Origin of the sequence: Alkalihalobacillus deserti, from assembly GCF_020734105.1 — a bacterium.
Lineage (GTDB): Bacteria > Bacillota > Bacilli > Bacillales > Bacillaceae_D > Halalkalibacter > Halalkalibacter deserti.
Genome location: NZ_JAJAFR010000003.1, coordinates 402,540 through 487,869 on the forward strand (window position 1 = coordinate 402,540; position 85,330 = coordinate 487,869).

Annotated in this window: 92 protein-coding genes and 7 pseudogenes (1 of these 99 running past the window's edge); 34 read left to right on the forward strand and 65 right to left on the reverse strand. The window is 34.9% G+C overall.

What is annotated here, in order from left to right; all coding sequences use genetic code 11:
- From pflB to hcp, 3 genes and pseudogenes are all read left to right on the forward strand, one after another.
- Positions 1-202 (forward strand): annotated as a pseudogene (pflB, locus tag LDX58_RS08425) (formate C-acetyltransferase); it begins 2,028 nt to the left of the window's first position.
- An 86-nt stretch (positions 203-288) separates the two neighbouring features.
- Complete coding sequence (gene pflA, locus LDX58_RS08430) at positions 289-1,017, forward strand: pyruvate formate-lyase-activating protein (RefSeq protein ID WP_265416602.1); 729 nt, start codon at positions 289-291, stop codon at positions 1,015-1,017.
- 349 nt (positions 1,018-1,366) lie between these two features.
- Positions 1,367-2,653, forward strand: coding sequence for a hydroxylamine reductase (gene hcp, locus LDX58_RS08435; protein ID WP_227936373.1), 1,287 nt, complete (start codon positions 1,367-1,369; stop codon positions 2,651-2,653).
- A gap of 381 nt (positions 2,654-3,034) precedes the next feature.
- Here hcp and gdhA read toward each other — a convergent pair whose 3' ends face one another.
- Entirely contained in the window at positions 3,035-4,417 is a 1,383-nt protein-coding gene (gdhA, locus tag LDX58_RS08440) for an NADP-specific glutamate dehydrogenase (RefSeq protein ID WP_227936374.1), read from the reverse strand.
- Between the two features lie 380 nt (positions 4,418-4,797).
- On the opposite strand from gdhA, the gene gltC reads away from it, so the two are divergent.
- From gltC to LDX58_RS27040, 3 genes are all read left to right on the forward strand, one after another.
- Entirely contained in the window at positions 4,798-5,700 is a 903-nt protein-coding gene (gene gltC / locus LDX58_RS08445; protein ID WP_227936375.1) for a glutamate biosynthesis transcriptional regulator GltC, read from the forward strand.
- A gap of 572 nt (positions 5,701-6,272) precedes the next feature.
- Positions 6,273-6,440, forward strand: a complete 168-nt coding sequence (locus tag LDX58_RS08450) for a hypothetical protein (RefSeq protein ID WP_227936376.1) — start codon at positions 6,273-6,275, stop codon at positions 6,438-6,440.
- Positions 6,441-6,461: 21 nt separating this feature from the next.
- Positions 6,462-6,695, forward strand: coding sequence for a four-helix bundle copper-binding protein (locus tag LDX58_RS27040; protein WP_504752746.1), 234 nt, complete (start codon positions 6,462-6,464; stop codon positions 6,693-6,695).
- Between the two features lie 6 nt (positions 6,696-6,701).
- Here the strand turns inward: LDX58_RS27040 and LDX58_RS08455 are convergent, their stop codons facing one another.
- The 4 genes and pseudogenes from LDX58_RS08455 to LDX58_RS08465 all read right to left on the reverse strand — a co-directional run bounded on the left by LDX58_RS08455 (position 6,702) and on the right by LDX58_RS08465 (position 9,558).
- Positions 6,702-8,306, reverse strand: a complete 1,605-nt coding sequence (locus tag LDX58_RS08455; RefSeq protein WP_227936377.1) for a S8 family serine peptidase — start codon at positions 8,304-8,306, stop codon at positions 6,702-6,704.
- A gap of 189 nt (positions 8,307-8,495) precedes the next feature.
- Positions 8,496-9,092 (reverse strand): glucosaminidase domain-containing protein, encoded by a 597-nt coding sequence (locus tag LDX58_RS08460; RefSeq protein WP_265416613.1) that lies wholly within the window; start codon positions 9,090-9,092, stop codon positions 8,496-8,498.
- 21 nt (positions 9,093-9,113) lie between these two features.
- Positions 9,114-9,227, reverse strand: a pseudogene (locus LDX58_RS25885) (SPOR domain-containing protein); the annotation flags it as partial.
- Positions 9,184-9,558, reverse strand: a complete 375-nt coding sequence (locus LDX58_RS08465; protein ID WP_227936484.1) for an N-acetylmuramoyl-L-alanine amidase — start codon at positions 9,556-9,558, stop codon at positions 9,184-9,186. The pseudogene LDX58_RS25885 and the gene LDX58_RS08465, both read right to left, overlap by 44 nt.
- Positions 9,559-9,845: 287 nt before the next feature.
- Between LDX58_RS08465 and LDX58_RS08470 the strand changes: the two genes are divergently transcribed.
- The gene (locus LDX58_RS08470; RefSeq protein ID WP_227936379.1) at positions 9,846-11,177 is read left to right on the forward strand and encodes a S8 family peptidase; all 1,332 of its coding nucleotides are present in this window, start codon (positions 9,846-9,848) and stop codon (positions 11,175-11,177) included.
- 223 nt (positions 11,178-11,400) lie between these two features.
- Here LDX58_RS08470 and LDX58_RS08475 read toward each other — a convergent pair whose 3' ends face one another.
- Both LDX58_RS08475 and LDX58_RS08480 read right to left on the reverse strand, forming a co-directional pair.
- The gene (locus LDX58_RS08475; protein WP_227936380.1) at positions 11,401-11,778 is read right to left on the reverse strand and encodes a transposase family protein; all 378 of its coding nucleotides are present in this window, start codon (positions 11,776-11,778) and stop codon (positions 11,401-11,403) included.
- Between the two features lie 14 nt (positions 11,779-11,792).
- A complete protein-coding gene (locus LDX58_RS08480) occupies positions 11,793-12,044 on the reverse strand; it encodes a helix-turn-helix domain-containing protein (RefSeq protein WP_227936381.1) in 252 nt (83 codons plus the stop codon).
- 630 nt (positions 12,045-12,674) lie between these two features.
- On the opposite strand from LDX58_RS08480, the gene LDX58_RS08485 reads away from it, so the two are divergent.
- From LDX58_RS08485 to LDX58_RS08525, 10 genes and pseudogenes are all read left to right on the forward strand, one after another.
- Positions 12,675-13,523: a decaprenyl-phosphate phosphoribosyltransferase gene (locus LDX58_RS08485; protein ID WP_227936382.1), complete on the forward strand. Its 849-nt coding sequence runs from the start codon at positions 12,675-12,677 to the stop codon at positions 13,521-13,523.
- 17 nt (positions 13,524-13,540) lie between these two features.
- Positions 13,541-14,503: a lysylphosphatidylglycerol synthase transmembrane domain-containing protein gene (locus tag LDX58_RS08490; protein ID WP_227936383.1), complete on the forward strand. Its 963-nt coding sequence runs from the start codon at positions 13,541-13,543 to the stop codon at positions 14,501-14,503.
- A gap of 56 nt (positions 14,504-14,559) precedes the next feature.
- On the forward strand, positions 14,560-15,927 hold the full coding sequence (locus LDX58_RS08495) for an FAD-binding oxidoreductase (RefSeq protein ID WP_227936384.1): 1,368 nt from the start codon (positions 14,560-14,562) through the stop codon (positions 15,925-15,927).
- The gene (locus tag LDX58_RS08500; protein ID WP_227936385.1) at positions 15,924-16,661 is read left to right on the forward strand and encodes an SDR family oxidoreductase; all 738 of its coding nucleotides are present in this window, start codon (positions 15,924-15,926) and stop codon (positions 16,659-16,661) included. The genes LDX58_RS08495 and LDX58_RS08500 overlap by 4 nt, the downstream gene beginning before the upstream one ends.
- 21 nt (positions 16,662-16,682) lie before the next feature.
- Entirely contained in the window at positions 16,683-18,323 is a 1,641-nt protein-coding gene (locus tag LDX58_RS08505) for an ArnT family glycosyltransferase (RefSeq protein ID WP_227936386.1), read from the forward strand.
- A 1,005-nt stretch (positions 18,324-19,328) separates the two neighbouring features.
- Complete coding sequence (locus LDX58_RS08510; protein ID WP_227936387.1) at positions 19,329-19,829, forward strand: hypothetical protein; 501 nt, start codon at positions 19,329-19,331, stop codon at positions 19,827-19,829.
- Positions 19,805-19,968, forward strand: a pseudogene (locus LDX58_RS08515) (L,D-transpeptidase); the annotation flags it as partial. The gene LDX58_RS08510 and the pseudogene LDX58_RS08515, both read left to right, overlap by 25 nt.
- Before the next feature lie 141 nt (positions 19,969-20,109).
- On the forward strand, positions 20,110-20,235 hold the full coding sequence (locus tag LDX58_RS25890) for a hypothetical protein (protein WP_265416603.1): 126 nt from the start codon (positions 20,110-20,112) through the stop codon (positions 20,233-20,235).
- 251 nt (positions 20,236-20,486) lie between these two features.
- Positions 20,487-21,677 (forward strand): DUF4062 domain-containing protein, encoded by a 1,191-nt coding sequence (locus LDX58_RS08520; RefSeq protein WP_227936388.1) that lies wholly within the window; start codon positions 20,487-20,489, stop codon positions 21,675-21,677.
- A complete protein-coding gene (locus tag LDX58_RS08525; RefSeq protein ID WP_227936389.1) occupies positions 21,661-21,837 on the forward strand; it encodes a hypothetical protein in 177 nt (58 codons plus the stop codon). The genes LDX58_RS08520 and LDX58_RS08525 overlap by 17 nt, the downstream gene beginning before the upstream one ends.
- Positions 21,838-22,327: 490 nt before the next feature.
- On the opposite strand, the pseudogene LDX58_RS26670 reads toward LDX58_RS08525, so the two are convergent.
- Positions 22,328-22,503: pseudogene (locus tag LDX58_RS26670) on the reverse strand (site-specific integrase); the annotation flags it as partial.
- A 436-nt stretch (positions 22,504-22,939) separates the two neighbouring features.
- On the opposite strand from LDX58_RS26670, the gene LDX58_RS08535 reads away from it, so the two are divergent.
- Positions 22,940-23,677 (forward strand): alpha/beta fold hydrolase, encoded by a 738-nt coding sequence (locus LDX58_RS08535; RefSeq protein ID WP_227936391.1) that lies wholly within the window; start codon positions 22,940-22,942, stop codon positions 23,675-23,677.
- Positions 23,678-24,252: 575 nt separating this feature from the next.
- Positions 24,253-25,146: an acyl-ACP desaturase gene (locus tag LDX58_RS08540; RefSeq protein WP_227936392.1), complete on the forward strand. Its 894-nt coding sequence runs from the start codon at positions 24,253-24,255 to the stop codon at positions 25,144-25,146.
- 211 nt (positions 25,147-25,357) lie between these two features.
- Here LDX58_RS08540 and LDX58_RS08545 read toward each other — a convergent pair whose 3' ends face one another.
- Positions 25,358-26,461 carry a polysaccharide deacetylase family protein gene (locus tag LDX58_RS08545; RefSeq protein ID WP_227936393.1) on the reverse strand — a complete coding sequence of 368 codons (1,104 nt, stop codon included), beginning with the start codon at positions 26,459-26,461 and terminating at the stop codon, positions 25,358-25,360.
- A 656-nt stretch (positions 26,462-27,117) separates the two neighbouring features.
- Between LDX58_RS08545 and LDX58_RS08550 the strand changes: the two genes are divergently transcribed.
- Positions 27,118-27,333 (forward strand): hypothetical protein, encoded by a 216-nt coding sequence (locus tag LDX58_RS08550; protein ID WP_227936394.1) that lies wholly within the window; start codon positions 27,118-27,120, stop codon positions 27,331-27,333.
- Positions 27,334-27,551: 218 nt separating this feature from the next.
- Here the strand turns inward: LDX58_RS08550 and LDX58_RS08555 are convergent, their stop codons facing one another.
- Genes LDX58_RS08555 through egtB form a run of 3 tightly spaced genes read right to left on the reverse strand, consistent with a single transcriptional unit; the run spans position 27,552 to position 30,404 of the window.
- Positions 27,552-28,160 (reverse strand): flavodoxin family protein, encoded by a 609-nt coding sequence (locus LDX58_RS08555; RefSeq protein ID WP_227936395.1) that lies wholly within the window; start codon positions 28,158-28,160, stop codon positions 27,552-27,554.
- Positions 28,161-28,168: 8 nt separating this feature from the next.
- The gene (gene egtD, locus LDX58_RS08560) at positions 28,169-29,137 is read right to left on the reverse strand and encodes an L-histidine N(alpha)-methyltransferase (protein ID WP_227936396.1); all 969 of its coding nucleotides are present in this window, start codon (positions 29,135-29,137) and stop codon (positions 28,169-28,171) included.
- Between the two features lies 1 nt (position 29,138).
- Positions 29,139-30,404, reverse strand: a complete 1,266-nt coding sequence (gene egtB, locus LDX58_RS08565) for an ergothioneine biosynthesis protein EgtB (RefSeq protein WP_227936397.1) — start codon at positions 30,402-30,404, stop codon at positions 29,139-29,141.
- Positions 30,405-31,623: 1,219 nt separating this feature from the next.
- Here egtB and LDX58_RS08570 point away from each other — a divergent pair.
- Positions 31,624-33,282, forward strand: coding sequence for a ribonuclease J (locus LDX58_RS08570; RefSeq protein WP_372459129.1), 1,659 nt, complete (start codon positions 31,624-31,626; stop codon positions 33,280-33,282).
- Positions 33,283-33,356: 74 nt separating this feature from the next.
- Here the strand turns inward: LDX58_RS08570 and LDX58_RS08575 are convergent, their stop codons facing one another.
- Together LDX58_RS08575 and LDX58_RS08580 are read right to left on the reverse strand one after the other, a co-directional pair.
- On the reverse strand, positions 33,357-34,934 hold the full coding sequence (locus tag LDX58_RS08575; RefSeq protein ID WP_227936399.1) for an MDR family MFS transporter: 1,578 nt from the start codon (positions 34,932-34,934) through the stop codon (positions 33,357-33,359).
- A gap of 27 nt (positions 34,935-34,961) precedes the next feature.
- The gene (locus LDX58_RS08580; RefSeq protein WP_227936400.1) at positions 34,962-35,387 is read right to left on the reverse strand and encodes a MarR family winged helix-turn-helix transcriptional regulator; all 426 of its coding nucleotides are present in this window, start codon (positions 35,385-35,387) and stop codon (positions 34,962-34,964) included.
- Positions 35,388-35,985: 598 nt separating this feature from the next.
- Here LDX58_RS08580 and LDX58_RS08585 point away from each other — a divergent pair.
- Positions 35,986-36,150 carry a hypothetical protein gene (locus tag LDX58_RS08585; RefSeq protein WP_227936401.1) on the forward strand — a complete coding sequence of 55 codons (165 nt, stop codon included), beginning with the start codon at positions 35,986-35,988 and terminating at the stop codon, positions 36,148-36,150.
- A 168-nt stretch (positions 36,151-36,318) separates the two neighbouring features.
- Here LDX58_RS08585 and LDX58_RS08590 read toward each other — a convergent pair whose 3' ends face one another.
- Positions 36,319-36,687 (reverse strand): YhjD family protein, encoded by a 369-nt coding sequence (locus LDX58_RS08590; protein WP_227936402.1) that lies wholly within the window; start codon positions 36,685-36,687, stop codon positions 36,319-36,321.
- Between the two features lie 348 nt (positions 36,688-37,035).
- Between LDX58_RS08590 and LDX58_RS08595 the strand changes: the two genes are divergently transcribed.
- On the forward strand, positions 37,036-37,245 hold the full coding sequence (locus LDX58_RS08595; RefSeq protein ID WP_227936403.1) for a hypothetical protein: 210 nt from the start codon (positions 37,036-37,038) through the stop codon (positions 37,243-37,245).
- Positions 37,246-37,373: 128 nt separating this feature from the next.
- Here LDX58_RS08595 and LDX58_RS08600 read toward each other — a convergent pair whose 3' ends face one another.
- The gene (locus LDX58_RS08600) at positions 37,374-37,553 is read right to left on the reverse strand and encodes an H-type small acid-soluble spore protein (protein WP_227936404.1); all 180 of its coding nucleotides are present in this window, start codon (positions 37,551-37,553) and stop codon (positions 37,374-37,376) included.
- A gap of 234 nt (positions 37,554-37,787) precedes the next feature.
- Between LDX58_RS08600 and LDX58_RS08605 the strand changes: the two genes are divergently transcribed.
- The gene (locus tag LDX58_RS08605) at positions 37,788-38,963 is read left to right on the forward strand and encodes a TraB/GumN family protein (protein ID WP_227936405.1); all 1,176 of its coding nucleotides are present in this window, start codon (positions 37,788-37,790) and stop codon (positions 38,961-38,963) included.
- 129 nt (positions 38,964-39,092) lie between these two features.
- Here LDX58_RS08605 and LDX58_RS08610 read toward each other — a convergent pair whose 3' ends face one another.
- Positions 39,093-39,482: a VOC family protein gene (locus LDX58_RS08610; protein ID WP_227936406.1), complete on the reverse strand. Its 390-nt coding sequence runs from the start codon at positions 39,480-39,482 to the stop codon at positions 39,093-39,095.
- A 118-nt stretch (positions 39,483-39,600) separates the two neighbouring features.
- On the opposite strand from LDX58_RS08610, the pseudogene LDX58_RS26675 reads away from it, so the two are divergent.
- The 6 genes and pseudogenes from LDX58_RS26675 to LDX58_RS08640 form a co-directional block, all read left to right on the forward strand.
- Positions 39,601-39,696 (forward strand): annotated as a pseudogene (locus tag LDX58_RS26675) (LLM class flavin-dependent oxidoreductase); the annotation flags it as partial.
- A 356-nt stretch (positions 39,697-40,052) separates the two neighbouring features.
- Complete coding sequence (locus tag LDX58_RS08620) at positions 40,053-40,319, forward strand: hypothetical protein (protein ID WP_227936408.1); 267 nt, start codon at positions 40,053-40,055, stop codon at positions 40,317-40,319.
- Between the two features lie 642 nt (positions 40,320-40,961).
- On the forward strand, positions 40,962-41,426 hold the full coding sequence (locus tag LDX58_RS08625; protein ID WP_227936409.1) for a hypothetical protein: 465 nt from the start codon (positions 40,962-40,964) through the stop codon (positions 41,424-41,426).
- 185 nt (positions 41,427-41,611) lie between these two features.
- Positions 41,612-41,779, forward strand: coding sequence for a hypothetical protein (locus LDX58_RS08630; protein WP_227936410.1), 168 nt, complete (start codon positions 41,612-41,614; stop codon positions 41,777-41,779).
- Positions 41,780-42,053: 274 nt separating this feature from the next.
- The gene (locus LDX58_RS08635; protein WP_227936411.1) at positions 42,054-42,269 is read left to right on the forward strand and encodes a hypothetical protein; all 216 of its coding nucleotides are present in this window, start codon (positions 42,054-42,056) and stop codon (positions 42,267-42,269) included.
- A gap of 122 nt (positions 42,270-42,391) precedes the next feature.
- On the forward strand, positions 42,392-42,559 hold the full coding sequence (locus tag LDX58_RS08640) for a hypothetical protein (protein WP_227936412.1): 168 nt from the start codon (positions 42,392-42,394) through the stop codon (positions 42,557-42,559).
- An 841-nt stretch (positions 42,560-43,400) separates the two neighbouring features.
- Here LDX58_RS08640 and LDX58_RS08645 read toward each other — a convergent pair.
- Complete coding sequence (locus LDX58_RS08645) at positions 43,401-44,360, reverse strand: calcium/sodium antiporter (protein WP_227936413.1); 960 nt, start codon at positions 44,358-44,360, stop codon at positions 43,401-43,403.
- A gap of 413 nt (positions 44,361-44,773) precedes the next feature.
- Complete coding sequence (locus tag LDX58_RS08650; protein ID WP_372459134.1) at positions 44,774-46,195, reverse strand: SLC13 family permease; 1,422 nt, start codon at positions 46,193-46,195, stop codon at positions 44,774-44,776.
- A gap of 382 nt (positions 46,196-46,577) precedes the next feature.
- Between LDX58_RS08650 and LDX58_RS08655 the strand changes: the two genes are divergently transcribed.
- Positions 46,578-47,519 carry a tyrosine-type recombinase/integrase gene (locus LDX58_RS08655; protein ID WP_227936414.1) on the forward strand — a complete coding sequence of 314 codons (942 nt, stop codon included), beginning with the start codon at positions 46,578-46,580 and terminating at the stop codon, positions 47,517-47,519.
- Positions 47,520-47,573: 54 nt separating this feature from the next.
- On the opposite strand, the gene LDX58_RS08660 is transcribed toward LDX58_RS08655, so the two are convergent.
- The 27 genes and pseudogenes from LDX58_RS08660 to LDX58_RS08790 all read right to left on the reverse strand — a co-directional run bounded on the left by LDX58_RS08660 (position 47,574) and on the right by LDX58_RS08790 (position 67,782).
- Entirely contained in the window at positions 47,574-48,749 is a 1,176-nt protein-coding gene (locus tag LDX58_RS08660; protein ID WP_227936415.1) for a tyrosine-type recombinase/integrase, read from the reverse strand.
- A gap of 756 nt (positions 48,750-49,505) precedes the next feature.
- Entirely contained in the window at positions 49,506-50,450 is a 945-nt protein-coding gene (locus tag LDX58_RS08665; protein ID WP_227936416.1) for a tyrosine-type recombinase/integrase, read from the reverse strand.
- A 22-nt stretch (positions 50,451-50,472) separates the two neighbouring features.
- On the reverse strand, positions 50,473-51,591 hold the full coding sequence (locus tag LDX58_RS08670; RefSeq protein ID WP_227936417.1) for a tyrosine-type recombinase/integrase: 1,119 nt from the start codon (positions 51,589-51,591) through the stop codon (positions 50,473-50,475).
- Positions 51,592-51,595: 4 nt separating this feature from the next.
- A complete protein-coding gene (locus LDX58_RS08675; RefSeq protein WP_227936418.1) occupies positions 51,596-53,158 on the reverse strand; it encodes a tyrosine-type recombinase/integrase in 1,563 nt (520 codons plus the stop codon).
- 428 nt (positions 53,159-53,586) lie between these two features.
- A complete protein-coding gene (locus LDX58_RS08680) occupies positions 53,587-53,751 on the reverse strand; it encodes a tyrosine-type recombinase/integrase (RefSeq protein WP_227936419.1) in 165 nt (54 codons plus the stop codon).
- 98 nt (positions 53,752-53,849) lie between these two features.
- Positions 53,850-54,098 carry a site-specific integrase gene (locus LDX58_RS26410; protein ID WP_227936420.1) on the reverse strand — a complete coding sequence of 83 codons (249 nt, stop codon included), beginning with the start codon at positions 54,096-54,098 and terminating at the stop codon, positions 53,850-53,852.
- 137 nt (positions 54,099-54,235) lie between these two features.
- Positions 54,236-55,015: a hypothetical protein gene (locus LDX58_RS08690; RefSeq protein ID WP_227936421.1), complete on the reverse strand. Its 780-nt coding sequence runs from the start codon at positions 55,013-55,015 to the stop codon at positions 54,236-54,238.
- A 78-nt stretch (positions 55,016-55,093) separates the two neighbouring features.
- Positions 55,094-56,014, reverse strand: a complete 921-nt coding sequence (locus LDX58_RS08695) for a HEAT repeat domain-containing protein (RefSeq protein ID WP_227936422.1) — start codon at positions 56,012-56,014, stop codon at positions 55,094-55,096.
- A gap of 91 nt (positions 56,015-56,105) precedes the next feature.
- Entirely contained in the window at positions 56,106-56,360 is a 255-nt protein-coding gene (locus tag LDX58_RS08700; protein WP_227936486.1) for a CPCC family cysteine-rich protein, read from the reverse strand.
- A 60-nt stretch (positions 56,361-56,420) separates the two neighbouring features.
- Positions 56,421-56,948, reverse strand: a complete 528-nt coding sequence (locus tag LDX58_RS08705; RefSeq protein WP_227936423.1) for a hypothetical protein — start codon at positions 56,946-56,948, stop codon at positions 56,421-56,423.
- Positions 56,949-57,017: 69 nt separating this feature from the next.
- Positions 57,018-57,311 (reverse strand): annotated as a pseudogene (locus LDX58_RS08710) (DMP19 family protein); the annotation flags it as partial.
- Positions 57,312-57,535: 224 nt separating this feature from the next.
- Positions 57,536-57,940, reverse strand: a complete 405-nt coding sequence (locus LDX58_RS08715; protein ID WP_227936425.1) for a hypothetical protein — start codon at positions 57,938-57,940, stop codon at positions 57,536-57,538.
- Positions 57,941-57,985: 45 nt separating this feature from the next.
- The gene (locus LDX58_RS08720) at positions 57,986-58,423 is read right to left on the reverse strand and encodes a hypothetical protein (protein WP_227936426.1); all 438 of its coding nucleotides are present in this window, start codon (positions 58,421-58,423) and stop codon (positions 57,986-57,988) included.
- Positions 58,410-58,622 carry a DUF3885 domain-containing protein gene (locus LDX58_RS08725; RefSeq protein ID WP_227936427.1) on the reverse strand — a complete coding sequence of 71 codons (213 nt, stop codon included), beginning with the start codon at positions 58,620-58,622 and terminating at the stop codon, positions 58,410-58,412. The genes LDX58_RS08720 and LDX58_RS08725 overlap by 14 nt, the downstream gene beginning before the upstream one ends.
- A 39-nt stretch (positions 58,623-58,661) precedes the next feature.
- A complete protein-coding gene (locus LDX58_RS08730; protein ID WP_227936428.1) occupies positions 58,662-59,117 on the reverse strand; it encodes a hypothetical protein in 456 nt (151 codons plus the stop codon).
- Between the two features lie 9 nt (positions 59,118-59,126).
- Complete coding sequence (locus tag LDX58_RS08735; protein ID WP_227936429.1) at positions 59,127-59,606, reverse strand: hypothetical protein; 480 nt, start codon at positions 59,604-59,606, stop codon at positions 59,127-59,129.
- A 446-nt stretch (positions 59,607-60,052) separates the two neighbouring features.
- Positions 60,053-61,696 (reverse strand): LysM peptidoglycan-binding domain-containing protein, encoded by a 1,644-nt coding sequence (locus tag LDX58_RS08740; RefSeq protein ID WP_227936430.1) that lies wholly within the window; start codon positions 61,694-61,696, stop codon positions 60,053-60,055.
- A gap of 193 nt (positions 61,697-61,889) precedes the next feature.
- Positions 61,890-62,057, reverse strand: a complete 168-nt coding sequence (locus tag LDX58_RS08745) for a hypothetical protein (RefSeq protein WP_227936431.1) — start codon at positions 62,055-62,057, stop codon at positions 61,890-61,892.
- A 157-nt stretch (positions 62,058-62,214) separates the two neighbouring features.
- On the reverse strand, positions 62,215-62,448 hold the full coding sequence (locus tag LDX58_RS08750; RefSeq protein WP_227936432.1) for a hypothetical protein: 234 nt from the start codon (positions 62,446-62,448) through the stop codon (positions 62,215-62,217).
- 35 nt (positions 62,449-62,483) lie between these two features.
- Entirely contained in the window at positions 62,484-62,828 is a 345-nt protein-coding gene (locus LDX58_RS08755) for a short-chain dehydrogenase (protein WP_227936433.1), read from the reverse strand.
- A 104-nt stretch (positions 62,829-62,932) separates the two neighbouring features.
- Positions 62,933-63,238 (reverse strand): hypothetical protein, encoded by a 306-nt coding sequence (locus LDX58_RS08760; RefSeq protein WP_227936434.1) that lies wholly within the window; start codon positions 63,236-63,238, stop codon positions 62,933-62,935.
- Positions 63,239-63,292: 54 nt separating this feature from the next.
- Entirely contained in the window at positions 63,293-63,703 is a 411-nt protein-coding gene (locus LDX58_RS08765; RefSeq protein WP_227936435.1) for a hypothetical protein, read from the reverse strand.
- Positions 63,704-63,768: 65 nt separating this feature from the next.
- On the reverse strand, positions 63,769-64,035 hold the full coding sequence (locus LDX58_RS08770; RefSeq protein WP_227936436.1) for a hypothetical protein: 267 nt from the start codon (positions 64,033-64,035) through the stop codon (positions 63,769-63,771).
- Positions 64,036-64,053: 18 nt separating this feature from the next.
- Positions 64,054-64,308: an NUDIX domain-containing protein gene (locus LDX58_RS08775; protein WP_227936437.1), complete on the reverse strand. Its 255-nt coding sequence runs from the start codon at positions 64,306-64,308 to the stop codon at positions 64,054-64,056.
- Positions 64,309-64,357: 49 nt separating this feature from the next.
- Positions 64,358-64,636, reverse strand: a complete 279-nt coding sequence (locus LDX58_RS08780) for a hypothetical protein (RefSeq protein WP_227936438.1) — start codon at positions 64,634-64,636, stop codon at positions 64,358-64,360.
- Between the two features lie 346 nt (positions 64,637-64,982).
- Positions 64,983-66,107, reverse strand: a complete 1,125-nt coding sequence (locus tag LDX58_RS08785; protein WP_227936439.1) for a hypothetical protein — start codon at positions 66,105-66,107, stop codon at positions 64,983-64,985.
- Positions 66,097-67,782, reverse strand: coding sequence for a DEAD/DEAH box helicase family protein (locus LDX58_RS08790; protein ID WP_227936440.1), 1,686 nt, complete (start codon positions 67,780-67,782; stop codon positions 66,097-66,099). Before LDX58_RS08790 ends, LDX58_RS08785 begins: the two co-directional genes overlap by 11 nt.
- A gap of 135 nt (positions 67,783-67,917) precedes the next feature.
- Between LDX58_RS08790 and LDX58_RS08795 the strand changes: the two genes are divergently transcribed.
- A complete protein-coding gene (locus LDX58_RS08795; protein ID WP_227936441.1) occupies positions 67,918-68,580 on the forward strand; it encodes a restriction endonuclease in 663 nt (220 codons plus the stop codon).
- Between the two features lie 731 nt (positions 68,581-69,311).
- Positions 69,312-70,487, forward strand: a complete 1,176-nt coding sequence (locus LDX58_RS08800) for a DUF5050 domain-containing protein (protein WP_227936442.1) — start codon at positions 69,312-69,314, stop codon at positions 70,485-70,487.
- A gap of 91 nt (positions 70,488-70,578) precedes the next feature.
- Here LDX58_RS08800 and LDX58_RS08805 read toward each other — a convergent pair whose 3' ends face one another.
- From LDX58_RS08805 to LDX58_RS08830, 6 genes are all read right to left on the reverse strand, one after another.
- Positions 70,579-71,085 carry a DUF3916 domain-containing protein gene (locus LDX58_RS08805; RefSeq protein ID WP_227936443.1) on the reverse strand — a complete coding sequence of 169 codons (507 nt, stop codon included), beginning with the start codon at positions 71,083-71,085 and terminating at the stop codon, positions 70,579-70,581.
- 65 nt (positions 71,086-71,150) lie between these two features.
- Positions 71,151-71,510, reverse strand: a complete 360-nt coding sequence (locus tag LDX58_RS08810) for a tetratricopeptide repeat protein (protein ID WP_227936444.1) — start codon at positions 71,508-71,510, stop codon at positions 71,151-71,153.
- A gap of 479 nt (positions 71,511-71,989) precedes the next feature.
- Positions 71,990-72,382: a hypothetical protein gene (locus tag LDX58_RS08815; RefSeq protein ID WP_227936445.1), complete on the reverse strand. Its 393-nt coding sequence runs from the start codon at positions 72,380-72,382 to the stop codon at positions 71,990-71,992.
- A 235-nt stretch (positions 72,383-72,617) separates the two neighbouring features.
- Positions 72,618-72,857: a hypothetical protein gene (locus tag LDX58_RS08820; RefSeq protein WP_227936446.1), complete on the reverse strand. Its 240-nt coding sequence runs from the start codon at positions 72,855-72,857 to the stop codon at positions 72,618-72,620.
- Between the two features lie 92 nt (positions 72,858-72,949).
- Positions 72,950-74,107 (reverse strand): DUF4367 domain-containing protein, encoded by a 1,158-nt coding sequence (locus LDX58_RS08825; protein ID WP_227936447.1) that lies wholly within the window; start codon positions 74,105-74,107, stop codon positions 72,950-72,952.
- Between the two features lie 209 nt (positions 74,108-74,316).
- Positions 74,317-75,570, reverse strand: coding sequence for a hypothetical protein (locus LDX58_RS08830; protein ID WP_227936448.1), 1,254 nt, complete (start codon positions 75,568-75,570; stop codon positions 74,317-74,319).
- Between the two features lie 90 nt (positions 75,571-75,660).
- Between LDX58_RS08830 and LDX58_RS08835 the strand changes: the two genes are divergently transcribed.
- A complete protein-coding gene (locus LDX58_RS08835; RefSeq protein ID WP_227936449.1) occupies positions 75,661-76,044 on the forward strand; it encodes a DUF1189 family protein in 384 nt (127 codons plus the stop codon).
- A 185-nt stretch (positions 76,045-76,229) separates the two neighbouring features.
- Here the strand turns inward: LDX58_RS08835 and LDX58_RS08840 are convergent, their stop codons facing one another.
- The 13 genes and pseudogenes from LDX58_RS08840 to LDX58_RS08900 all read right to left on the reverse strand — a co-directional run.
- The gene (locus LDX58_RS08840; protein WP_227936450.1) at positions 76,230-76,736 is read right to left on the reverse strand and encodes a hypothetical protein; all 507 of its coding nucleotides are present in this window, start codon (positions 76,734-76,736) and stop codon (positions 76,230-76,232) included.
- Positions 76,737-76,791: 55 nt separating this feature from the next.
- The gene (locus LDX58_RS08845) at positions 76,792-76,977 is read right to left on the reverse strand and encodes a hypothetical protein (RefSeq protein ID WP_227936451.1); all 186 of its coding nucleotides are present in this window, start codon (positions 76,975-76,977) and stop codon (positions 76,792-76,794) included.
- A 639-nt stretch (positions 76,978-77,616) separates the two neighbouring features.
- Positions 77,617-77,751 (reverse strand): annotated as a pseudogene (locus LDX58_RS08850) (restriction endonuclease); the annotation flags it as partial.
- 869 nt (positions 77,752-78,620) lie between these two features.
- Entirely contained in the window at positions 78,621-79,040 is a 420-nt protein-coding gene (locus tag LDX58_RS08855) for a hypothetical protein (protein ID WP_227936452.1), read from the reverse strand.
- A 195-nt stretch (positions 79,041-79,235) separates the two neighbouring features.
- Positions 79,236-79,643 (reverse strand): tetratricopeptide repeat protein, encoded by a 408-nt coding sequence (locus tag LDX58_RS08860; RefSeq protein WP_227936453.1) that lies wholly within the window; start codon positions 79,641-79,643, stop codon positions 79,236-79,238.
- A gap of 518 nt (positions 79,644-80,161) precedes the next feature.
- Complete coding sequence (locus LDX58_RS08865; protein WP_227936454.1) at positions 80,162-80,425, reverse strand: hypothetical protein; 264 nt, start codon at positions 80,423-80,425, stop codon at positions 80,162-80,164.
- Between the two features lie 131 nt (positions 80,426-80,556).
- Complete coding sequence (locus tag LDX58_RS08870) at positions 80,557-80,838, reverse strand: hypothetical protein (protein ID WP_227936455.1); 282 nt, start codon at positions 80,836-80,838, stop codon at positions 80,557-80,559.
- Between the two features lie 50 nt (positions 80,839-80,888).
- Entirely contained in the window at positions 80,889-81,077 is a 189-nt protein-coding gene (locus LDX58_RS08875; RefSeq protein WP_308017484.1) for a YczI family protein, read from the reverse strand.
- 184 nt (positions 81,078-81,261) lie between these two features.
- Positions 81,262-81,519, reverse strand: coding sequence for a CPCC family cysteine-rich protein (locus tag LDX58_RS08880; RefSeq protein ID WP_227936488.1), 258 nt, complete (start codon positions 81,517-81,519; stop codon positions 81,262-81,264).
- A gap of 106 nt (positions 81,520-81,625) precedes the next feature.
- Positions 81,626-81,811, reverse strand: a complete 186-nt coding sequence (locus tag LDX58_RS08885; protein ID WP_227936456.1) for a hypothetical protein — start codon at positions 81,809-81,811, stop codon at positions 81,626-81,628.
- 48 nt (positions 81,812-81,859) lie between these two features.
- Positions 81,860-82,627: an IS21-like element helper ATPase IstB gene (gene istB / locus LDX58_RS08890; protein ID WP_227936489.1), complete on the reverse strand. Its 768-nt coding sequence runs from the start codon at positions 82,625-82,627 to the stop codon at positions 81,860-81,862.
- Position 82,628: 1 nt separating this feature from the next.
- Positions 82,629-84,167 (reverse strand): IS21 family transposase, encoded by a 1,539-nt coding sequence (istA, locus tag LDX58_RS08895; protein ID WP_227936490.1) that lies wholly within the window; start codon positions 84,165-84,167, stop codon positions 82,629-82,631.
- Between the two features lie 477 nt (positions 84,168-84,644).
- Positions 84,645-85,330: DUF5643 domain-containing protein (locus LDX58_RS08900; protein WP_227936457.1), on the reverse strand; the 686-nt coding region annotated here is incomplete at its 5' end.

The following is an 85,330-nucleotide window of genomic DNA, read 5'->3' on the forward strand; positions in this document are numbered from 1 at the left end:
ACTTGATGGCTACGCAAAACAAGGCGGTCACCACCTGAACATCAATGTGTTCAATCGTGAAACATTACTTGATGCGATGGAACATCCAGAAGAGTATCCACAATTGACCATTCGTGTTTCTGGTTATGCCGTAAACTTTATCAAGTTAACGCGAGACCAACAAATTGATGTCATAAACCGGACATTCCACGAATCACTATAGTTTATCAATAAAAAGAAGATGGAGAATGCACCTTCCTGATTTGTCAGGGGGTTGTTACTCCCTTTGATAGAAAAAGAGGGGTTATTATGATTGGAAAGGTACATTCGATTGAGTCATGTGGGACAGTAGATGGACCAGGGCTTCGCTACGTCGTCTTTATGCAAGGCTGTTTACTGCGTTGTCAGTATTGTCATAATCCAGACACTTGGAAAATTGGAGAAGGGAAAGAGATGTCTGTTGATGAAATCATGAATGATTTGGTGCATTATCTCCCATATTTCGAAAGTAGCAACGGTGGAATTACCGTCTCTGGAGGCGAACCGCTGTTACAAATTGATTTTTTAATTGAACTGTTCACAAAATGTAAAGAACTTGGGATTCATACGACCTTTGATTCATCTGGTGGCTGTTTTCAGGAGCACCCAGAATTTTTGAGGAAATTAGATCGATTACTAGAATTAACAGATTTAATTTTGTTAGATATTAAGCATATGGATTCAAGCAAGCACCAGGCGTTAACTGGAATGAAAAATGAGCACATTTTATCGTTCGCTAAACTCCTATCTTCAAAAAACATTCCAATTTGGATTCGTCATGTTTTGGTACCAGGGATAAGTGATGATACAAGTGACCTAAAAGCATTAGGTGCATTTATTTCAAATTTAAAAAATGTAGAACGAGTCGAGGTTCTCCCTTATCATAAACTAGGTGTTTATAAATGGAAGGAACTAGGATTAGAGTATGTGCTAGAAGATATAGAACCACCAAGGGAAGACAAAATTCTTGAAGCGAAAACATTGCTTCAAATCAGATAAATACGCTGTTGAGATCTCATTCTCAATGGCTTTTTTGGTATCGGCGTTGGCATTCTAACTAAGATTTACATAAAATTGTTAAATCTGAAATGTTGGTTATCTACTAGTTTGAATTTTCATTTAACTAAATCTTACTTTTATCTATTGAAAAAAATATATCGATTTTTCGATACTGTTCATCAAAAAAAATGCACCACCTCACAAAAAGCGCGGACCTATCAATCATAAGGAGATTGACTGAGAAAAATAAACCTAAACTGTGATGAATATCACAGATAATTCATTAACAAGTATATAAAATACATCTTATAAAGAGAAAAAATTTATTTGAAATCGGAGGAGATTTATTATGTTCTGTCATCAATGTGAACAAACCCCATCTGGAGGATGCCAAATAATTGGTGTCTGTGGAAAAAATGAAGATATTGCAAGTTTACAAGATACAATTGTTTTTGCCTTAAAGGGAATTGCAGCATACGCGACACATGCCAGACAACTTGGCTATTCGGACCCGGAAGTTGATGCTATTACACATGAAGCGCTCTACATGACTTTAACAAACTCAAATTTTAATATGCAAGAACACATTGATATGGCGATGAAGGTAGGAACAGCATCTGTAAAAGTAATGGAATTGTTAGACACAGCGCATACAACTAGACTAGGAGTTCCTGAACCAGTAACCGTTTCACAGAACAAAGTCGAAGGAAAGGCGATTATTGTAACAGGTCATAATCTGTTTGCCCTAGAAGAATTATTAAAGCAAACGGAGGGGAAAGGCATCAATATCTACACCCATTCAGAAATGCTACCAGCGCATGGTTACCCTGAATTAAAGAAATACGCTCATCTAAAAGGAAACATCGGAAAAGCATGGTTTGATCAACGTCGTTTGTTTGAAAAGTTTCCTGGAGCTATTTTAGCAACAACCAACTGTGTTATGCCAATAAAAGGAACATATTCTGACCGATTCTTTTCTTATGATATTGCGGGTCTTGAGGGAGTAGAAAAAATCGAAAACGATGATTTCTCACCACTTATTGAAAAAACGCTCTCTCTACCAGAAGCTGATATGAAAAGTGATGAAAAATTAACAACAGGGTTTCACCATAATACAGTGGTCGGAATTGCACCGGAGATTGTCAGTGCAGTAAAAGCTGGAAAAATTCAACGATTCTTTGTTATCGCCGGCTGTGATGCACCAGGACTCGGTGGCAATTACTACCGTGAATTAGCAACGACACTTCCAAATGACACGGTCATTTTAACGACTTCATGTGGTAAATTCAGATTCAATGATCATAATTTTGGTACCGTTGCCGACACGGGAATTCCACGTTACATCGATTTAGGCCAATGTAACAATTCTGTTTCAACAGTGAAAATTGCGCTTGCATTAGCAGAAGCGTTTGATTGTGAAGTGAACGAACTACCGGTTAGCATCGTTTTATCTTGGTTCGAACAAAAAGCTGTTGCGATTTTACTAGGGTTATTCAGTTTAGGAATAAAAGATATTCGGATCGGACCAAAGCCTCCTAAATGGATTACACCTGGAGTACTCGGTGTGTTGCAAGAAGCTTTTGATCTGAAATTAATTACTACGGTTGAAGAAGATATGAAGGCTATGCTGCAATAGGGTTTGTAAAATCCTTGGTACATCAAGATTCTTCAAAAGGGGAAGGCTGAAAAATAGCCATTAGACCACATTTGAAATCAAGAAAATTTGAAATTAGAACAAGTTTCTCATCAATTCACTGAATGAATGGGAAGCTTGTTCTTCCATTTATTGGATCATGTGTGCATAAATATTCATTGTGTTGTCGATATCGGTGTAGTCTATCCACGTTAAGAAGGTTATGATGAAGGATAAAAAGATTTAGAAGGACAATTAAAGTGAGGATAGCAAAAACCACTTTTAAGATTAAGGGCTGGTTATCTGCATATCACGATCCTCACTAATTAACTCATTAAAAAATAGGGCTTACTACTAATAGTAAGCTCTACTTTTTCTAAAAAGCTAAATAACTCCTTGCGAGATCATGGCGTCGGCTACTTTTTTAAATCCAACAATATTTGCCCCAACTACAAGGTTTCCAGGAGCATTGTACTCTTGTGCAGCTTTGATGCTACTTCTATAAATGTTTTTCATTATTTCTTGTAGTTTAGTATCAACTTCTTCAAATGTCCAAGAAAGTCTCATACTATTTTGAGCCATTTCTAATGCCGAAACAGCGACTCCACCAGCATTAACAGCCTTAGCCGGACCAAAGAGTATTTTGTTTTCATGGAATTGGTATATTGCTTTTAACGTCGAAGGCATATTTGCACCTTCTCCTACAGCAACCACTCCATTGGATATCAAGAGTTTAGCAGCTATTTCATCGATTTCATTTTGAGTTGCACAAGGTAAAGCGATATCGCAAGGAATTGACCAAATGCCTGAGCATCCTAGGTAATATTGAGCTTGGGGATGTTCTACAACATATTCACTAATTCTTTTACCTTCGACCTCTTTTAACCTTTTAACCGTCTCAATGTTAATACCTTGCTCATCATAAATGTAACCACTTGAATCACTACATGCCACAACTCTGGCCCCAAGCTGGTGAGCTTTTTCGATAGCATAGATTGAAACATTGCCAGAACCTGAAACGACAACTGTACTCCCTTTAAAGCCTAGTCCTATATCTCGTAACATTTCTTCGACGAAATAAACAGTTCCATATCCAGTTGCTTCTTTCCTACCAAGACTGCCTCCATAAGCTAAGCCTTTACCTGTTAAGACACCAGCTTGATAACCACCACGTATTTTTTTATACTGTCCAAACATATAGCCAATTTCTCGAGCACCTACTCCAATATCTCCAGCAGGAACATCGATATCGGGACCAATATATTTAGAGAGTTCTCTCATAAAGCTTTGAGTAAAGCACATAATTTCTCTGTCAGACTTTCCTTTCGGGTCAAAGTCTGATCCACCTTTGCCGCCTCCGATTGGCTGACCAGTTAATGAATTTTTGAAAATTTGTTCAAAACCAAGAAATTTAATAATGCTTGCATTTACTGATGGATGGAAACGAAGTCCGCCTTTATAAGGGCCAATTGCGCTATTAAACTGGACACGAAATCCACGATTTACTTGAACGGTTCCATGGTCATCAATCCAAGGAACTTGAAAGCTTATTACTCGTTCAGGCTCAACAATTCTTTCAAGAATGCCATGTTCCATGTATTTCGGATTCTCTTCTAGTACGGGTATTAAAGAATCAAAAACTTCCTTAACAGCCTGATGAAATTCTCTTTCATTTGGATTACGCTTTTTTACTAAGTCATAAACCTCCGCCACGTAACTTTTTGCGAATTGCGTCTCCGCATGATGTTGTTGTATTAAAGTAGCCATGTGTTCCTCCAAACTTTTACAAGTTAATTTATGGTTTAAAATCTTATAGAGCTTGTTCAAAAGGGAAGATCGCCCTTTTTGAACCTTAAGTATCCTCTCTCCTAATGCGGAGTTGCAATGGCTTCACTCACTGCGCGTCTATCCGAGAAAACCACTCGGATCGACTTAAAACATTGCAGTGGCTTCGCTCATTGCTTAGAGCTTGTTCAAAAAGGGAAGACCACCCTTTTTGAACAAGCTCTATAACAATTGTTGAATTTTGTTGAGATTAATTGTTAGATTTTCTGTTATGGTATATCTTATTATTAATAACCAATCTGAACAATATGGATAATAGATAATTTTCATGCCTAAATGAGATTAAAAGAAAGGTGATTATGGTGGAACTAAGACAAATCAAATATTTTATGGAAGTTGCAAAAAGGGAGCACGTTACAGAGGCAGCTGATGCTTTACACGTTGCACAATCAGCGGTGAGTAGACAAATTGCTAATCTAGAATCGGAATTAGGAGTCGATTTATTTATAAGACAAGGGAGAAGAGTGAAACTAACCCCAATCGGAAAAATGTTTCTAGAACGAATGAAACAAGCAATGAATGTCTTAGATAACGCGCGCCTTGAAGTAGAAGAGTACTTAGATCCAGAGAAAGGAACGATTCGTATTGCATTCCCGATTAGTATGGCAGTCTATACACTTCCGAGTGCAATTGTGGCATTTCGAGAGCAGTATCCAAAGGCTAAATTCCAGCTTAAACAAGCGACCTATCGTCAGCTAATTGATGGCGTAGTCAATGGGGATTTTAATATGGCTTTAATTGGCCCAGTACCGAAGGAGAAGAAAAAGGTAAAAAGTCAAATTCTATTTACGGAGAATGTCGTTGCATTGTTGCCTCTTAATCATCCTTTAGCTGATAGAGAATTATTAACACTACAAGAACTTCAAAATGAGTTATTTATCTTATTGCCAAAAGGCTTTATTTTAAGGGACCTCATTGTTCAAGCTTGTTTTCATTCTGGGTTCGAGCCAAGGGTATCATTCGAGGGTGATGATATTGATGCGTTAAAGGGGTTAGTATCTGCAGGACTAGGTATTACTTTAATACCTGAAATTACGTTAGTTGAAAATGTACCTCATGCAACTGTGAAAATACCAGTTATAAACCCATCTGTAACTCGTACAGTCGGAATCCTTGTACCAAGTGAACGACAATTACTCCCTACAGAAAAGTTATTTTATGAGTTCCTGATAGGCTTTTACAAGGGTAAAAATATCTTTGAATAAGGGATCAAGATTATATAGAAGCTAAGCTATTTTGTGAGCGAAGCTTCTGCCATGTAGTAAAAACATTCAGTACGAAAACATAGCTCGATAACTCTTTGCTGATTTTTTCCCCAAGAAATAGCGAACGATATCATTTTACCACTAGGCGATGAGCATTATAATGATTGATACGTTTAGTAAGGATGTTTTATTTAAAGGTGATGAAGTCTTTCTAGAGTTTCTCATCTAGGCGTTTTCTTGAACGATCATTAATTCTTAATGGAGTTGAAGTCCAATATACATTAGCTTCAGCTTTTTTTAATTTTCAAAATCACCATTATATATATCAAATCGATATCAATTCCATCTTTTATTCATATTGATAAGATTGATTAACAAATTTAAAATACACATAGCAACAATTTTTACAAAGAAACTAAAAGTAATTGTTATATTAATCAATTGTTTCGAAAAAAAGTAAGATGACTAAGTAAACTTCCTATGTCAATAAAAGAAAGAATATTCAAAAAAGAAAGCTAGACTTTAGAAAAAGTTGTAGATAGAAAGATAAAAAGACAGAGGTGGCCGAATAGATGAGTAGAAAGTGGTCTCAGTGGCAAAAGAAGGTAATATATGAAGATTATGTAGAACCTGAATTAGATGAAGAAAAGTTAAAGAAAAAAATAGAGGAAGTAAATAAAAAATATTATGCTTGTCGTAGCGACATTAATAAAGACTCTAAATTAAAAATTTCAACTTAACGCTACGTGAGGGAGTAAAGTATGTCCTACCATAGATTTCTAGAAACTGTTAAACATTGTGAAGCTATTTTTGAATTTACTGAGTATCCAATTCTACAAATGGAAGGTTCTAGACATAGAAGAGAGCAACTAAGATTACTTAGGGACTGTGCAGATATATGTACTTTAACTCACATGGGGAAAAGAGCTTGGAGAATTGTCTTCAAGCTCTCCCTTACAACAAGAGGCGGGTATTTGGGGGTTGTTTGGCTCTAGTAACTATTATCCTCCGCTAATATCCAAATAATAGGTTCCTTTCCCACGATAGCTGTAAACTTCAATCAAGTAATCATCTGTGCTTCTCGGGACAAAAGAAACCACTTCTTGTCTTTGGGTTGTATTGGAAAAGCGAATTAACCGCCCGTTTGAATCATAAACATACAAGTCAAAATCATTTGCTTCATTTTCTTGAATTAAGGTTATAGAGATTGGATAAGAGAGAGAATCGAATTGATATTGCCAAAGCTCTCGGTCTCTTGTAGAACGTAAATGGCCACTTCGTTGAATATGGTTGGGAGTAGTTGGGAGATTGCCTCTCAGATTACCAGCTGATCTAATTGCCTCATACCCTTGTAGTCTACCAGCTCCATAATCAATATTATGATTTTGTTTCCCCCAATCTTCACAGCTTTCTAGTAAGGTCTTTTTTAGTTGTTCGGGGGTTAAATCAGGTTGTGCTTGTAGCATTAACGCGATCGTTCCGGCTACAAAGGGTGAGGCCATACTAGTCCCACTATAGGCTACATAGTTATCCGTTGAATTGGCTTCGGCAGCTGTTATTCGATATCCGGGTGCTGATACGTCTGGCTTGATTCGTTCGTCAGAAGTGGGTCCTCTAGAGGAATATAGGTTTTGGAAATACCCCATTTCCCCGACATCAGCCATAGAACCTACAGTGATTGCTTTTTCAGCAGCTGCAGGTGTCCCAATCGTATATTTGTTAGGTCCGGAATTACCAGCTGCTACAACAACAGTCATTCCATAGTCAACAGCTACATTAACAACTTGGGATAAGGCGTCTCTACCATCTGAACTCCTAGTAGAGCCTAAGCTAATATTAGCGATTTGGATATTATATTGTTCTTTATGATCGATTAGCCACTCAACACCTTGAATAATCTGTGTCATAGAGCCTGATCCATTTGCGTCTAATACTTTAACTCCAACAAGTGATGCGTTGGGTGCAACTCCTTTATATCGATAGTTGCCATCACCACGTCCGGCTGCAATACTCGCCACATGGGTACCGTGACCTTGATCATCGTATGGGGATGAATGACCGTTAATAAGGTCGATCCAACCAATCACCTTATGATCGTTTAGGTCGAGATGAGCGCTATCAATTCCAGTATCTACAATAGCGATTGTTACTCCAGAACCAGATAGGCTAAAATCCTCACGTGCTTTTTCTGTCCCGAACCATCGATTAGCTGTATCCAAATTTGTAACGATGGTAATATTTTGTTCAATTAATTTAACATCCTGTTCCTGACTTAGTTTTTTAATTTGATTGGCTGTTAGTTTAGCAGAAAAAGCGTTAATATAGGTAAAAAGGTTGTCGGGAATAATGCTTCCTAGAAGCTTTTCTACCTTTTTTTTATCCTTTTTCAGATCGCAAGTTAATTGGACGATCACCTCAAATGAATCAGCATCATCACATGTTTTAAGTTCATCCTCTAGTTGCTTTTGAATTTTACTATGATTAGTAGATTTTTGATTGGAGACTTGCTGATTTACGTGATTTGCTTTATTTTTTGTTGATTTTAAATAATCTGCAGCCGTTAATGCTTGCGAATAATGGTCTCCTTTCATTCGTTTAAGCTTCAAAAAAAAACCTCCTTTTTTAGATTCACCACATTCTATGATTCAAATGAACAATTGCTTTAGCAGTTGTCCTAATAGAGTGTATTTTTAAAAGATAGAAGGGTTGATCTAGTAAAATATGACTATCGTAAACGGAAATCTAATTTCTGAACTAAGACAGACGAACGATTACTAGAAAAGTAGACAGAGAAGTTACGATTTTATCTTTTGAAGGATTTCCTCTAGCACAGTAGAATGAATCATCCGCTCATATAGATTCAAAATGGATTGCCCATAATTGTTCCCTGGAAGAGCCCATTTTCCGTTTAAAGCGATCCATGTAGAAGCAGAACCTCTATTTACTAGATCAAAGCGAGGGTCAACTACTGGATACTTATCTGGTAACGGTTTAGTAGATGCATAGGCAAATAAATGTTGAATATGGGCGAGTACCCCTTCTCTTGGCGTAGTAAAACTTGCACCTGGATCATTTGGTCCTGTTGCTCCCAAACCGCAAAAGTTGTTTTGATTCGGTTGTACGACTCCGGTAAATCGAAAGAAATCTGTTTCATGTATAGCTTGGGCAAAGGCAATATCTCCTCTAATTCCATAATATTCTCCAAAAGTTAAATAAAAATTACTCAACTCAATGGCGTTAGGATTTATTTTTTTTACATACTGGTTCATTTGTTCTGGGGACAGAAAAGTTTCGCCTAATATAGAGTAACCAGATTGATCGTCTTGATTAGAACCGTTGTTTTCAAAAACAATGAAAGCATCCTCAATTCCTGCCTTTTTGACTTCTTGCAAACGGTTTTCTGCATTTTCTCGACTTGAAAAAGCCCCAGCTTGTACGCGATATCGGATTTCACCAGAAACAGTAGTAGATTTGACAAAAGACTCAATGCCCTTTTGAGTGCAAGTAAGATACTCGCTCTTCCGCATTTTCTTTTGATTTAAAAGAACCGGCTATTACCTTGTAAACCGTTGTGGAATCATTTGTTTTATGCTGAAGATTAAATGCCTTCGCTAAACCATTCACGTGCCCTTGTGCCACTTTTTGACGCCATGATAATTCTTTCATTAAAGCAGCGTCTTGGTCGTTATCGATAAAACCATTTTCCGTTAAGAGGGCTGACATAGCCGTTTCACGTAAAACGTGAAAATTTGCTTTTTTCTTTCCGCGATCACTAAGTTGATTTACTTTCATTATTTCTTTATGCAAAATATCTCGATATTTAGCTGTCGTTGAAGAGTCAGATAAGCTACTGTGAATAAAGTCTTCATACCCTTTAGCAGATGTTGGCGGTACCCCAAGTTAGAAGCTTTCATCCAAAACAAGCTCAAATCGATGAAACTTTATCGGAGAAGTGATTCAGGCTCACAGGTGAACGAGCCATCGGTATCCCTCTATAGGGCTGGTGAGTAAGTGATATTCACTATTAGGTATCAATTCCAAGTCACTAGGTATAAACATAATTTAATAGAAAGTGGACAAGAACCTTTACATTGCCCCTTAAAATTTCATAGATTATTATATCTAGAATTTAAGGAGGTTTACTAATGTTTGGATTTTCAATGGTAAAAATGGTACGGTCTCACTCTCAGAAGTTAGATAAATCTTTACGTGATAAAATACTGAATCTATATAAACCATTCAAGTGGACGCCCTGTTTTTTACACAAAATGTTTGAAAGGCTTTTTAAGAATACTAGAAAGTTATCCGTAATTATAGAATTTGAGGATAATTGTTATCAAGAGGGATGCTTAGAGGTGAATCAAGCTTTTACGAAACGCATTGGTTGTAAAATTAGAAACGAGTTTTCTATCATTTCTTGCTGTAGTGCCGATTTAACACCTTCAGTTTTAGAAGAAGTTTTAACTACTTGCAGCCATATTAAAAAGGTATATTCAAATTATGAAGTGCGAGCTTTATTAGATACCGCTGTTATATCAGCAAATGCAAAAAGTATTGTGAGAAATAGCACGCCACTTACAGGGAAGGGAATTACTGTTGCGGTTATTGATACTGGTATCTTTCCGCACACCGACCTTTCAGGAAGAATTATTGACTTTGTAGACTTTATTAACGACAGAACGGAACCCTACGACGATAATGGACATGGTACGCATTGCGCAGGAGATGCTCTCGGTGATGGTTCAGCTTCTTCCGGGCTTTATATGGGGCCTGCACCAGAAGCAAATGTCATTGGTGTAAAAGTCTTAAATAAGGTAGGATCTGGTTCATTAGAAACAGTCATGCAAGGGGTGGATTGGTGTATAAAGTATAATGATCATAATCCTGATCAGAAAATCAACATTATTAATATGTCTTTAGGATCGCCTGCACAGCGTTATGAGAATGAAAACGCTGATCCAGTGGTGAAAATTGTAGAGAAAGCATGGGAGAATGGAATTGTGTTTTGTGTTGCTGCTGGAAATGAAGGTCCGGAAGCGAATACGATTGCTAGTCCAGGAGTTAGTGAACAAGTTATAACCGTTGGAGCACTGGATGATAAAAATACGGCAGACACAAGATCAGACGATGAGGTCGCAAGCTTTTCTAGTAGAGGTCCAACGATATATGGAAAGGTGAAACCCGATATTTTAGCTCCGGGTGTAGATATTATCTCATTACGTTCTCCAAATTCTTATTTAGATAAATTTCAGAAAGGGAATCGGGTGGGGTCAGACTATTTATCTTTATCAGGAACATCCATGGCAACACCTATTTGTGCAGGAATAGCAGCATTAATTTTACAAAATAACCCAAATGCAACTCCGAAAGAGGTAAAAGATTTATTAAAAAGTGGGACGGATTTATGGACAGATAGAGATCCTAATATATATGGATCAGGTTATATAAATGCAGAAAATTCAGTTCCTAACAATTGAAGTTTCTTTTAACTGATCAAATGTAGAATCTAAATGGCTTTTTGCTCTTTCGTGTCTGTTATTGAGCAGGGTGTATTCTACAGGGATCAGCTTATTTATTGTGTCCAGCATATCTAATAACTTTGTGGTGAAAGTCCACTACAGACTTGGCAGTAGGAACTGTTAGCGGAGGCAAGGATGTCTATCGTGAAGTGGAGTCTAAAGGAGGGAGAGGTAGCTAGACTTATGGTAGCCCACTTTTTTTGAGGGTGTCACTTACCGTTTGAATGGCTAACCCAAGACATTGCTCATAAAGACAGTCTCTGTAACGGGTTGTTTGATGATTGTTAGGTTGAATGGAATCAAATGTTTGGGTGAACACCTCATCACAGTTGAAACAACGATAATAATTGACTTGAACAAACAGATAGAGTGGCTTTTCTAACACCTTTAGGTCACGTACTTTTCGTGTACGCCTGTCATGGACATGATCAGTAAGATAACGACAGTATGGGTAACGCTCTTCTCTTGATTTCTTTACAAAATAAAGGTGAAAAAACTCTTCATGAAATACTTGTTTAACAACTTTAAATTCTGGTAATTCTAGTGATACAGAAAACATTTTCATACCTCCTGTTATGTTAAGTGGACGCTAACATTATTGCCAGGCATGATGCCACTACGTAAGAATTTGCGGATTGGACATAGTGTTCCAATTATTGATAACACTTTTAACAAAGTCCATATCAACCACAGTATTAGTCGAAAGAAGTTAAACACAAATCTCGAACAACCCATAGTCTTGTTTATTAATTCGAGCTGTCTTTCGTTCGGGAAGATACGAAACTTAAAAGCTTTTTTTACTACCGTGATTTCGCCTCGCTTCACAAAGAACGTACGTTCCTATTATGGCATAATGAGATTCGTTTTGGCTAACACCAATCGCCATTCATCTCCCCCTTACCGCAGGGTTAAAGTCCTTCCCGCGCTTGAAGAGGGAGTCTTCTGTCGGGGAATGATAAAATGAACCATTTATAAGTATCACACTCACTTGCCGTCCAATCTTTTTCAACTTTTGGATTTCATCACATAGAAATCCGTCTATTATGAATCCAATAATTCAATTAATATATTTATCCCCCCTAATTTTCAAATCGAAATTACCTTCAATTCATTATCCTAATTTCAAATGCATTACTTTAAAAGTTTCGTACTATAAGGGATTTTGTTGATCTTTATTTTAAACGATTGGAAATTTTAAAAAAGAATACAATCAATTTATCCTATCCTAAATAATAAGGGAGACTTCTTTCGGAAAGATGTTAAATTATTGCTTTGTTGATTCTCTTAATTAAATAAAAAATGGGGTAAGTATTTGGCAATCCAATATTTCATTTCAACTTTGGTCACGACTTGTCTAATACGAATAATGAATATTCTTGTAAGGGAAGGGAATATTAGTATTCGAATAAATTAAGCATGTTCACAGATGAAAGGAGGGGCACATAACTGAAACCGTTGATTGCCCAGCTTAGGCCGAAGCAGTGGACAAAGTGCCTGCTTATTTTTGCTGCACCGGTCTTCTCGGAAAAATTCCTGGAAACCGAGATGATGGTCATGACCATTACGGCTTTTTTCTGTTTTGCCTTTACTGCCAGCACAGTGTACATAATTAACGATATTATGGACGTGGAAAAAGACCGGCTGCACCCGGAAAAATCAAAGCGTCCAATCGCATCCGGGGCACTGAGCATCCGGACTGCTATTTCATTCGGGATTCTTTTATTGGTTTTAGCCTTAATTACGGCTTACTGGATCACTCCTTTATTTGCCGGCATTCTTTTATTCTACTTGGCCAAAAACATCCTTTATTGCATTTGGCTAAAGCATGTTGTGATAATTGATGTCATGGTTATCGCTGTAGGGTTTGTCCTCCGTGGTTTCTCAGGTGCCGTAGTTGTCGATGTCGGCGTGACTTCCTGGTTTATCCTCTGTACCATGCTGCTTGCATTGTTTCTTGCATTGGGCAAAAGAAGGCACGAATTGAAATTGTTAAACGGCGATAAAGCTAGGCAAAGAAAAGTTATGGAGCATTACTCATTAGAATTTTTGGATCAGCTGATTTCGATTGTTACCGCTGCTACAATTATTACTTATTCTCTTTATACAGCGAACACAGATGAGAATGCATATATGATGTGGACGATTCCATTTGTTATCTATGGCATTTTCCGCTATTTATATCTAGTTCACATGAGACAAAAGGGGGGGAGTCCGGAAAGGGTTCTGCTTGAGGATAAGCATATTCTGCTGACTGTTATCTTCTTTACCATTAGCGTTATGTTTATAAAAACTTTTTTGCAGTAATGATGGGGTAACCAACAATGGATGTAATGTATATAAAGCATAAACTAAGGATTAGTTTATTGCTAGGATTGCTTGCTTTGATAGCTTTTGGGTTATGGACAGATTTCAATGTTCTGCAGGAAATCTTTACCGGTTTCGAATGGAATTACTTTGCATTAATATTTGGTCTAACGTTTTTGGGGTATCTGTTGAGGTTTTTGAAGTGGGAAGTATTTCTGCGTACGATAGGGATTCGGATTTCCATAAAAAATAGTCTTATGATATTCCTCAGCGGTATGTCAATGGCCATTACACCCGGAAAAGCAGGAGAGGTTCTGAAATCTTTTTTGCTCAAGTCGTCGGAGAAAGTGGATATTGCCAGGACAGCTCCGGTTGTGTTTGCCGAAAGGCTCACGGATCTTTTGGCTATGATTATCCTCGCTGCATGGGGCATTACTCGATTTTCCACCGGAGGTTGGTTTATAGTTATTACTTCTTTGATGCTCCTTTTAACTATTCTTTTGGTGCAAAATAAAGGATTCATTCAAGGCATTTTTATTAAATTTAAGAAATATCCCGCCTTAAGCTGGATTTCAGGCCGATTAGAAGTTTTGTATGAGAGCTCGAATGAGCTCCTGCGGTTTAAAACGATACTTTATACGACAATGATTAGTATAGTTTCCTGGTTTTTAGAATGTCTTTCTTTTTATTTTGTGCTTCGGGGACTCGACTTGAATCAAAGCGTTTTGGAAGCTGTTTTTGTTTTTTCCTTTTCTTCCATTGCCGGTGCGTTATCAATGCTTCCAGGCGGACTAGGGGTAACGGAAGCTAGTATGACAGGTTTAATGATGGGACTAGGTATTGATCATTCTAAGGCCGTAGCTGCAATGATAATGGGCAGGTTTGCAACACTTTGGTTTGGGGTCATTCTTGGAAGCACTGTTTTACTTATAAATTCGAAGAGATGGTTTTATGTAAAGGCTAACAATCAGATAAAATGATTGGGTTTTAAACTGTATGGCCAATTTTTTATGGGGTTTTTTAGGAGCGATGTTAAATGATTAGATCTGTTAAAGGTACTTTATCGGGGTGGGCAAACTTTTCAAAAGATACAGGGTATATGTACAGACCAGAAAAATATAAAGATTTACAGGAAATCCTACAATCCAAATACCAGTTTCACTATATTTCTCGAGGATTGGGACGAAGCTATGGTGATACCGCCTTAAATAAGCAAGGTGGTATTATCACGAATACCCGTTTTAATCGCTTTCTCTATTTTGACGAGCAGTCACAAGTGTTGGAATGTGAAGCGGGGGTTACATTTAGAGAAATCATTGAATTGTTTTTGCCGCGTGGATATGCTCTTCCGGTCACACCAGGAACCAAATATGTGACGGTGGGCGGTGCGATAGCTAATGATGTACACGGTAAGAATCATCATAAGGACGGATCAATCTCCAATCATATACTTGATATAAAACTGCTTACTTCTTCAGGTGAAATTATGACCTGTTCCCGTCAAGAAAATCAGGATTTATTCCGGGCGACAATAGGGGGAATCGGCCTCACGGGAATCATTCTTAGTAGCCGGATCAAGTTAATGAAGGTGGAATCGTCCTTTATTTCGGTTGATTACAAAAAGGCAGCCCATCTAGACGAAGCAATCGACATACTCAATGAAACGGACGAACTGTATCAATACTCTGTGGCCTGGATCGATTGTCTATCTAGAAATCGCACGATGGGGCGCTCAGTGCTTATGTTGGGAAATCATGCCTCGAAAGGTCAGGTGGAATATAATGAGCCTCTTTCACTAAAAAATAGAAGAAAGCTAAAGGTGCCTTTTAACCTGCCCACTTTTGTACTCAATCCTTATAGTATCAAAGCATTCAACTCATTTTACTATCGGCGCTTTAAAAATACTTCTGGGGTTCTCGTTGACTATGATTCTTTCTTCTATCCGTTGGACGTGATTTTAAGTTGGAATCGCATATACGGAAAAACAGGGTTTATTCAATATCAAGTCGTGTTCCCCCTTGAAATGAGTCGCCAAGGACTTACGAAGCTTCTGGAGAAATTAAGTCGAGCACGGTGCTGCTCATTTCTAGGAGTTTTGAAGAGGTTTGGTGAGAATGGAAATGGCTTACTGAGTTTTCCGCGTAAAGGATACACGTTGGCTTTGGATATTCCGTTTAGGGGTGGAGAACGATTGTTGACGTTTATACGGGAATTAGATGAATTGGTACTTGGCTATGGGGGTGTCTTGTATTTAGCGAAGGATTCACTAATGACTCCTAGTACGTTTGCCATGATGTATCCGGAACTTTCCGCGTTTCAAGAGATTAAGGCCAAAATCGATCCCGACGGCCTCTTCTCGTCCTCGATGGCCAGGCGGTTAAACATTGTGAGGGATATCGGATGAAGTATATTTTAATCGTAGGAGTCACATCTGGGATCGGTAAAGCACTCGCTCATCAATATGCTAAGGAAAAACATCCTTTGATCCTCACGGGGAGAGATAGGGTAGAAATGGAGAGGATCGCCTCTGATATCCGCATTCGCTATCAAGTTCCTGTCAAAGTAAAAACAATTGATGCTGAGTCCTTTGATACACACTCCGACTTCTTTGCCTCCTGTGTGGAGGAAGCCGGTAACCTTAGCGGGATGCTATTGGTCTACGGACATATGGTCGATCAGGAAACAGCCCAAAATGATTTCACGAAGGCCAAAATAATGATAGATGTTAATTATACATCTTATGTGTCCTTGTTAGAAACGGCTGCTCGTTACTTTGAAGGTGAAAGAAGCGGCTTCATTGGCGTTATTACCTCCGTTGCTGGTGATCGAGGTCGGAAAAGTAATTATATTTACGGATCATCCAAAGGGGCCTTATCTGTGTATGTGCAAGGCTTGCGGAACCGTTTGTATGCTTCGGGAGTTCATGTGGCTACCATCAAACCCGGATTTGTTGATACTCGAATGACCTATGGGTTGAGCGGGCTGTTCCTGGTGGCAAAGCCGGAGGACGTGGCCAAAAGGGTGCACAAATCCATTCGCAAGAAGTATGATGTTATTTATGTCCCTGGTTTTTGGGCTATGATCATGTTCATTTTAAAGTCAATTCCAGAGCGAGTCTTTAAACGACTCAGTTTGTAGCAGCGTGGAGGAGTTATTGAGATGAAGGAAAAGCAGCTTAATGTTACTCAGGCTAAAGAGAAAGAGGGAACTTTTATATTCCGAAAAAGTAATTGGAGAATTAGCTTCATTTTATTTCTTCTTGCGCTTCTCGTCCGGATTCCTTACATGTATGATGTCCCCCGGTTCATTGATGAGTGGAGAGAGGTTGAATTATCCGCTCGGATTGCAAGAGGTGAGATTTGGCCGTTGCATAATACGTCCCATGACATTGGGGCATTTCATAATTATGTACTGGCGGGATTATTTAAATTATTTGGATATAGTGTATACTTGCCACGATTGTATGTAGTCCTCCTCAGTGCAGCGACCGTAGTTGTCATTTATTGGATAGCCAGACATTGGTTCGGACGACTGCACGCCATTATCGCGGCTTCGCTTTTAGCCACTAACAGCATGCATATATTTGTCACACACATGGCGTGGTCAAACGTCACAACTCCATTCTTTCTGGGCTTAGCGGTGCTGATCAGCCTAAAGACACTCGGTCAAAAGAGACAGTTTTTATGGGCTCTAGCTGGTTTAACATGGGCAATAGCCCTGCAGACTCATCCTTCAGTTATTGCCGCTTTACTTGGTGTGGTTTTCTATGTGACAATCCATTCTGGATGGCGAGCTTTTTATCGAGAATCTGGATATCGAACAGCAATCATTGTTTTTATTGCAGGGTACAGCAACATGATAATACATAATATTATAAAACCTTTCGACTCGTTTCTTTGGGTTAAGCGGAAGGACTATGCATTAAATCAGGAATTTTCGATTGGAGGCTATTTTGAAAATATTCTAGAGATGATCACGGAACTTATCCATTCTTTGTCAAGTACGTTTCCTGACGGGGGAGGATGGTTGAATGGGATTAGTTTACTGATCATGCCTCTCTTTATCATTGGCTTGATAGACGGCTTTCGTCGGCTCATCAAGTTTCGTCATGGTTCTCTGCTGTTGGCGATCGTGATCGCGAGTCTTCTTGTGATCCCTATATTAAATGATCAATATGAGTTTTATTTATGGACCAGATACATCGCTTATCTTTTACCGCTTTGCTTGGTCGCTGTAGCTGTAGCATTTGGTGATTGGATACAGCCTTGGACCGGAAACGACAAGTATAGACAATGGAACATAATGCGTAGGACGGTTTTACTGGTGGCATGGGCGCTTATTCTGATTCTGCCCCTATACCATTTATACAGTTATGCTGGGTCATATATTCAATCTGGTCGTGACAATTCTGCTGAGTATTTAGCAGTCCGAACACTCCAGTCCGAATATCAAGCAATTATTGCCGTGGACAAGCAAGGTAAACAAGCCGAAGCTCTTAGCAAGATGCTTCGAGTGAAGGGATTTAACAGTCCGTTGGTGGGAATAGATCCGAACGAAGGTCGTGAAGCTCAGGAGGTCCCATCGAATTGGGAAGATCAGAAAGACTTTACTTTTTACACCAGGTGGGAAACCGTTTTTACGAAAGCCACCCCTGATACCTGGTATGTTCTTTCCATGGATACGAAAGATAAATTAACCCTTGTTTTTGAAATTACCTGGGGAGATGACAGAACCATTCAGGGGAAAGGAGGACATCCAACTTATTTTATCGGTCGAATCGATTCTATAGAATTTTATTGATAGGATATTAAGGAGAGATGTGGTTTAAAAGATGGACGTTTTTAGCGCGACCGCTACCCCTTTTTAGCCAATTAAGGGTAGTGGAATACTCAAAACAAGTAATAGGGCATTCCTTTTAGATAGTTGATTCCCTCGAAAAAACAGCAACTTCAGAGGAATTGGATTAATTTTGTTCCACTAAGGATGCTTTAATGAAAAATGAATAAAAAATGTTAAAGAGCTTGGATATTTTCTAAGCTCCTTTTTTCGATGTTAATTGTAGTGTGAGTTCCTAAAATTTAGCCTGTTAATTAACATGCATTTTTCTGTTTTTCAAAGAAATCTGTTAGCCCTATAATCCCTTTTTAGGGTATATGTAAGAAAAAGTGGACCGGTAATTAGAATAAGCAAGAACCCTTGTAAACAATAATCAGCGTGATGCGTTTTATAGGATGACGATGGATCGCGGCTCTGTAAGTTATTAGCCTAATTCTCTCCGAGGAAAATCGCCGCAGCCTGCGTCGGATAAAGAGAACGGCTATGTCTCACAAATTCAAAGCTTTTTAATACAAAGTATCTTATCACTCTTTAGTCTCGGGAATCATTTAACGACAATTGAAGCACGGAGAAGCCGACGTTCATTTTCCATAAGGGCATCGACCCTGTAAAGGAGCAAAAATCGGCCTCCACCCCTTGAGATATAGAACGAAGGAATGTAAGGGTATAGACCCAGTGTGATATGGGAGGGTAAATCCCAAGGGCATATGTGGAGATCCTTATGCGGTTATATTGGTTGGAATTTAAAGGGAAATGAATGTTTTCCTCTGTTCCCCACACCCTCCTGTTACCATATTTGTACATTTATGAAAATTCCTCCGTTTCCTTTCATGTGTCAAAAATGAAATCTTGAGAAAACAAGAGTAAATAAGAGAAAACATTAATTTATAGTGAGAGGAAATGATCATGAAAACATTTACTACGAGTGGAATTAGAAATAGCTCATTTTTAAATTAGTTAGTTGAAGGAATGAAAGATGAATTCTCAAAGAAAGGATTTCGATACTTTTCTGAACCAATTGATAATATTCGACTTGTTTTAAATTTTATTGAAAAAGAGCAGTGTAGACCATTTAGACGTAAAGCCCAAGCCACATTTGTAGTATCGATCCTTGAAACTACTGGAAAGGTAGAAAATGTTTTCAAAGAAGCTTATCCATATTTAATTCGTTCTATATCCAATCAGTTACTGTTTATTAACCATGATCATGATGGAACAACATTCTACTTTCTAACTCCTGAGCAAGGGTGCTATCAAATTTCATACCGAGAAGGTGATGATGAAACACAACTCTTTCATCAAATCTATCAACGCTTAGAACAGCTGGCCTCAGCACAATTAGTTATTGATAACAATTTTGAGGTTGATTTGCCTAGCGATCTTTGGAATGGTGATGAAGTTACATATAAGTTGAGTGAATTTCATTTGGAACAGATAAAAAACAGACTCCCATTGGGGAATTTAAAGTAATTTATAAAGCCAAAAACTGGGGGGGATTTGGAACAAGATGGTTAGGTCTAAATGTTCCTTGGGGAACCTTTGGACTACATGGAACAAACCCTCGTTATTAGGAGAAAAGGTTAGCGGTGGTTGTATTAGAATGCAAAACTAATTTAAAAAACCGATAATTCCCTTTTTTGAATATGTATCAAAAGTTAAAATAATGCTTTTTAGAATGATTTAGATGATCTTCCACAGAGGAATTTTTCCACATGAAATGGAAAGTAATAAGAAAATTGTAGAGGGATCAATGGATGACGAAAGATGGGATGGATGGTTTAAAATATTAAGTGAAGAGGACATAAAAGCTGTTCTAATAGAGGATTTTGGAGATACGGTTGAGGGTACTTTGATTACTTTGAAAGAGAACGCGTAAACAGGCTTCTTCCAGCTAACCTAAGGCAAATTTATTAAAAGAATGTTAAGGTAGAGACGGAGAAATTTCTGGATGACTACTCAGATATGAGGCGGACATTTGCTATTACTGGGGCGAATTTAAATATACCTAGTACTATGTTTGCTGAGTTATTAATAAAAGGTAAAACAATGGTTGATGAGATGTTAGAGGAAGAGGAGTAACACTGACTTTAAACCATTTTTTAACGTTAGAAGGGAGGAGGATTGTACATGGCAAACAAGACAAAAATCTTTTTGAGTTCAGTAGGGCAAAGTTCTCTGGATGCAATCAGACAAGATTTGTTTACGGGATTAAAAGAAATGGGTCATGATCCATTAAGATTTGAAGATAATTTTGGCCCTTGGGGAAGAGATGCGATCGAGCGATGTTTGCAGAAAGTAGAAGAAAGTGACATTTATTTGCTGATAGTCTCAGATAAAATGGGGACTTACTTAGAACATGAACAGAGGACCGTTACGCATTTAGAATTTGAGAAAGCTTTCCAGACAGATAAACAAGTACTTGTCTTTGTTGAAGAACAAGTGAAAAGCAAATTTTTTAGCTTGTTAAGGTCTCCTATGGAAACTAGGATATTTGAGTGGGAACAAACTCATAGGAATGAGCCTGATTTCTACCTAGACATTGTTAAGAATGTCATTGACCAAGATTTGTTGCCAAAAGAGAAGGATTCTATAACGTATATAGATGATTATATTTGGGCATTTTTGTATGACATTATGTATAAAGGTTATTATTTAGAATCGATATCTTTGGCTCGTTCTCCGTTAGATACGATTAAAGAATATTTAAGTGAAATGCTAAAAATGGGATCCCAATATCTAGCGATTGAAAAGGATATCATTACCAACGCCAAAGCCTCTGATGAATTATGGGGGTTAAAACAAATTACATTTGATTTTATTGATTTATTAAAAGACGGCGAGATTACTAATTGGAGAAAATTCCTTGCCACACTTAAATATCATATGGTCGGACATCCCATTATAAAACATGAGGGTACATACATGCAGTACGAAATTGGGAGTTATGGAAATTGTAAAGCTTTAACCCTTTATCGAAAAGAAAACGATCAGTTAAAGTTAATTGAAGGTGAAGGATTGTTTGATCATAAAAATAATTCCTATGATTTAACGGATAAGACTTCGTATGTGGTTGAAACGTATAATAACGAAGGCAAAAATCTTTTTTATCGGGAAGATAAGCAATTACTGTATTATACGGTGAAGGCAAATGACTTTGTCTTATGTTTTCATTATCCGCTTGATTCTTCCTGGAATAAAGAGAAAGTGAAACAGTTACATGATGAAGTATTTGGTGCTATAATGAATAGACAAGATGAACAATATCGTGATTTTGCCATTAAATTATTAGGAGGGCTCAAACATGACAAGGAATCATGAACGTTTTGAAAATGATGATGTGATCCTAGTAGCTACAGCCCCTAGAGACACAAGCGAACGCCGGAATAACGAGCGAATGTCTCAAATCCAAAGATCAAGCCGTAAAGTCTTGAGTAAAGTGAGAAAAGTGAATGAAAGTAGAATTTTTAAGCATAGATAATATAGAAATTATTATACGTACCCATTAGAAGTCAACAACTTGAATAATAATATATTTAGAGGATGAAATCAAATTTGATTTCATCCTCTTCAAATTTAATTAACGTTTGCTAAAATAAATTTAACAATTAATTCCATAATATTCTTTGTGGTAATGGCTTCTAGACATTCGACTATAACAAAGAATAAGCTGTTTTTCTTGTTTAAAAGGACTCGTTATCTTTTGGATTTTTTGTCTTCATCTGAACTTTTTTTATCATTTTGACCATACGTTAGAATGAAAAAGGGTTAAAAAGGATGACTATAGTTATGATGGAATCCTTCTTAACCTTATCAAATTAACTAAAATGCATGACAGTAAACTAAATCACACTCAAATTTCCTCCTCCATCAGATGAAAGTAATGTTGCAATAAGGATCACAAAACCCTTGGTACATTAAACTTTATCGAAAGGGGAAGGCTAAAAAATAGCAAATAAAAAATATCTGGGTTATAACAAGTTTCTCATTAATTCATTAAATTTAATAAAAGTTTTTTCTATCCATTTATTGGAATTTATTGTGTGTGGATACGTGTGGCCGAGACGCTGTTGAATCTCTTTAATTCCTATACCAACTTCAATAAGAAGGGAGGTATGGTGTGCCGATAAGAGTGTGGAGTTAGGTCTCGGATAATGCCTACTATCTTCATAAATACCATTGAGGTCGGTTCTTCCATTCATATTCGTATTTCCCCTAGCTTGGACATGAAATTATTTGGTTTTAAATTCTTCATAAAATTGCAATGTTTTAAGTCGATCCGAGTGGTCTTCTCGGATAGACGCGCAGTGAGTGAAGCCATTGCAACTCCGCATTACGAGAGAGGATACTAAAGGTTGAAAAAGGCATTTGTTTTTTCAAACATAGTTACTACTCCACTATGATGGGCTTGGTCAACTACTCTTTTCACGATTCAAACAAACACAACTGGGAAGGGGATGTTGGTATGGGACTAAACAACAATGGAAATGCTTTAATGATGTTGATGGTCCAGCACACGGTTCGCCCCACAATCAGGAAACATTAGTTCCCGATGATGAAAAAAGGTAAAAGGTGGGCTTCTTTTGTTACATTATTATCGTAAAGGTATAGGTGAACCGCTTATTTTAATACACGGTTTTTTAAGTACAAACCGTGTATATGATCAAGTTATTTCATATTTAACAAATAAATATGATGTAATTGCTATAGATTTACCAGGTCATGGGAAATCTCCGTTAACAAATGAAAAAACGGTCTATGACTATGCGAAAAAAATAATTGGTTTACTGACATCATTACAAATAAAAAATGCTACTTGGGTAGGTCACTCCATTGGTGGTTATATTACAATGGCAGCTGTAGAAAAATATCCAGAATACGTAAAAAGGGCTGCCTTTCTCTATTCTTCTCCTGTAGCTGATACGAAGAAGGAAAAGCAAGAACGAGACCAACATGTTGTTACGATAAAAACCAAAGGCTTAGATGCATTTATTAAAGAACGAATTCCTCTTTATTTTGCCTTTTACCCTGATCCAAAAGATTTAGAAGAAGCTTATAGGCATGCTGAACTAACAACAACTGAAGGTGCAATTGTAGCTACATATGCAATGAAGGAACGTCCGGACCAAGTCAATATGGTCAATCAAACACAAATCCCCCTCTTTTTTTTAGAAGGAAAAAAAGATTTATTAGAAAAACCTTTTCATTCATCAACCCCTTTAATTACAAAGGCGATGACAGATACTTCTCATATGGGGATGTTTGATAACCCAGAGCAATTTATCAATAAGCTGCAAAGATGGCTTGTAAAAACATATTAATATGTTCGTGTATTTTTAATAAGCGATAGCATTAACCTTGTTTAGGGAATATATCAAGGATTGTAATTGACTATATCTAAATCTCAACTACATTTGTATAAAAGGTAAAGGGCGAACGATTAATTCTCCCTTATTATTATATAAAATGCTCAGGAAAAGTATTTATGAGTAAACAACTCCGCTGTCGAGTGGCGAGTGCTTGAGTAGCCAACGTTTGATTTGGCACACTTATCGAATTAAGGTGGACATAATTATTTGCATAAACAGACGCTTGACTTGTTAGGCTTCACACGATGAATCAAGAACGAAGCCCTTGATTGAAAACTTTAGATATTTTTATATCTATTGGAATGCCTCTATTTTTGACTTATTTTCAATTTTGTTTATTATTCATTCAAATGAAAGAAATATATGTATCACATTGAGATTTGATATTGTTGAAATGGTAACTAAATAGATAATCTCACTTAAACTAAAGACAAAGGTCTTTCAAGGACTACAAAAAAAATATGTATATCTAACACAATAGATGCTATCCTTAAAGAGGAGAAATATAGAGTAAGGGAGTTTTCAAATTGTTAACTAACCACTTAGATTTTCGATTAGAAGCTAAAATTAAAGAAATATATGAGGAGCACAAAATTCGCTCTGCAAAAGTAGATTGGGGTTATTACGAGTTCTTACCATGGGATAAAGCTCAAGATTTCAGAAGATTACCATGGGATAAAAGCCAAGTCACTCTCCCTAGTAGTTTGATTACCGCTGTTGAAACAGCCTTACTTACTGAAGTGAATTTACCTTGGTTTACTTCTCACTTGGAACAAACATTTAAAGGTAGTTTATCTGTTATCACTGACTTTGTTCGTACTTGGACAGCAGAAGAAGATCAACATTCTAATCTTCTTGAAAATTATTTAATTATTACTCGAAACGTAGACCCTAAGCGATTACACGAACTTCACAAACAAACTGTTGAGGGTGGATGGTCACCTGATTTCCATACCCCATTTGAAACAATGGTATACACAACACTTCAAGAACTTGCGACTATGGTATTTTACAACAACGTAGCCAAAGTTGCTGGTCCGCACGATAAAGATTTATCTACTCTTTTAAGAAGATTGGCTAAAGATGAAATATTACACTATGCATTCTATCGAGACGTAGTAAAGTTCCATTTACAAATAGAACCAAATTATTGTTACTATTTAGGTTATGTTATAAGAAATTTCCAAATGCCAGGAACAGTAATGCCTGATTTTGAAGACAGAATGAGTATTATTGCAAAAGAGGCGAATTATGGTCCTCTTGAGTATTTTGACCAAGTATTAGATGTTATTGTTGAGTATTGGGAGTTGGAAAAATTAAGACCAATTGCTCCTGAAGCGGAGAAAGCTCGCGTAGATATTATTTCTTATCGTGACCGATTAAAAAAAGTACGAGACCGATTAGCTAGAAATAAAAAATAGTTTTAAAAAAGGACAAGCGTTTTGGATTGTCCTTTCGCTGTGAATGTTACTTAACCCCAACATATTTTCCAACGGGGCTTCATCTAGATGTTGTACCATTTGCTAAGTTTATAAATCAAAGGCATGGGTACTTTATAAAGTTTCCATGCCTTTGATTAATTATCGTAAACTTGTTTTATTGACAACCTTTTATTATGATCACTATGGACAACTAAGAATGTTCTTCTACAGTTTGCTTAGCTAATAATGTTTGTAACGTTACAAATTTATAGCCTTTTTTCTGTAGGTCATCAATAATTCTTGGTAGTGCCTCTACTGATCCGTCTAAAAGTCGACCATATTGGAAATTGTGTTGTAAGATAATCCCTCCAGGAGAAATATCGCGGTTAACTATCTCCAGAATATCATCTGCAGGTAGTCCACTCCAATCTAGAGTATCAACAGACCACAAAATGTTCCGCATTCCCATTTTATTTAAAATGACCTTATCGGCTTTGGTCATCGCACCATAAGGAGGTCTAAATAAATCCGGTTTTTTTCCAACAACCTTTTGCAATTCCTGTTGGGTTGATTGTATTTCTTCTTGTATCCTCGATGACCACTTTTTTCTTAGATCTGGATGATGCCATGTGTGGTTTCCAATGCCGTGACCTTCATTAACTATACGCTTCATTATCTCTGGGTAAGTGGTAATTTCCCGACCAACAACAAAAAACGTTGCCGGTACTCCTTTTTCTTTTAGGATATCAAGAATCATAGGGGTATAATGGTTTTCTGGGCCGTCATCAAAAGTTAAAGCAACAAGCATAGATGATGTATCCACTTTGTTCAATTCATTAGGCTGTATGTGAATATTAGTCGTAATAAATGTTCTTTTTACTTTTGGATCATATTTTACATTCATACCTAATTTTTTAACTACATCAATTAACGGAATAAATGGTTCCCCATTAAATTCAATCGTTTCCGTTGAAAGAGAACCTCTTTTCCATGTGCCCGTGACTCTGTCGAAGTCATCTGTAAAGTCTTTTTCTACTGGTAGTGCAAACATTCGTTCTTTTGATTGGAATACAACCGAACGATATTCCTCGTTCCAATCCACTAAAGTACCTGTATGCTTCAAAAAGATAGCTGGTACAAGTAAATGTCCCTCTCTCATAATAAACCTTGTATTTACTGCCTCACCATCAATAAAAATCGGCGCTTCCGAAAGCTGCGATTCTTGAGCATAAACATTTGTATATGTACAAGTGAAGAGAAGCAAGAGAAGCATGATACAAATATAAATTTGCTGTTGTATGGCACCTTTTTTCATGATTTCCATCTCCTTATTTCCGAGTTAAATCTTAGATGTAGAACAATATTAAAGTGTGTCAATTTGATAATAAATATAACTTTTTATTGTTTTTGTCGTAAACTAATCAAAATTAGGTACCAAAACTTTATTACAACCTAAATTACACTTCGGTAAGAATTCATAAAGCGTGTTAAAAGGAAGTTTTCAATATGCTATGGCATAATATCAAAAGAAAGGAAACAGGCTTTCTATCAGTCTTACTCGCGAAAAAAAACCTGAATCGTTTAAAACAAACCCAACGAAAAAAGAAATTGTGTATGCCTATTTCACTAAAATAGCATAAATTAGAAGCAATCATTTATGTTATTCTTGATCCAATTGAATTTGTGAAGAACAGCCTAAATATTTTTGATATTACTCAATATATAATGATAGAAAGTTTGTAGTAAGTAGTTTGTTTTGACCTAATTCGAAAAGCTTTAGGAAACGCCTTAAATGGCAAACAAAAAAAGGAGTACATAGAATTGGTCGATCATCTTTCCCAATACAAATTATCTTTTAATACTAGATTAATTTACTCGTATTTGTTAGAAATTAAGCATTGCATTGTTGGAAGCAACAAGATTTGACCATTAAATGCCCAAGTTGCCATAGTATGAAAAATAGAAGGACAAATGGTTAGTTTAGATGAGAATGAATTTGTTGTTATGGTTAATGATTATTTAACGGAAGAAGAAAAACAACATTTTATAAGACCTGAAAAAATAGAAGGTTATCGAATCATGTTCGAAGAAAATACTCGCTTTTTCGATGAAAACAACAATGAACTACGATTAGAAGAAGCCTATCCATCGTTTCATACAAAGATATGGGTTAAGGGGGAGTTTTGATTCTCATGTTACTGAAATAAAGGAAGAAGTTGACGAAGACCTACTTCAAAATCTTCCCACTTATCTTACAGTAAAAGTAAAAATTTGTACGAATCTCAATGTCATTCATAACATTGAGAAACAAAACTATTCGTCAAATAAGACCTGGAATACAATTATTCCAGGTCTTTCGATAATAATTGGAAGAATGGTAGTGATGATTTATTGAAATATCCCTATTATGTATTTCCTTTGGCTGGAATCGGATGTGCTTTAAGAATTCTAGCAAAGTATGCTAAATTGTAGGTCATCATCTTTGTATTTTTTTGTGTGAATTCGTTATCTTTCCCGCCTTCCATATAAGAAGGTCCGGGACCGGCTTCACCAACCCAATAAGCATCAACGTTGGGAGGGATCGTAAACCCGATATGCTGGAGACCATACAATAGCGATTTTGCTGAATCTTTGGCTCCATCTTCGTTGCCTGTAACGACAGCACCTGCAACCTTATTATAATAAATTGCTTGGCCCTTTTCATTTTTCTCCCCACTTGAAGCATATAATCGCTCCATTACGAGCGTGGATATACTGCTTTTTTCACCGATCCAGATCGGTGTTCCTATAATAAGAATATCAGAAGAAAGAACTTTGTTCATGATTTTTGGCCATTCATCACCATCGCCCATATCAGGTTTCATACCAGGAGTAATTTGGTAATCAGCTATGCGGATCTCCTCAGTTCCAATATTCTCTTTTTCTAGCCATTCTACTGCTTTTTGCAAAAGAGCGCTTGTGTGAGACGGTTCTTCACTTGGTTTTAATGAACAATTTAATAATAGAGCTCTCATACTAGTTATCATCCTTTCAAAGGTTCGATATAAGTTAAGGCAAAATGATTGTGTTGATCACTCCAAGCTTTTTGAAAGCCAAGGCCAGCTTTATTTAATGTTTGTTGGAAATCTTCAAGGTCAAACTTATATGAATTCTCTGTATGAATGGTTTCTCCACGATCAAATGAAAAGATTTCTTCATCGATTGATACCTCTTGGGCCGTCTTACTAACGAGGTGCATTTCGATTCGGCTTTTTTCATTGTTGAAAAAAGCATGATGAGCGAAATTTTCCACTTGGAAGTTGGCATTGAGCTCACGATTGATTCGATCTAAAAGGTTTTTATTAAATGCGGCAGTAATGCCTGCTGAATCGTTATAAGCTGCTTCTAATAATGTTGGTGATTTCTTTAAGTCAATGCCAATGATTAATCCATCATCGGGGTTTAAATTTTGAGCCAATTGCTGCAAAAACTCGTTTCTGTCGTTTTCGTCAAAGTTTCCGATTGTTGATCCAAGGAATAAAACCACTTTCTTTTCTTCAGTGCCTTGACATAAAAACGATAATGCCTGTGTGTAATCGGCGCGGATTGCATTTACATCCAATAGAGGGTAGGCGTCTAATAATTTTTCAACTGTGCACTGTAAAGCTTCTTGTGAAATGTCAATCGGAATATAACGGTTTCCTTCTTTTAAAGATTCTAAAATAAGTTGAATTTTTTCTTCGCTGCCGCAGCCTAACTCAATTAAGGGTGTGTTATGACCAATAAAAGCACAAATGTCAGCGTGAAAAGTTGTAAGGATCTCTTTTTCAGCGCGAGTTAAGTAATATTCAGGCAATGTGGTGATTTGATTAAAAAGCCTGCTTCCATTTTCATCGTAAAACAGCTTCGGATGTAATTGCTTTTGATTTTGTCTCAAGCCCGTCAAGACCTCTTCTTTTAAAGAGAAGAGGGACGGATTCATGTCCGTAATGGCATGGACTGTTTGCGTCATATTACTTTTCCTCCTTGGCTAAACGAATTCCGCTGAACTGCCACCTTTTATCGGGGTGGAAGAAATTACGGTAGTTTAATCGAATATGGTTACGAGGTGTTGCACTCGATCCACCGCGTAATACCATTTGGTTACTCATAAATTTCGCATTGTATTCTCCTAATGCACCTTCTAGTCTGGCACTTTGCGGATAAGGTGTATAAGGACTACATGTCCATTCCCAGACTGTGCCAAAGATTGTTTTAGCATATTCATAACTCTCATTTAAAAGAAGATTTTCTAGAAATTTCCCTTCAACTGGTTCATTTCGAAAAGCATGTTCCCACTCTTGTTCGGTCGGAAGGCGATATCCAGCCCACCTTGCATAGGCATCGGCTTCATAAAAGCTAATATGAGTTATAGGTTGATTCTTTTCAACTGGTTTCAATCCAGAGAGTGTAAATTGATACCAGGTACCGTCGATGTATTCCCAATAAAGTGGCGCTTGCCAGTTTTTTTCATTAACAGTTGCCCAGCCGTCAGAAAGCCAGTAATCTGGTGTCTTATATCCTTCTTTTTCGATAAATTCTATATATTCACCATTTGTTACTGGCCTGTTAGCGATTGCATACGGGTACAGGTAGTGCTTATGCGCCGGTTGCTCATTATCAAAAGAAAAATCCTTATTATTGGTTCCAATCGTAGTGAGGCCCTCTTGGAAATAAGTCCATTTTAATGAGGGTAATGACGAATGTTCAGGTAGATGCTCAATGTCTTTTTTATAGACTGGCTTTAAAGGATTGATTGAAAAATTAAATTTAAGATCAGTAATTAAAAGCTCTTGATGCTGCTGCTCATGGTGAATTCCTAATTGAATCAAAGAAAGGAACTTTTCATCTAGCTCATCACTTTGAGTTAAAAGGGTAATAATTTCTGTGTCGACTGCACGCCGGTAATCTAACACTTCTTTTACAGTCGGACGGGAAATAAGCCCTCTTTTTGATCTCGGGAAAGGCTTACTTAATGTTTCATAATAGGAATTAAACAGGTTACGTGCATCTTTTAAAAAATGGTTATGACCAGGTTTATAATCCATTAATATAAAGTCCTCAAAAAACCAAGTTGTGTGGGCTAGATGCCACTTGGGTGGACTCACATCTGCCATCGCCTGAATTCCGAAGTCCTCGATTTCTAATGGTTCAACGATTTTTAGTGTTAAGTTCCTCGTATACTGGTATTGTTCTAACAATCCCTTTCTACTTTTTGTTAGGCTACTAATAATAATCACTCCTCTTTTGTGCTATTGCCGAAATCTCGCATTTTAAAACCATCCAAAAATAAAAGCAAAAATAAAAGTGTAAGCTAGCTTTATACTTTGTATGAAACTTGGGTATCAAAAAATCCCTTTCTCTGGATTTGAAGTAGGTTGTATATATGAGAAACAAGTATTAATTAAAGGAGTATATGACTTACGAAAGTACATATGAACAAAATATGTAATCCGCTTATAGAAAATTTACGAAGAATATAGTTGGGAGGTTATGCTGATTTTATTATGATCGATATAAAGTAAAACGTAAAAGAGGAGCTAACGTCAATTCCTTTGAAAAAAGTGAATTTCTTTGATTAGCAATTAAACATACATAATGAAAAGTAGCAAATATAAAAGTTGTAAAAGAGGAAAGAAGATAGATTGGCAATACGCAGAGAAAGGCTAAAGGCAAGTATACTTTTCTCCTTCCTCATATCAAAGCCATTCTGTATAAAAAAACAATAAATGAACTTGAAACTTCAATAAATTACCGTTTACCTGATGTTAATGAATGATAAAATTTCTCATTAGTTTTATGACCTGATGAGAAGTTTTTCTTTGCTGTAGTGATTAAATGAAACTGACCTTTTGTTTCTTGGTTATCATTAAGATTATTTCTGATAGTGAATCCAATGTATGACTCCATAACGATATAGGCACCATATTAGAGCGACAAAAAAATCTTTCTCTGTAGGTCTCCTAACAAACTGTAGGTGTTTTATTTCGGTGAACAGTAAACAAGAGAGTTTAGTTTTATCTATTATGACTTTTATTGGTCTATTGTTATTACCTTTTGTGATTGTGAAACGACCTTTAAAAGTCTAGATTATTATTTATCTTGTATGTTGCATTGGTAATGCTTTCGCTGATCGTTTTCTGGTGTTTAAAGGTTATTTGAAATACAAAATCAGGCCGCTATCCAAAAAATTGGGCATTCATTTACCATTTGATCTGTACTGTATCCCTTATTTTTTCTTTACTTCAATCAATGGCCATTAAATTTTTGCTGTGCGACTAATTATCTCCTTGATCAGAATAACCAATAACAGGGAAACTTCTATAACGTAATTAGATGAACAACATTCTTCTTAACCGGAAAATAATCTGAAGTAAGAAATCTGGCATTCAAATTCTTATAAACAATTCAACAAAAGGGTACACTATTATTATTATTTTAAGAGGGAGGATGTTAAACTTGAGTGATTTATCGATATTTGCCTTAGGTGGATTAAATGAAATTGGTAAAAATATGTATGTAATTGAATATGCAAATGAAATTTTAATTATTGACTGTGGTAATAAATTTCCGGATGAAAATTTATTAGGGATTGACCTGATTATTCCTGATGTAACTTATTTAGTAGAAAATAAAGATAAAGTTCGGGCTTTAATTGTTACACATGGACATGAAGATCATATAGGTGGGATTCCATTCTTCTTAAAAAAATTAAATGTACCCGTTTATGCTACCCGTTTCACACTTGGGTTAATTGAATTAAAATTAAAAGAACATAAACTTTTGAGGGAGACCAAACTAGTTGAAATTAATTCAAACTCTAACTTGAGATTTGACGAAATAAGTGTCGACTTTTTTAAAGTAACCCATAGTATTCCTGATTGCTTGGGGATTGTCTTTCACACACCGGAAGGTAATATTGTACATACTGGCGATTTTAAATTTGATTTAACTCCGGCAAATAATGAACATTCGGATATTCATAAAATGGCAGATATCGGCAAAGAAGGTGTATTACTTCTATTGTCTGAGAGTACCAACGCAGAACGTCCGGGTTCAACCCCAACAGAACAAATAGTAGGTGAACATGTTGAAGAGGCTTTCATGAAGGCAGAACGAAAAGTCATTCTTTCGACCTTCGCTTCCAATATTAGTCGCGTTCAGCAAGTTGTCGATGCAGCAAGAAAAACAAATCGAAAGCTTGCCTTGCTTGGAAGAAGTATGGTGAATGTTGTAGATGTTGCCATGAAACGTGGGTATTTAACGGTTCCTGAAGGGATGTTAATTGATCAACAAGAAATCAATGACATGGCTCCTGAGAAAGTCGCTATTTTATGCACAGGTAGTCAAGGAGAACCAATGGCTGCACTTGCACGGTTGTCGGCTGGAAACTTCCGGGGAGTGGACATTTTAGCTGGCGATACGGTTATCTTTGCAGCTGGTCCAATACCAGGGAATGAACGGAATGTAACTCGAATTGTAGACAATTTATTTACACTTGGAGCTCATGTGATTTATGGTTCAGGAAGTACATCAGGGATGCACGTTTCCGGTCATGGCTATCAAGAGGATTTGAAACTGATGCTTACATTAATGAAACCGAAGTATTTTATTCCAATTCATGGTGAATATAGAATGCTACACCACCACCAATTGTTGGCTGAATCTGTTGGAGTAGAGCAAGGGAACACATTTATCTTAAACAATGGAGATGGAGTCGATATTAAGGATGCCACAGCCCGTCAAACTCGCAAAATACCTACAGGGAATACTTACGTGGATGGAGTAGGTGTCGGTGATGTTGGGGAAATGGTGTTACGTGACCGTAAACAACTTTCAGAGGATGGCATGATCGTGATCGTTCTAACGATGAGTAAAACGGATAAAAAAATGATTTCTGGTCCTGACACCATCACTCGTGGATTTGTGTATCAAGATTATGAAGACCTCAAAAAAGAGGTCAATCGTCTCATTACAAAAACAGTTACCGATCTTCATGAAGAGAATAGAAATCAATGGAAAATCATAAAACAACATATTAAAAAAACAGTTGGACAATATTTATATACACACACGAAGAAAAAGCCAATGATTGTTCCTATTATTATTGAGATTTAATAAAGGATCTGATGGAAAGGCGTAGCAAAGACCGCTTTCGTTTAGGAAGCGGTCTTTGCTTATATTAAATATTATTATTCCTGCTCTTTCACTATTGTTGGCTCATTGGACTCTCGTAAAGGTATCTCTTTCAGAAATAATGTGACAATAAAGGCAAGTGCTACCGTCATCGAAGCAAAGAAAAAGACTCCTGTTAGCGATGCATTTAAAGCATTTTGTAAGACTAACAATAGCTGCTCAAACATGGGCTGCATTTGTTCGGGTAACTGAGATTGAATCGCTTCAATGGCATGGGGATCCATTAGTAAGCTTGGATTTTGTAAGTCACTCGCTCCTTCTAAAGAGCCATTTACTAACTCAGGAGGCAACTTAGCTCTCTCTAATTCAGCGGACATTCTACTATTTAAGGTAGCACCTAGAATAGCCACCCCGACGGTACCGCCCATCTGTCTAGAAAGTTGCGAGGTTGCAGTCGCTACTCCTAAATATTTGTGTTCGACCGCATTTTGAACAGTTAACGTAAAGATGGGCATCGTTAATCCAAGTCCAATCCCGCAAATAACTAGGTTGAAAACCATTGTTAGTAGAGAGCTTTCGGGTGTAAGCAATGAATTTAAAAAGAGTCCTAGAGACAACGTTGCAAAGCCAACTAACCCCATTAGCTTGTATTTTCCTGTTTTCGTAATTAATTGTCCGGCAACCGCACTAATCATCACCATCGAGGTCGTCATCGCCATTTCTGTTAATCCTGAAAGTGTTGCTGATCTACCTAAGACGCCTTGAATATAAAAGGGAACATACATAATGACACCAAACATCCCAGCTCCTGAAAGAAAGGAGGCAATGTTTGAAACAGAGACAATACTGTTTTTAAACAATCCAAGTGGAACAACAGGACTTTCAACTCGATTTTCTATGATGATAAACAAAATAAGGGATCCAAAAAAGATAGCAAATAAGCCAATTACTTGAAAGGATCCCCATGAATAATCATTGCCAGCTAGGCTGAAACCAAGCAGTAACGATAAAATCGTAATCGATAATACAAAGGAACCTAAGAAATCAATTTTTTCTTTCTCTCTTCTCTCAGCCTGCGGGTAAAGCTTATAAATCATGAAAAACGCAAAAAATCCTATAGGGAGGAAGATCCAAAATACCCATGACCAATCCATATTATCAACAATAAATCCACCTAATGTTGGCCCAAATAAACTTGAGAGACCAAATACAGCCCCCATTAACCCTTGCCACCGTCCACGCTCACGAGGAGAAAAGAGATCCCCGATCGTTGTGAATGCCGACGACATAATCATACCGCCACCGAACCCTTGAATTCCACGGAAGATAATCAGTTGAATAATCGTTTGTGAAAAGCCACTTAGCAATCCACCAACCATGAATACAGCGATTCCAATTAAAATAAAGACTTTCCGACCATAAATATCCGATAGTTTTCCAACTAAAATTGACGTAATACTAGCGGTAAGCATATAAACCGTGAATACCCAGCTATAGTAGTCCATCCCACCAATGCTTGCGATAATTTTCGGGAGGGAGGTCCCAACAATTGTCATATTTAACGCGGAAAATAAGAGGGCAGACATGACTGCTATCATAATTGTGATCTTAGTCTTTTTATCTAAATGCTCCAAATCAACACCTCCTTGTTCCCTCTTTCGTCATTGTTTTTTTTGTAATGCCATTGCAATCTTATTTAATGATTGAATCGTTTCCTGGATTTCTCCTTTTGGAAAATCACCTAATAATTCTGTAAAGCGATTTTTAAATTCTTCCTTTTTCTTATTGACAAATTCTTTTCCTTTTTCAGTTAAGGTGATATAAACAACTCTGCGATCTTTTTCAGCTCTATGACGCTGAATAAATTCTAGCTGCTCAAGCTTATCAGCTATTGAGGTTGCTGCTCCAGGAGTAATGCCGAAAAACTGCGAAATATCAGTTGTTTTCATCTTTTCACTTCTATTAATCTTAAATAATAAGAACATCTGACCTTTTGGTAGAACACTATCCTCTTTTGACTGCATTATTGCGATCGTTTGTTCATGTACCTTTTTTAAGGAGAAAAACAATTCTTCATATAAATCCATATAAGCCTCCTATGTAAAATAACTTTAATAACTATACTATTTATTAATTGAATATAATATACAGTGAAGTTTATGTCAATATGAGGCCATGAGTCAAACGCTATTTCAATCGTTTCACTGTTGAAACTATGAAAAGTAAAATAGACAAAATAAACCATTTTGGGTGTTGTCCATCATGATAAATATTCATAAGTTTTCCGTTTTTATATCATAGACCAAACTTCATTCTGTCTTCGTGGTATAGGGGGAGCCGTTTCTTGTTGGTAAAGAAGCACTCTTTCGTCGTAGGATCATGCCAAAGAGTAGGTGGCCTCTTCATTTGTAATACGTTCTTCAATGCTACTAATTTTTGTCCAAAGGTATCCGGATAAAGGCTACTTGTGAGGGTAAATATCCTTTTCGAGTAATGGGGAAGAAAGTATTAGCAAAATAATTAATTTCCAAATTTTATACATTTGATTACCCTGATCAACCCTGGGAGTATTATGTTAGTAAAACAGGACAGGTGAAAGGATGGATGCAGAGGTGAATTTAAATAACCAAGCAGGAGTTAATGAGCTAGCGTTAGGTAATAGTAATGAAAAAGGAGGAATGAATCATGAAGATGGATAAAAACAAATTAAGTAATGAACGTTCAAAAAAGGATCAAAAGGATTTATTTGGATTAGATCCTGATGAAAGTTTAATATCGGTAAACTTTGCAACGACAGAAAACCACTATTTGAATGAACAGGGTCAACTTGATAGCCCAGATCAACAATAGTCAATTAGGAGAGAATTCATAATCGAATTCTCTTTTTCAATCTTTATTCTGATTGTAGGAGCTAAGGATTGAAACTCACTATAGTGCCTCTTTAGGCCCGCACAATAAAACGCTAAGAGAGGATAGATTTACGCATTTTCTGTCTAATGTCAAAGTCATAATGGTGCTTTATTGTTCATTCTTTGGTTTTTCAAATAAGTTCAAATATTCGTTTATGTAAGTTTCAACGGTCTGCTTCATTAAATGAGGAAAAAGGCTTTTTTCACGACGATATCCTCTGATCACAATTAAATATAAACATAAGCCTTCACTTTGGCCTTGGTCGTACACGTAAATTCCCTTCTTAGACAGTTGCTTTTTAACTTTTCCTAAATCAATTCCTACTTTCATGATTGTCCTTTCAACTAAAGATAGGTAAGGTGTGGTGAATTTTAATTCAGCTGTTTTTAACTTTTCCATATCACGTTCAAACACTTTTCTAACTAAAGGTAAATATATAAAATTTGTTATTAATTCTTCATCAGCTTTATTTAACATCAATTACTCGCCCCCTCTTATTATTATACGGGAATGTATGTTCTCGTTTCAATGAAAGGCAAAGAAAAATGATCAACTTTCTTCGAGGTTTCTTGATTTTGACCGAAATATAACTAATTAAATTCGGAGAGTAAGCGATCTATTGGACGGCAATCACCATTAAAAAAATAGTTGTTGAAGTTTGGCAACGAGTTCGTGAAATCTTTGAGGTGGGCATCAAGCTACAAATACTATATTCCAACAGAAGGAGATTTTTAGAAACAAGAAACTGAATAATTGGGATCGACTAATAACAATATATGTATGAAAACCTGCTATAGAGAAATGCTATCTATAGGGGTGATTTTTATGAACAATAAAAAGAAAAAAACATTCGACATGCCAACTCAAGCAAATACCGGTGGAGAAATTGGGGTTCGCACAGAATTAGATCCTTATCATCCTTCGAATACAATCGATCGATATCCGGGTGATTCGGTCGATGAGCACAAAGAACTAGAAAAAGCCAATGAATACTTTGCTGATGAAGAGATTAAGCAAATCAATGAAAACACTTAGTCACTTATGAGATCACTACTCACTTTTTTATGGGGGTATTGAAAAAGGCAACAATCGACCTTTAAAAGATTTTTTGAGGCTACTGAAAGGGAAAACTGACCTTTTCAGTAGCCTCTGTTTGTTATGGATTAATGTTCAATCAAACTAGAAAGATTGACTTCTTTTTCATCCTGTGGATCATCGATTGGAAAGATTCTCGCTGTCTCATCTTTATCACTTACCATCTGGATGTATACAGGAATATCGTTATAAGTAACATTTGCCATAACAGGTGACTCTGAAATTTCTATTGCTCGTTGTTTAATCATTTTTTCCCTCCGAATCCTTTTTTCAATTCTTACTATTTGTATAAACGTATATTATTATTCAGCAAGCATTCATATCATTTAAAGTTAAAATTTAGAATCTATAAAAACTAAAGGTATATAGTGTATAATTTAAGTATATCGATACAATTTCATTGAAATTGTTATTGTTTTAGCTCATGATTGTATAAGTTATATGGTTAGTGTGATAAAGAATCTGTCTAAGGAAGGTATTTTATGTCAGAAGAAAACATTACGAGAATGAATATAGGCGATAAAGAAATTATTTTAATTGGTACAGCACACGTATCGAAGAAAAGTGCAGAACAAGTAAAAGAAGTGATTGAGGCGGAAAGACCCGACTCCGTTTGTATTGAATTGGACGAGCAAAGGTATCAATCTATTACGGATAGCAATAAATGGAAGGATATGGATATTTTTAAGGTGATAAAAGAGAAAAAGGCAACTCTTCTTTTAATGAATCTTCTTATCTCTTCTTTTCAAAAGCGAATGGCAAAGCAATTTGATATTAAGCCAGGACAAGAAATGATTCAAGGAATTGAATCGGCAAAGGAGATAAACGCAGATTTGGTTCTAGCCGATAGAAATATTCAAATTACTTTTACGCGGATTTGGCATGGTATCGGACTGAGCGGAAGAGCTAAGCTTCTAATGCAAATTATATATAGTGTTTTTAATAAAGAGGACATTACTGAAGAAGAACTGGAAAAAATGAAATCTCAAGATATGCTACATTCGATGCTTGATGAATTAACAGAGTCTTTTCCAAAGTTAAAAGTACCTTTAATTGATGAGCGAGACCAATATTTAGCTCAAAAAATAAAGGACGCTCCAGGAAAAAAGGTTCTAGCTGTCTTAGGAGCTGCTCATGTTCCTGGTATTAAAGAAGAAATTAAAAAAGAACACAACTTAGAAGTTCTAAATGAACGTCCAAAAAAATCAAAAACACCTATGATTATTGGATGGGCTATTCCATTCATTATTCTTGGAATTATTGGTTACTCTTTTTTAGCAAATCCTGAAGTCGGAGTTAATTTATCAGTGAGTTGGATTATTTGGAATTCGCTTTTTTCAGCAATTGGTGCTACTATTGCTTTTGGTCATCCTCTAACGATCTTAACTGCCTTAATCATTGCTCCATTTACTTCTTTATATCCACTTTTAGCGGCTGGTTGGTTTGCTGGAATTGTTGAAGCGTATTTTCGGAGACCGAAAGTAGGCGATTTCGAGAACCTGTCAGAAGATGTTTTCACGCTAAAGGGATTTTGGAGTAATAAGGTAACTCGTATTTTATTAATTGTTGTGTTAACTAATCTAGGAAGTACAATAGGTACAGTCATTGGCGGAGCTGATGTGGTCCGTCAATTTATTCAGAGCATGTTTGGAGCATAATTAAGTTTACTGGGTGTTATCTATTAATAAGTTAGTTTTCCTTACTAGCAAAAAGTTTGCCTAGATGTTCACGCACAAAAAACAAGGTGAGATGAATTATTCTCTTACCTTGTTTTTTGGCTATTAACGTTATAGATCTTGTTGATCAACATTAAATTCAATTAAGTGACCATCAGGGTCAGTGCAAAATATTTGCGCAAACCCGCTTTTACTATGGGGTTTTTCTAATACATCTATGTTGTTTTTCTTCAACCATTGCAAAGTTTCTTCGTAATTCTCCACTCTTAAAGCAAAATGTCCTTCTCTGCTGCTTAATTTTTTATCATTGCGAATTGTTTGTGCTGATGGAAGAACGATTAGATGAATCTGTTGTTGCCCTATTTCATACCAAGCACCAAGAAAGTCAAAATCAGGACGTGTGATTTCTCTAAATCCTAAGATTTCACTATAAAATATTTTTGATCGTTGTAGGTTAGTAACGGTAAGACTTACGTGATGAAGCTCTTTATATCTAATCAAATAATCAACTCCTGAAAAAGGATATAATAAACTCATTATAACATGAAAGCATTTGTACATTCTTATTTATAAGAATGAAGATGTAATAGAGGAAGTAAAAGAAAGAAGGGAGTATGCAATGAGATTGAGCATATTAGATCAAGCACCCATTTCATCGAGTCAAACAGCTCATGATGCATTTAATGACTCATTGAAGTTAGCTCAAGCTGGAGAAAAACAACCACAAGTAATAGTGACTGTTTCTATCCTATGTGCAGAAACAACAGAAAAAGTAGAAAAACTTTTTAAAAAAGCAGCTTGAAGATGAGCAAAGAAAAGACGATGATGTCGAGGAAAAAGACAGCAAAAAATTAATTAGGAAACTGAGAAGTAAAACCATTATAGGTAGTCAGTCAAAAGTCGGAGCAGAATTACAATATCTTTATGAGTACTATCAAGCAGATGAGATTATGGTAATTACCAACACCAATCACTTTGAAAATAGGTTGAAGTCCTATGAATTGCTAGCAAGTTTTTTATAGTCAGTTTCTATCTGGTTATACTAAGGAATAAACTATAGGAGTGATAATCATGCCTTCATGGGACGGAAAAATTATTTCAGGTGAATTCGATAATGAAGTAAATGAATTTATCGTCCAACAAGTGAAAAAATTAACGACTAAATCAACACTCAATAAAAAACAAGTTGACAAGCTATATCGGTATTTAAAGAGTCATGAACACGATATGGGCGGACAAATTATTACCCTTTATGATCAGATGTTACTTTCTTTGACGCAAGAAGAACTACATTCATTAATTCATGATTTGGAAGAAATCCAATATATGTATCATTAATTAAACTTGGACGCTCCACTAACGGAACAATTGTTCTGGAATTGTATTTTAATCGTAATTGGTAATGTTATTAAATATCGCTTCTCAGGGGTGGAGGCATTTCATCGCTGAGAGGACCGTATTCAAATCACTTATGCTTTTGTAACACAACTCATCGTGATTATTACGTAACAAGCCAAAAAATAAACCACCCTTACTCTAGAGTATAACGGGTTCGGTTGAGAGGGAGAAAAAACGAAATAACATAGCTTTTGGAGGTGCGATTAGCATAATAATTCGCACCTCTTTTTTTCGTTGTTATATCAACGTTTCTAAGCAAAAATACTATTTTAACATCTGCTTTAGCACCCCTTTTAGCATACGAAACCACAATCGTACAATAATTTTTGTAGACTTGTTAAAAGATGTATTAAAACAGGTGCTGATTGTGTTGTTATTTTGTGTACGAAAACCTAATAAATATCCGCACATATAAACATTATTCAAGGCATATTGGAAACTTGTGTTAAAATAAACTAAGAGTTTGTGAAGTATTGTACTTAAACTAACGAGCAGTTGAGTGCAAGAACGATTACATATAATGCAATTTACTGGATACTTTAAAAAGAAAGGAAAATCTTTAAAAAAGGGGATGATAAAGCTATGACAATAAAAATGCAAAGATTAGTTAATGTTGCTATTATCTTACTAACATGGTCGACACTACCCTTTTTAGAGATACGAAATATAAAAAGGTTTCTTCCAGCTTCATTTCTTATTTTCCTTATAGAATTTATCACTACACTAATTGGGAAAAAACGTAAATGGTGGGTTTTTTATAATAAACCGAAAGCAGTCTTTTTCGGGGAGTTTCCTTATCTTATTGGACCGTTTTTTGTAGGTTCCCTGTGGATATTAAAATGGACATATGGAAACTTTAAACAGTTTATACTACTCAACGCAATAGTAAATGCTTTCTTTGCTTCTCCAGTTGCAAGATTTGCAAAAAAAATAAAACATTATAAATTAGTTCGGTTAAATGAATTTCAGTTTTTCCTCTATTATTTTCCTAAGGCATTTTTAATGTATTGGTTTCAATACCTTATTGAAAATAAAAAAAATAACTAAATTGTTATCGGAAAACCTTATTCAACGGGTGCATTACCGCAACAAGGGTAATGCTTTTTTCTTTAAGTAAAGGCGCAGGATTGTTGAAGAAGGATTTGAAAGTAAATACAGATACATCCTCAGTATTAGGCGTAGTATAGGAAATTACGGGCAAGAGATAATAAATGAAAAGGAGGCTAAACATAATGTCACAAGAGGAAAACAATATACATGGAAAAACCCCAGGCGTACTAAAGGATGATATGGATAGAGAACCAATAGGAGATCGTTTAAATAGCGATAACGCATTTAGCGACAAAGGCTTAAACAATGCACGTTTAACTCGCGAAGCTGTGAAGAAAGGAAAGCAATAAAATAAAGATACGATCAGTTTTTATTTGGCTGGCTTTTTTGTCCTTGAACCCCCGCTAGATGGCGGCTTTTCTTGTTAAGCTAACGGGTAGCGAGAAATCCAGAGTTATTCCTTTCTTTATAGAGGGAGCTTTAGTTGAATACGAAGTAGTAAAAAAAGTCGGTTCCTTCATCTCAGGAAATCGACTTTTTTATCGTTTTAATAAAACATAGCGCTTAATATATTAACTATATTTTTATCTTCTTTGGTTATATTACTATTATGAGGTGATAAAGGTGGATAAGAAGAAAAAGCATACTGAAGAAAGTATCAATGTTAAATTGGGTGGAATGGGTCTCTATGGGACAACTTCCAATACTGGAATCGCTGGCTATAAGGCTTCTGGTGACATTGAAAATGCAGGAAGATTAGATAAAGGCTTTCAAAAAACTGAAGAGGAAGATCTTGCTCCAACAGCTTCAATTAGAGAAGGAGACCAAAAGGATTATTAATCAAAAGGTTTTTCTAAGGAGCATTTAGCTCCTTTTTTTGAAATTATGCAACCCCAAAATAATCTTGTTGTATAGTTCTTGTCTTACAACAGAAAATAGCAAAGTTAGAAAGGAGAGATAGTATGCTCAAAAATGAAAAAGCTCCAGATCCTGTAGAACAGTCCTTCATGTCAACAGGCTCTACTGTAGATGAAATTGAAAAGGATGCGAGGAAGTCAAAGCTTGCGAGTAAACCTAAAGTTAGTGAGACCATCCTTGGAGATGACGGAATAACTGGTCGAATTAGATAGTTATTTTGCTAATCAGCCACTATAGACTACTTTTATTCAGGAAATGAAGAAAATGAAAAAAAGATAATTTTTCAGAGAGAGCCAAAGTGACAAAAGATAATCATTATTCTGAACACCTAATAGTAAGAGTGAGAATGGAACTAGTGACTCTCCAAATGATAATGTTGGTAAAAATAAATATAAACGAACCGTTAGACTAGCAGCCAAGAATTCTTGGCTATTTTTTATTCCTTATTGACTATCTTTTTAGGCTAAAAGTCTAGATACTCTTGCACTCTGGTTAACAGAGAACCAAATTCATTATTGTATGTAAATTTAGTTATTATGTCTCCTTAGAGTCGTCTAGCCTACATTTCATGGGTTTAAATACGCCTTAATGCTTCTAAAGATTGAATTGTCGTGCATTTTGAGGTCATGCGACTATCAACTAACAGTAAACTTGTTTGATAAAATCTACTAATAAAAATTAAAGGGTTGGTTCGTAGTGATTACTATTAATGAGAATGGGTATATATTTTAAAGTAAATTAAAAGATTGTGAAGAAATGTACTTAAACTATTGGGAGTGTTAGTTGAAGAAGCCTATGCTTCCAGACCAAAAAGGATCAGATTATAGTCTGATCCTTTTATTTTGCTATTTGTTATGCGATTTGCTTACCAAAACCTATGTTAATTTTGATGCTATTTAGCTTGTGAAATTATATTTTCTCCCTCTTAACCGAACCCGTTACTCTAGAGTAGTTGGGTGGTTTATTTTTTGGCTTGTCGCCCCATTGACTAAGCGTTTTTTTTTCAGAATGAATGCACAGTCGTTTTTTTATTATATAAGGTGCTAGTTTAGCCTAATTTCTAATTATAATATATACTAGATACATGATATAAAAAATCGATAAAATCAAGCCTTCCGATTTCGCGACTTTATATTTAGTTCTAGAAAAGGCAAACAAGAAAACAGTCAAAACCAAAAGAACAATAACATCAAAGAATAATTTATCATTTACGGGAAGAGGAGAGATGATAGAAGATATACCTAAAACAAATAAAACATTAAAAATACAACTCCCTACTATATTACCTAATGCAATTTCACTTTGCTGTTTCATTGCTGCAGTTACAGAAGTGATGAGTTCTGGTAAAGATGAACCAATGGCAACTATGGTCAAACCCACTAATGTTTCACTCATTCCAAAACGATAAGCGATATCTGTACTGCTTTCAACCACTAAATACCCTCCGAAAACAATCGCACTTAAACCAGCAATCGTAATAAGAGTATTTTTACCCCATGTACCAGTTTCTTCTGTATTAACAGAGATTTCATTAGTCTGTTCGCGACTATTTCGGGCAGCTTCAATAACATAGTATAAAAAGATCGAAAAAAACAGTAAGAAAATGATCCCGTCACTTCTAGTGATCATATTTGCGTTGGAGATATTAAGGACTCTATCGCTCATTAAAACAAATAATCCAACAGTGGCTAGAAAAGCAAAAGGAATTTCTTTTTTTATTGTCGGTCGTTCTACAGATAAAGGAAAAATAAAGGCTGTAACCCCAACTACTAACGAGATATTCAATATATTACTTCCAACTATATTTCCAATTGTAACGTCTGCATTGCCTTCTAATGCAGCAATAATACTAACAGTTGCTTCAGGTGCACCAGTCCCAAATGCCACTATGGTTAGACCTACAATTAATGGAGGAACACGAAAGAGGGCGGCTATGTTAGAGGAGCCATCAATAAAATAATCAGCTCCTTTGATCAATAGTGCAAATCCTACTAATAATAATATGTATACCATTATTTCACCAGCTTTCTTATCGTTTCTTTTTATCTTTTACAAAAAGGACCGATCTAATGAAAGGTTTTCAAAATTATTGATACTAATCAGTTTTAAGAGTAAGATAGCATTTTTTAATTAAGAGGATGGAAATAGCAAATGCTGCTGTTTGCTAGCATATTTAAGAGAAAAGGGGGGTCTTGTGGAATATCCTTCTAATCCTGATCAGTTTAACATATGATCGATACTTATTTGTTAGGTATCCATACAAAATTACAAAACTTTTAATAAATCGATATTTTAATGAAATGTTGAAAATTCGACTTTTTTTCGGTCGTTGTCGCTGTTGAAAGGTCGAATCTAAAAGTTTTTTGGTGTTTTATGCGCTTCCCCAGGAAATGTGGCAATATTCTATATTGACTGAATTTACAGTTTCAACTAAAAACAGATGGTAACAAAAAGTATACGGCAGCTACTATGACAAATATAGCTAACACATTTAAGCGCCATCCAGTTTTAAGCATATCCTTAGATGAAAGGTATTTCACTCCGAATACTACTGCATTTGGTGGCGTGGAGATCGGTAGCATAAAGGCACAAGTAGAGGATAAGGCGACAATGGCCATTAACCCAAATGGTTCAACACCAATTACTGTTGCTAATCCAATTGAGATCGGGATAAACATATTGGAGATAGCTGTATTAGACATGATTTCTGTCATGAAAAGAACGGCTGTTGCAAAGATGATTAATATCAATGAATAAGGATAATTCGAGAGACTGCTGAAATACCCCCCAATCCAATTCGTTAAATTAGATTCTGCAAATGCTGTAGCAATGGATAACCCTCCACCAAATAGCAATAAGATACTCCAAGGAATTTTCTTTAGATCCATCCAAGTTAATAAAGCATGCTTATTTGAAGAGGGGATGAAGAATAAACTTAATGCTCCAATTAAAGCGATGCTTGAATCTGTTAGATGGAGGGGGATAAATTCACTAAAGATCCATAAACTTGCTGTCAAAAGGAAAACTAGAAAAATTAATTTTTCTTCTTTTGTAAGAATACCGAGTTTTAATAATTGTTTATGGACAAATGAAACAGGTATTTTAGCGTTGTGATGTATAGGAAATTGATAATTAATCAAAACAAATAACAGGATTAACATGACAACGGTTACTGGAAATGCGAAAAAAAACCAAGTTGCAAACGATATTTCTTGATGGAGAATCGAGCTCATTACACCAGCAAATACAGCATTAGGTACTGATCCAATTAACGTAGCTAAACCACCAATAGATGCCGAATACGCGACAATAAGTAATAATGCTTTTGAGAATGATTGAAATGATTGTTGATCAAAAAGGTTTTGTTCTTTCACTTCCGTTATTAAAGCTAAAGCCACAGGTAACATCATTAGTGCAGTAGCAGCATTGGATATCCACATAGATAGAAAGGCGGTACCTAAAGAAATCCCTAGCAAAATTCGTTTACTAGTCGTCCCAATTACTAATAAAATTAACATAGCAATTCGTTTGTGCAAATTCCATTTTTCTATTGCCAAAGCAATGGTAAATCCGCCTAAAAACATCAAGACAAGAGGATTCATATAAGCACTTGAAGTAGTTTCATAACTCGTACCACCAGTAACTGGAAGAAGGATTAAAGGTAGGAGAGAGGTAAGTGCCATTGGAATTGGTTCTGTAATCCACCAAATCGCAATAAATACAGTCACAGCCAAAACAGCTCTTGCTTCATTTGATAAGTTTGTAATGGTTGGTATGAAATATAAAATGAAAGCTAAAGTAGGCCCAAGGTAAAGACCAAACCACTGTCTAATAGAATAATTATTTATGAAAATCACCTGCAATCATCAACAATTTAGACAAGCTATATAATATATACGTAGCTAGATCAAGGTTCATGATTGATACTGTTAGAACAATTTCATTTTTCATCTCAAAATATTGAGTATACTTAGTTTTTGATACCTGTTTTCTTGTTTATTTTTTGGTTCCGATAATATATGTTATGTAAACTAGCTAAAAACTCCGCCGGAACAATAACCATTCCCCCAACTTCCGATAATAAACATTATCAGGAAGTTCTTCCTCGCAAGTTCCTGATAATATGTTGGGCTGTTCCGATAACTTCATGGACCGTCCAAATAACTTCTAGGTTCGGGAGATAATTTCGTGGGTCGTCCTTATAATTCAATTCTTTGGAGGTCGTTACCTATGCACATTCAGCAAGCCATTGATGATTTTTTGCTATACCTTGAAGTTGAGCAAAATTACTCAGCCAATACGGTTCGTAGCTACGATTATGACTTAACGGTGTTTGTACAATTTTTAGAACGTCATAAGCGTTCCATGGAACTTGATTCATTAAATCCTTCCTTAATTCGTCGGTATGTGCAGGATCAAATGATGAACCATAATACAAAACCTCGCACGATGCAGCGACGGATCTCAACACTCAAGTCATTCAGTAAGTTTTGTGCCAAAGAGAATGTCATTCAGGGTGATTTCATGGTTGGAATTAAAGCCCCAAAAAGTGATTCAAAACTCCCAACATATATGAACATGGATGAGTTAAAAAAACTCTTTGCTTATTTAGAACATGATGAATCTGGTCTTGCAAGACGCAATGAGACCATGATTAAACTGCTTGCAACGACTGGTATGAGAAGACAAGAATTAGTCGATTTGACCTGGGAACAAATTGATTTTTATAATGAAACAATTCGTATTTATGGGAAGGGAAAAAAGGAGCGCCTTCTCCCCCTTCACTCAATTATCATCCCTTTATTAAAGGCACATAAAGAATCGTTAAAAGAGTATCAAACACATCCAAAGGAGCCGATTTTCTATAATAAAAACGGACAAAGATTAAACCCGCGTGGTTTACACAAGATCTTTAAAGAAACGTTGAAAAAAGCTGGACTCCCTCCCACACGTTTTTCTTTGCACCATCTTCGTCATACGTTTTCGACGTTGTTGCTGCAGGGGAATAAAGCAAGCGAATCTGTTATAGATGATGTTACAAATGACGGATATAAAGTTGACCTTAAGACTTTGCAGGAACTTTTAGGCCACGAATCTTTGGCAACTACTCAGGTTTATACGCATATTGATTTTGATTCGAAAAAGAAAGCAATTGATTCGTTTCGATTTTAATCATTCGTGTATGTACAGGAAAGCTACCAACATGGGTAGCTTTCCTTCAATTTATTACATGGCAACTAGGTTCATCTCCGCAAGTTTTTGGGCAAGTTGTGGGTTAACCTTAGTAAGTTCAACAAATTCTTTCATGGAGATGGTCCCTTGACTCGTCACTTGGGATGGGTTGTGGCTAGCTGCACCCTCATCGACATTGCCCCGAATAATATCATGTTCGTTTGTGCCCTCTTCCGTGTCCTTTGCTAAGCGCTTATCTAAGGCTTGATAAATGTCTTTCTCAATTTGTGTAAGCTCATTTCGCAGGGCACGAATCTTCCGATTGTCACGACGTAAGTATTGAGTAATATTGTCCTTAGTAATTGAATGACCTAGTAAGTATTTAATGAAATCGCGATCCACTCCTCGTTCATCTAACATGGTGGCAATAGAAGCACGATAGCCATGAGGAGTTACATGTTTATCATCAACCCACCCAAGCTCTTTATTAATTCGGTCAGTCACTCGGTTAAGTTGTTTATTTTGTAAAGGCAATCCTTTTAAGCCATGTAGAAGCTTATCGTTAGGTTCTAATTGATAATACTTGATATGAGTTTTTATCTTTTCCATCAACTTGGGAGGTACCGCGAAATACTGTATGGTGTGCTTGCCGTTAATAACTCCCGGATCATAATGAATTAGCTCTTTTTCCAACCATACATCTTTTACTTTTATGGTAGATAACGCATGATTCCGCAAGCCTGTATAAAGTAAAACCTCAGTGGTTACTAACAAATCTTTCCCTTCTTTTTCTTTTATTCGCTGAAGGGCTTCGTAAACATCGACAATTTCTTCAAATTCTAATGCTCGAGAGTGATGACCGACTTCTCCAACTGGTAAATCGGATGCTTTAAATGGATTCCCCTTCACTGTCCCAATATCTTGATAAAAAGTAAACACACTAGAGAGAGATGCGATAACCCGTTTGGTGGTTTTATAAGCCACTTTGTTTTCGGTTGCTCGTTTCATAAACTTGGCTATGTGATGAAGCTTAATTGTTTCTAGGGTAGGTTCAAATCCCTCTTTTAAACTAAAATCTTCAAAGCTATCTACATCTCTCAAATAAGCTTTAAATGTACTTTCTTCCCAGGTTCGATACTCTCTCATCTCTTCTAAAGCAGTTCGAAGTGTCCAAGTTGGGAGCGCCTTATCTTCAATGGATACTACATTTGTGCTGTTATGTTTTTTCATTTTGTTCTCCTCCTAAACGATAAAAAAAAGCACCCGAATAATTTATAAATTTAAAAGTAGATAGACTGTTCCTATCTTCAAATAAATCCAAAAATATCCAGGTGCTTCCTGCGATTTTTTTCTTATTTTATTTATATCTATATCTTATCAATAAACATTTCACCTAGCAATTACAAGTCCTAAAATTTTAATACATAATTTATGAACTAATTTTGCGGTAATATGTACTTTAACCTTAGCACCTGCATCACTCCCCTCAACACCCTTGATATAAGGGTTTACTTGATAAAGCTTGCGTAGCTAAAATGCTAAAAATTAATTATAAGCGAATATCAAGAGAAGATTACTAAAAAAGATGAAATAATTACTGAGCAAGTAGAAGTAATCTCTAGATCAAAGAAGCTTTAGAAGAAAACCGCAAATTAATCATTTGCTCCCCTCTTTCCTAAATACTGCTTTTAACTATTTATAAAGAAGCCTTCTTTTTACAATTGTATTAATGGCTGAAATAGGTAAGGGCTAACTAGTCAATATAACAGCCAGCCCATAACTTTTGATTAACCCATATATTTTTAGAAGGTTTATAAATTGTAACGAAGCTCATATAAACCTTTAGTAGACTTCCGGATAGTGAGGTCACTATTCATCGCCAAAAGTTCTTCTTGCAACAATGCATTTTTTAGGCTTAATTGATATTGAATTATCCTAATAATATTTACACTCTTACTAGATTTCAACTAAAATGATAAACAGTTACTACAAAATTTTATCTGTATTAAACTCTAAGTATTTACGATAATTAATATTGTAGTTGAGATAATGCATAGTTGTTTCAATTCTTTCATGACGTAATTGTTCCTGGATAGAAAATTCATTTGCTCCATTTAATAATAACAGCTGGGCCATCGTGTGCCTTAAATCATGCACGCGTACCTTCCTATCAATTCCAGCTTGATCATAGACTTGTTGCAACATTGAAACTAATCTATTTCTATTCAAGGGTTTACCTTTATAAAAGAACACCTCTTTATCTTGACCTTTCGACCACTCTAACCACTCAGGGTGATTAAAGTATTGTTCAAAAGCTTCTTTCAATTTGTCTACTACTGAAACAACCCCAGCAGATGTCTTCTGCCCACGAGTAATCTCTATGGTCTGAAACTCTAAATTCACTTGTGATTTTTTCATCATACATACCTCTTGTGAACGTAGTCCACAAGTTAAAAACAAAAGCATTAATACATAAAATTGTTTAAAGAATGGGTCTACCTTTTTTGAAGCTGATAATAACTTATCAGCATCTTTTTTACTAAATGCACGATCCACTTTCTTTAGTTTATAATATGGATTCGGGTAGTATGCCATTGGATTAGATTTTATCAACCCAACCATTTTTAAAAACTTAAAAAAGCACTTTAACGCTTCTATGCTTTGGTAAATGGTTGAATGACTAGCTCCATCTTCTAATAGGAATTCCACGAAATCATCAATAAACTCTTCATTAATAGGATCATATCTTGAATCTAATTTACCAAATTTGAACTTATCAAAATTCAGTTCTCTTACTGGCCCCAAGGACATCATATATTTTCCAAACCTCTTAAGGACATATTTATATTTATCCTTTGTTGACTGAGCTATATGAATGTGTTTATACCATTCCTTAAAATAATTTGAATCCAAAACAATATTTCTCTCCATATTCTTCACCTCCTCTTATCTCTTATATAAGCCTTGCAATTGGATTCTTCTCCATATCTTCCTTGATCTGATCCCTTGTTTGTTTTGCATATGGCTTCAATGATGTAACAGTAGAATGACCCATTAGATCCATCATTGCATACAAATTGATTCCTGAACGAATACCGTATATAGCGTAGCTGTGTCTAAAATTATGCACACTTAAAATCTCTGCTTCATCCTCACTAATGGATTCTGCCTTTTTGGCTAAACTCTTTACCATGCCTCTAACTGCTCTGTCCGTAATTGCTGTCTTTCCTATAGTTGATGAAAATACATATAATTCTCCATAATTAGATTTAAGTTCTTTCCAATCATCAGCAAGATGACCATACATAAAATTAATATATTTCATTAAAACATTTAAAGCATCACGTTGAATATAAGCAGGAAGAAGCTTCTTTTTATGACGTTTTCTCCTAACCATAATCATTTCTTCTTCTAAATCAATATCCGATAACGTAATACCAACAAGCTCACTCACTCTTAATGCGGATCCAAGTAATACACTTATAATCGTGTAATTTCGAAGTCCAAAAGCTGTCTCTTTACTTAAAAGGAGTAATTCCCTTAATTGTTCTAAATTATAAAACTTTGGTAATTCGCCTTTGCCTTTATTCCAGTCTACTTTTAAGGTGCCGTCAAGATCTTCCTTGTTCAATAAGTAAAAATCTTGAACTACTGTTTTGATGAAAGTTCTTAGAAATGCGGCTTTTTTAGCACTTGTATTAGTTGAAATTTCACTTTGTTCAAGGTAATCAAGCAATGTAGATGTTGGATATATTACCTCTGTTAAGAGTACATCTAGGGATCCAAACTTTTTGTAAATAAAATCACGAAATAATTTCCCTTCATATTCATAGGTATCCTGTGATGTATCCGCTAAACCTTTAAACTTTGAACTAGCATAGAAAATTCGAAAACTTTCTTCAACAGTTAAATTTTGAAATGAATTTTCCTGTTCTATATTATCTGTATCTCCACTTAGGCCCAATATACTCAGCGCAGCCATTTGCAGTTCTTCCATATTATGAAATTCTAGTAGTTGCTGTATGGCAACTTGAGCAGAACCCTGTTTAGAAACTTCCTGGTTAAAAGTCATTTTCTCACCTTCCTGAATAACTTAATTTTTTTAACTCATTTTTCACAAACTTTCGTTCCAAATGAACGTATTTTGCAACAGTATCATCAGATATATGTCTGGTTAAGCTTTTTACTATTTGGGGCGGGCAATGCATAATTAGCCTTGTTACATATATATGTCTAAATAGATGCAGCCCTCCTCCATAATCCCAGCCAGCAATAAACTGGTAAGTATTAAATAATCGCCTCAATTCAGCGGTAAAGGACTTCGGTTTATCACAAAAAATATATTTATTATTACCTGCACTTTTTTTATAAAGAATTAACAATTCATATACTTTTGATGGAATTGGCAAAATGGCATCCATTCCTTTAGTATCTGTGATAGAAATTGATCTTGTGCTGAAGTTAATATCCTCCCAACTTAGACTAGCAACCTCACACCCACGAAATCCCAATAGTATCATTAATGAAAGAGCAAGTTTATCGCCTGTCGGATTACTAGAATACTTATCAATAACATTAACAAACTCCTGTATCTCTTCATCTGTTGGAAGTCGTCTATAGAAGTAATCGTCAGCTTTAATATTTGTTAGGTAGGTTGTTACATCCTTAACTATTTTCTTTTTTCGAAATAATAACTGAAAAAAACCACGTACATACTGTAAATTTCTCATAGCCGTAAGTTCCGTTAATTCATCCTCTTTAACTTGTTTAATAAGGAAAGATTTATAATCATCCAGATTTTCACTAGTTACCATATTGAAGATAAAAGTGTTAATTGATTGATTTTGAAACTTAACTAATGACGAAGTTGCCCAACTGACAAAGTATCTTATAGGAACGTAATAATTATTATTAAAACTCTGTGGTTTAATATTTCTTTCTTTCCTCAAAACACTTTCCGCAACACGAACTAGCGGATGGTCAAATTTGGTTTTCTCTTTTTTATCTACATAGTTCTTAACACATACCTTTGTGAACGGCTTTAAGCTATTAAGAAAACTTTGATAATATTGGAGTTCTAAGGAGTTTAGTGGCTTCAAAACATCCCTTAAGTATTCGGTATTTAAAAAATCTCCTCGTTCAAAATCATTTGCTTTTTTCTTAGTTAGCCGTTCTATTACAGGTAAGACCTTTTCAAACATATCAATGTTAATGCTATAAACCCTAATTGAGACATCCAATTTAGCTTTCATGAATTTCTTTATATATCGCGAATTTAACTGCACCTTAACAATATTTGTAAAAAGCCATTCATTTACATTCTCCGATCCTACAAAATCTCCATCCATCCTTAAATCCAAGTCATACATTTTTTCAATCATGTCATCTATCCAACTTTCAATGTGAAATAAGTTTTCCTTATTTACATCATTTCCAAAGACTGGATTTTCTATTCTTAAATCGGAAGACTTATTCCGAGAAATACCATTCTCGTTCCAACCTTTCCTACCCTTTCCGAAACGGATCATATCGTTTTCTGTAAATAGTTCTTCTATAATGCATTCTTTGTCATTTCCTTGATCAGATCCTTCAAAGTTAAAATCAAATAAAGACAGCTGAATTGAATCTTGGGTTTGCATAAACCAATCCCCCTCTTAGATGAGCAAAAATTATTTTATAACCGGTATATAAAGGAATAAAAAAAGCACCGTCTTATATCTGCAGAAGACATACCTGTGGTACGTTTCTGTAGATATACGACGGTGCTTCCGTTCCAATATCTAAAAAAATATAGGATATTAAATTATCAATTAAACATAAATGTATCAAAAATATTTTTCTTGCTTTTATAATATAATTATAGATTTTTTTTGTCAACAAAAAGTCTGAATTTAATTAATAAAACTGTAAAAAACTCAGATACACATACCGTGTATAGGCATTTTGTACATACGTGATGTTTTAATATCGGTTTTACATTCTCGTCTAAAACACCGATTGTTCATGGCGCATTGTTCATCTCCTCCGTCCAGTAATAGGATACCTCTGTTCACCGAAGGAGCGATAACTACAAGGCTTGTAGCTTATCACCTTTACCAATAACTGTGCTCATATTTTGTAGATTGATATCTGCTTTATCTAATCCATGTACTTCAGATAATCTACAACCCGTTGCATACAATATTTCTAGAAAAGCACGCTGCCTGACTGTATCGCAGGATTCTCTTAACATTTCTAGTTCTTCGATTGATAATGATTTTGGAAGTCGGTATTCATCTATTGGAGCTTTTAATTTGGTAGTTGGATTACGCTTAATATATTCTTCTGAAGCTAACCAACTAAAAAAATCTTTAAAACAGATAATTTCTTTCTAATTGTGCTCATTTTTAAGATCCCATCTTGATTTAAATACATTCGGACATCTGCTGTAGCTATGTCCTCAGCCTTCTTTTTTACGATATCAGCAAACATACTTAATTCCATGAGGTAGTTGTCTAGAGTAATAGAACTTAAACCTTCTAGTTTTTTGCCAAGATGTGAACAATTGTATTTTATCCTCAAGGTCAGGATGTACCTCACCTAACTCAACTCTTTGAATATAATACTCTGATAGAACAGTAGATATTTTTATTCTTTGTACTTTCCACTTCAATATTAGGTACAAACCTTTTAAAGTAGCAATCCCAAGAATAAAGATAATTTTCCAATTCAGCAGCTTATTTTTTGCGTGGCATAATACGATATACAAATGTCTCTGGTTTACCATCAAAAACTATATCGCTGGTTAACTTAATCATATTTCCATCTTCATCGTTTTCTACACGCAATCGTTGCTCTTCATACAGTCCTAATTGCGGTGTAATATTGTAAAAGAGAGCCACTTCGGTTAGCCTATTGTTGTCGTATGTATATTCCTCATAATGAAGGTCTGCAAATTTCTCCATCCCGCACTGGCTTCGTTCGTACTTAAGTAATTTTCCGTTATCGTAGAAGCATCTGGACACCAATTCTAGTTCGCCTATATGTGTAAATTCTAGACCGTAAACCACATTTCCATTGTAAAGCAAAAATTCTTCGTCAAAACCACTATCTGGTGTGGAAAACTCATGCATACCCTTTATCCGCAACAGCCTTCCGTCCTTATCGAAGCCATATTCATAAGAGTAATTCCCAAACTCAGGTATCTTCTTTTTGAATAGTCTTCCTCTTTTCGCCCCTCCAACGACGATATCCTGGACCAGGCTGGGACAATAAAAACCTCGATGGATCGTTTCTCCACCTTTAGAATATTCCAATCTAACAACTTGCTCTTCTACTGCTGCCCGTAATTCGAATAGTTTGTTACCAAAATCGTGTTTAATGTTCACCAGCTCGGCGATAATCTTTACAAAACCATCTAATACGGATTGGTCCATTTGTCCTGAAGCCTTTATTTTCTCTTTTGCACCCACTGCCCATTCGTCAAACTCCGCCATCATTTTTTCAAACTCATCCATGTTTCATCCTCCCTCCTTATTTCATTATCCCTCGGGCAGAAAAAAGGAGCATACTTTGTTCTCTGCTCTTCAATAGCCTTATTCTTTTAGTTCAAAAAAGCGCTGAAGAAATTCTCTCTCTTCATCGGATAGTACTTCCCATTTATTCTTAATTTTTTTCAGGAGCTTTTCCATTTTGCCAGTATCTTTTAAGTGGCTGTTTAAAAATTTCATACCCTCAATTAAATCTGTTGTGTTGTTTGTAAAATTCGCATCTAATATTCGATTATAAGAAAGGATTTTTGTTACACTATCGTAAATAATTTCAACATAATTTGCATCAGCAAACCTGCATAGTCCAATTAAGGCATCGTGTTTAGAACAATAAAAGCGGTCTTTTAATCCTTCTACAAATACAGGAATTATACTTGGGTTTCCTATGAATGCCAAAGCCTCATAAGCACTGCTTCTTATCCATTGTTGTTTATCGTTTACTTTTTCAAGCAAGAGTGGAATTGAACGTTCGGTCCCAACATTTATTAATGCTGAACAAATGTCTCCAACTTCATATTTATCATCAGACACTTTTAATAAATCTAACAGCTTAATTTCAACTTCCTTTTCTTTACACTTTCCCAATAAATCGATTGCTGGTCTTCTAATTTGCCATCTTTTGTCGTCGACGTAGTGAATAATTTCTTTATAATTTGGAATGTAATCCTCTTGCTCTCTAATGTAATCTAAAAGTTTTCCAATAGTATGCATATTGGTTTCACTATGTAAGCACCTCATTAATATTTGTGGTACTTCCTTATTACAAGAGTTGACTCCTATCCATTTTAAAATAAAATAGATAGCTTCTCTCTTTTCTCTTTCGTGCCTAGATTTCTTATTTTTTAATCCCTCTAATAGTTCGGCTAAATAAAAAATATATGTTTCATCCTTTATATTTTCAGCTTCTCTATAAGCCTTCCACGAAATCCCTTCATCACTTGCAATGGGATACGTATCATCTAACATTCTCATTATCAAATCATCAATGTGTTCATGCATTTTTATCACCAGCTTTGTAAATTCTTCTCAAGTTATCAAGACCTTATGGGGTTAGCTACTATTCTAAAGGTTTCCAATTAGGGTCTCGTTCATCCTTTTCTGTTGGCTGGCGATTAACTCTACCCTTTAGAAACTCTTTTTGATATTGCCTGAACGATTCTTCGTTTGCTCCCCCCTCATAATCGGGGTCATCAAACTGAACATCATCATCTTCCCAAAAACAGATGTCACAAATATCATATGTTCCTGGTGGCTCTTTTCCCAATGTTTTATAACCGCAACATGCACAAAAATATTTTCTTCGTCTATAAATTAAGATCACCTGCTCTGCCTTTATCTTAAGCTTTAAATGTTCAAATCTCTGAAAGATAAACTATTTGTGAGAACCTTTAACTGTTATTTCAAGTGTTTGGCCATCAAGTTCTAACTCTACATGATTGCTCCAGTTCAGAAATTCCTCACATGTTATGGATAATTTATTATTAGACCATCCATGAAATTTAATCGAATCCATTTTTATTGGACCCGGCAATATTGTTTTCTCTGTTAATGTTGATTTTATCTGTTCAATCGCATCATTATCAGCTATTATAAAATCTCCTGAAGGGGTTACTGTTAGATTTTGGTATTGAGGCTGCGATTCATATTCAGTTAACTCTCCGTTGAGACAATCAATTTTAAATAGATAATCTGAAGTAAGAACAAGAACGAAATTGTACTTTTTTGATACTGCTATGTCACGACCCGAACCTCTAAAGCTTCCACACCATTCAGTCATATCTTCGTTTGAAAATTTTATCCATGTCCAATTTTGGGAATTCCATGGACTTAAAATATCATAAATCCTCTCCTGATATTGACCTGAGTATGGTTGGTTTATTATCTCTGCTTTAATAATCATTCCGTATCTCCTTGATAACCAATCCTGATTTTCTTACATTAAGAAAGACCCCATTTAATTATAAAAGATTTAATCTTCAACTACTTCGATTAACTCAGTATGAATGTTAATAAAATAAGCTTGTAATAACTGTTCCAACTTGCCATGAAGCTGATGATATTCATTGTCCGCTTTTTCAATCATGCTATAAAATTCTTCCTCTTTAACCTCATCATGTTCTAACATAAACAATCTCCAAATTTCCTCTCCATATTTTTTCTCAATTGCTGCATATTCATTTGCACCAATTTTCTCAAGAATCTCTACTAGGTCTTTCAAGTAATGACTGATTCCGACTTTTTTGATATATTCTGAGGTCCATGTACATAAACTTTCGTGACCTCCGCTCTCAAGTTCAGAATAATATTGGAAAACAGTATATGCTAGATTTTATTTTCAGTCGGAAAGTCAAAATCGGTTATTACGGTAATAACTGCATTCCAAATATCATCATTATTTATTAAGTCTATTCTTTGCATTATAGGTTTCACTGCATTTCCTCCTATATATCATTACAAAAACAGAACAAAAAATAGTAAATGTGACGCTTAAACACCGAGTATCCATAAAGATTGTTTCTTTGAACCCAATATACATCCATCTAAAAGCTTCAATAGCGGAATGACATATTGCTCGATCAGTATGTCATTGACTATTTCCATCAGAAATTCTAATTCCTTTATTACAGATTGAATCTGCGTAGGATTCAATTCATAATTTTCATACAAGCTAAACAACGATAAATAATGCAAACGATAAGCCTTTCCTATACAGATCATTCGATTAAATATTGATTCTGGAATAAGATAGGGTTCAGCTTCCGGTACTGTAATATACCTATCATCTAAAGTGAAAATGGATTGAAATGTATTATTGGATTGAACCTGGTAAAAATGAATACATTCTTCATCTTCATAAGTTTTCTTGTTAAACAAATGTTCGTAGCTGCCCATTATTTTTCTCCTCAAAATCTTCTCTAAATAATCACTATACTCACTCTATACCTCAGTGTAAATAATCCCTTCCACCATATCAGTCTCTTTCTTGATTAATTTCTGAAGCTGTTTAATAAAATCATCCAATGAAGCCAGTTCAGTTGTAACATAAAACTGTGACCGTATATGCTCAGGAATATCTAGTTTATTATCTAATATAAACTCAATGCCAACATGACCCCGGTTTAAATGAAAAAAGAACCTTACATTTATGAAATGAGTGACATTGCGAACCTCACTTCCAGTAATCCAAGTAAATTCTTTTTGCTTAAAATGCGAAAAAGCGATTAATCCTTTTTCCAACTCCTTTAGTTCCTCGTTATCGAGATAGAAATTAATTTCGGCAGAACAATAAGGGGATTTAACCGTCATATTAATTTCAAAAAAATCATCGTCTTCATCTGCCCAAATTTTCCTTAATATTATACTAGGTTCCGTCATTGAAATCCCCCTGTTTAGTATTTTGTCCTGATTTGGGGCATTGGTATAAAACTGTGATCCGTTCATTTATTAAATAAATCATCAATTTTTTGACGGTGATTTCAAAGCGAATGCCATAATCCCACAAATAAAATAATGGAGGACGCAAGATTAGTCCGTCAAAATGCTTGGCCAAAAATTGAGTTAAAGTGCTGCTCATTGTTTTACTCCTATCATTGCTAATAATTGTTATTCAACTTCAAAGCTTATCAAAAAACATATCCTCTTTCATGTCTTGTACTTTTTGTTTATAGTCTAATTTTGCTTCTTTAAAAAGTTCATCACAGTTTTTATCTATTTTATCATCGTAAATAATCATCGCTATTGGGGATTGTTCTGGACTGCTTCCATCAGCAGCACATGGGAAGACTTGAATTCTGGGGATACGATTTTTCTTCATTTGGACAGAAAATAAAGCAATTACCCAGTGAGAAGCAAAAGCATAACTGCTTTCCTTTTTTTCCTCATCGAAATACTGCTCATAAAGAGTGTGATAATTGCTTCTTCCCATTGGCAGCATTTCATATTTTATAACATAGTGATATCCCCTCTTTTGCCTTCTTTGCTTTCTGCGGCTTTCCCTTTTTATAGTTTCCAACACATTAAATTGATACGTGGAACCTTTAAGCACTTTTTTCCTCAATCTTTTCCGCATCTTAACTCCTTAATCCCAGTAATTAAATACTACATTACCAACTGTTTTTGCATCCCAATATACTAATTGTTCTAAATCAATTTCACTAAGGGTATTTTCATTTTCTAAACTTACTTTCCCTTTTATTCTTTTGAATGTTAATGGTTCATTTAATTGAGAAGGGCTTAATACTTTATAATATGGTTTAAATGAATCAGCAAGTTGATCATTAGCAATGAACGGGAAATAATCAACATAGAGTTCACGAGTATCTGTATAAGCCATATAAGGATAATGAGCATTCAGCAAAATATGAATTCTTTTATTATTCAATTTAACCACAGCTTCATAAAAATTCTTAATCCCGTCTTCTTCTGTACCTATAAAGTCTTGAACCTTTGAGGCAAATAATGAGTAACATAATTGTTTAAATGTATTCTCTTTAACTGATGGCGGCGGATTCCCTTTTCCATCGTAGATTCCGGTAATTCCTGACCTAAGAATCAGCAAACATAGCTCTCCTTCCCGGGATGAAAATTAAATATGAAGCAGAATTACTTAGACAATAAGTTCCGCATAAGTAACCAATTTACGCTCCTGAGCTCCAGATGATTTTTATAATCTTACTATTTCTTATCCTTCTCTTTAAATTTTAGTTGTACGATATCGTAAAACCATAATAGAGCAAGAAATATCGCAAAGAAAACAGTTAATGTGGTATTGCTTAAATCATACAAGTAATTAAGTGTTAAAACTACTGACAAATAAACTGCCGCAAATAAAACCCTAATATATTTCTTGAACATTCTAAACCCCTCTCCAAAGACAATTTATACAGTCAGTTTTCCCGATAAGGATGTAAAAATGAAATAACTCTTTATTCTCAAGTATTCTGACCTTAAACATAAGAAGCGACTGCTCTTATCGAACAATCGCTCCGTTACTTCATGATAATTCTATGGAAGCTCTATCAGTTGCCCAACCCATATATACTGATTTGGGTCTAATTTATTTTTCTCAACTATTGCTTGGACAGTCGTATTAAATTGGGTTGCGATCTTCCACAACGTGTCACCTGGTTTAACCTCGTATATTTTACCTGTTAAGTCTGGGATAACTAAGCGCTGCCCAACCCAAATATAAGATCCTGATTCAAGCTTATTTGCTTCAATAATTGATTGTATCGTTACTTTGTGTTGGTTCGCGATTTTCCAAAGCGTATCACCAGGTTGAACAATGTATGTTTGCTGCGGTTTTGGTACATTTAAATTTTGTCCAACCCATAAATAATCAGTCGGACTTAAATTATTTAATTCTACAATCTTCTGTACCGTTGTTCCAAACTCATTGGCAATTTTCCAAAGCGTATCCCCAGCTTTCACGACATAAATCACTTGCTCTTCTTGTGGGTCCGGTGCTGCCGGATGTTCTGGTTCAATACCTCCATCAGGGTCTTTGTATTGCTCGTCTACTGGAGGTGCGAATACAAAAATTTTCTCCCACGTTTTAGCTAGCAAATACTTATCTGTAATCAGGACCGGTTCTATTTTATGAACGCCATAACCTAATGTATGTTCAGGATTCCCAGTTTGTCCGTTAAAGAACTTTAGCTTTCCATCATATTCCATAATCACTTGATTATTTGTTACTAAAATAGGCCCTCTGGAAAAAGAGTGGGCATACGGATCTGCTTTAAAGCTTTGGCTGAAAATAAAATTTCCATTGCTCGGGTCGATACCGAGCAATCTGCCTTCGTCCGTTCGAGCGAAAATGGTTCCGTTATTTGCGCTTAATGTGTCATTTCTGACTGTGATAAAATACTCGGTTGGACTAATCGTTTTATTCAAGGCAAAAGTCCCATTTCCGGAATGGAATGCAACAAGTTTATTTTGGTTTGCAATAAAGACTTTATCATTCAATAGCATTGGGTCACCGGTCACAGTCGTATTTGTTGTCCACTGCACCTGACCGTTTTGTTTCGTTAATTTAAAAAGGAGATTTTCCCCTTTGAACCGATTGTGGGTTAAGAAAAATAATCCGTCTGCAGAATTAGATAAATTGCTTGAGACTTCCGCTCTTTCTGGCAATGGATAAGACCATAAATGACTCCCTGATTGGCTGTCAATCGCATGAATAGAGTTCACCGTTGCTAAATAAATTGCTGATTCATCGAAACTTACATAATTACCCCAAGAGTCGCTTTCCCATACAATCGACTTATCAAAGCCTTCATCTTTCAAGAGATAAGTTTTCCCATAAGTAACAACAGCTAAATGACCGTTTACAATCGCAGTTCCTCGTATATCTTTGGCATTCGGAGGCGTAAACTCCCATTTCACCGCCTTTGTATCAAGGGACAAAGCGATAACTTTGGAAGGTGCTTTGACCATAAACAATGTATCTCCGCTTACTAAAAAGTGGCCAGCATTCATAGCATCAATTTCATGCTTTAAAAAAAGTTCATTAGACATGCTGACCGGCTTAAAATTAGTTAAAGAAGGAGTGCCTTTCCCGAGTCCCCAAGTATCGCTAGCATGAGCAATACTTGAAGAGAAAAAGATCAAAATACATAGGATTGCAGTAATTTTCTTTTTAAGCATTTTATATTCTCTCCTCAATCTGTTTTTATTCATTTTTAGGGTGGTTTACGATTGGTTAAAAAATGCATTAGTTCCAGTGGGAAATAGTCCCATAGTTAGAGAGAAAACATTCTAAAAACGAAAAAACCACACAGTTTGATCTGTGCAGTTTCAAAAGGCCTAAAAAAAATAATTATCTCAATAAGGCTGTTGTTTATACCTTCGTATATATATCCTTATCATTTCTCGAATAAGAAAAACCATTTTCGTCAAAAGCATTAAAAATTGAGAAATAGTCATTACCCAAATCAAAGCCTAAGCCGTTTAACAAAAAGTTGGAGGAAAATAAATTATCTTTTGAGCCAAACTTTTCTTGTTTCATTTCAATTACTTCCACGGCCTCTATCGACTTTCCGATGATGTCGATAATATTTTCAATTTCATTCTTGCGCCATTCTAGATTTAACTCCTGATTACCGTACCAATCTAACTTCTACTTTAAATCAATTTCATTCCAAGTCACCGCAATTTCATTATCTTTAAAAGAACAGAACTCTAAATGCGTTCCTACAACAGCAATAATTCACAGGACAATCTGCCCAAAGTTTACCATCTGAAACTTCATGTACCATCCATACTTCATCAATATTTAAACCAATTAAAGCCCTCAAATGTTCTTTATGGTCTTGTATAAACTTATTTTTATCCTTATAGAACGTTGGTTTATAATTTTTAATACCAAGCACGGAAGAATTACCTCCATCCAATCTCATTAAAGCTTCCCCTTTACTTGAATAAGCCTTATTACTTAAATCCCAAAGTGTATCATATATTTCTTTTCTTCTTTTGCTTGAATAATTTTTGCTGCTAAATCTGTCAATTCGTCATATTGTTTGAAGTGTGGCGAAGATACAACAACATCATAAAACAATGAAAGAGATTCAGGGGGAATAATTGTAACTCCCCAATATTCAAGACCAAATTCTGGTCTATCATATGAATGGAAGTAACTCTTCATTATTTTTAAGGATTCTGAAAGATTTTGTATGAAGTCATCATCAACTGAAATACATTTATACTCTTTTGGAGCGTAGTAGCTATAATCTTTTCTAATGTTAAAATCATCGATTATGCCAAACTCATGAACTGGCATATGTTATCAACCTTTCACATTTAGAAATAATTCCATATTTAAAACGAAATGAAGCTGTTATTCAAAATTAGCTCCCGTTAGCACAACATCGATGGATATTAGTTTTAGTCTCCAGCCATATGGACTTCACTTATATCTGAACTTGAAATTTGTTTTATTAGTTCTTCGTATTCGTTCAGTTTATGAACCGATATGAATGACTTGTAATTATTAAGGTCTGATATTAAATTCGTTAGGCTCTCTCCTGAAAATGTTTCATCAGTTAGATAATAATCACTTAATTTTCTAAGCTCTAAGTAACTACGCCACATTAGCTTTGAATTAAATATTTCATTATGGAGATTTTCTGTTATTTCAAAGAAATTGAGTTTTCTGCCGTCACGATTGTATAAAACTACATCAAACCCCATGTAAAGTATCACCTCATCCTTAACTCTTGCACCCTTTACTTAAAGAAAGTGAATTTAATATTTCACAAATGTTGTAACGCTTCGATTTGAAACTACTGTACGATATGCAAGTTCATTCATCCAATTCTTTTTGTTAAATTGATATTCTCCAAATTCATCCTTATAAGTATGCTGTAAAATGTTGATTGTTCTTGCTTCATTTGGAACATTTATTGATATTGGTAATGCTTTCCCTTCCCAGTATTCATAAATCTCAACTACATCACCATACTCAATAAATTCTTCTAAAAAAGATATAAGGGAGAGTTTTTCATATCTACCATAAATCTCATAAACATATGGTAATGTTAAAGGTAAATCAATATAGTAATCCTTGTCTAAACCCATACCCAAATCGTATTTTTCAAATAGATATTTTAAATCTTGAATCGGCTTCATTGTTGCAATAAATGTACGGCTTGACATAAACCTCCTCCTTTTTTAACCCTTTTTATTATTTGCCTCTTTAGCACAATAAGCGACTGCCTTTGTTACGCAATCGCTCCCTTTAGTTGAAAATAGGTAGTTCCCAATCTTCTAAAAGTCCCCAAGTAATTTCTGGCTTTCATTTTATCGACTTCATAGAACCTAACATACACTTTTTCAGTTAATTTACCTATTTCATCATAATGTATAGCGATTTCTTTAGTTGTTACTGAAACATTCTGATTTATAATATCATCAAATTTTATCTTAGATAATCCCCCTTCATCACTTTCAATTAACTCAAAGTTTCTAGGAATATTACCGAAAAACACATATTGTATTCGTATTTCTTAATTTTCTTTCAACCTAAGCACGATATATCGTAGTGTAAGGTTTTTTATGTCTTTGTTATTTAATCCTGTTTCTTCTTCTATTTCCCTTATACAAGCTGTTCGAAGTTCACAAATTTCATACCTTTCAATATGTCCACTAATCGGAACTAACAACCCAGCAAGAAATGTATCTTTTTGCTTTTTTTTTTGAAGAAATAAAACTTCTTGCTCTTCATTTAAAAGAAAAGCAACTGCCAGTTGTCTAAGTTTCAAACTCCTCACCCTTTCTATATCAAGTAAGACATTTATTTCCTATTTAACATTACTCCTCTTTAACACAATAAGAGCTGCCGCATCGACAGCTCCATGTTTGTTCCACTCTTGCACCCATTAGTTCAATCATTAAAATGAAGTGTAACACCGCAGTAGTTTTTTCTTCTGTTTCTTTATGATAAGCGTTAATACCCAGTTCTTTTCCTTTAAATGTTTCAAATGGTTCAGTGAAATGGAATAAATAACCATATGATCCTCCTGCTGTTAGAGCTCGATCTGGAATCCTCATCAATACTGAATTGATACTCTGGGGTTCCCATATTGACAATACCTGGCTGTTTTTTTGAAGAATTTACTGCTTGAACTTATTACCTATGGATAATAGAAGAATTAGGGACCATTATGAACACAAAAAATACTGATACCATCTTTACATTAACAAGCAGTTCAGTTAATAAAGTCTATAACTTTGTAACGAAAAGTGAGGTTAATCAAGCTGATTGAGAAGTACGATCATTACGAAAAAGGGGGCAAAGTCATCTTAACAGTTAAATGTAAGAGCTTCTAATTTAACCCTTTATTTATTACTAAAATGGTGAAAGCCTTTCCCAGATGTAATACAGAAAAAACGCTCTACATATTACTATGACTGAGCGTTTCTGGAAGAATTTTTACTAATTTTCATATTCATACCTCACAACATCAGGAACATATCGACAAAATTTCTCTATTCGTTTATAAAACTGTTCCTTATTTTTTCTGTCTAGTGGGTCAACATCAAAAACAATGAATAATTCATTTGAAATTAAATCGCCAAATGAATATACTTCTTCTATTAAATATGGATCATAGTAATATGGAACAAAAAGCTCAAAGGCAGCTGATAAAAGTATGTCTTTTGACTTCCAACATAAGGGATGTTCTTTCTTGCTTATATACCAGCCTTCAGGAGTAAGCTGGATATAATTTTGTTCTTCATCTTTTTTTATGCGAAGCAGTCCGAATAATTGTGATTGTTGCGCATCACTTAATAACCTGTTTTCAAATAACTCCGTATTAATCCATGTGTTTTCATCATTTTGATATTTACTTATTTCATCCACCAATTTCATTATGTTAGGACTAATGTACTTATGCTTTAACCATTCATAAAATTCTCTTATGTTTTCTACCCTGTTTTGTTCAAACCAAGCTTTAATATTCTCGGTCATTGGATATAAACTCTTTTCATCTTCCCAATTAATTAAATTGTTTTTTTTAAGGTATTCAATAATATGATTCACTACATTATCTTCTTCGTTTATTAAGACCATTTTTTTAATTTTGTTTAAATGGTTATTAAAATATCTTCGTTTATTTAGCTTTAATGATTTTTCCTTCTGAAGAAGAGTCAAGATTAATATCAACTTTAAAAATGCACTTGGAGTAGTCGGTTCAAATTGATAAGGTGCTGTTTTAATGTAATAAGGAAGCCACTTCTTTTTTAGTTCTACCTTTATATCACTTGGTATTTCGCCATCATAAATAAGACCAAACTCTTTTATTTCTTCTTCATAAATTTCAGGCAAAGATTTATGTGTAAATACCTTCTTTCTTAAATGATTTTGAGTTACTTCGGTAAAGCTCTGGATAATTCGGTCAAGATTTCCCTGTTGCATTAAACTTTTTTTTATATATGAAATAAGAGAATTAATAGCACAATTTTGTATCGGGGGATGGACATTTAAATTCATGGCAATACGTCTTATCATCTCAGGATTTTCTTTTCCTTTTTTACGAAGACACTCCTCAAGATTCATGATTCAACCTCCCCTCACCTATCGAACGATATTCAATGATTTTAAAACGGAATCCATAGTTAATCATTGCACGCCTTCTTTTTACATAATCCCCTTCTTCTACTGTCATCTCTGAGACAACAGCAAAATACTTTTTCTTTGTTCTTATATCTTCAACAGCAAAAAATTTTCCGACTCGAAGGTACTCTTCTCTTTCTGAGCCTTTATGATAAGAAATGCTGATTAGCACATCTAAATTAGGGAAAAGTGATTGTTCAACAACTTTTGATGTACCAAATAATACATCTCTTTCGTTGATATTGAACTCTTCAATTAAATTAATGTTCTCTTGCTTTCCTGCTAAAATAATTGGTTTACGAAAAATTTCACTTAGCTCTTTACCAAGATTAACACGGTACGATGCAACTAAAATTTGCTTATCCCAATGTTTAGTTAATATTTGTTTAATCACAGCCTCTTTCATCGGGTTAAAAGCAGCTATTCCTCTTAACTCATCATCATTATTTCTCATTATTTGAGCTGTATTGTATTTATCACCTGTAATTTCATCTAAAGGAACTTTTATTTCAATACAATCAATAATTGGAATATGCCCTTGCTTTTGTAATAGTATAGGAAACGTTTCATACCATTTAGGACCGATTAGTGGGAAAATCAAATCTCCCCTTCCATCTGACCGAGCCAGTGTTGACGCTAAAGCTACCTTATATTTTGAAGAAAGGTTTGTTGTTGACATGTATGTTTCAGCAGGTAAACGATGAGCATCATCATAGATGATTAATCCCCAATCTTTATCCATTAATTCGTTAAATGCATGGTCATTTTGAGATAAATATGGATAGGTACATATGGTAAGAGGAGTAATTTCGTTATTTTCACTGTTTATATAAGAAACATGTTCTGGATCGAAATCTGTTTTATCTTTTATTTCTTCCTTCCAGTGTTCTGCACATCTTTCATCTTCAACAATGATTAATGTAGCTTGTTTTATTTTCGAGATAATACTTAACCCAACTAAAGTCTTTCCTGACCCTGGAGGTAAAATAATGACTCCCCCGCCACCTGCATTATCTTTATTACTAATGTAATGATTAATGGCTTCTTTTTGATATGCCCTTAATGTAAAAGATTGGTTTTGTAATGTTACTGGTTTGATATTAATTTCAAGCGGCTCTCCAAAGATATTTGTGCTATCAATAACAAACAAGTTTAGACTAAACAATCTTTCTTTTAAAACTGCTCGGTCAGCAAGATTAAAATACATCGTGTTTTCTGTTGGCTCCCCAATTTTTCTTTCAAAAACAAATTCGTCTTGGAGAATTTTCGTTATTATTATTGAATGCTTTGCTATTAGTTCTAAACCTCCATTTATACGCTTTAAGTACAAAGTTCCATAGTCTTGAACCCATTGAATAATATCTTCTTTTAAATCATCTGAAAGGCTATTTGATGAAAAGCGATTAAGAAAATCTATAATTTCATCTGACCGAATATCTTTTGCTGCTGCTGACCAAACGGAATAAGGGGTGATGTGAAAGGTATGTACTTCTTCTGGAGCTTTGATAAGGGTGGAAAATCCAAGTAATTTCGATTCAATTTCTCCGTTTGAGTCTAACCATTCCATTAAATAAATGATTCGTTCGTTGGAATGTATCATTAACGGTTTTTGATACATTTTTACCCTCCTTCCTACCTACTTCCTATATCTTTTATATATGACGAGTCCACCATAGGAATTACATTAAATCCCAAAAGAAGAAGGCATATGCAAAAAGTATGAAAATAAACTTAATAAAAAGGAGGACATGCAATGGGGAGAAAAAGAAGAAGAAAACTGCCAAAATGGGTTAGGAATAAAGAAAATGTATTTCTAATTGGTATTGTTGGTTTTTTTGTTTTAAACAAGATTAACATCGCCATACAAGCTTTTTTTAATAATTTAAAAATCACTATTTCAAACTTTTCTATTTTTGATTGGGTACTTATAGCAACATTTTTTATTGCAATCATCTTATTTATTACATTAGCTTTTAACATTTTTAGAACAAAAAAACGGGAATACCTTAATAGCCAACGTGAATATAGAATATCTAGAAATTCCGACTATGATAAATTAATCGGTATGTCCCCTGCTCAATTTGAAGAACATATAGCAGAGTTGTTTAGATATTTGGGTTATGAAGCAAAAGTTACTCCTAAAACAGGTGATGGTGGAAAAGATATTATTTTAAAAAGGGACGGCGAGATGAGCCTTGTAGAATGCAAGAAATATACAACAACAAAAGTGTCTCGTCCAGATATCCAAAAATTTCACAGTGCCATAATCGATATGAATGCCAAAGAAGGCTTTTTTGTTACCACAGGTTATTTTACTCAACCAGCTTTGGAATACATTGTAGATAAACCTATTAGTGCCATTGATTTGCCTAGATTACTGAATATAATCGAAGAAATTCGGAGGAAAATCGGATAAATTATCATCTTAAAATTTAACGTAAAAAAATGCTCAGAGAGTTATCTCTGGGCATTTTTTTTGAATTTGACTCATATTCAGTTAAAAAACCCATGAATAGAAAAATGATTCAACCTGTATTGGCTTTCGACATTTAACTTATGTACCATTCAACTTTTTTACTTTTACGTCTTTTATTACCTAAATTATCCCTTAATCTTAACTTTTTTTCAACAGTCAACTCCTTGTTCAACTCTTGCTCCCGTTTTGAATAAACGTTCTCTAGGTGTAAATATATGGCTTTTATCTAACTCGGTGTAACTTTGTTTACTTTGGTTTTCTTCATGACCAACAATTGTTGCTGTACGTGTATTTTCATTGAACCAAATTTTGTATCTATTTAAATCTTTCAGGTTTTTTCAACTTCATATGCAGAAACTAAATTTATATCTGGTTTTCTATCCAGACGTTATCCTTAATAAACAGTTCAATTTTTTTCAAACTATCCTCCCTCGTCAATAAAATACGTTCCTGCTCTATTGCAGAAACGCCTCGTTAGTATATGAGAATCATTAAATAAATTCTTTAAACACATTCTTCTTAATTTCGTTCCACTGGAATGGATAGTAACTAAAGTATACATCATCTCTCTCCTTACTGAATATTCCCGTACTTTGTTGAATCAGCTACTTCATTATTTCTTTTTCATAATATCGTTATGGTTGAATACCATTTTTATTGGAGGTGTAATCATGTATTATAATCCATTGTTTAGAAATAACCCGACTCCTTTTTATAGACAACAATACGGCCCTGTAACTGCTCAATTAGCAGACCGGCCGATTTTGGTAAACGGAGTGGATATTAATACGGGGTTGTACCCAGTTTTGAACTACCAGCCGCCTAATGCTCAATACCCTTATATCTACGTACCTATTGCAGAGTTTAGGAGGGTTGGAGCTAGAGTAGTCTGGGACCCTAATGAGATGGTGATAAAGGTAACTAGCGATTATGACCAATTAAAAGCCGAAAATGAACAACTAAAACAAAGAATTGCGGAATTAGAAGCGCAAATACCTAACCAGAATATAAGAGGAAATGATCTATGGGTTCTGATGAACGGAGGCGCAGTTGCTAAACAGGGAGATTGGATTTATTATAATAATCCATTAGATAATGGCAGCTTATATAAAATAAAGACGGACGGTACAGGAAAGCAAAAACTAAACGCTGATAATTCTATTTACATTAACGTCATTGGTGAATGGATTTATTATGTAAATAATACTCGTGGTGCGGGCAGACTAATTTATAAAATAAAGATTGATGGTTCGAATCAAACAAGATTAACAGATGTAGGTGCTCAATACGTCAATGTTTATGGGGATTGGATATACTATCTTTTATCATCTTCTGATGGAATTTCTGCTATCTATAAAATAAAAACAGATGGAACCAATCAAACACAATTAACGTCAGGGTTAGATATGAGCCTTGCAATTTATAACGATTGGATTTATTTCTCAGAAGGGTTTACACCAGCAAGGATTAAATTCGATGGCTCCAATAAACAAACAGTCGCCAATGTCGCAGGACCAATTTTCAGCATCTCAGGTGAGTGGCTATATTATCCTAACCATAGAGATAACTACAAAATTTATAGAGTGAATCTTGACGGAACAAACAATACAAAATTAACGGATGATGATACTTATTCATTAACAGCTACCAGTGATTGGCTATATTACACACATTATAGTGATAACTTTAAGATTTATAGAATGAGATCGGATGGAAGCGAAAAGGTTCTGTTATTTGACCAAAGAGCTTCATACCTCCATGTCCTGGATGATTGGATTTATTTTCAATCAGGAAGGGTTCTATATAGAATGCAGCCGGATGGGACTCAACTGCAACCATTTGGATAAATCAACATTAATAAATAAAAAAGTTATACAAGGCTGTTTTATCAGCTGTTGTATTTCTTTTTTATCACCCGTTAATTTTATAAGGAAAACCTTAATTTAATTCCCCTATGAACCAGATCTCTCCTACATATTGATACTCTTCATCTGTAATTTCTTCTTTGAACCCCAGTATCTTCATGTTGTTAGGGACAGTTAGTTGCCACTCATGTTGAATATTTCTCCCTTTAGGGAGTGGTATCCATTTTTGATAGTCATCATTTCTGTCGAAGAATGTTTTGAAATATGACTCACCTGTAAAAACGATAATTTGTGAATCCCATAGACTAGGTAAGTCAATCGCCACTACTACTCTTGTTCGTTCTGAAGTTTCAGGTTTTACATTCACTAAATGTTCAGCTCTATTCAATAATGTTTGAATACATAAACGCTTGATAGCCATTGGAATTTTGTTAGAAGAGATAAAGCCTTGTCCAGCTGGTAAATGAAGATGCCAATATCCATTATAAAAATTAGAAGGAAATTTCATTGTTTCCTCCTCGATTCTTTTTACCATGCTTTTTACTTTACGTTTTAAGCCTCTGACTTTTTTGCTAGACATTTCTTCACCTGCCATCTTTTTAGTTTATCGCACCCGTATCTTGAAGAAGAAAAGGAATCCATTTTTCATTTTGTCATTTTATCAAGTAATCTTTTGGCAGGATTATACGTTGAGTTACGAAGAAGTAAATTCTCTAAAATCTCTTTTGCTAATAATACATTTCCGTCTTCTATTAGGCTTTCTGCATATTGTATTGTAACTTTATCTTGTTTTGGATTTTGAAGATATGCGGTTTTAATGAACGGCTTAGCTTCTTCCTTTCTCCCTAATTTAATAAGACATTCATATATCCTAGCGAATGTTCGCGAATGTTCATCTAATTTATTTGATTTGTTAAAACAATCTAATGCATTTTCGAAATTATCGTTCTCAAATTGTACAAGACCCTCTTGGTACAAAAGATAAGCCTTTTCATATTTATCCATGATTATTAATCCCCCCAAGAATTGGTACCCATTAGTTAAACAAAAACCATGAAACTTAAAATAATAAATCCAATACCAAATAATATTAAGATAATCTTAGCGACATACCAAGGTAAATGTACTGCAATATAGTGAATTATTTCTGCTAAAATGGATTCAAAAAAACCCATTCCAGCCCCTATATTACTTGTTGATTTCTCCTTTTCGTGTCTCTTTTTACTATAAAAAACCCTAGAACAATAATACCAACACCAAGTAAAAATAATAATATTGCCCTGAATAGAAGAATTCATAAAACATTAGAAGTTATCCACCTCAAATTTCACCCCATACTGCTGTAATGCAGAAGTATAAATCTGTACCTGCAACTAATGGATTTTTAGACCAGGAATGTTGTTCTTGAATAATAGTCCTACGAAAAGAAAACACGATCCTGCTTTTTAAGAATTGCCATCAATATAAGAAGGACAAATATTTTATTAATCACCTGTTACAACTAATACCTTTCCGTATTGTAATGCTAATTCACATAAACTTTTCAGATAAATCGCAAAATCAATTATATCTGTTTGAGCAAATTTATCCTCTTCAAAAAGTTCGTATTTTATAACATAGCTCTTAATTAAATGACTAAAATCATTGTCTTGAAATTCTTTAATGATTGACTCACTAAGGTTTAAAAACTCATCTATTTCTTCGGCATAAGCAAAATTTGTCACTTCATATGGATCCAAGTTTAGTAATAAATCTATGTTTATAGAAAAATGCTTCTTATGCTGTAACAAAAAGTTACTTAATATATATTCAAAAACAACCGATATTTTTGAATAATCATTTTTTATATTATTAGTTAAACCAAAAGTCAAAGGCATTTCCTTCACCTCATTCTAGATACTTTTTAAACAATTTGTATATCATTTCTGTTATAACCATGGAACCTTTTAGATTAAAGATGAATGTTTTAAAGACATTACAATCCCTAAGCTTACAAAGAAAAAGCAGTTCCCTCACATTCACTATATAAAAAGAAGCGACTACCCTTTAATAAGCAATCGATGTTATGTGGTTTTAAATCCATCAGACTCTTTCTCTGTCCGTTGGAAGGAACTACGGGAAGTTTCTTTTTTTCTTTTTCTTTTCCAGCCAAGGGTCAATTTTCTTTTCATAAATTTTGATTCCAATATACCCATTCAATAACGCTGTAATAATAGCAATTATTAACATGCTTATCCCTGTTGTATCTTTTGTAATTATTGATTTTAGAACTGTAAAAATAATAGACAAACACACAGGGACAGTTATTCCAATCCAGGCGCTGACAAATAAAACAGGAATTAATATCTTCACATTTATCACCATCTTCATTTCTTCACTGGACATCAATAAGTAAAAGTAGCCACCAAAAAATAAAGGCAGCTACTAATTCCTTAAAATAATAATTATTTTATACTTTCGGCTATTTCCAGGAACATTTCTTTATTTATGTCGGGACCACCGCCTGAAAAGTCTATAAATAATCCATTTTGTTCCCAAGTTAAACCATAAAACATCTCCATATCGTAAAATATGGCTTCATTTCCGTTAATGATTACAGTCTCTCCATCCATTGCTTCATCATATGGCATTTCTGCATCTTCTCCTTCTGATGGAAAAACACTTAGCATAAACCCGTTTTCGAAGTCTTTGTCATAATTTAACATGATCATTTCCATTGATTCATCATATATACTTTGTGTTAACGAATAACCTTCTGGAATTTGGGTAACTTGTGGAATCGAAAAATCAACTTTTTCTTGAATTTCTTCAATACTCATTTCCTCGCCAAATGATCCTTCACCGAAATCTTCAACGGCATTCTCTCTTACATCTGCTGGGATTTCGATTGGCTCTATTTCGTTTATATTGGAAATATCATATCGCCCTTCAAGGTGCATCGGTGTTGTTGTTCCTTCTTCCACAATTTCAATATCCGTATTTATAATTTGAGCCATTTGCATAAATGTTTTTTTATCAATATGAATTTCAAGGTCCAAATGATTGACCTTTATTGACTGGACGAATTCATCCATTGCATCATCTGGTAAATTTCCCATTGATGATTGAACAAGGTCTTCAATCAACACGCTGTATTCATCACCTTGACCAGATAGGGTTAAGACGTACATATTATTTTCTTCGGTCATCTCGAATTGATCGCTAAACTGAACCAATTTATCCATTTGTTCCTTAGTAAGTTGGTCAAAATCGGTTACTCCCATTTCTTCAGGACTCATTTTAATCCAGTCACCAAACATGCTCATATACGCTTCATCTTCATGTACATAAGTCTCAAAATCCATAGTCATTCCGGGCATTCCCATTTTCATATCCAAATACATAGTATCTGGATTATGAGTAATATCGCCAGTTGCAACAAGAGTATTATCTATTTCCATTAAATTAAAATCCATATTCATTTCAATGGAATAACTGTTCAATGATTCTACTGCGGCACTAGCTCGACTTAACACATCGGTCTTATCAAGATTTCCTTGAGTACCACAGCCTGATAAAACGAAAGAAAATAAAAATATAACTAATATAGTAAATTGTTTCATAAGCAAGACCCTCCTTTGTTACTCGGTGCATGCAATACAATTTAATTTTTTACAGGTTTTAAATACACCAGGTATAATTTACCCTGTAATTTAAATCAAATACGGACTCTAGAAAACAATAAGGAGATTGCTGACTTTTTTTCTTCAAACTTTACATAAGAAAAATGCATCCCCTTTTATTTTGGGAAACGCATTTTTGTTAGTTATAGTCATAAATCATTTAGGTTTGTCAATTCTCCGTTAATCGCATTTACACCAAACTTACTATTAATTTCTCCACAAAGTAAGTATTTGTTTTGCTCAAAGTCATAAACATAAACGGGCTTTAGTTCCAACTTACTCTTAATGGCTGCATAGGCAGTATCTTTATTAATAGTAATGGCAGCTGACTCCTTAAAGCCCTCATACATTTCCATAAAATCTTTGTTATCCATATAATTGCAAACCTTTATTGTTTTTGTATCAATAAACAACCGAAGTTTCCTTATACTCACCCGCTCTACCTTATCTGTTTCTTTCAAGTTTGCAACGAAATAACCATTTTCTCGATGCAATGTCTTCAAAATCCACTTACCTGAATCATTATGATAGACATTACTTAAAAAGTCCTTCACAACATTTATACATCTTTCTATTTCCGTTGATGTGATTGGAAATAAATCAGGGTGTGGTACTAGTGAAAAGACTTGTTCAAGTGTAATTTCATCACTTAGGTCCAATGGCTTTCTCTTAAAAGATTTTCTTATAGAAGTATCCCAATGCATAACGTTATCTATTTTTATCTGCGAGCTTACGTCATAGAAAGGTATCACATGTGGTCGGTCATTGGTTACATATAATTCTTCAATACAATATACTGGCATGAACATCTTATGCTTCCTTGATGGGATTTCTACTAATTTTAATTGATTCTTTGTATGCTCCTCCAATTCATTGACTGTAAGGGAAAACTTCTCTTCTAGCACAGTTTCAGTAGAAGGAAAATGACCAAAATTAGAAAATAGGGTCAACTTATTTTCCTTATTGAAATTTACTCGAATGGATGCTGGCGGAAAAACGGTTACACCATGTATACATCCTCCAAAATGAAACTCTCTTTCTGCTTCATGCTGCAAGATAAATTGCTCCCGATATTTTAAGGCCATTTCTTTTTCAACCCATTTTATTATGTCATTTTGATCGTGAATCACAATTCCATTTACAAAAGATATATCACCAACAAAGATTACACTTTTGAATTGACGACTACTCACATCTATCTCTATAACAGCAGTACCTTCTGGATTAGAATCTTCATCCGCTATGTCAGTAATATGAGATGGGTACCATTCCATGCTTAAAATATAGACCGTTTCATTTAACATACTTACTTGCCGATAAAAGTGGTATGAATATAAGTAATAATTTTCTAATTTCCATTTGTTCTGCGTATAATCGACTAGCTCCTTTACCATTGTGTCCATAACTAAAATGCTCACTCCTGTTATTTAATACGACTAATATATCTCCTTGACTGCCTCACAGCATGGGTACCCCTAAAATGCTATCCATTTATGGCAAAGGAAGGTTTCAAAACAGCGATACTGTATCTATTGTTTTTTTCAATTATTTTTGGTTCAATACAGTATTTTCAAGAGGGAATTGAGATAACGCAAGAGGCAATGATTTCTATCTCTAAGGAATTTTCTCCAACTTTTTTTAAAAAACTTGAAAATACATTACCAATAGTTCTAATGATTACACTCATTTTGGTCTCCATAGTATGGTTTTGGATAGGAAAATTAATTAGTGCAATCATAGTTGGTTTTATCGGGAAGATATTTTCTTCAATCCAAAAGGTAAATACCCCTTTTAAGAGCCTGTTTATTATGGCTCTCTATTCATTAACACTTCCCTCCATTATAAATGTCATTTTGTTAGTGACATCTGGTGTTTGATTTTCCTTTTTATTTATACTATTTACTATCCGCAGCTTACCTGTGGTTTGGAGTAAAGAACTACAAAGTGCAATTTGAAAAATAATTTACAAAAAGCAAAGTCTGCTTTTTAATGATATTTCTAGAAGCAGACTTTATATTAAACTGTCCGGTACTTTAAGAATATTTCTGCACAATAGGAAAATTCAAACCTTTTCAAACCCCATGCCAGTAACAACAAAATGAGGACTATTATCTTTTCGATTTAAGAACCTCCAGTGTTCACTTTGTTCATCGTCTTCTGAACTATCAGGAAATGCTTCTAAACTATAACCGTGTGATAAAAACACCTTTAATCCTCCAAGATCATCAGAATCAATTTTTTGTACCTTAATTTCGCCTTTATTCTTTATAAAAGTTTTAATTCGCTCATCGAATCTATTTTTACCTTGTATATCCCAATAGAAGTTCTCAATATCTCCATTCCATTCCGAGCTTGGTGAATAGAAATCCCGTGAAGCAACAACAATTTTGTTATTCAAGGTAATTCTCCAGGAACATTGAATATGTAATGCGTACTCTGCCAATTCCTGAGTTTCCCCTCTTCTAACAATTTGAGTTATTTCCCCAAAACCCAGCGAAAATAGGTTAGAACTTCTCCCTGCATCCTGTAATTTTAATCCCACTAATTCTGAAATGATTACTTCTTTCATACACGTCTCCCTGCCTTGTATTATTATTTAAGAAGTGCCTCCTTTAGTTTAATAATTATTCGTTAGTTCTATTTCGTTTTCTGAACCACTCTATTCCTAACCATACTAATATAACTCCAATTATTATGAACATTATCCATCCATTTTTTCCATAGTTTTCTGGCTCAGGTTTATAAAGATAAGCATAAATAACCATTGTTATTAAGAAGAAAATTAAAGACCCTAATAATTTTTTTATCAAAAGACTCCCCCTTTATTTAAGGTTTTTATCTATTCACAGCAATCTGAGATTATAAAAGGGCACCGTAACATCAAAAAACCTATTTCATTATTATAAAAAGCGCAACAAAGAACAATATAATCCCTGTAATCATCATTATTGTTTTAGTAACCAAATATGGCAATCTTACGTAGAAACTCAAATTAGATTTTATATCCTTATCGTTTACTCCTTGGTATTTTTTCAGGCATATCATTTCATTTTTTGCTTTTTCATGTTTTACAGATGTATATAAATAAGACAATCTAAAGAACAACACTGATAAACCGATTATTACAATGCCAAATATAAGGTTAAATAGTTCCAAAAGAACACCTCTTAAAAAGTATTACTTTTTATTTTCCCCTCGTGCCAATGCTTTATTAAACACCTGCTTTAATATTTTGAAGAGGGGTTCCGCAATTATCTCTGTTTGCTCAAATAGTTCCTGCTTGTAAAAAACGAACATTAAACCAAAAATTGAAAGTTTTTAAGAGATATTATGATTTCGTAAAATCATTACTTTTCTTTATTTGAACATCTAAAAGCCTGTCGATATCTCTTTATAAGAGAATTTATCGACAGGCTCCAAGGAAAAGAAGGGCCTCTTTCATTCCGGAACTAACTGAGAAACAACTTTCCTATCCATTTCAATCTTTCTAACCACATATCAACCAATTCGATACCATTAATAAGGGTAATATTTAAGTCAGCAGCATATTGTCTAGCATTTTTATTAAAATCACTGGTAGTAACTCATACCACTCTCGACAGATTATTGTAAAAACCCTCAAACATTAACGCTGTGAAAGAAAACTTTTGTCAAAGCCTGCGCTTACCCTGGAAATATTACTTTATTTTCTTAATTTAACGAATAAACAAGAATATTACCAAATAATTGTAATAGTAAGATTTAGGGGAGTGATTATTATGAAAAGAATTATGTCAGTAAGTGATTTTAAATGGGTTATTATGAAAGTGTTAGAATCAGAGAGTTATTTAACGCTTTATAAGACTAGCTCTGATCATCTACTAACTTCTTCATTTTCAATCCCTGTATCATCCTGTTCGATAACTAAAAATGGAATTTAATTTAATGTAAATACGGGATATATTAATTTAGAGTTTAAGGATACCTCTGCTGGAGACACTTTAATTTACTTTTGGTTAAGAGAAGCTAAAGATAGCCCAAACGGATTGTGTTTGGATCTTGGAGAGATAAAGATATTTTGCAATACAAAGTACATATCACACCTATTAAAAGAAAATGATAGCGATGTAAATTATGCAATAATACATCGCAGGGATTCAGATATGGCACAAGCAATTAGAGAGGGTAGAAAGCTGTAAAACCGCCTCTAAACCAAAAACATTCACTAAAAAGTACATGTTTTATATTTTTGTTAAAAATAATAGGGTTTTAGCTATTCACTTTATAAATAAACAGGAGTTGCTTTAGTTATATGTATATTCAAATCTCTCCTAACTCTGATTTTTCCTTTGTTGTTACATAGTATCGTTGTACTACGCAGCAAGACTTTATTCGCCTTTCTTATTACACATAAGCACCCGTTAATTTGAGTATAATCCTTCACAATTTCTAAGAGGACAGCTAACAAAATATTTTACTTATCTCCATTTATTAGTGTTACAACCTCATCCAAATCGGTGGATTGGAGAACAATCCCTGACTCATCTAATACCAAGAAAGTAGGAAGTTCTTTAATACCCAGTATTTCTATTTCCTCTGAATTCAAAGAATTTGTTTTTAATGTTAATTGATTCACATTATCCATTTCTAATGTTTCCTGCAATTCATCGTACTTGTCACGTTGCCTTGCACCTTCACTAATTTCTTCAGAGTCTAATGAACCATCATAAAACTCGAAGAAAGCATACAGGTTGTACTCTTTATCGTCACCCATACTAGGTTTTACTTCTCGAAGTAACTCCAGTTTTTTTACGTCTTCTTTTGTCATTGTATCTCCTGATTCGCAACCTACAATCAAACCCAAACTTAACAACATTAAAATTAAATATTTCAAATAATACCTCCTCATCCATATCATAATGACACCTTAACATAATACGGAATTCAATTGGTTATTTTATGGAATGCTTTATTGCGCTAACCTGCCTCTTTACTTCCATAAGGGCAAGTCCTTTTCCTTCCTCAGTAATAAAATAAGACCAGCAGCTGCTGATCTTATTTCGTTTATTCCGTTAGTTCAATAAGGTCTTCATCTAATTTGATTTTCAAAAATAGCTAATTTCTTAAATTTCTTATCATAACTTTGTCGTTGAAGAAGATTATTTAACCAGAAATTTGCAATCTCTATATCCTTATTTTTAACAAACGTTTCAATAGCCTTTTTTAAATTACTGCTATAAAAAAATTTCTCGTCTTTCGATAATTCAAGTCCTTGTTGATAACAATTTGAGGCTTTACCGTAATCCCTCATTTTAGAATAAAGTTCCCCTAAATAAAAATAACCACTTGCAATTTCCTTTATGTTGAAACGTTGGTTTTTTACGGCGGATTCCATTGTTTGAATTGCTTTTTTTCTTAAAAATAAATCTTCATAAATGACTGCTCTATAAACATAATTATCATACTTTTTAAGTCTAAATAATGAAATAATCCCCATAAAAACACCTCTTTTCATGGTTCCTACATCCGACCTTCAGCAAGCAAAAGCATCCGTTACTTCAATAAGAAAAACGGCATCCCTTGTTGGAGTAATGCACCTGTTATCGTTTATCCTGTTAACTCCCAATACAAAAATAGTGAAAATAAACCTGCTAATAAAAAGCCGATTAAAAAGATAACTATTCTTTTCATAAGCATTGGTGATTGTTTATAAAAGTTATCAAACGGCAACTCGGGAGACCCTATCGGTCTTTTATTGTTAGAAGAGTATGGTGTACAAGCGATAAAAAGCAAGGAAACCAAATGCTGATAGGGAGTCGGATAGCAGCGTAGTACCAATGAAGTTGGGTAATGCCGATGGAGGAAAGGCTAGCTACCAGTTATCACCCTTACTAGGGACACATTTACTACACTCAGAGGTAGGAATAATAATGGAAACAAAACTAGTAAGGATAGCAGAATTAGCACAATCAGATCGTAAGAGATTCAGTCACGCACCCTTTACCTTAATAAGAACTATCTACCTAGTAATAAAAAAATACCAAATCCAATCAGCGATAGCCCAAATAATATTAATATTACTTTCATTAGCCAATAAGGAATTAGTTTTAGGATTAGAGTCAATAGAAACAATACAATTCCCTCCACAAACCCCGTACCACCGTAAGCTGCACTTCCTATATAATTCTCATCCTTATGTTCAGCATTGGTAAGTTTCAATCCCCAAATGATTAATCCAATACCAACCAAAATTAAAATTAATATTCCTATATACATCATTATTATCAAGCCCCATCCAAGCCGAAAAAATTTTATAAAGAATTATTTTTTGCTAATAGTATTATTAAAATAATACTTTAATACAATAACAAAAGGCGTTTGACCCTTGTTTAAGCAACGCCCCCTTTTGTTCAAAGACTTCTTTTATTTTTGTTATTCTTTAAACTAAAGTAGATGGTCAGAACTAATGGAATAATAAGTGGAATTATAATGAAAAATGTCAATGTCCAAGCTACATTTAAAAATAATTCAACGTTGCTACACCCTTGCGTTCCACATTCCGTAGCACGAAGTCCTCTTTCACTTATGGCTGAAAAATAACCTATTAGTCGTATTCCAAATAAGAAAAACCAAATTAACACTATACCTAGTATAATTGAAATTAATTTCATCCATACTTTCGCTCGTTCCATTCTCTGATACCCTCTATCCTTTTTAATTTTCATCTAAACTATTAGCTGGTTTAGTTTAATAAAAATCCTTGAAATGACACAAAAAATAGAAAAATAGACACGATTATACTAAGATATCCATACTCTTTTCGTTCTTTTTTAAATTCAATTAGTCCTACTATCAACATCAGCAAACCTGCAAACAACATCGTGTATGGTTGCAACCCGTAATTCTTTGTAATTAACCCATAACCAGACATAAAGACAACTATTACTGCCAAAATTATTCTTGATATTTTTAACAAGGGATGACTCCTTTTAATTATTTTTTAGTTTAAATTTGCCCAATTCTGATTTTTTCCTTTTTTAACGAAACTGCCGCGTTACTTCAATAAACAAATGGTGATGCCTAATTCAAGCATCGCACCCGTTCGTTAGGAGGGTTCAGTTTTCAAATGGTTTCCAGTTTGGATTACGTTCATCTTTTTCACTGGGTTCGCGATTTAAAAAACGTCCTTCTAAAAAACCTTTTTGATATTGTCGTAAAGAAGATTCATTTGCACCGCCTTTATAATCAGGGTCATTAAATTGTACATCGTCATCTTCCCAAAAGCAGATTTCACAAATCTCGTAAGTTCCAGGTGGTTTTGTTCCTAATGTTTTATAACCACAACATGGACAAAAATATTTGTTTTTTCTCATCTGTTTACCTTGCCCTGCTTTAGTCTTCAATTTTAAACAATCGCATCCGTTTTGTTTAAGTACAACATTTCAAGAATTGGTGGTAGGTGCAAATCAAAAGCCGTTATCAATTATCCTGCTTTTTTTTAAAACTCTCATCCACTTTTCGTACAATAAAAATGGACAGAAAAATCGTAACACCTACTAATATACTCCTAAGCATATCTTTTTCAGAAGGCACAGTAACCATAATTAAAATATTAGATACGGTTACTATTGATACTAATAATAAAAGTTGCTTGCCTGTACTCACAGGACGACCTCCTGTAACCGTCAAGTAGTTTTGAACACTTTTTGCTCATTAATTTTGAACACTTTTCGCTTGAAACAGAGATTCTCGATACTTAATTCTATGACTTGCTCCATCAAAATGAAGCACTTCAGAGCGATGGAGAAGTCGATCTAAAATCGCCGTTGTTATTCCTTTATCTCCTATTAATTCTCCCCACTCCTCAGGCCCTTTATTTGATGTAAGAATGATAGAACTTCGTTCATAAAGATGGTTAATTAGATGGAAAAACAAATTAGCTTCATTTTGATCCATGGCCATATACATGAGATCATCAATTATGATTAGGTCAGCTTCTCTAATTCTCTTCATTTTCAGTTGAGATTTCCGAAGGTATTCCTCACTTTTTAATAAAGGTACTAATTCTCCCATGGATACAAATGATACACGATGTCCTTTATGAATGGCTTCTAATCCTAAACCGATGGCTATATGCGTTTTGCCAACACCTGGCGGCCCCCAAAATAGTAGATTAAAAGATTGATCAAGCCAAGAGAGCTCTTGGAGCTGCCTTAATTGCCTCTTACTAAGTGATGGCATTTCTTTAAGATCAAACTCATCAATGCTCTTTTGATAAGGGAACTTTGCCCACTTCAAGTGTTTTTCAATCATTTTTTCCTCACGACGCTTTTCCTCATATGAAAGTAATTCTCGAAGAAACTCCTGATAGGTCCACGAGTGTGACTCTGCTTTCCTTAAAAAGGCAGGCAGCTCTTTTGATGTTTCGGACATCCTTAGATGATGCAATTGTTTTTGTAAACTCTCTACTGAGTATTCCAGCTTACACACCTCCTAAAATCTTAAGATAACCATCTAGTTCTCTAACGGATGCTTTCTCTTTATAATGAATGGAGGACATTTCTATTATCGGAATATTAGTTGGAAGTATCGCATTCTCATGATCTTGAATTCTTGCTAAATGTTTTACGACATCATGAAAATCGTTGGCACTCCACAAGGATTGTTTAATACAAATATCTAAGGCAGATTGAATAAATGGGTCAAAGTTCTTCACTGCTCTGTGTAAAATTTGTAGCTGGTCTCGTATGTATCTAGGATATCGCTTATCAATTTCATTAAGAAATATATGAATCTTTTCCTGATCATTAAAAGAGCCTTTTACAGTATCCATATATGCTTGGATTCCTTTTGACCTGTCTCTAGAGTGATTGGTATTCTTAATCAGTTGACCTTTTCCTCTGGTAAGAGGATGAGTAGCTAAAGGTACACCTCCAGGTGTCTTTTCGATAATAAGTTCTTCTTTATTAATTCGAATATAGACAGTATTTTCACCCTGAGGTTTATATGTTCCTAGTGGAACCGAATAACGATTAGATTGGTATTTGATAATATTGTCCTTATGGACAGTTCTTGTTATACTTGTTCCATGGTTACTCTCGAAAGAGAGTAGGGTGGAGACCTTTCGTAAATGTGGCTTTTCCAGGGCAAACACATCGATGGGTCTCTTTTTTATTGTATTGTGTATTTGATAGTTTCCTTTTCTATTAAGCCAAGCTAAACAATGCTCATTCCATGCATCGAGCTGATGAAACACTCGATTTTTTGCAAAGTTCCTTTTAATGAATTTCACAACATTTTCAATCTTGCCTTTAGATTCTGGATCTGTTGCTTTACATAAATAAACTGAAAACCCTCTTTGCTGTTTATAAGCTTGAAACTCTTCCGTATAAATAATGTCTCCTCCATTTTCGCTTACAGTCATCAGCTTATCTTGGTCATATACAATTTCGTCTGTCCTGCCTCCGTAATACTCAAATGCATTCTCATGACAACGTAAAACATCACGAGTAGTAAATGGCCGATCTTGCCATATCGCATACTTAAAACGTGAGTGGGAAAGTACAAAGGCAATTACATAGATTTTTATCCATTTCCCTTCAAATGTCCTAATTTTCATTTCTCCAAAGTCCACTTGCATTTGTTTTCCCTTTGGTAATTCTTCTATAGCTTCATAACTCCGAAATGTAACTGTTTTTGGTATGTGGTACTTTTCTCGCAATTCTCTAACGTAAGTACGAACAGTACTATCACCAACATCGGAAAAAGAGTAGCGTTCCTCTAACCAATCGGAAACTTGTGAAGCTGATAAATCAGGGTGCTCTTTTAACCAGCCTAGAATATGATCCTGAAAAGGATCCAGCTTTCGATTCCTTGTCTTCAATTCGTCCACCCACCTACAAGCTTCTTCAAAATCCCTTTCTAGATATTCATAAACTGTTGTTCTTGATAGATTGCATTTTCTCGCAATAGCTGCAACTTTAAAACCTTGTCTTTTCAATTGATGAACTTCAACAATCATTTCTAATTTCAACACCTTCTTGGCCCTCCATCATTTCAGTTATCTTCATACTTTCAAATTTTAATTGATTGGAGGTTATTTGAGCAGAAAGTGTTCAGTTTTATCGAGCAAAAACTGTTCAGTTTAGTCTAGCAGTTACACCTCCTTATTGGTAAACTCAAGGTATCCATTTTAACTCATCTTTTTATTTTATTTGATATTATGTTTTCTACCTAGCCTAAAAATTATGAAAGCTTCTTCCATTAACCTGACTTGTTAGCTCAACAAGAAAAGCTGCCCAGCAAAGGCAGCTCGAACTTCAATTAACGCACCCGATAGTTTAAGTGTAATAATCCACCAATCCACCAAACTTTATAGCCAATTAATGATAATATACCTTCATTATAGATTTAAAGGAAACAATCTAAGACAACTTTTAAGTTTTTCTATAAAAGCCAACCTTTGTATAACGAGGTTGGCTTTTATAAGCTTTTCAACCTAATTCAAATCGATCCTAACCTTCTCTAATTCAACAGGAATATTGGCACTCAATGATCCCATATTAACTCTTATTACATAGTCTTTTAAGTTAAAATCTTTAATTTTACTAATATCAAATGTGTTTGTAAATCGTAAGTCATCTTTATTAATTACTTCGACTGAGTGTTTAATCGGCTCCTGATAAATATCTTTTTCTGTTTCTTTAACTAGTATCACATCATTGCGAGCAATATTACTATAAAACAAGAAGTCTTGATCCATGTTATTACCATTATTTATTTGAAAATCAAAAATAATGTTCTTATCCTGAACGGTAATATTTTCTATTTCAACAGCTAAGTCTTGCCTTTCAGAATTAATTTCAACAGGAGTTCCTTCATCTAATTTAATAAAACGATCAGGTTCACTTAATGCCACTTTAGGTAGCACCTCTATATAACTAGTTTCTCCCTTTATTGACTGTGGAATAATACTTCTACCTTTAACAATAATTCTATTGTTCTCTTTGACAGTTTCTAGGTCAATTCCGTCTGAGGAGATATTGATTTCATTGCCTTGATCATCATAAGCCTCTAGTCGTACTTGATCATGTTTTCCTTCAATTGGAAAAGTAGCTGTATAGTTAATAGCAGTTGATGCTTTACCTTGAATAATTGAATCGAAATGAACATTTATTTCTGCAT

Coding starts and splice junctions, on each gene's coding strand:
- LDX58_RS08865 (WP_227936454.1), bottom strand. CDS start 80,425: ATGATGTATATAGGAATATTAATTTTAATTTTGGTTGGTATTGGATTA.
- LDX58_RS08730 (WP_227936428.1), bottom strand. CDS start 59,117: ATGCGGAAAAGATTGAGGAAAAAAGTGCTTAAAGGTTCCACGTATCAA.
- LDX58_RS08520 (WP_227936388.1), top strand. CDS start 20,487: ATGGCAAACAAGACAAAAATCTTTTTGAGTTCAGTAGGGCAAAGTTCT.
- LDX58_RS08550 (WP_227936394.1), top strand. CDS start 27,118: ATGGTTAGTTTAGATGAGAATGAATTTGTTGTTATGGTTAATGATTAT.
- gdhA (WP_227936374.1), bottom strand. CDS start 4,417: ATGGCTACTTTAATACAACAACATCATGCGGAGACGCAATTCGCAAAA.
- istA (WP_227936490.1), bottom strand. CDS start 84,167: ATGATTGTTGAAGTTCATCAATTGAAAAGACAAGGTTTTAAAGTTGCA.
- LDX58_RS08715 (WP_227936425.1), bottom strand. CDS start 57,940: ATGGGCAGCTACGAACATTTGTTTAACAAGAAAACTTATGAAGATGAA.
- LDX58_RS08690 (WP_227936421.1), bottom strand. CDS start 55,015: ATGGATGAGTTTGAAAAAATGATGGCGGAGTTTGACGAATGGGCAGTG.
- LDX58_RS08670 (WP_227936417.1), bottom strand. CDS start 51,591: ATGACTTTTAACCAGGAAGTTTCTAAACAGGGTTCTGCTCAAGTTGCC.
- LDX58_RS08640 (WP_227936412.1), top strand. CDS start 42,392: ATGCTCAAAAATGAAAAAGCTCCAGATCCTGTAGAACAGTCCTTCATG.
- LDX58_RS08830 (WP_227936448.1), bottom strand. CDS start 75,570: ATGGACACAATGGTAAAGGAGCTAGTCGATTATACGCAGAACAAATGG.
- LDX58_RS08470 (WP_227936379.1), top strand. CDS start 9,846: ATGTTTGGATTTTCAATGGTAAAAATGGTACGGTCTCACTCTCAGAAG.
- LDX58_RS08860 (WP_227936453.1), bottom strand. CDS start 79,643: ATGGGGATTATTTCATTATTTAGACTTAAAAAGTATGATAATTATGTT.
- LDX58_RS08495 (WP_227936384.1), top strand. CDS start 14,560: ATGATTAGATCTGTTAAAGGTACTTTATCGGGGTGGGCAAACTTTTCA.
- LDX58_RS08795 (WP_227936441.1), top strand. CDS start 67,918: ATGGGGAGAAAAAGAAGAAGAAAACTGCCAAAATGGGTTAGGAATAAA.
- LDX58_RS08450 (WP_227936376.1), top strand. CDS start 6,273: ATGAGTAGAAAGTGGTCTCAGTGGCAAAAGAAGGTAATATATGAAGAT.
- LDX58_RS08760 (WP_227936434.1), bottom strand. CDS start 63,238: ATGGGGTTTGATGTAGTTTTATACAATCGTGACGGCAGAAAACTCAAT.
- LDX58_RS08620 (WP_227936408.1), top strand. CDS start 40,053: ATGCCTTCATGGGACGGAAAAATTATTTCAGGTGAATTCGATAATGAA.
- LDX58_RS08490 (WP_227936383.1), top strand. CDS start 13,541: ATGGATGTAATGTATATAAAGCATAAACTAAGGATTAGTTTATTGCTA.
- LDX58_RS08790 (WP_227936440.1), bottom strand. CDS start 67,782: ATGTATCAAAAACCGTTAATGATACATTCCAACGAACGAATCATTTAT.
- LDX58_RS08645 (WP_227936413.1), bottom strand. CDS start 44,360: ATGGTATACATATTATTATTAGTAGGATTTGCACTATTGATCAAAGGA.
- LDX58_RS08630 (WP_227936410.1), top strand. CDS start 41,612: ATGTCACAAGAGGAAAACAATATACATGGAAAAACCCCAGGCGTACTA.
- LDX58_RS25890 (WP_265416603.1), top strand. CDS start 20,110: ATGGATGACGAAAGATGGGATGGATGGTTTAAAATATTAAGTGAAGAG.
- hcp (WP_227936373.1), top strand. CDS start 1,367: ATGTTCTGTCATCAATGTGAACAAACCCCATCTGGAGGATGCCAAATA.
- LDX58_RS08785 (WP_227936439.1), bottom strand. CDS start 66,107: ATGAATCTTGAGGAGTGTCTTCGTAAAAAAGGAAAAGAAAATCCTGAG.
- LDX58_RS08745 (WP_227936431.1), bottom strand. CDS start 62,057: ATGAAACAAGAAAAGTTTGGCTCAAAAGATAATTTATTTTCCTCCAAC.
- LDX58_RS08880 (WP_227936488.1), bottom strand. CDS start 81,519: ATGAGAAAAAACAAATATTTTTGTCCATGTTGTGGTTATAAAACATTA.
- LDX58_RS08595 (WP_227936403.1), top strand. CDS start 37,036: ATGAACAATAAAAAGAAAAAAACATTCGACATGCCAACTCAAGCAAAT.
- LDX58_RS08740 (WP_227936430.1), bottom strand. CDS start 61,696: ATGCTTAAAAAGAAAATTACTGCAATCCTATGTATTTTGATCTTTTTC.
- pflA (WP_265416602.1), top strand. CDS start 289: ATGATTGGAAAGGTACATTCGATTGAGTCATGTGGGACAGTAGATGGA.
- LDX58_RS08835 (WP_227936449.1), top strand. CDS start 75,661: ATGGCAAAGGAAGGTTTCAAAACAGCGATACTGTATCTATTGTTTTTT.
- LDX58_RS08800 (WP_227936442.1), top strand. CDS start 69,312: ATGTATTATAATCCATTGTTTAGAAATAACCCGACTCCTTTTTATAGA.
- LDX58_RS08625 (WP_227936409.1), top strand. CDS start 40,962: ATGACAATAAAAATGCAAAGATTAGTTAATGTTGCTATTATCTTACTA.
- LDX58_RS08695 (WP_227936422.1), bottom strand. CDS start 56,014: ATGTTAGATGATACGTATCCCATTGCAAGTGATGAAGGGATTTCGTGG.
- LDX58_RS08675 (WP_227936418.1), bottom strand. CDS start 53,158: ATGCAAACCCAAGATTCAATTCAGCTGTCTTTATTTGATTTTAACTTT.
- LDX58_RS08825 (WP_227936447.1), bottom strand. CDS start 74,107: ATGAAACAATTTACTATATTAGTTATATTTTTATTTTCTTTCGTTTTA.
- LDX58_RS08755 (WP_227936433.1), bottom strand. CDS start 62,828: ATGCCAGTTCATGAGTTTGGCATAATCGATGATTTTAACATTAGAAAA.
- LDX58_RS08585 (WP_227936401.1), top strand. CDS start 35,986: ATGAAGATGGATAAAAACAAATTAAGTAATGAACGTTCAAAAAAGGAT.
- LDX58_RS08555 (WP_227936395.1), bottom strand. CDS start 28,160: ATGAGAGCTCTATTATTAAATTGTTCATTAAAACCAAGTGAAGAACCG.
- LDX58_RS27040 (WP_504752746.1), top strand. CDS start 6,462: ATGTCCTACCATAGATTTCTAGAAACTGTTAAACATTGTGAAGCTATT.
- LDX58_RS08720 (WP_227936426.1), bottom strand. CDS start 58,423: ATGACGGAACCTAGTATAATATTAAGGAAAATTTGGGCAGATGAAGAC.
- LDX58_RS08605 (WP_227936405.1), top strand. CDS start 37,788: ATGTCAGAAGAAAACATTACGAGAATGAATATAGGCGATAAAGAAATT.
- LDX58_RS08500 (WP_227936385.1), top strand. CDS start 15,924: ATGAAGTATATTTTAATCGTAGGAGTCACATCTGGGATCGGTAAAGCA.
- LDX58_RS08505 (WP_227936386.1), top strand. CDS start 16,683: ATGAAGGAAAAGCAGCTTAATGTTACTCAGGCTAAAGAGAAAGAGGGA.
- LDX58_RS08475 (WP_227936380.1), bottom strand. CDS start 11,778: ATGTTTTCTGTATCACTAGAATTACCAGAATTTAAAGTTGTTAAACAA.
- LDX58_RS08750 (WP_227936432.1), bottom strand. CDS start 62,448: ATGAGATTGGATGGAGGTAATTCTTCCGTGCTTGGTATTAAAAATTAT.
- LDX58_RS08840 (WP_227936450.1), bottom strand. CDS start 76,736: ATGAAAGAAGTAATCATTTCAGAATTAGTGGGATTAAAATTACAGGAT.
- LDX58_RS08765 (WP_227936435.1), bottom strand. CDS start 63,703: ATGTCAAGCCGTACATTTATTGCAACAATGAAGCCGATTCAAGATTTA.
- LDX58_RS08665 (WP_227936416.1), bottom strand. CDS start 50,450: ATGGAGAGAAATATTGTTTTGGATTCAAATTATTTTAAGGAATGGTAT.
- LDX58_RS08805 (WP_227936443.1), bottom strand. CDS start 71,085: ATGTCTAGCAAAAAAGTCAGAGGCTTAAAACGTAAAGTAAAAAGCATG.
- LDX58_RS08870 (WP_227936455.1), bottom strand. CDS start 80,838: ATGGAACGAGCGAAAGTATGGATGAAATTAATTTCAATTATACTAGGT.
- LDX58_RS08510 (WP_227936387.1), top strand. CDS start 19,329: ATGAAAGATGAATTCTCAAAGAAAGGATTTCGATACTTTTCTGAACCA.
- LDX58_RS08680 (WP_227936419.1), bottom strand. CDS start 53,751: ATGTTAAGAGAATCCTGCGATACAGTCAGGCAGCGTGCTTTTCTAGAA.
- LDX58_RS08725 (WP_227936427.1), bottom strand. CDS start 58,622: ATGAGCAGCACTTTAACTCAATTTTTGGCCAAGCATTTTGACGGACTA.
- egtD (WP_227936396.1), bottom strand. CDS start 29,137: ATGACGCAAACAGTCCATGCCATTACGGACATGAATCCGTCCCTCTTC.
- LDX58_RS08815 (WP_227936445.1), bottom strand. CDS start 72,382: ATGCCTTTGACTTTTGGTTTAACTAATAATATAAAAAATGATTATTCA.
- LDX58_RS08655 (WP_227936414.1), top strand. CDS start 46,578: ATGCACATTCAGCAAGCCATTGATGATTTTTTGCTATACCTTGAAGTT.
- LDX58_RS08600 (WP_227936404.1), bottom strand. CDS start 37,553: ATGATTAAACAACGAGCAATAGAAATTTCAGAGTCACCTGTTATGGCA.
- LDX58_RS08660 (WP_227936415.1), bottom strand. CDS start 48,749: ATGAAAAAACATAACAGCACAAATGTAGTATCCATTGAAGATAAGGCG.
- LDX58_RS08545 (WP_227936393.1), bottom strand. CDS start 26,461: ATGAAAAAAGGTGCCATACAACAGCAAATTTATATTTGTATCATGCTT.
- LDX58_RS08875 (WP_308017484.1), bottom strand. CDS start 81,077: ATGTCTGGTTATGGGTTAATTACAAAGAATTACGGGTTGCAACCATAC.
- LDX58_RS08810 (WP_227936444.1), bottom strand. CDS start 71,510: ATGGATAAATATGAAAAGGCTTATCTTTTGTACCAAGAGGGTCTTGTA.
- LDX58_RS08590 (WP_227936402.1), bottom strand. CDS start 36,687: ATGTTAAATAAAGCTGATGAAGAATTAATAACAAATTTTATATATTTA.
- LDX58_RS08580 (WP_227936400.1), bottom strand. CDS start 35,387: ATGGATTTATATGAAGAATTGTTTTTCTCCTTAAAAAAGGTACATGAA.
- LDX58_RS08705 (WP_227936423.1), bottom strand. CDS start 56,948: ATGATTATTAAAGCAGAGATAATAAACCAACCATACTCAGGTCAATAT.
- LDX58_RS08525 (WP_227936389.1), top strand. CDS start 21,661: ATGACAAGGAATCATGAACGTTTTGAAAATGATGATGTGATCCTAGTA.